The organism is Haliea sp. E17 (assembly GCF_048323675.1).
Classification (GTDB): domain Bacteria; phylum Pseudomonadota; class Gammaproteobacteria; order Pseudomonadales; family Halieaceae; genus Mangrovimicrobium.
The window spans coordinates 173,015-287,783 of sequence record NZ_JBLWFK010000003.1; the positions used below are offsets into that span (position 1 = coordinate 173,015).

Annotated in this window: 99 protein-coding genes (2 of these 99 cut by a window edge); 28 read left to right on the forward strand and 71 right to left on the reverse strand. The window is 63.6% G+C overall.

All coding sequences use genetic code 11. The annotated features are described in order from the left end of the window. The 5 genes in view from ACNKU3_RS09400 to ACNKU3_RS09420 are tightly spaced (at most 36 nt apart) and all read right to left on the reverse strand, a layout consistent with a single transcriptional unit that may run on beyond the window. Positions 1–804, reverse strand: partial view of a thiolase family protein gene (locus ACNKU3_RS09400; RefSeq protein WP_418259192.1) — the 5' portion only. Its footprint begins 336 nt before the window's first position; the window shows 804 of its 1,140 coding nt (coding positions 1–804); it begins with the start codon at positions 802–804; the stop codon falls past the left edge of the window. Positions 805–815: 11 nt separating this feature from the next. Then, positions 816–1,592, reverse strand: coding sequence for an SDR family NAD(P)-dependent oxidoreductase (locus tag ACNKU3_RS09405; RefSeq protein WP_418259193.1), 777 nt, complete (start codon positions 1,590–1,592; stop codon positions 816–818). 2 nt (positions 1,593–1,594) lie between these two features. Further along, on the reverse strand, positions 1,595–3,058 hold the full coding sequence (locus ACNKU3_RS09410) for an aldehyde dehydrogenase family protein (RefSeq protein ID WP_418259194.1): 1,464 nt from the start codon (positions 3,056–3,058) through the stop codon (positions 1,595–1,597). Between the two features lie 12 nt (positions 3,059–3,070). Next, the gene (locus ACNKU3_RS09415) at positions 3,071–4,360 is read right to left on the reverse strand and encodes a cytochrome P450 (protein WP_418259195.1); all 1,290 of its coding nucleotides are present in this window, start codon (positions 4,358–4,360) and stop codon (positions 3,071–3,073) included. Positions 4,361–4,396: 36 nt separating this feature from the next. Next, complete coding sequence (locus ACNKU3_RS09420; RefSeq protein ID WP_418259196.1) at positions 4,397–5,050, reverse strand: TetR/AcrR family transcriptional regulator; 654 nt, start codon at positions 5,048–5,050, stop codon at positions 4,397–4,399. A 426-nt stretch (positions 5,051–5,476) separates the two neighbouring features. On the opposite strand from ACNKU3_RS09420, the gene ACNKU3_RS09425 reads away from it, so the two are divergent. The 5 genes from ACNKU3_RS09425 to ACNKU3_RS09445 all read left to right on the forward strand — a co-directional run bounded on the left by ACNKU3_RS09425 (position 5,477) and on the right by ACNKU3_RS09445 (position 11,219). Then, positions 5,477–6,259: an SDR family NAD(P)-dependent oxidoreductase gene (locus ACNKU3_RS09425; RefSeq protein ID WP_418259197.1), complete on the forward strand. Its 783-nt coding sequence runs from the start codon at positions 5,477–5,479 to the stop codon at positions 6,257–6,259. Between the two features lie 76 nt (positions 6,260–6,335). Next, positions 6,336–7,556 carry a CaiB/BaiF CoA transferase family protein gene (locus ACNKU3_RS09430; protein WP_418259198.1) on the forward strand — a complete coding sequence of 407 codons (1,221 nt, stop codon included), beginning with the start codon at positions 6,336–6,338 and terminating at the stop codon, positions 7,554–7,556. Positions 7,557–7,765: 209 nt separating this feature from the next. After that, positions 7,766–9,118: a spinster family MFS transporter gene (locus ACNKU3_RS09435; protein WP_418259199.1), complete on the forward strand. Its 1,353-nt coding sequence runs from the start codon at positions 7,766–7,768 to the stop codon at positions 9,116–9,118. 11 nt (positions 9,119–9,129) lie between these two features. After that, on the forward strand, positions 9,130–10,482 hold the full coding sequence (locus tag ACNKU3_RS09440; RefSeq protein WP_418259200.1) for a spinster family MFS transporter: 1,353 nt from the start codon (positions 9,130–9,132) through the stop codon (positions 10,480–10,482). Positions 10,483–10,514: 32 nt separating this feature from the next. Beyond that, entirely contained in the window at positions 10,515–11,219 is a 705-nt protein-coding gene (locus ACNKU3_RS09445) for a hypothetical protein (protein WP_418259201.1), read from the forward strand. 217 nt (positions 11,220–11,436) lie between these two features. Here the strand turns inward: ACNKU3_RS09445 and ACNKU3_RS09450 are convergent, their stop codons facing one another. The 3 genes from ACNKU3_RS09450 to ACNKU3_RS09460 form a co-directional block, all read right to left on the reverse strand. Next, positions 11,437–13,824: a TonB-dependent receptor gene (locus tag ACNKU3_RS09450; RefSeq protein ID WP_418259202.1), complete on the reverse strand. Its 2,388-nt coding sequence runs from the start codon at positions 13,822–13,824 to the stop codon at positions 11,437–11,439. A 285-nt stretch (positions 13,825–14,109) separates the two neighbouring features. Further along, entirely contained in the window at positions 14,110–15,162 is a 1,053-nt protein-coding gene (locus tag ACNKU3_RS09455; protein ID WP_418259203.1) for an acyl-CoA dehydrogenase family protein, read from the reverse strand. A gap of 14 nt (positions 15,163–15,176) precedes the next feature. Continuing rightward, a complete protein-coding gene (locus ACNKU3_RS09460; protein WP_418259204.1) occupies positions 15,177–16,343 on the reverse strand; it encodes an acyl-CoA dehydrogenase in 1,167 nt (388 codons plus the stop codon). 339 nt (positions 16,344–16,682) lie between these two features. Between ACNKU3_RS09460 and ACNKU3_RS09465 the strand changes: the two genes are divergently transcribed. Continuing rightward, positions 16,683–18,155: a flavin-containing monooxygenase gene (locus tag ACNKU3_RS09465; RefSeq protein ID WP_418259205.1), complete on the forward strand. Its 1,473-nt coding sequence runs from the start codon at positions 16,683–16,685 to the stop codon at positions 18,153–18,155. 6 nt (positions 18,156–18,161) lie between these two features. Here ACNKU3_RS09465 and ACNKU3_RS09470 read toward each other — a convergent pair whose 3' ends face one another. From ACNKU3_RS09470 to ACNKU3_RS09480, 3 genes are read right to left on the reverse strand one after another with little or no spacing between them, the layout of a single operon-like run. Continuing rightward, positions 18,162–18,959 (reverse strand): CmcJ/NvfI family oxidoreductase, encoded by a 798-nt coding sequence (locus ACNKU3_RS09470; protein WP_418259206.1) that lies wholly within the window; start codon positions 18,957–18,959, stop codon positions 18,162–18,164. After that, on the reverse strand, positions 18,941–19,879 hold the full coding sequence (locus ACNKU3_RS09475; RefSeq protein WP_418259207.1) for an alpha/beta hydrolase: 939 nt from the start codon (positions 19,877–19,879) through the stop codon (positions 18,941–18,943). Before ACNKU3_RS09475 ends, ACNKU3_RS09470 begins: the two co-directional genes overlap by 19 nt. Before the next feature lie 49 nt (positions 19,880–19,928). Further along, positions 19,929–20,717 carry a coniferyl-alcohol dehydrogenase gene (locus ACNKU3_RS09480; protein WP_418259208.1) on the reverse strand — a complete coding sequence of 263 codons (789 nt, stop codon included), beginning with the start codon at positions 20,715–20,717 and terminating at the stop codon, positions 19,929–19,931. 203 nt (positions 20,718–20,920) lie between these two features. Between ACNKU3_RS09480 and ACNKU3_RS09485 the strand changes: the two genes are divergently transcribed. Beyond that, positions 20,921–21,241, forward strand: a complete 321-nt coding sequence (locus ACNKU3_RS09485; RefSeq protein ID WP_418259209.1) for a 2Fe-2S iron-sulfur cluster-binding protein — start codon at positions 20,921–20,923, stop codon at positions 21,239–21,241. A 68-nt stretch (positions 21,242–21,309) separates the two neighbouring features. Here ACNKU3_RS09485 and ACNKU3_RS09490 read toward each other — a convergent pair whose 3' ends face one another. From ACNKU3_RS09490 to ACNKU3_RS09555, 14 genes are all read right to left on the reverse strand, one after another. Then, positions 21,310–22,137, reverse strand: coding sequence for an enoyl-CoA hydratase (locus ACNKU3_RS09490; protein ID WP_418259210.1), 828 nt, complete (start codon positions 22,135–22,137; stop codon positions 21,310–21,312). 29 nt (positions 22,138–22,166) lie between these two features. After that, a complete protein-coding gene (locus ACNKU3_RS09495; protein WP_418259211.1) occupies positions 22,167–23,465 on the reverse strand; it encodes an amidohydrolase family protein in 1,299 nt (432 codons plus the stop codon). Positions 23,466–23,514: 49 nt separating this feature from the next. Next, entirely contained in the window at positions 23,515–24,711 is a 1,197-nt protein-coding gene (locus tag ACNKU3_RS09500) for a cytochrome P450 (RefSeq protein WP_418259212.1), read from the reverse strand. A gap of 30 nt (positions 24,712–24,741) precedes the next feature. Next, positions 24,742–25,479 (reverse strand): SDR family NAD(P)-dependent oxidoreductase, encoded by a 738-nt coding sequence (locus tag ACNKU3_RS09505; protein WP_418259213.1) that lies wholly within the window; start codon positions 25,477–25,479, stop codon positions 24,742–24,744. A 12-nt stretch (positions 25,480–25,491) separates the two neighbouring features. Beyond that, entirely contained in the window at positions 25,492–25,896 is a 405-nt protein-coding gene (locus ACNKU3_RS09510) for a nuclear transport factor 2 family protein (protein ID WP_418259214.1), read from the reverse strand. Between the two features lie 12 nt (positions 25,897–25,908). Next, positions 25,909–27,558, reverse strand: a complete 1,650-nt coding sequence (locus tag ACNKU3_RS09515) for an AMP-binding protein (protein ID WP_418259215.1) — start codon at positions 27,556–27,558, stop codon at positions 25,909–25,911. Positions 27,559–27,572: 14 nt separating this feature from the next. Then, on the reverse strand, positions 27,573–28,253 hold the full coding sequence (locus ACNKU3_RS09520; RefSeq protein ID WP_418259216.1) for a hypothetical protein: 681 nt from the start codon (positions 28,251–28,253) through the stop codon (positions 27,573–27,575). Between the two features lie 30 nt (positions 28,254–28,283). Then, positions 28,284–29,462 carry an acyl-CoA dehydrogenase family protein gene (locus ACNKU3_RS09525; RefSeq protein ID WP_418259217.1) on the reverse strand — a complete coding sequence of 393 codons (1,179 nt, stop codon included), beginning with the start codon at positions 29,460–29,462 and terminating at the stop codon, positions 28,284–28,286. A 1-nt stretch (position 29,463) separates the two neighbouring features. After that, the gene (locus ACNKU3_RS09530) at positions 29,464–30,447 is read right to left on the reverse strand and encodes an acyl-CoA dehydrogenase family protein (protein WP_418259218.1); all 984 of its coding nucleotides are present in this window, start codon (positions 30,445–30,447) and stop codon (positions 29,464–29,466) included. Positions 30,448–30,567: 120 nt separating this feature from the next. Continuing rightward, positions 30,568–30,951, reverse strand: a complete 384-nt coding sequence (locus ACNKU3_RS09535) for a nuclear transport factor 2 family protein (protein ID WP_418259219.1) — start codon at positions 30,949–30,951, stop codon at positions 30,568–30,570. A 20-nt stretch (positions 30,952–30,971) separates the two neighbouring features. Then, positions 30,972–32,942 (reverse strand): flavin-containing monooxygenase, encoded by a 1,971-nt coding sequence (locus tag ACNKU3_RS09540; RefSeq protein ID WP_418259220.1) that lies wholly within the window; start codon positions 32,940–32,942, stop codon positions 30,972–30,974. 37 nt (positions 32,943–32,979) lie between these two features. After that, positions 32,980–34,017 carry a cyclase family protein gene (locus tag ACNKU3_RS09545; RefSeq protein ID WP_418259221.1) on the reverse strand — a complete coding sequence of 346 codons (1,038 nt, stop codon included), beginning with the start codon at positions 34,015–34,017 and terminating at the stop codon, positions 32,980–32,982. A gap of 103 nt (positions 34,018–34,120) precedes the next feature. Next, complete coding sequence (locus ACNKU3_RS09550) at positions 34,121–35,308, reverse strand: lipid-transfer protein (RefSeq protein WP_418259222.1); 1,188 nt, start codon at positions 35,306–35,308, stop codon at positions 34,121–34,123. Between the two features lie 43 nt (positions 35,309–35,351). After that, on the reverse strand, positions 35,352–35,783 hold the full coding sequence (locus tag ACNKU3_RS09555) for a Zn-ribbon domain-containing OB-fold protein (protein WP_418259223.1): 432 nt from the start codon (positions 35,781–35,783) through the stop codon (positions 35,352–35,354). A gap of 655 nt (positions 35,784–36,438) precedes the next feature. On the opposite strand from ACNKU3_RS09555, the gene ACNKU3_RS09560 reads away from it, so the two are divergent. Together ACNKU3_RS09560 and ACNKU3_RS09565 are read left to right on the forward strand one after the other, a co-directional pair. Continuing rightward, entirely contained in the window at positions 36,439–37,953 is a 1,515-nt protein-coding gene (locus tag ACNKU3_RS09560; RefSeq protein ID WP_418259224.1) for an AMP-binding protein, read from the forward strand. A gap of 87 nt (positions 37,954–38,040) precedes the next feature. Beyond that, complete coding sequence (locus ACNKU3_RS09565) at positions 38,041–39,393, forward strand: spinster family MFS transporter (protein WP_418259225.1); 1,353 nt, start codon at positions 38,041–38,043, stop codon at positions 39,391–39,393. A 30-nt stretch (positions 39,394–39,423) separates the two neighbouring features. On the opposite strand, the gene ACNKU3_RS09570 is transcribed toward ACNKU3_RS09565, so the two are convergent. Next, positions 39,424–40,050 carry a TetR/AcrR family transcriptional regulator gene (locus ACNKU3_RS09570; RefSeq protein WP_418259227.1) on the reverse strand — a complete coding sequence of 209 codons (627 nt, stop codon included), beginning with the start codon at positions 40,048–40,050 and terminating at the stop codon, positions 39,424–39,426. Between the two features lie 109 nt (positions 40,051–40,159). Further along, positions 40,160–42,469, reverse strand: a complete 2,310-nt coding sequence (locus ACNKU3_RS09575) for a membrane-bound PQQ-dependent dehydrogenase, glucose/quinate/shikimate family (RefSeq protein WP_418259228.1) — start codon at positions 42,467–42,469, stop codon at positions 40,160–40,162. Positions 42,470–42,669: 200 nt separating this feature from the next. On the opposite strand from ACNKU3_RS09575, the gene ACNKU3_RS09580 reads away from it, so the two are divergent. Together ACNKU3_RS09580 and ACNKU3_RS09585 are read left to right on the forward strand one after the other, a co-directional pair. After that, positions 42,670–43,800 carry an epoxide hydrolase family protein gene (locus tag ACNKU3_RS09580; RefSeq protein WP_418259229.1) on the forward strand — a complete coding sequence of 377 codons (1,131 nt, stop codon included), beginning with the start codon at positions 42,670–42,672 and terminating at the stop codon, positions 43,798–43,800. Positions 43,801–43,839: 39 nt separating this feature from the next. Continuing rightward, positions 43,840–44,616 (forward strand): SDR family NAD(P)-dependent oxidoreductase, encoded by a 777-nt coding sequence (locus ACNKU3_RS09585; RefSeq protein WP_418259230.1) that lies wholly within the window; start codon positions 43,840–43,842, stop codon positions 44,614–44,616. 98 nt (positions 44,617–44,714) lie between these two features. Here the strand turns inward: ACNKU3_RS09585 and ACNKU3_RS09590 are convergent, their stop codons facing one another. Further along, positions 44,715–45,674: a TauD/TfdA dioxygenase family protein gene (locus ACNKU3_RS09590; RefSeq protein ID WP_418259231.1), complete on the reverse strand. Its 960-nt coding sequence runs from the start codon at positions 45,672–45,674 to the stop codon at positions 44,715–44,717. Positions 45,675–45,785: 111 nt separating this feature from the next. On the opposite strand from ACNKU3_RS09590, the gene ACNKU3_RS09595 reads away from it, so the two are divergent. Together ACNKU3_RS09595 and ACNKU3_RS09600 are read left to right on the forward strand one after the other, a co-directional pair. Further along, the gene (locus ACNKU3_RS09595; protein ID WP_418259232.1) at positions 45,786–46,565 is read left to right on the forward strand and encodes an IclR family transcriptional regulator; all 780 of its coding nucleotides are present in this window, start codon (positions 45,786–45,788) and stop codon (positions 46,563–46,565) included. A 31-nt stretch (positions 46,566–46,596) separates the two neighbouring features. Then, a complete protein-coding gene (locus ACNKU3_RS09600; RefSeq protein WP_418259233.1) occupies positions 46,597–47,457 on the forward strand; it encodes an alpha/beta fold hydrolase in 861 nt (286 codons plus the stop codon). Positions 47,458–47,482: 25 nt separating this feature from the next. On the opposite strand, the gene ACNKU3_RS09605 is transcribed toward ACNKU3_RS09600, so the two are convergent. After that, positions 47,483–49,825 carry a glycerol-3-phosphate 1-O-acyltransferase gene (locus tag ACNKU3_RS09605; RefSeq protein WP_418259234.1) on the reverse strand — a complete coding sequence of 781 codons (2,343 nt, stop codon included), beginning with the start codon at positions 49,823–49,825 and terminating at the stop codon, positions 47,483–47,485. Between the two features lie 150 nt (positions 49,826–49,975). On the opposite strand from ACNKU3_RS09605, the gene ACNKU3_RS09610 reads away from it, so the two are divergent. Then, positions 49,976–51,415, forward strand: a complete 1,440-nt coding sequence (locus ACNKU3_RS09610) for an HAD-IB family hydrolase (RefSeq protein WP_418259235.1) — start codon at positions 49,976–49,978, stop codon at positions 51,413–51,415. A gap of 36 nt (positions 51,416–51,451) precedes the next feature. On the opposite strand, the gene ACNKU3_RS09615 is transcribed toward ACNKU3_RS09610, so the two are convergent. The 8 genes from ACNKU3_RS09615 to ACNKU3_RS09650 form a co-directional block, all read right to left on the reverse strand. Further along, a complete protein-coding gene (locus ACNKU3_RS09615; protein WP_418259236.1) occupies positions 51,452–52,369 on the reverse strand; it encodes an LLM class F420-dependent oxidoreductase in 918 nt (305 codons plus the stop codon). A gap of 51 nt (positions 52,370–52,420) precedes the next feature. Then, complete coding sequence (locus ACNKU3_RS09620; protein ID WP_418259237.1) at positions 52,421–53,269, reverse strand: SDR family NAD(P)-dependent oxidoreductase; 849 nt, start codon at positions 53,267–53,269, stop codon at positions 52,421–52,423. A 150-nt stretch (positions 53,270–53,419) separates the two neighbouring features. Next, positions 53,420–55,126, reverse strand: coding sequence for a class I adenylate-forming enzyme family protein (locus ACNKU3_RS09625; protein ID WP_418259238.1), 1,707 nt, complete (start codon positions 55,124–55,126; stop codon positions 53,420–53,422). Positions 55,127–55,181: 55 nt separating this feature from the next. Further along, positions 55,182–56,165 carry an MDR family oxidoreductase gene (locus tag ACNKU3_RS09630; RefSeq protein WP_418259239.1) on the reverse strand — a complete coding sequence of 328 codons (984 nt, stop codon included), beginning with the start codon at positions 56,163–56,165 and terminating at the stop codon, positions 55,182–55,184. 105 nt (positions 56,166–56,270) lie between these two features. Then, complete coding sequence (locus ACNKU3_RS09635) at positions 56,271–57,308, reverse strand: acyl-CoA dehydrogenase family protein (protein WP_418259240.1); 1,038 nt, start codon at positions 57,306–57,308, stop codon at positions 56,271–56,273. A 5-nt stretch (positions 57,309–57,313) separates the two neighbouring features. Further along, on the reverse strand, positions 57,314–58,510 hold the full coding sequence (locus ACNKU3_RS09640) for an acyl-CoA dehydrogenase family protein (protein ID WP_418259241.1): 1,197 nt from the start codon (positions 58,508–58,510) through the stop codon (positions 57,314–57,316). 77 nt (positions 58,511–58,587) lie between these two features. Continuing rightward, complete coding sequence (locus ACNKU3_RS09645) at positions 58,588–58,899, reverse strand: Rieske (2Fe-2S) protein (protein WP_418259242.1); 312 nt, start codon at positions 58,897–58,899, stop codon at positions 58,588–58,590. 556 nt (positions 58,900–59,455) lie between these two features. Beyond that, positions 59,456–60,862: an aromatic ring-hydroxylating oxygenase subunit alpha gene (locus tag ACNKU3_RS09650; RefSeq protein ID WP_418259243.1), complete on the reverse strand. Its 1,407-nt coding sequence runs from the start codon at positions 60,860–60,862 to the stop codon at positions 59,456–59,458. Between the two features lie 203 nt (positions 60,863–61,065). Here ACNKU3_RS09650 and ACNKU3_RS09655 point away from each other — a divergent pair, with 203 nt between their 5' ends. The 3 genes from ACNKU3_RS09655 (at position 61,066) to ACNKU3_RS09665 (ending at position 66,318) form a co-directional block, all read left to right on the forward strand. Beyond that, positions 61,066–61,539, forward strand: a complete 474-nt coding sequence (locus ACNKU3_RS09655; protein WP_418259244.1) for a VOC family protein — start codon at positions 61,066–61,068, stop codon at positions 61,537–61,539. A 158-nt stretch (positions 61,540–61,697) separates the two neighbouring features. Further along, the gene (locus ACNKU3_RS09660) at positions 61,698–65,198 is read left to right on the forward strand and encodes an indolepyruvate ferredoxin oxidoreductase family protein (protein WP_418259245.1); all 3,501 of its coding nucleotides are present in this window, start codon (positions 61,698–61,700) and stop codon (positions 65,196–65,198) included. 142 nt (positions 65,199–65,340) lie between these two features. Further along, a complete protein-coding gene (locus ACNKU3_RS09665) occupies positions 65,341–66,318 on the forward strand; it encodes an NAD(P)H-dependent flavin oxidoreductase (protein WP_418259246.1) in 978 nt (325 codons plus the stop codon). Positions 66,319–66,370: 52 nt separating this feature from the next. On the opposite strand, the gene ampC is transcribed toward ACNKU3_RS09665, so the two are convergent. From ampC to ACNKU3_RS09685, 4 genes are all read right to left on the reverse strand, one after another. Beyond that, positions 66,371–67,591, reverse strand: coding sequence for a class C beta-lactamase (gene ampC / locus ACNKU3_RS09670; protein WP_418259247.1), 1,221 nt, complete (start codon positions 67,589–67,591; stop codon positions 66,371–66,373). 175 nt (positions 67,592–67,766) lie between these two features. Then, positions 67,767–67,961, reverse strand: coding sequence for a ferredoxin (locus ACNKU3_RS09675; protein WP_418259248.1), 195 nt, complete (start codon positions 67,959–67,961; stop codon positions 67,767–67,769). Continuing rightward, on the reverse strand, positions 67,958–68,431 hold the full coding sequence (locus ACNKU3_RS09680; RefSeq protein ID WP_418259416.1) for a cytochrome P450: 474 nt from the start codon (positions 68,429–68,431) through the stop codon (positions 67,958–67,960). The genes ACNKU3_RS09675 and ACNKU3_RS09680 overlap by 4 nt, the downstream gene beginning before the upstream one ends. Positions 68,432–68,449: 18 nt before the next feature. Continuing rightward, complete coding sequence (locus ACNKU3_RS09685) at positions 68,450–68,641, reverse strand: CopG family transcriptional regulator (RefSeq protein ID WP_418259249.1); 192 nt, start codon at positions 68,639–68,641, stop codon at positions 68,450–68,452. 346 nt (positions 68,642–68,987) lie between these two features. Between ACNKU3_RS09685 and dauA the strand changes: the two genes are divergently transcribed. Genes dauA through ACNKU3_RS09700 form a run of 3 tightly spaced genes read left to right on the forward strand, consistent with a single transcriptional unit; the run spans position 68,988 to position 71,310 of the window. Next, positions 68,988–70,730 (forward strand): C4-dicarboxylic acid transporter DauA, encoded by a 1,743-nt coding sequence (gene dauA / locus ACNKU3_RS09690; RefSeq protein ID WP_418259250.1) that lies wholly within the window; start codon positions 68,988–68,990, stop codon positions 70,728–70,730. Beyond that, positions 70,717–70,947 carry a hypothetical protein gene (locus tag ACNKU3_RS09695; protein ID WP_418259251.1) on the forward strand — a complete coding sequence of 77 codons (231 nt, stop codon included), beginning with the start codon at positions 70,717–70,719 and terminating at the stop codon, positions 70,945–70,947. The genes dauA and ACNKU3_RS09695 overlap by 14 nt, the downstream gene beginning before the upstream one ends. Positions 70,948–70,968: 21 nt before the next feature. Further along, complete coding sequence (locus ACNKU3_RS09700; protein ID WP_418259252.1) at positions 70,969–71,310, forward strand: zinc ribbon domain-containing protein YjdM; 342 nt, start codon at positions 70,969–70,971, stop codon at positions 71,308–71,310. A gap of 64 nt (positions 71,311–71,374) precedes the next feature. Here ACNKU3_RS09700 and ACNKU3_RS09705 read toward each other — a convergent pair whose 3' ends face one another. The 11 genes from ACNKU3_RS09705 to ACNKU3_RS09755 all read right to left on the reverse strand — a co-directional run bounded on the left by ACNKU3_RS09705 (position 71,375) and on the right by ACNKU3_RS09755 (position 87,118). Next, on the reverse strand, positions 71,375–72,184 hold the full coding sequence (locus ACNKU3_RS09705) for an enoyl-CoA hydratase/isomerase family protein (protein WP_418259253.1): 810 nt from the start codon (positions 72,182–72,184) through the stop codon (positions 71,375–71,377). Positions 72,185–72,200: 16 nt separating this feature from the next. Next, on the reverse strand, positions 72,201–73,922 hold the full coding sequence (locus tag ACNKU3_RS09710; RefSeq protein WP_418259254.1) for an FAD-dependent oxidoreductase: 1,722 nt from the start codon (positions 73,920–73,922) through the stop codon (positions 72,201–72,203). A gap of 42 nt (positions 73,923–73,964) precedes the next feature. Continuing rightward, the gene (locus ACNKU3_RS09715) at positions 73,965–74,294 is read right to left on the reverse strand and encodes a 2Fe-2S iron-sulfur cluster-binding protein (protein ID WP_418259255.1); all 330 of its coding nucleotides are present in this window, start codon (positions 74,292–74,294) and stop codon (positions 73,965–73,967) included. Between the two features lie 99 nt (positions 74,295–74,393). After that, a complete protein-coding gene (locus ACNKU3_RS09720; RefSeq protein WP_418259256.1) occupies positions 74,394–76,733 on the reverse strand; it encodes a TonB-dependent receptor in 2,340 nt (779 codons plus the stop codon). A 274-nt stretch (positions 76,734–77,007) separates the two neighbouring features. Then, on the reverse strand, positions 77,008–78,315 hold the full coding sequence (locus ACNKU3_RS09725; RefSeq protein ID WP_418259257.1) for a cytochrome P450: 1,308 nt from the start codon (positions 78,313–78,315) through the stop codon (positions 77,008–77,010). Between the two features lie 38 nt (positions 78,316–78,353). Then, entirely contained in the window at positions 78,354–79,397 is a 1,044-nt protein-coding gene (locus tag ACNKU3_RS09730) for an AraC family transcriptional regulator (protein ID WP_418259258.1), read from the reverse strand. Positions 79,398–79,569: 172 nt separating this feature from the next. Beyond that, positions 79,570–80,775, reverse strand: coding sequence for a CaiB/BaiF CoA transferase family protein (locus tag ACNKU3_RS09735; protein WP_418259259.1), 1,206 nt, complete (start codon positions 80,773–80,775; stop codon positions 79,570–79,572). Beyond that, a complete protein-coding gene (locus ACNKU3_RS09740; protein ID WP_418259260.1) occupies positions 80,772–81,953 on the reverse strand; it encodes a CaiB/BaiF CoA transferase family protein in 1,182 nt (393 codons plus the stop codon). The genes ACNKU3_RS09735 and ACNKU3_RS09740 overlap by 4 nt, the downstream gene beginning before the upstream one ends. Before the next feature lie 50 nt (positions 81,954–82,003). Then, positions 82,004–84,088, reverse strand: a complete 2,085-nt coding sequence (locus ACNKU3_RS09745; RefSeq protein ID WP_418259261.1) for a hydantoinase/oxoprolinase family protein — start codon at positions 84,086–84,088, stop codon at positions 82,004–82,006. 18 nt (positions 84,089–84,106) lie between these two features. Next, positions 84,107–85,924 (reverse strand): hydantoinase B/oxoprolinase family protein, encoded by a 1,818-nt coding sequence (locus ACNKU3_RS09750; RefSeq protein WP_418259262.1) that lies wholly within the window; start codon positions 85,922–85,924, stop codon positions 84,107–84,109. Between the two features lie 120 nt (positions 85,925–86,044). Next, positions 86,045–87,118, reverse strand: coding sequence for an aldo/keto reductase (locus tag ACNKU3_RS09755; RefSeq protein WP_418259263.1), 1,074 nt, complete (start codon positions 87,116–87,118; stop codon positions 86,045–86,047). Positions 87,119–87,345: 227 nt separating this feature from the next. On the opposite strand from ACNKU3_RS09755, the gene ACNKU3_RS09760 reads away from it, so the two are divergent. Continuing rightward, the gene (locus tag ACNKU3_RS09760) at positions 87,346–88,440 is read left to right on the forward strand and encodes an AraC family transcriptional regulator ligand-binding domain-containing protein (RefSeq protein ID WP_418259264.1); all 1,095 of its coding nucleotides are present in this window, start codon (positions 87,346–87,348) and stop codon (positions 88,438–88,440) included. 357 nt (positions 88,441–88,797) lie between these two features. After that, positions 88,798–89,595: an SDR family NAD(P)-dependent oxidoreductase gene (locus ACNKU3_RS09765; RefSeq protein ID WP_418259265.1), complete on the forward strand. Its 798-nt coding sequence runs from the start codon at positions 88,798–88,800 to the stop codon at positions 89,593–89,595. 162 nt (positions 89,596–89,757) lie between these two features. On the opposite strand, the gene ACNKU3_RS09770 is transcribed toward ACNKU3_RS09765, so the two are convergent. The 9 genes from ACNKU3_RS09770 to ACNKU3_RS09810 form a co-directional block, all read right to left on the reverse strand. Continuing rightward, positions 89,758–90,246, reverse strand: a complete 489-nt coding sequence (locus ACNKU3_RS09770; protein ID WP_418259417.1) for a Kelch repeat-containing protein — start codon at positions 90,244–90,246, stop codon at positions 89,758–89,760. A gap of 437 nt (positions 90,247–90,683) precedes the next feature. Then, the gene (locus tag ACNKU3_RS09775; protein WP_418259266.1) at positions 90,684–91,247 is read right to left on the reverse strand and encodes an aromatic-ring-hydroxylating dioxygenase subunit beta; all 564 of its coding nucleotides are present in this window, start codon (positions 91,245–91,247) and stop codon (positions 90,684–90,686) included. After that, positions 91,247–92,551, reverse strand: coding sequence for an aromatic ring-hydroxylating oxygenase subunit alpha (locus ACNKU3_RS09780; RefSeq protein WP_418259267.1), 1,305 nt, complete (start codon positions 92,549–92,551; stop codon positions 91,247–91,249). Before ACNKU3_RS09780 ends, ACNKU3_RS09775 begins: the two co-directional genes overlap by 1 nt. Positions 92,552–92,584: 33 nt before the next feature. Further along, entirely contained in the window at positions 92,585–93,049 is a 465-nt protein-coding gene (locus ACNKU3_RS09785) for a MarR family winged helix-turn-helix transcriptional regulator (protein ID WP_418259268.1), read from the reverse strand. 426 nt (positions 93,050–93,475) lie between these two features. Then, a complete protein-coding gene (locus tag ACNKU3_RS09790; protein WP_418259269.1) occupies positions 93,476–93,925 on the reverse strand; it encodes a pyridoxamine 5'-phosphate oxidase family protein in 450 nt (149 codons plus the stop codon). 257 nt (positions 93,926–94,182) lie between these two features. Beyond that, entirely contained in the window at positions 94,183–95,094 is a 912-nt protein-coding gene (locus ACNKU3_RS09795) for an acyl-CoA dehydrogenase family protein (RefSeq protein ID WP_418259270.1), read from the reverse strand. After that, the gene (locus tag ACNKU3_RS09800) at positions 95,094–96,230 is read right to left on the reverse strand and encodes an acyl-CoA dehydrogenase family protein (protein WP_418259271.1); all 1,137 of its coding nucleotides are present in this window, start codon (positions 96,228–96,230) and stop codon (positions 95,094–95,096) included. Before ACNKU3_RS09800 ends, ACNKU3_RS09795 begins: the two co-directional genes overlap by 1 nt. Before the next feature lie 88 nt (positions 96,231–96,318). Then, the gene (locus ACNKU3_RS09805) at positions 96,319–97,140 is read right to left on the reverse strand and encodes an enoyl-CoA hydratase/isomerase family protein (RefSeq protein WP_418259272.1); all 822 of its coding nucleotides are present in this window, start codon (positions 97,138–97,140) and stop codon (positions 96,319–96,321) included. Between the two features lie 23 nt (positions 97,141–97,163). Then, complete coding sequence (locus ACNKU3_RS09810) at positions 97,164–99,377, reverse strand: acyl-CoA dehydrogenase (protein WP_418259273.1); 2,214 nt, start codon at positions 99,375–99,377, stop codon at positions 97,164–97,166. 431 nt (positions 99,378–99,808) lie between these two features. Here ACNKU3_RS09810 and ACNKU3_RS09815 point away from each other — a divergent pair, with 431 nt between their 5' ends. Both ACNKU3_RS09815 and ACNKU3_RS09820 read left to right on the forward strand, forming a co-directional pair. Then, positions 99,809–100,612: an SDR family NAD(P)-dependent oxidoreductase gene (locus tag ACNKU3_RS09815; protein ID WP_418259274.1), complete on the forward strand. Its 804-nt coding sequence runs from the start codon at positions 99,809–99,811 to the stop codon at positions 100,610–100,612. 59 nt (positions 100,613–100,671) lie between these two features. Continuing rightward, complete coding sequence (locus tag ACNKU3_RS09820) at positions 100,672–101,196, forward strand: nuclear transport factor 2 family protein (protein WP_418259275.1); 525 nt, start codon at positions 100,672–100,674, stop codon at positions 101,194–101,196. A gap of 18 nt (positions 101,197–101,214) precedes the next feature. On the opposite strand, the gene ACNKU3_RS09825 is transcribed toward ACNKU3_RS09820, so the two are convergent. Beyond that, a complete protein-coding gene (locus ACNKU3_RS09825; RefSeq protein WP_418259276.1) occupies positions 101,215–101,886 on the reverse strand; it encodes a TetR/AcrR family transcriptional regulator in 672 nt (223 codons plus the stop codon). Between the two features lie 186 nt (positions 101,887–102,072). On the opposite strand from ACNKU3_RS09825, the gene ACNKU3_RS09830 reads away from it, so the two are divergent. Next, positions 102,073–102,819, forward strand: coding sequence for an SDR family NAD(P)-dependent oxidoreductase (locus tag ACNKU3_RS09830; RefSeq protein WP_418259277.1), 747 nt, complete (start codon positions 102,073–102,075; stop codon positions 102,817–102,819). Between the two features lie 29 nt (positions 102,820–102,848). On the opposite strand, the gene ACNKU3_RS09835 is transcribed toward ACNKU3_RS09830, so the two are convergent. From ACNKU3_RS09835 to ACNKU3_RS09845, 3 genes are all read right to left on the reverse strand, one after another. Then, the gene (locus ACNKU3_RS09835) at positions 102,849–103,610 is read right to left on the reverse strand and encodes an SDR family NAD(P)-dependent oxidoreductase (protein WP_418259278.1); all 762 of its coding nucleotides are present in this window, start codon (positions 103,608–103,610) and stop codon (positions 102,849–102,851) included. 144 nt (positions 103,611–103,754) lie between these two features. Then, complete coding sequence (locus ACNKU3_RS09840; RefSeq protein ID WP_418259279.1) at positions 103,755–104,483, reverse strand: TetR/AcrR family transcriptional regulator; 729 nt, start codon at positions 104,481–104,483, stop codon at positions 103,755–103,757. Between the two features lie 66 nt (positions 104,484–104,549). After that, on the reverse strand, positions 104,550–105,248 hold the full coding sequence (locus ACNKU3_RS09845) for a TetR/AcrR family transcriptional regulator (protein WP_418259280.1): 699 nt from the start codon (positions 105,246–105,248) through the stop codon (positions 104,550–104,552). A 210-nt stretch (positions 105,249–105,458) separates the two neighbouring features. Between ACNKU3_RS09845 and ACNKU3_RS09850 the strand changes: the two genes are divergently transcribed. After that, positions 105,459–106,130: an SDR family NAD(P)-dependent oxidoreductase gene (locus tag ACNKU3_RS09850; RefSeq protein WP_418259281.1), complete on the forward strand. Its 672-nt coding sequence runs from the start codon at positions 105,459–105,461 to the stop codon at positions 106,128–106,130. Positions 106,131–106,139: 9 nt separating this feature from the next. Here the strand turns inward: ACNKU3_RS09850 and ACNKU3_RS09855 are convergent, their stop codons facing one another. Continuing rightward, a complete protein-coding gene (locus ACNKU3_RS09855; protein ID WP_418259282.1) occupies positions 106,140–106,436 on the reverse strand; it encodes a MoaD/ThiS family protein in 297 nt (98 codons plus the stop codon). Next, a complete protein-coding gene (locus tag ACNKU3_RS09860) occupies positions 106,433–107,548 on the reverse strand; it encodes a WD40/YVTN/BNR-like repeat-containing protein (protein ID WP_418259283.1) in 1,116 nt (371 codons plus the stop codon). The genes ACNKU3_RS09855 and ACNKU3_RS09860 overlap by 4 nt, the downstream gene beginning before the upstream one ends. A 108-nt stretch (positions 107,549–107,656) precedes the next feature. On the opposite strand from ACNKU3_RS09860, the gene moeB reads away from it, so the two are divergent. Next, the gene (gene moeB / locus ACNKU3_RS09865) at positions 107,657–108,802 is read left to right on the forward strand and encodes a molybdopterin-synthase adenylyltransferase MoeB (protein WP_418259284.1); all 1,146 of its coding nucleotides are present in this window, start codon (positions 107,657–107,659) and stop codon (positions 108,800–108,802) included. An 18-nt stretch (positions 108,803–108,820) separates the two neighbouring features. On the opposite strand, the gene ACNKU3_RS09870 is transcribed toward moeB, so the two are convergent. Genes ACNKU3_RS09870 through ACNKU3_RS09880 form a run of 3 tightly spaced genes read right to left on the reverse strand, consistent with a single transcriptional unit; the run spans position 108,821 to position 111,209 of the window. Next, entirely contained in the window at positions 108,821–109,483 is a 663-nt protein-coding gene (locus tag ACNKU3_RS09870; protein WP_418259285.1) for an exosortase H-associated membrane protein, read from the reverse strand. Next, positions 109,473–109,976 carry an exosortase H gene (gene xrtH / locus ACNKU3_RS09875; protein WP_418259286.1) on the reverse strand — a complete coding sequence of 168 codons (504 nt, stop codon included), beginning with the start codon at positions 109,974–109,976 and terminating at the stop codon, positions 109,473–109,475. The genes ACNKU3_RS09870 and xrtH overlap by 11 nt, the downstream gene beginning before the upstream one ends. Positions 109,977–110,012: 36 nt before the next feature. Further along, positions 110,013–111,209 carry a patatin-like phospholipase family protein gene (locus ACNKU3_RS09880; protein WP_418259287.1) on the reverse strand — a complete coding sequence of 399 codons (1,197 nt, stop codon included), beginning with the start codon at positions 111,207–111,209 and terminating at the stop codon, positions 110,013–110,015. Between the two features lie 431 nt (positions 111,210–111,640). Here ACNKU3_RS09880 and ACNKU3_RS09885 point away from each other — a divergent pair, with 431 nt between their 5' ends. Then, entirely contained in the window at positions 111,641–113,263 is a 1,623-nt protein-coding gene (locus ACNKU3_RS09885) for a trypsin-like peptidase domain-containing protein (protein ID WP_418259288.1), read from the forward strand. 125 nt (positions 113,264–113,388) lie between these two features. Here the strand turns inward: ACNKU3_RS09885 and ACNKU3_RS09890 are convergent, their stop codons facing one another. Further along, positions 113,389–114,769 carry the 3' portion of a TolC family outer membrane protein gene (locus ACNKU3_RS09890; protein ID WP_418259289.1) on the reverse strand. Its footprint extends 497 nt past the window's final position, so 1,381 of the gene's 1,878 nt are visible here — the last part of the coding sequence; the start codon falls outside the window, past its right edge; it ends in the stop codon at positions 113,389–113,391.

A 114,769-nucleotide genomic window follows, 5' to 3' on the forward strand; every position in this document is an offset into this window, starting at 1 on the left:
GATATCCGCGACCGTCATACCCGCCTGCTGAAATGCACGGGCTTTCGCCGGGGCGATATTGTCGTGGTTCTCGAACACCTGCCCCTTGTGCCAGTTGACGATATTGTGGCCGGTGCCGGCACCGAGCACGTATACCGGCGTATTGCGCAGGCTGCGGGCGCGCTCCGCCGTCGTCACCAGCACCGCGATACCGCCGTCGGTATTGCGGGTGCAGTCGTAGCGGCGAAAGGGGTCGGTGATCATCGGCGAGGCCTGGTGTTCCGCCAGGGTCAGCGGCTTACCGTAGCCGAGGGTACCCGGGCGCTTCAGGGCATAGTCGCGCTGGGTAACCGCCACCGCGCCGAGGTGCCGGGAGGTCGTGCCGTAAAGGTGCATGTGGCGCCGGGCGTGAAAGGCGTGGGTCGCCGCCGCGCCCAGCAGGCCGTAGAGCATCGGGTAGCCGTAGCCGTAGGAACCGATATCCTGCTTGCCGCTGCTGGCGAAGGCCGTCTGGGCCTCGCCATAGACGCAGGCCACCACCTCCGCCTGCCCGGCCTCGATCATTGCCATCGCGGCGACGATGGAAAATACCGGGGTCGCACCGCCGGTCATCATCGACACCGAGAAGTTGGGCGACAGGCCCATGTAGCGCAGGTCCTCGCGGTCCACGTAGGCGCGGATATAGCCGTCGATGGCGTCGCGGGGAAGGCCCGCGTCCGCCAGTGCCAGGTCTACCGCCTGGGCGCGTAGCTCCCGGCCTTCAAGGCCGAGGCCGACACCCTGTTCGGTAACCCCGAGGCCGACGATGGCACACTCGCTTCCCATCTGCCCTGCCCCTAACCCATCGGCTTGCCGGCGGAGAGCCCGCCGTCCACCGGCAGGTTGACGCCGGTGATGTTGGAGGCGAGATCCGAGGCGAGGAACAGCGCGCCCGCGGCACACTCCTCGGGCTCGATCACCCGGCCCAGCGGGTGGTAGCCGGCCGTGTGCTGCCTGGCCATCTCGTTGGCTTTCAGCACACCGCCACCAAAGTTGGTCGGCATTGCCGCGGGGCAGACCGAGTTCACGCGAATACCTTTCTTGGCGACTTCCAGGGCGAGGCCGCGAGTGATACTGGTCACCGCGCCCTTGGAGGAACCGTAGACCACGCCACCGAAGCCGATCAGCCCGGCCACAGACGCGGTGATCACGATGCTGCCGCCCCCGCCCTGGGCTTCGAACTGGCGAATCGCGGACTTGCAGCCGTGGATCACACCGCCGACGTTGACCGAGGTGAGTTTCAGCAAATCTTCATCGGAGGCATCCATGAAGGTTTGTCCCGGCTGCGTGGTGATGCCCGCATTGTTGTACATGACGTCGAGACGGCCAAACCGGTCCACGGCTGCTGCGACCAGTGCGTTGACGGAATCGGCACTGGTGACGTCGCACTCGACCGCCAGGGCCTCGCCGCCTTGCGCGGCTACTTCCGCCGCCACTTCATCGACCGCGCCGAGGTTGATATCCGCCGCCACGACTTTCGCGCCGTGCTCGGCAAACAGCAGCACCGCGGCGCGACCGACGCCGGAACCGGCGCCGGTAATGATCGCGACTTTGTCCTGCAATAATCCTTGCATTGTTATACTCCCCCGATATTCAGGCAGCTGAGTTGTTGGTAGATCCGCAGCCCCTCGATGCCGCGCTCGCGGCCGATGCCGCTCATGCGCTGGCCGCCGGAGGAGGCATAGGCGCTCATCACACCGGCGTTGACGTTGACGGTACCGCTCTTGATTTTCAGGGCGACGTCCAGCGCCGCCTTGCGGTCCTTGCCGTGCACGTAGCCGGACAGGCCGAAGCGGGAATCGTTAGCCATCGCCACCGCGTGGTCGAGATCGCGGTAGCCGATGACCGAGACCACCGGGCCGAAGATTTCGTCCCGGGCGGCGGGGTTGCTGTTATCGGGCAGGTCCAGCACTGTCGGCTGGAAAAAGAAGCCGTCACCCAGCCACTCGGGACGCGCGCCACCGGCCACCACCGTACCGCCCTGCTCCAGCGCCGCTTTCACATAGTGTTCGCAGCGCGCCACCTGGGCGCGGCTTATCACCGGGCCCATCTGGGTGTCGGCGGCATCTGCCGGGCCGACCCTGATCGACGCAACCGCGCCAGCGATCTGCGGCAGCAGTTCGGCCTTGCTTTCCTCGGGAATAAAGATGCGCGTACCGAGCGCGCAACCCTGGCCGGCATGCGCCATGCACACGCCCATCACATTGGGCAGGACCTGGTCCAGCGCGTCCGGCAGGAAGACCTGCGCCGACTTGCCGCCGAGTTCCAGTTGCAAACGCTTCATGGTCGGCGCCGCCTGCACCATGATCTGCTCGCCCACCGCGGTCGAGCCGGTGAAGGCGACCATGTCCACGTCGGCGTGGGAACTCATCAGCTTGCCGCCTTCCAGGCCCGCTTCCACCACGATATTCAGCACACCCGGCGGCAGTCCCGCGGCTTCCGCCGCCTCGGCAAATACCAGCGCGGAAAGCGGCGTCAACGGGCTCGGCCGCAGGACCAAGGTGTTGCCTGTGATCAGCGCCGGCATGATCTTCCACAGGGCGGTATAGAAAGGGAAGTTATAGGCGGCGATGCCCGCGACCACGCCGATCGGCGTGTAGCGGCGCAGGCTCTGCACTACCTGCCCCATGGGATTGATCCGTTCGTCCAGGGGCAGCGGGTTCTCCTCGGTCTCGGGCAGGGAGAGGAACAGCTTGAGCGTGTCCCCGGCGTGTTTCAGCGGCGCCAGTACCTGGGCCATCATCACCCCGCTGTGCCGGGGGCAGCCCGCCTCGCGCACCACGATGTCAGTGATGCGCTCGCGCTGTGCCGCCAGCGCGGCAACGAACTTGCCCAGCGCGGCAGCGCGATCCTTCGCCGGCAGATCGCTCCAGACGCCGCTGTCGTAGGCGGAGCGGGCCGACGCTATCGCCGAGGCCACCTGCGCTGCATCCAGACCGGGGAAACGCTCGAACACCTCGCCGGTGGAGGGATCCTCGACCGCGATTTCCGCGCCCTTGCCCGCAACGCGTTCGCCGTGAATAAAACCTGCAAAGTCCATCGCTGCTCTCCCCTAGCGCAGAATAACCGGGATGACGGACATGCCGCGCTGCTCGAGACCACCGAGCAGCTGCGGCTCGGGGGCATCCGGATCCAGGCGCATAGTGGGGAAGCGATCCATCAACCCCTCGATCGCGGCGATCATTTCCTGCTTGGAGACTTCCATGCCGAGGCAGCGGTGCGGCCCCATGCCGAAGCCCAGGTGCGGCTGCTTGCCGCGCGGCCGGTGCAAGTCGAAGACGTCGGGGTTGTCCCAGATTTCCGGGTCGCGGTTGGCCGCGCCGAGGCACATGTCGACACGGGAGCCGGCGGGGATGGTCACGCCGTACACTTCCACGTCCTCTTTCACCAGGCGTGGGAAGGTCGGGTCCGTCGGCATCCAGCGGGCGCCCTCCTCGATGGCCGCCTCGATCAGGCTGCGGTCCGCCTTGCAGTCCTCCCAGTTCTGGTAGTCGCTGAGCAGCTGGTAGAGTGTGATACCGAGCTGGCGCCAGGTGGTGCCGCCGCCGGCGAGGATGATCAGGCGGCAGTAGGAGAATATCTCCTCGTCTTCCAGCAGGCGCGTGCTGCCGTCTTCCAGTTCCAGTTCGCACTGGATCAGCTCGGAGACCACATCGTCCTCGGGCTTTTCACGGCGGGCGGTAATCACTTCCTTGAGCATGCGCGAAACCTCGCCGGCCGCCTGCATCACCTCTTCCATGGGCAGGGTGCGCGCCATCATGCTCTTTTGCAGGTGCACGCGGAAAGTCAGCGCGTCGTCGCCCTTGAGGCCAATTCCCTGGGTCACGATACTCACTGGCAGGCGGGCGCAGAGGTCGAGGTTGAGGTCCGCCCGCGCCATGGTCTCCAGACGGTCGAGCAGCGAGGCGACGGAGTTGTCGATCCAGTTCTTGCGCCACCATTTGATGGCTTTCGGCCGGATGAACATCGGCTGCACCATGCGCCGGTAGCGCATGTGCTCGTCGCCCACCATTTTCAGGATCACCTTGCCCAACTGCCGCACGCCGGGGCTTTCCTCGTAGACTTCCGAGGAAAACAGCAGGTTCTCGCGCAGCGCGCGATTGCACAGTTCGTAGTTCAGCAGCGTGTAGTGCGGCCGCTCGTTTTCGTACATGGTGTGCGGCGCCGGGGGCAATTCGAGCAGTTCACGCAGGGAACCCTGCATCACCGGGTGCTTGTTACGCAGGGCGTTCATGCCGGGCGTCAGGTCACCGAATACCTCGCCACCGTGGGCCGTGGTCTCCTTGACGACGTCAAAGAGTTCCGAATAACGCTCGTCTTCAGCGGTGAGTGTCGCTGTCATGAAGTCTGCTCCTGTTATTGATTCCGGTGTATAGCGCTAATCGGCACCGCTGTTTCTGACGGCGACCACCGCCGCGCCGGTCAGGGCGACGTCGATGACTGCCTCGATGTATTGGGTCTCTACCTGCTCACCGAATGTCAGCAGGCGACGGAGAATGGGGGCGGAGCACATATCACCGACCAGTTCGGCGTTGACACTGCGCGGAAACTCGCCGCGCTCCACGGCGCGCGCGACCAGGCTGGTCCGGTACTCCCGTTCGCGCAGGTAGAGCTTGTGCGCAACCGCCTCGACCTCAGGATCGGAGCGCCCCGAGAGCGCCGTGAGAATACCTCGCCACATGGAAGTCTTGCTGAGGGTAACCATGTTGGTCAGGTAGGCCAGGAAATCGCCGCGCAGGCTACCGGTATCCGGCAGGGGGCGCTCCACCTGGAAGTGGGAGTCGAGGGTATCGGAGACCAGGATGGCCTTGGTGGGCCAGCGGCGGTAGATCGTGGTTTTGTTGACGCCCGCCCGCTCGGCGACCTCTTCGACCTTCAGGTTGGCATAACCGACGCGGTTGAGTTCTTCCCCGGTCGCCTTGAGCACACTGGCGACAACCTTCGCCGCCCTGCCGGTCTGCTGGACACCGCTGGTACGACGATCGCCGGTCGCAGCCCGGGGTTTTGCTGTCGCCTTTGCGTTCAAGGACATTTCACCTCGCCGCCCCGCTCAGGCCGGGCACACTGGTCGTTGTCGTTATCTGTCAGCCCCCCGGAGGCACTGCGAAACAGGGAGCATGCATTGCATCCTAGACAGGGCCTTTTTTATTGTCAACTTTTAGTTGCGTTTAGAATCCGGATAACCAATTCAACTTCAGTTTCATGCTTGGCCCGAAAATTCATAACACCGGATATTGTTATGATAATACGCAATATTTTGCCTGTTTTTCGCTAATATCTCTTGATAGCCCAGGCGTAGATATACGGCATCTATCCGTAATCTCTCCCCAAGCCACTCTCATTGACACAACTTTTTGTTGCCTTTAAAGTCGGAGCTCAAACATTGCCAGCGGCCCTGTTGCGGTCGTTTCGGCAGGAAAATAAAGACCAGGCAATCGCCGTGGAAACCACGCCCTCCATGAACAGCGATCACAGGAACACAGTGGATAACGACAACCAGCCGGTGTATCTCGTCACCGGCGGCAGCGGCGCCATCGGCAAGGAAATCTCCGCCCAGGCCGCCACTGCCGGCGTCCGGGTCGCAGTCCACGGCTCAACTCCGGAGAGCGCCGAAGTCACCGTTGCGGATCTACAACAGCGACATCCCGCCGCCGAACTGCTCGCGTGTAGTGGAAACTTTCTCGAGGCAGGAGCAATCGCCTCGCTTGTCGACCAGGCCGCTGCGCACTGGGGCCGCCTCGACGGCGTCATTCACTGTGCGATTACCGGCGCACCCGGCGTGACCGGCCCTTTTGCCGCCAGCGATCCCTCCGCCTACGGCGCCCACGCGGCGCGGGTTCTGGCCAGTTTCCAGCAACTGTGCTTCCACGCCCTGCCCCACCTTTCCCGCAGTGCAGGCGCGATCATCGGCTTTACCTCGGACGCGGGGCGCTTCGCGGCAGCGCGGCAATCGCTGATCGCCGGCGCCAACGGCGGTCTCATCAGCTTTGTCCGCAGTCTCGCCGTCGAGATCGCAGCGGATGGCGTGCGCGTGAACTGTATTTCCCCGGGATTTGTCGAGAACACACCCAGCTTCGAAAAATTCGGTGCCGGCGGCCGCGGTGATACGGCGCGCAAACGCGCGGGACTGGGGCTACCCCGAACCGAAGATATTGCGCCCCTGGCCCTGTTCCTGTGCTCCCCCGGAGCGGGAAAAATCACCGGACAGGTGATTAGCATCAACGGCGGAGTGAACGCGTGAGTATTTCGCGGCCAATTCAACCACTCTACAGGCAGGTTCCCTGCCGCGACTGAACCCAATGCAAGAGGATCGCTTCATGCAAGCCACAGCCGATATTTTCGAGGAGGTGCGCGTCGTCGAACTCGCCCAGTGGGTGTTTGTACCGGTAGCGGGCGCACTGCTCGCAGACTGGGGTGCCGACGTCGTCCGCATCGAACACCCGGATGGCGACCCCTACCGGGCGCTGGCCACACAGGGTATCGGCTCGGACAGCGGCGGCGTCAATCTCTCAGTCGCACTGGCCAATCGCGGCAAACGTTCACTGGCGCTGGACATCAAGAAACCGGAGGGCCTCGCGGTACTGCACACCCTGCTGGAATCCGCCGACGTGTTCCTGACCAGCCTGCGCCCGGACGCCCTGCACCGGCTCGGCCTGGATGCTGACCAGCTGCGTGAGCGCTACCCCGGACTGGTCTACGCGCGCGGCAATGGCTTCGGCATGCGCGGCCCCGACGCCAACCACGCCGGCTACGACGCCTCCGCGTTTTTCGCCCGCGGCGGCGTTGCCGATGCGCTGACGCCCCCGGAACGGGACTACCCCATCCAGCAACGGGGCGCCATGGGCGACCGCAACGGCGGCATGGCCATCGCCTTTGGCATCGCCGGCGCATTGCTGAAAAAAATGCGTACTGGCAAGGGCTCGGTCGTGGACGTTTCCCTGCTCGCCACCGCCATGTGGACCCTTTCCTCGGACCTGCTGACGGTGCTGCAGGGCAAGGAGATGCCGCGCCCCGGCGACCGCAGCGCGACGCCCAACCCGCTGACCAGCACCTACCGCAGCGCCGACGGCCGCTTTATCCAGTTGATGATGCTGCAGGGCGACCGCTACTGGCCCGACCTGTGCCGCGTGCTCGAGCGCGAGGACCTGGTTGCCGACCCGCGCTTCAATACGCTGGCGGCGCGCCGGGAAAACTGCGCGGCGTGTATCGCGGCCCTGGACGCAGAATTCGGCAAACGCAGTTTCAGTGACTGCAAGCAGGCGTTGGGTAGCATCGATGTCCCCTGGGCGCCGGTGCAGCGCGTCGATGAACTGCTCGAGGATCCACAAGTGATTGCCAACGGCTACATCGGCGAAGTGCCCGCCGAGGGCGACGCCCTGGGCTATCGGCTGCCCGCGGTACCGGTACAGTTTGATGAAAAGCCCCCCGCCCTGCGCCGGGCGCCGGAACTTGGCGAACACACCGAGACCCTGCTGCTGGAACTGGGCTACGACTGGGAAAGCATCGCGAAATTACAGGACGGCGGCATCATTCCCTGAATACCAGGGAAGCCAATGGGTCGCGCCCCCTGTACACCCCGAGACAACCCCAACCTGTCCGCGCCGCGGGTCATTGCGCTGCGGCCGGCGCAATAACTACTGGAATGTCAGTTTTATTTCGGGGATGATGACAGCATTGCGAAGCGCCCCGCCAGCCTGACGGTCCGGGCAGCGCCGGACCGTACAACGACTCGAATAAGACGACAGCAATGAGCGACATTCCCTCCCCGGCCCGCGAGGACGGCGACCAGCCCCCCGCGGCGGGTACCAATGCTTCCGCGGGACAGTCCCCGGCGTATGCCAACTACGTGCTTGGCGTACTGTTTATCGTCTATGTGCTGAATTTCATCGACCGCCAGGCCATGTCGGTATTCATCGGCCCGATCAAGGCGGAATTCGGCGCCTCCGATACCGCCATGGGACTGCTGGTGGGTTTCGCCTTCGCCCTGCTCTATACCTTTGCCGGCATCCCGATCGCCCGCTGGGCCGACCGCGCCAACCGCCGCAATATCATCGCCATCGGCCTCGCGGTGTGGAGCACCATGACCATCCTCACCGGGCTGGCTAAGAATTTCACCCACCTGCTGGTCGCCCGCCTCGGCGTGGGTATCGGCGAGGCCGCCGGCACCCCGCCCTCGCACTCGCTGATCGCGGACTACTTTCCCATGCACAAGCGTGCCACCGCACTGGGGATTTATTCCACGGGCGTCTTCGCCGGCTCCGCCATCGCCTATCTCGGCGGCGGCTACCTGCGGGAGAATTTCGACTGGCGCACCGCGTTCATCATTCTCGGCGCGCCGGGCCTGCTGTTTGTCCTGGTGTTGCTGCTCACCGTCCGGGAGCCTCCGCGCGGCATGTCCGACCAGCGCCGCGATAGCGGGCAGACCTCCACCCTCAGGGAAACACTGGCCTTCCTGGCCAGTTCACCTTCCTGGCTGTGCATGATGGCGGGCGCCGCCTGCCTGTCGATCATCGGCTACGGCATCCTGATGTGGGGCTACGAATTTTACGGCCGCGTCCACGGCATGAACCCGGTGGAAGTGGGCAAGTGGATGGCGATCATTGTCGGCGTCGGCGGCTGCACCGGCACCCTGCTGGGCGGTGTGCTCGCTGACCGCATCGCCCTGCGCAAGCCCTCGCACCTGGTGCGCTTTCCCGGGATGCTGACCCTGATCGGCATGCCGCTGGGCGCCGCCAGCCTGGCCATGGAATCCAGCAGCCTGTCCCTGCTGCTCCTGTTTCCCTTCTATATCCTGATGAACATGTACATCCCGGCCACCTACAGTGCCAACCAGAACCTGGCCCGGCTCGACATGCGCGCCACCGCCTCGGCCATCGTCCTGTTTGTCATGAACATCTTCGGCGCCGGCGCCGGGCCGTTTATCGTCGGCGCGCTGAGCGACTTTTTCGCCGCCGAGCACGGCGTCGACAGCCTGCGCTACGCCCTGTTGTGCACCGTGGGACTGGGCATCGTCGGCTGCCTGTTTTTCATGCTCAGCAGCCGCTGGCTGGGCCAGGACCTGGAAAGGGTCAACCGCTCGTCTGCCGCAACCACTGGCTGAGGAGCCTTTACTTGTCCACTACACCCAATCCCGGCAACTATTCCAACGCCTACCTGCGCTACGTCCTGGTCATCGCCTTCCTGGTGATAGCGGTCAGCCTGATGGATCGCTATATCGTCTCCATCCTGCTGGAACAGATCGGCACCGACCTCGGTCTCTCCGATACCCAGTTGGGACTGCTGGTGGGGCCCGCGTTTGTCGTCGTCCATATTCTCTGCCAGTTCCCGCTGGCGCGCTACGCGGACCGCAGTTCGCGCCGCACCCTGATCGGCTGGGCCATCGCCCTGTGGAGCCTGTTCACCATGGCCGGCGGCTTCGCCCGCAACTTCGCCCAGCTGTTTATCGCCCGCATGGGGGTCGGCATTACCGAGGCGGCCTCGTCGCCGGCGCTGGCCTCCCTGCTCTCCGACTACTTCCCCCCGCACAAACGCGGCCTGGCCATGTCGATGCTCTCCATTGGCGGGGTGGCGGGCATCGGTGCCGGCATGCTGCTCGGCGGTTTTGCGGGCCAGGCCTGGGGCTGGCGTACCGCGTTGATCGTCGCCGGCATTCCCGGTCTGTTGCTGGCGCTGCTGGTCTGGTTCACCATCGCCGAACCCCTGCGCGGCGGCAATGACGGCCCTACACCGGCCACCGGTCAACGCGGGACAAGGGAAACCCTCGGCTACCTGTGGGGCAACCGCACCTATTGCTGGATTATCGCCGGCGCCAGCCTGTCGATGGTCGCCGGCATCGGCCGCGGCGCCTGGGAACCGGTCTTCCTGATCCGGGTTTACGGCATGGAACAGGCCACCGCCGGGATGGTGTATTTCCTGATCAGCCCGCTGCCGGGAATGCTCGGCGCACTGCTCGGCGGCATGCTGGTGGACCGCCTGAGCAAGCGCGATATCCGCTGGAACCTGTGGCTGCCGACCGCCGCCCTGATGTCGAGCCTGCCGCTGCTGGCCGGCTTCCTGCTGTGGCCCCAGGACGACATGCTCTGGGGCACGCTCCTGCCGGTGGGCCTGGCCTGTTCGATCGTGGCCTCCCTGCTGGGCGGCGCGGTTTCACCGCCCCTGATCGCCACCAGCCAGTCGCTGGTAGACGCCTCGACCCGCGCGACCGCCCACGCCATGTGGACTATTGTCGGCAACCTGGTCGGCATGGGCCTGGGCCCGGTCGCCGCCGGCTGGCTGAGCGAATACTACGCACCCAGCTACGGCGCGGAATCCATCCGCTACGCGCTGCTCATCGTTTCCCTGGCGGTAGTCCCGGCCGGTCTCGCCCTGTACATGGGCTCGCGCCATATTGTCGCGGACTTCGACAGGCGCAACGCCGAAACGCAATCCACCACAACCGTACCGGAGAACAGCACCACAACCTGACCCTTCACCCACCCGACCTGAGGACCAACGGAATGCGAACACAATTCAAAAATCGCGCACTCTATATCCACGAAACGACATCGCTGGGCATTGGCGATATCGATAAATACAACACGGCATTTTCCGGCCTGTACCAGCCCCTGATGGAGGAGCACGGCGCGCGGCTCTTCGGGCACTGGCAGGGCAGCCATTTCAACTCCGACTGGCCGGAGATCACCACCATCTGGGAAATCGACGGCTACGACCACCTGGGCAAACTGGGCGCCCTGCGCAGCCGCGCCGGCGGCGACCAGAGCTTTACAGCCTGGGACAAGGTACTGGCGGAACTGCATGCGGAAGGCGAAGGCCGCCTGTGCTACGCCAACAGTGACATAAAGCTGCTCCCGGAGTTGGTGGCGGAGAACTACGACGCCTCCGTGGTCATCCAGGAAATCATGACCACCAAGCCGGGCCGCCAGGAGGACTATATCGAGCAGTTGCGCTACGCCTACGTTCCCTGGTCCGAGCGTACGGGCAAGAAATGGCTGGGTTCCTTCGTGCCGATCTTCCGCAACGAGGAGGTCATTCACTACTGGGCGCTGGACGGCGGCTGGGAGGGTTTCGGCAAGTGGTACCCGGCCTGGAAGGGCGACATCCCCGAGGACATCAAGAGCTGGATGAAACTGGCCCCGGCCCTGCGTGACAGCTGGGATGACTCGTTCCTTTCCGCGCTGCCCCAGCACCCACTGAAGGGCTGAAAAATCGAGCCGGGGGCTGCGTGACGCAGTCCCGGATCACCTCGCCACTAGCGCAGCCGGATGTTCAGGCCTACCTCCCACTAACGCAACTCTGACGCAACTGGCATTCAACACATACCCTCACGTCCACAGTACTCGCAAAAAAAAGGCGCCCGAAGGCGCCTTGAATGGCTTACCCGGCTCGCCGTGGCTCACCGGGATCTGCCTCGCACTAACTTCACTCGTAGTTCAGGACGAAATCGATACCGTAGCTGCGCTCTTCCTGGAAAGTACCGCTGGGGAACGCGCCAAAGTTGGTGATGAAGGTGATCTCGTCGTTGTCAGTCAGGTTGCGACCCCACAGGGAGATTTCCCCCACCCAATTATCGCCAAACGCGATACTCTTCAGTGACGCCCGGGCGTTCACCACCCAGGAGGCAGGTGTGAATTCAGCGACACCGAATGGGGTTGCTGCAGCCCGGCCCGGGTTGGAGTCGAGTCGCACGTCATCGCGCCAGGTACCGGTGATACCAAAGGTCATATAGGCTGAGCCGAACACTGGATTGGTTTCGTAGTTTGCAGACAGATTGCCATTCCATTCCGGTGTAAGAGTCGGCAGGTAATCCGAGTTGGGGAAAGCCTGCGGGCCAACTGCGAATACAGTTGATGCGACCAGATCAGTTACTTCGGCAAATTCTGCATCCTGATAACCAATGGTCGCGTTCAGGGTGAGGCCTTCGATTGGCAGGGCAGTAATTTCGAGTTCCATGCCCTGTGCTTCAAGCTTACCGCCGTCGACGACCAATACGGCGATATTTTCAGCGCCGGGGACGTTCACGCCGGCCTGTGCAGTCTGCAGGCTGTCGTAAGTCACATCAAACAATGCGACGTTGGTACGCAGGCGACCATCCAGGAAATCAGCCTTGGCGCCCACTTCCCAGGACTCCGCCTCTTCCGGATCAAATCCAAAACCCGCTACCGAACCACCGGACACAAAGGCGGTGGAGAACTTGGCGTAGGCCATCATGGAATCATTGAAACGATAGTTCACCCCCAGTAGGTAGCTGACGTTATCGTCATCGTAGTCGAAGTCCTGGTAAGTGAGGTTGCTCTGTGCATCACCGGTCACATAGTTACCAGTTTTGTCATCCTTGGTGTAACGCAGGCCCGCAAGCAGGTCCATGGCATCAGTCACGTGGAACTCAGCCTGCGAATAGGCCGCATAGGATTTGGCTTCATTGAGTGAATAGCTGTCGTTGCCACTGGGAACGACATTCCCCGGGAGGAACCCGAACAGGAAAGTATTGGTAGACCCGCGCGGGCCACCGGATTCATCTTCGGATTCGAAATACAGTAAACCAGCGGTGACAGTTGCAAAATCGCCATCGTAGTTCAGCTGCAGTTCGTTACTCCACTGGTCGCCCTCGGAGTTGGACTGGGAACAGGCATAGCAGAACGGGGTATCCGCAGGCAGCCCGGTACCGGCACCGACGGCCGGCCCGATTATCCAGCCGCTGGTTCCAGAAATATCCGCCGGCTGGAACACGTCGGATTTGCGATAGGCCAGCGTGTTCTTGAGCATAAACTCGTCATTGATTTCCCAACTCGCGGTCAGGTTATGTCCCTGCACTTCCTGGTCACGGTTGAGGGAGAAGGCATTGTTAAGGCTGTTAGGACGAGTAGTCTTGCCGTTCCACAGCAGATCCGGATTTGACTGCGCGAGCAACTGCAGGAAAATCGCACCCTGACCCGGGAGGGTACCGGTATATAAATCACTGACGATGGCATTACCACTGGGGCTACCTTCGTCGGTTGCGTAGTCATACTTGTAACTTACGGTGATGTCGTCAGTAGGTTCCCACAATGCCGCAAAGAAAATTGCTTCGGAGTCTGTGGCACCCAGAGTGTCGGGGGATTTCCCCTTTCCGTAACCAAAGCTGGTGCGATCCCAGACGGTGCCGCCACCCAGGTTATCGATATCCCCGTCCTGTTCTTCCTTGGAGTAGGTCAGGTAGGCACTGAAGTTTCCGATTGCAGGGAAATCAATCGTGGTATCGGAGCGGAAGTAGTCGCGGTTACCAAACCCGAGTTTCTGACGGAAAGCCAACTCGCCATGGGGATCGCGGGTGGCGATACTGATTGCGCCACCGGTTGCGTTACGGCCAAACAGGGTGCCCTGCGGCCCGCGCAGGACTTCCAGTCGCTCGATGTCCGGCAACTGGAAAATGGAGCCCTTGGGAGAGCCGATGTATACACCGTCCAGATAAATCGAGATTTGCTTGTCCGAGCCAGGCACTACGCCATAGCTGGTGATACCACGCATGTTAAACGCGGGGATGTTGGTACCGCCCGCTGCCGGCCGCACACTCAGGTTGGGGGCCAGACCACCAAGGTCGTTCACGTCGACGACACTGTTGACCTCGAGTGTTTCCTGGGTCAGCGCAGTCACCGCCACGGGAATGTCCTGCATGCTCTGTTCCCGTTTCTGGGCAGTCACGATAACTTCTTCCAGGGCCATGGTCCGCGATTGGGCGAGTGCCGAGGGAACCTGGGCCCCGGCCAGGATTGCCGACACCAGTACAACCTGGGTGCCGATCTGCGCATTGCTAATTTTTCGAGTAGGCATTACTTATTCTCCAAGGAAAATTTTTGGTTATCACCACCTACAGCCCGCACCCATAACTGATTATTAGTCAACAATAATGAGGGGCAGGTTAACGGATAGTGCGACATGCGTTTTGTTATATTTAATAGACTTATATTCAGCGCGACCGGGAGTTTTAGGGAGGCGCAACAATACTCTTAATGACGCAAAAGCTAACATAATGTCGGTTTTTTGCAAACAAATTTAGCTACAGCGGTAAAATTCCCGACACCTCGCCGCAAGAGCAGGTGTCCCCACCTGCCCGCCCTAATGCCCGGCGAAAGTGGCGTCCGCGCCGATGGCCGCATCTTCGGCAAAAATGGCTTCAGCCACCCGGGACTTGTGAAAGCCCGCATCGCCCCAGGTATTGGCAAGCGCCCAGGCCTTCTTCATGAAGATGTGCAGGTCGACTTCCCAGGTGTAGCCCATGGCGCCGTGCACCTGGATGCCTTTCTTCGCTCCCAGTGAGGCCGCTTCACAGGCGGCGAGCTTGGCGTGCGACACCGCCACGACCGCGCCCTGGACATTGTTTGCAAGCGCATAGGCCGCCCGATACACCGGCGCCTTCGCGTATTCCAGCCGCACCGCGACGTCGGCCAGGTGGTGTTTTACCGCCTGGAAACTGCCGATCGGCTTGCCGAACTGCGTGCGTTCGCTGGTATAGGTAACGGAAATATCGATCATCCGCTGGGCCAGGCCCAGCGCCTGGGCGGCGCAAGCCAGGGCGCCGCGATTCATTGCGGCCTGGATGAGCGGCTTTGCCTGGTCACCCGCCAACACCGGCGCAACGCCGGGGTTAATGGCAACCCGGAACAGGCGACGGGAGGGATCCACGGATTCGTTGGCTTCCGCGCTGAACTGTTCCGGTGTCAGCGCATAAATCGCGCCGCCCTGTTCCAGCAACAGCAGGTCGGCAACGTGGGCATCCTCGGCGACGAGGTTCTGCTCCAGGGCAACCAGCACCCGCGCTTCCCCGCCGGCAATCCTGGGGAGCCACTGTTCAGCCAGTTCTCCGCCCAACTCCACCAGCATCGGCACTGCAACCAGCGAGGTGTTCACCAGCGGTTCCGGCAGGGCGACATAGCCGCATTCCTGGGCCAGTAATACGAAATCCAGTTCGCTCATACCGAGGCCGCCGTGGATCTCGGGTACGGTGAGCCCGCTCAGACCCATTTCCGCCAGCTGCTGCCAGAGGTTGTCGTCGCGGCCGCTATCGGTTTCCCAGGACTGGCGGATGCGCTCCGGGGTGACTTCGTTAACAAGGAAATCGCGCACGCTTTCCTGGAACAGCAGCTGATCTTCGCTGAAAGTAAAATCCATCGACCTCGTCCCCCTTACTTGCGCGGCATACCGAGCATGCGCTCGGCGATGATATTGCGCTGGATTTCATTGCTGCCCGCGTAGATGGGCCCGGACTGGGCAAACAGGAAGTCGTCCAGCCAGGTACCCACCCCGGCAGCCGCCGGCGCGTGGGGCTGCAGCTCCGCCCGCGCCCCGAGAATGCTCATGGCCGCAGCGCACATGGCCTGGTCCAGTTCCGACCAGAATATCTTGTTGGTGGAGGATTCCGGCCCGATCTTGCCGCCGCGATTGAGGCGGCAGGCGGTCTGGTAGGTGGTCAGGCAATAGCTTTCGGCATCCAGGTAGGCGCGGATAACCGCGTCGCGAATCGCCGGGTCGCGGTCTGCGGATTCCCGGTTCGCCTTGTACAGTTCCACCAGGCGGCGCGCGGTCTCCTGGAAGCGGGCCGGCGCCCGCAGCATCAGGCCGCGTTCGAAGCCCGCCGTGGCCATCGCCACGCTCCAGCCCGCGCCTTCATCGCCGAGGCGGTTTTCCACCGGGACTTCGACATCGTCAAAGAAGATTTCGGCAAAGCCCGGCAGCCCGTCCAGCTGGGGTATCGGGCGCACGGTGATGCCGGGGGTATCCAGCGGCACCAGGATAAACGTCAGGCCGTGATGGCGCTCGGATTCCGGGTCCGTGCGAAACATGCCGAAGCACCAGTCCGCCCAGACCGCCCGGGTGGACCAGATTTTCTGGCCATTGATCACGTAATTGTCACCCTTGCGGTCCGCGCGCGCCCGGATCGCCGCCATATCGGAACCCGCGTTGGGCTCCGACCAGGCCTGGGCCCAGACCTCCTCGCCGCTGGCCATCTTCGGCAGGATCCGCGCTTTCTGTGCCTCGGTGCCGTACTCCATCAGGGTCGGGCCGAGCAGGCAGATGCCGTTCATGTTCACCCGCTTCGGCGCACCGGCGCGGTAGTACTCCTCCTCGAAGATCAGCCATTCGACCAGGTCACTGCCGCGACCGCCGAGTTCCTCGGGCCAGGTGACCATGGTCCAGCGCCCCTGGTGGAGGATCGCCTCCCACTCCCGGTGCTGGCGGAACCCTTCCTCGGTATCATAGGTTTGCAGCGGCTGCGCCGGCACATGGGCGGCCAGCCATTCGCGAACTTCGGCCCGGAAGGCCCGCTGTTTGTCGGTGTAGTCCAGATGCACGATTACTATCCTTCGGCTACCGACGCCGGGCTGCAGGGGCAACCCGGCGCAGTTTCTCGATTTATGCCGGCGCCTGTGCACCAGCCAACAGCCCGCAGTTTACCCGCCGGAGGTGAGTCCGGGCAATAATAATTGACGATGCGTTAATTATTATTGACTTGGGAAAGGCGCTGGGTAAAGATAGGTGACACTATAAACAGGCTGCCTCAAGGGCCCGGGTTACTGTCCGCGCAGCGAACCTGAATCGCCACTTACCGTGACCCCGTCCCCCGCCAGGCAAACCGACACCCGCCCCGCCCCCGCCACTGCGAGGACGGGCGGCGACACGAGGATTCGTACATGCCGGCAGATGCCAGAAACTTACGCTATATCATTATTGGAGCAGGCATGGCCGGCCTGCTCGCCGGCATTCGCCTGCGGGAACGCGGGGAAGATAACTTTGTCATCTACGAAAAAGGCGACAGCGTGGGCGGCACCTGGCGGGAAAACACCTATCCCGGCGTAGCCTGCGACACCCCGGCCCACTCCTACAGCTACTCCTTCGCCTTCAACCCGGAGTGGAGCGCCTTCTACGCGCCAGGCCCGGAGATTCGCAACTATTTCGAATCCATGGCCGAGCGCTACGGGATGCACCAGTTCATCCAGTTCAACACCGAAATCGGCAGCTGCCGCTGGGACGGAGAGCGCTGGCACGTAAAGACCAAAGACGGCCGCGAGGATGTCGCCGACGTACTGGTTGCCGCAACCGGCGTTCTGCACCACCCCAACACACCGGCCATTCCCGGACTGGAAAACTTCCAGGGGGCGAGCTTCCACAGCGCGCGCTGGGATCACTCCATCGACTACGCGGACAAGCGCGTCGGGGTTGTCGGCAACGGTTCCACCGGGGTACAGATCGTCGCCGCGCTGTCCGGCAATGTACAGAAACTGGTACATTTCCAGCGCTCCCCCCAGTGGATCATGCCCTGCCCCGATACCCGCTATTCAGACGAGGACAAAGCCGCGTTCCGCGACGATCCCGACCGCATCGAGGATGTGCGCAGCGGCCCCGAGGCGCAGGCCCGGCGCGGGCGCTTCCTGGCGGCGATCATCGACGCCGACTCACCGGAGTTGGCGGAGATCCAGTCGATCGTCGAAAAGAACCTGGAAGACAGTATCCGCGACCCGGAACTGCGGGAAAAACTGCGGCCCGATTATCGCGCCGCCTGCAAACGCATGGTGTTTTCGCCCAACTACTATGAAAAGGTGCAGGATCCCTCGGTGTATGTCGATACCAGTGGCATCGAGCGGGTCGAAGCCAACGGCGTGCTGATGCGCGACGGCACCTTCCACGAACTGGATGTCCTGGTGCTGGCTACCGGCTTCAAGGCCGATGCCTTTGTCCGCCCGATGACCATCACCGGCCGTGACGGCGTCGATCTCAACCAGCTCTGGGACGTGCATCCGAAGGCCTACTACGCGGTGACCATTCCCGACTTTCCCAATTTCTTCATGCTCAACGGCCCCACCGGCCCGGTGGGCAATTTCTCCCTGATCGATATAGCCGAGCGCCAGTGGAATTATATTGAACAGCTGGTGAGCCTGTTGCGCGAAGGCAAATACAGCGCGGTGGCGCCCACCCAGGCAGCCCTGCAGACCTACGAGCAGAAGCGCACGGAAGCGGCGAAGAAAACCGTCTTCGCCTCCGGCTGCAGCAGCTGGTACCTCGACGCCGACGGCGTGCCCCAGGTCTGGCCCTGGCCCTACGAGTACTTCATGGAAGTAATGGACAAGCCGAAGCTGGAAGACTACTCCCTGACACCCGCGGCCTGATTGACTTCAGGCCTCAAAAAACGCAAACACCCGCAGTTCGACACTGGCCCGGGGCCGGGTTCCCGGCGCCACTGCCGGCGCCTGGAAGGCGCCGTGCAGGCACCCCATGGGCTGGCTCGGATCGCTGTCGAAACCCTTGAACACGATGACCTCGTCGAGGTCGACGTCCGAGAAGTAATGCCAGCGCTGTTCCGGGTTATGCACGGAACTCAGGTAGGGCACGCCGTCGGGAAAATTCGGCTCCACCGTGCGCCCGATCACCCAGTCCGCCTCACTCACCGTGCGCTGGTCACACAGTGCCAGCGGCACGTCCTGCGGCGGCGGGGTAATACTGCGCCAGAGGTTGTACACCTGGTAGCGGGGGTAGCGCTGCTGGACTGACGGTTCCGCCGCCATATCGACAAAAGGCCCTATCGCCTCGCGGGTCTGGTCGAGGTGCACGAACTCCGCGGCGGCGGCGCGCTGGGGATTGCCGGTATCGCGAATCAGGATACCCCCGTGGTAAAAAGGGGCGACGTGCGCAGCCCCCGTCAGCTCAGCCACCAGCGCCAGGGCGCTCGGCAGGTACACCGACTTGACCCAGGGGTCATCCTCCCAGCAATCGCCCTCCAGGGGCATGCGGTGAATCTCGAAGCCCTCCTTTTCCAGGCTCGGCGCCACGGCCAGGTGCCGGGCATCCGCCAGGCTTACCGGCTCGGTGACCAGTTGCTGGGTAATCCGCTCGCGCCAGCTGTTGCTCCAGATACCGCCATCGCGGCGGTCGGCGGCGAAATTCAGGGACGAGCTTACGCTTGTTGCAGGCATGTTTTTATCCATTGGGCGGCTTCGCTCACCGCCTCCATCGCCAGGGGAATCGCGGCGGCCGAACTCAGGTAGCCGTGCAGCATACCGCTGTCACAGCGCGTTGCGACGGCGACACCGGCCTCGCGCAGGCGCCGGGCGTAGGCCAGGCCCTCGTCGCGCAGCGGATCCAGCTCGGCCACGTGAATCAGCGCCGGCGGCAGTCCCGCGGCATCCGCGACCCGCAGGGGAGAGACCAGTGGATTATCCCGGTCGACCGAAGGTGGGCAGTAGTGATCCCAGAACCAGCGCATGTCGGCCGCGGAGAGCAGGTAATTGCGATCGCCTACCTCGCGGTAGGAGCCGGTGTCGAAATCATGGTCGGTCACGGGATAGGCGAGGTACTGCCCGGCCAGTCGCACACCAAAATCGCGGGCGCGAATGGCACAGGCCGCGGCGAGGTTGCCGCCGGCACTTTCCCCGACCAGCAGGACCGGTCCCGGCAGTTCGGCTATAACCCATTGCAGCACAGCCCACAGGTCATCCAGCGGCGCCGGGAAGGGATATTCCGGCGCCAGGCGATAATCGACACTGATGACTTCACAGCCTGCCCCCGCGGCGATGCGGCGACACAGGGCGTCACCGGTATCCAGGTCGCCGATGACCCAGCCGCCGGCGTGGCAATAGATCGCCGTGCCGCAGGTCTCGCCCGGCGGCAGGTAGCGACGAATAGGGACAGGGTGATCCTCGCGTTCAACCTGCGCGTCGACCACCGACGCCATTTCCGGCAAACCCGACTGCGGGGGGGCCGCGGCGAGACTGCTGCGCAGCATCTCCCGGGCTTCCGCGGGACCGACCTGCCAGTAGTACGGCCTTCCCGAGTTTGCGTAGATGTCGAGAATCGACCGGTAATAGGGGTGGACGGGATCGGCTTCACTGCTCATTCGAGGTACCTCTTATTCTGTCAATGTAGTGTGGCGAGAACCGGTGCTCCTAGCTGGCGCCGACGGTCGCCAAGGCGGCACCGCCACCGTCCACCGGTAGGTCGGCGCCATTGATATAGCTGCACAGCTCACTGTTCAACAGCAGCAGCGGCCAGGCCTGCTCCAGCGAGGTACTGCAGCGCCCGATAGGCCGGGTAATCGCGTCCATCCCGGAAAAATTCGGCAGTTCCCGCTCGATCTCGTCGAGCATCGGCGTACGGGTGGCGCCCGGACTGGTACAGTTGATCCGGATTCCGCGCCGGATCAATTGTGTCGCCTGCTGTTTGGTCCAGACCACGATCGCCTCCTTGCTGAAGGAGTAGGCATTGGCAAACAAGGCACTGTTGGACTGGTACCACTGCAGAAAGTCCTCCTGCTGCTGTATTGCCAGGCAGTTGGACAGGGCCTCCAGGTGCGCAGGCCACGCAGCACCGCCGATGGAGGCGATGCTGGCAATCGCGGCACCGGGCTGCATGTTTGCCGCCAGTGCCGCGGTCAGGCAGCGGGTGGCAAGAAAATTGATCGTCAGGACATCCGCATCGGGATGTGAAGGACCGAGACCCGCGCAGTTGAACAGCGCATCCACCGGGCTCGCTATCTTTTCGGCTACCCGTGGGATAGCATCCAGCGCGCGTAAATCCAGCTGTGAAAACTCTGCCAGGGGCAGGTCCGGGGCGTGCAGGTCAACGCCATGCACCGTTGCCCCCAGGTCGATCAACAGGCCGGCCACGGCATTGCCGATGCCCGTATAGCAGCCTGTCACGACAACGTGTTTATTCTTGTAATTCAGAGCGTTCATGGCATTATCGCTGGCAGGTTTTCCGGGGCTGCAACCGGCAGACCGGCCCCTGCCCCGTTTACTTCCGGGGAATGGCCGGTATAATTCCCTATTACTGACGGGATGTCAATTTTGCAACCCGATCAGGGTGATGCGCAAGCCTCGCCCCCGAATACAATCAACCGTTATTGAAACAGACGCTCAAAGCGAGATACGAGGTAAGCATGGTCACCGTAAAATTCATTCAACCCGATGGCGTGGAAAAAGTTGTCGAGGTACCGGAAGGCACCAGCCTGATGACGGCTGCGCTGGAAAACGGTGTGGAAGGCATTCTCGGTGACTGCGGCGGCGCCTGCAGCTGTGCAACCTGCCACTGCTACATCGACGAGGCCTTCCTGCCACAGATTCCGGCGGCTGAGGATATCGAGCAATCAATGATCGAATTCGCCACCGATCCGAAAGAAAACAGCCGCCTGGGCTGCCAGGTTCAGGTTACCGAAGCTGTCTCCGGCATCGTTGTACGCATGCCTGAATCCCAGTACTGAGTATTGCGGAAAAAAACTGGCCCGGGTTGGCAACAGCCGCCCCGGGCCAACTCTTCGCAACCGCCGGATCAACCGCCGGTATTATTCTTCTTCAGCTTTGACACATCACGGGTAAGCACCGCGGACTTGCCGCCGGACAGTGCCAGGCACTGGGTATGCTGGAATTCGTGAATGTCGAAGGCTGCCTGCAGCGCAGCGGGCTGCCCCATGGTATCCATGGTCTGGTTGACCACCCGCTTGGCCATGATCAGTGAGAACAGGTCCTGCTGTGCAATTTTCTGCGCCATGGCCATTGCCGCATCGCGCAGTTCGTCGAGCGCCACCACCTCGTTGACCATGCCGAGTTTCTCCGCTTCCGCGGCAGTGATCCTGTCCGCCGTGAACAGCATCTGCTTGGCCTTGCGCGGACCCAGCTCCCAGGTGTGGCCGTGGTATTCCACGCCGGCGATACCCATCACGATGGTGGGGTCGCTGAACCAGGCGTTATCCGCTGCCATGATCAGGTCGCAGGGCCAGCACAGCATCAGGCCGGCGGCGATACAGGCTCCCTGTACCGCGGCAATGGAGGGCTTGGGGTTGTTACGCCAGCGGCGGCTGTACTCGAAGTAGTGGGACTGCTCCCACAGGTACTGGCCGGTGATACCGCGGGTCTCCCAGTCAAACGTTGCGAAAACGTCTTTCTCGTCTTCCTTTACTGACAGGTCGTGACCGGCGGAAAAGTTCTTGCCGTTGGCCTGCAGCAGGATGACCTTGACGTTGTTGTCCTTCGCCGCCCGGGTCCAGCACTCGTCCAGGTCATGCAGCAGGTCTGGATTCTGGGCATTGTGCACATTCGGGCGGTTAAGGGTAATGACCGCGACGTGGTCAACCACCTCGTACAGTACATTTTCACTCATGGTGGTATCTCCGGTTTGTTGGTTCGCCGTCACGGGGTCTCCTTGGGCATCATGGAGGCAAACATGGCGGTTACATGACCGGAAGTCACCACACCCTTGCCCTCACCGGGCTTCAGTCCGGAAGTGGACTTCACGCTGGTGTCGACGTGGGCCGCCTGGGCGCGCAGGGCGCCGACGGTGCAGTTCTCCCGGCCGAGGATGGAAATCGGGTCGAAGCTGTATTCGCGCATCACGTTTTCGTGGGTGATCTTGTTGATCACGTTCTCCGGCAGGTCCTTGAGCCCCTGCCACAGGCGCTCGGGCGCTTCCGGCCACAGGCAGTCGGAGTGCGGGTAATCGCACTCGTACATGATGATGTCCTCGCCCACGTCCTGGTAGTTCTTGAGGCCGAAGTTGTCCTCGATGAAGCAGCACAGGAAGTGCTCGCGGAACACCTCGGTGGGCGACTTGCCTTTCCAGTCGACGTTGGTCCAGATGTGCTGTTCGTTGGTGAACTCGGCGCGTTCCAGCAGGTAGGGAATCCAGCCGATACTGCCCTCGGACAGGGCCACTTTCATGTCCGGGTAGCGCAACAGGGGTTCCAGGTGCAGCCAGTCCGCCGCCGCGTTGGCGATGGAAATGGGCATGGCGGTGATCCAGGCGTTCATCGGCGACAGGTCCGAGGGGTGACGCGGTTCGGAGCCAGTGCCGATGTGGCAGTTGATCACCACCTTGTTGTCGTTACAGGCCTTCCACAGCGGCTCCCAGAACTTGTCGTGGATGGACGCGAAGCCCTTGTTGGCAGGATTGTCCGGGAAAGTGATCGCATGGCAGCCCTTCTTCGCCACCCGCTTGACCTCTTCCGCGGCCAGTTCCGCGTCCCACAGGGGCAGGATGGCCAGCGGGATGATGCGGCCGGGGAAGGCTCCCGCCCACTCGTCGATCTGCCAGTCGTTGTAGGCCTGGATGATGCGCAGGTTGAGCGTGCGGTCCGGCGAGCGGCTGAAAATACTGCCGTCCATGGTGCACACCGTGGGGAAGCAGATGCTCGCGAGGATACCGTTGACGCTCATATCGTCGATACGGGCCTTGATGTCGTAGTTGCCGGGACGCATTTCCGCGTAGCCCTGCGGCTCCATCCCGTACTCTTCCTTGGGCCGACCGACCACGGCGTTGAGGCCGGTGTTGGGCAGCACGATGCCCTCGTAGACCCAGTAGTCGGCTCCGTCCACACTTTTCAGTTTCGGCGCGCGGTCCTTCAATTCAGCCGGGAGGTGTTGGTCGAACATGTCGGCCGGTTCACTTACATGGTCGTCCACTGAGATGATGATCATGTCTTCCATTTGCATGGCATTCTCCTCGCTTGAGCAGCGCTACGCGCGCCGGGTTGTTGCTTTATTACTTTTTGATGTGAATGGGTACGTGGGAGTAACCGCGTACAGTACTGGTGCGGACGCGCTTGAGCTTGTCCACCTCCACGTCCCAGTCGCCGATGCGCGAGAGCACTTCTTCCAGCGCGATCTTCGACTCCAGGCGTGCTACCGAGGCCCCCAGGCAGGTGTGCGGGCCGTAGCCGAAGGTCACGTGGCGCTTCGGTGCGCGCTCGATGTCGAAGGTTTCCGGGTCGTCCCAGTGACGGTCGTCACGGGTGGCCGCGGCGGTCAGCAGCGCGACGTTGTCGCCCTTCTTCATGGTCACGCCATGCATTTCCACGTCGTTGAGCAGGCGGCGGAACTGGATCGGCGACGGCGGATCGTAGCGCAGCATTTCCTCGATCGCCCGGGGAATCAGCTTGGGGTTGTCGCGCAGTTTCTGGCGTTGCTCGGGGTGCCGGGCCAGCAGTACGCCGGCGTTGCTGAGCAGGCGCGCCACGGTCTCGTTACCCGCGGACGCAATCAGCACCATGAAGAACAGGCTCTCTTCCGCGCTGAAAGGACGGATGCTGCCATCTTCGAGCGTGATGTCGGCGTGGGACAGGTGTGACAGCAGGTCGCCACAGGGGTTTTCCTTGCGGTCGGCGAGGATGGTCTGGAAATAGCCCATCGCCTTGCCCATTGCATTGATGCCGGCCTCAGTCATGCTGCCGTCTTCGTTGCGCGCCAGGGAGTCGTCGGCCCACTGGTTGATCTGCCGGCGGCCCTCCTGGGGAATACCGAGGATGTGGCTGACCACGTCCATCGGGATCCAGCGGCCGAAGTCCTGGACAAAGTCGAAGGAGTCACGGCCTTCCAGCGGGCGCAGGTAACCGAGCACGATCTCGCGAATATCCGCTTCCAGTTTCGCCACCGCAACCGGGGTAAACCAGGCGGATACAACGGCGCGCAACTGGTCGTGGTAGGGCGGGTCCTGGTTGATCATCAGGGGAGTTTCGCCGGGTTTTTCCGACATCATTTCCAAAACCGTACCCCAGGCTGAACTGAAATTCTGCCAGTCCATGGACGCCTTGAGCACATCGTCGTAACGGCTCAGCACCCAGTAGTTGTATTTCTCGTTGTACCAGACCGGCGCTTCATCGCGCAGACGCCGCCAAATCTCGTAGGGGTTGTCGTCGATATCGTAACTGTATTGGTCGTAGTAAAGCTCTGGGGCACCCATGAATTTTCTCCAATTTCCTTAGTGCGTATTTTAGATGCTGACGCCGCCGTCGATCAGGTTATCGGTACCGGTGGTGGCACTGGATTCATCCGAGGCGAGGTAGACCATCAGCGATGATACCTGCTCGCGGCCGACAAATCGCTTCAGCGGAATGCTCTGGCGCACCCGTTCCTTGAGTTCTTCGTCAACCCGGCCGCTGAACAGGCCGGTCTCATCCACTGCGCCAGGCAAAATAGTGTTGACCCGGATATTCTGCGGCGCAAGTTCGACGGCCATGCTCTGGGTAAGGCCGCGAATCGCCCACTTGGAACAGGAATAAACACTGTAATCGTTCCAGCCCCGATAGGCGACTTGTGAAGAAATATTAATGATCGAGCCACCACCGCCCCGGGCCATCACCGGGCTTACCGTGCGGATACCCAGCCAGGTGCCGACCACGTTGACGTCCAGCACCTTGCGCAGCGAATCGGCGGTCTCGCTCTGGATACTCCCCTTGGTGAGGATGCCGGCGTTGTTCACCAGCACGTCGATTCGCCCAAACCGCTCGCTGGCGAGTGCCACCGCCTGCTGCCACTGGGCCTCGTCGGAAATATCCTGGCGCGTGAACAGCGCGCGCTCACCGAGTTCCTCGGCCAGGGCCGCACCGCCGTCGGCATCGATGTCCGTCATCAGCAGGTAGCCGCCCTCGGCGATCACGCGACGGGCGTGGGACTCGCCCATGCCGTTGGCGGCGCCGGTGAGGAATACCACTTTGTCCTTGAGTCTCATACGGCTGCTCCCTTAGCTCGAGTAGGGCATGTGCACGCGGGCTTCGGCGATTTTCCACACGCCATCGCGCCTGACCACGTCGAAGCGGTATTCCACGAAGATCACTTCCTTCGCGGGAATGGTCGCCCAATCCGCCACCGTGCCGTAGGCATTCGCCACCGCGCTCTCATCGGTAGCGCCCTCTTCCACGAACACGTTGGTGATCACATGCCGGTATTCGGTAGGTCCCGCCTTGAGCATGTCCGACTGGCCGACGAGGCCCGCCTTGCCGTTCAACTCGATATCGGCACCCACCAGGCGACCGTCGGGAAGAAACAGGTCCGCCCAGTCCTCCCCGCGATAATTATCGACACAGAACGAGTAACGGGCGATCAATTCGTAAATTGCGATGCGGTTTTCCAGTGAGATTCCTGACATGCTGCCACCTGCCTATTTATTGTCTGCGATTGCCTGGGCCATCTTGCGCAACTGGTCCTTGCGCACTTTCCCCGAGGGCACCCGGGGGAAGTCATCGACGATTTCCAGCCACTCCGGGTATTTCTGTTTCGCCAGCCCCGCCTGGTCGAGGAAGCGACGCATCTCCGCCATATCAAAGTTACTGCCCGCCGCGGGAATGACGAAGGCGCAGCCCATTTCACCGGTCACCTCGCTGGGCATGGCGACAATCGCAATGTCCGCGATACCGGGATGTTCCATCAACACGTCTTCCACTTCCTTGGGACTGATGTTTTCCCCGGAGCGGATAATGATATCTTTTTTACGGCCGGTAATTTCCAGGTAATTGCCATAGCGCCAGCGGCCGAGATCGCCCATGCGGAAGAAGTCGTCCTCGTCGAAGGCGGAGCTGTTGTCCGACGTATCCAGGTAACCGGCAAACTGTTCCGGGCCGAAGGCCAGGATCTCGCCTTCCACGCCCTCTTCGGTGACCAGTTTGCCGTCCTCGTCGACCAGGCGGACCTCGATGGGCGGCACCACGATGCCGTCGGTCTCCGCGCCGAACAGCGCCTGCTCGCGATCGCTGATTCCGAGAGTGACGGTCATCATTTCGGTCGAGCCATAGGCGCGGAAGAACAGGCAGCCCGGGAACTCCCGCGACACCTGCTTGATCAGTTCGGGTGAAACCGAGGTGCCACCGCAGAAAAAGGTGCGCAGCGAGGCCAGGGCACTGCGGTCGTTTGCGGTCGCCGCCAGCAACTGCTGCAGGAAGGGTGTCGCCCCCCCGCTTATCGTGCAGCCGTGCTCGCGGATCGCATCGATGCCGTCCTGCACGTTCCAGACATCCAGCAAGACCGCCGGCGCGCCGGCAATCCAGGGGATATCGAAGGCCCAGATGGCGCCGGTAATGTGGGTTACCGGCGAAGGCATGAAAATGACATCATCAGCATTCACGCCCCAGGCCTCGACCATCTGGCGCGCCTTGTAGCCGAAGCCGTAATGGGTCTGCAGGACGCCCTTGGCGCGGCCGGTGGTGCCGGAGGTGAACATCACCAGAAAGGCGTTGGCGGGATCGACTGCGGGCAGTTCGGCAAGCGCTGCGCCCGCTACCGCTTGCGACCACGGGGTATCGCTGCCGGCGTCGCCGCGAATCACCACCACATCCTGCAGGCGCGGCAGTTTGTCACGCAAATCCGCGACCATAGCCGGGTAGTCACACTTGCGGAACTCGCGGGGGATAAACAGGAATTTGGCGCCGGTTTCACCCAGCATGTAGGCGAGCTCGGCTTCCCGGTAGATCGGCGGAATCGGGTTAATGACCAGGCCCAGCATGCGCGCCGCCAGCGCAATCACCGCGCTCTCCGACCAGTTGGGCAACTGGAAGGCGACCACGTCGCCAGCGCTGGCACCGCGTTCGACAAAAAACCCGGCCAGCCGCAGGGCCGCATCGTAAATCTCGCCCCGGGTGAACTCGCGGTCACTCTCGATCAGCAGCACCTTGTCCGGATCTTCCGCCACCCGTTCGCGGGCGACATCCGCCAGGGTTTCCCGGCGCCAGTAACCGGCCTCGATCCATTGCCTGGCGTGTTCCTCGGACCAGCGCAGCGGAAAGCCGCCGATATCCCTGCGAATTTCAAAGGCCATGGTGAATCTCCGGGTTAACCTGCGACGCGCTCGGTAATGGGTTGGTAAACAGCGGCAAACATGCGCTGCGGATCGCTGTGGGGAATTGCCGCCAGGCGGTCCCCGGACTGTGACAGGGCGGCCACCAGCTGCGCGTCGTCCTCGGCTTCAAACATCACCAGGAAACGGTATTTCCGCGCACTGCCGCGCAATTGCGCATCCGTGGTTTTCCAGACACTCACCGCACCGGCTCCGGGCAGCGCGGCGAAAGTCTCAATCCCGGAGTGCAGCAGCGCATCCTCCAGCGCTATTTCCTCGCCCTCCACCGGGTTGATGAAGGCCAGCAGCAACGCGCCGCGGGTGGCCGCTGCCGGCGCGGCTTCCTCGCTGCCGACCAGGCGCCGCAGCAGCGCCATGGTCGGCGGCTGGACCGAGGACATATCGATGGCCGGGCTGATTGGCATCGCCTCGGTGTCGTGGCTGGCCAGCAGCGTTTCGATGGCCTTTGCCGGATCGCCCGCCAGCTCCCAGATCACCAGGTTGTCGTGGCGTCCCGCGGGCCAGGGTGAACCCACTGCACGCTGGAAGCGCTGCCCGGCGGAGACCACGGGCAGCTTGACCGAATGCTGCAGGTGGTCATTGCTGTACCAGCGCTGGAACTCCTCTTCCATGCCCTCGACCGGGCTGGAAAACGCGAACTGGAAAATACTTGTCATACTCACCTCTTGTTATTTCTCTCCCGGAGCCTAGCGGGCGCGGGGCAGTTCCAGCAGCTGGTCGGCGATGATCTCGCGCTGGATCTCCGAGGTACCGCCGGCGATGGTGTAGACCCAGCTCCACAGGTATTCGTAGGTCCAGGGGTGATCTTCACGGTCACCATTGAACTCCATGAATTCCCAGCCGAGGATTTCCGCGACCAGGTGGCTCAGCGCCTTGGAGGTACCGGTCACCATCAGCTTCATGATGGAACCCTTGGGACCGGGACCACCGGACTGCTCGATCTCGCTGATCTGGGCGAAGGTCATGGCGCGAATCGCCATGGTGTCCGCCTTGATCATGGCGAGGCGGCTGGCGATTCCGGCATCCTCGATAGCCAGTCCGCCGTCGGCAAGGCGCGTCCGGCCGGCCAGCGCGATGGCCTGGTTCACCCGCTCGAACAGCGCCAGCTGGTCGCCGATGAACCCGGTGCCGCGCTCGAATGAGAGCGTGGACATGGCGGTCTTCCAACCGCTGCCCAGCTCGCCGACCACGTTCGTCAGGGGAATTTTGACGTCGTCGTAGAATGTGGTGTTGACATGCTCGTCGCCGAGCATGGTCCGGATCGGACTGACAGTTATTCCCGGGGTACGCATGTCGCAGATCACCCAGGTAAGGCCCTTGTGGCGCTGTGAGCCGGGCTCGGTGCGAATCAGCAGTTCCTGGAAGTCCGCGTGCTGTCCGTCTGTGGTCCAGGTCTTGCTGCCGTTGACGACCAGGTAATCGCCATCCACGACGCCCGTGGTTTTCAGCGAGGCGAGGTCGGAGCCGGCATTGGGTTCGGAAAAGCCCTGGCACCAGAGATTTTCCCCGGAGAGAATCCGCGGCAGGTGGAACGCCTTCTGTTCATCGGTGCCGCAGGCGATGATCGTCGGACCCGCATGCATCAGCGCCACGTAGGTCGTGTTGATGTAGTTGGGCGCGCCGGCCCGGGCACACTCTTCGTACCAGATCACCTGCTGCACCGCGGACAGACCCAGGCCGCCGTATTCCTTCGGCCAGTTGACGCCGGCCCAGCCATGTTCGTAGAGTTTTTTCTGCCAGTCGCGATCGAACTGCGCCGATGCCTCGCCGTGGGCGGGGCGCCGTTCAGTGGGGATATTGTCCTTCAGCCAGGCACGGGCGCGGGCGCGAAAGTCCTGGTCTGCTTCGGTAAATACCAGATCCATTTCACACTCCTCCCTGGTCGGTGTCGAGATCGAGCAGGCTGCCGTACAGTTGCTTGCTGGAGCCGAACAGGCGCCCGAGCAGGTTGGCGCGCTTCAACAGCAGGTGCGCATCGAGTTCGTCGGTGACACCGATACCGCCGTGCAACTGGATATTGGCGTCGGTATTCAGCGTCGCTGCCTTGTCGGCCAGCAGTTTTGCCGCATCGACCTGCATCGCCGCGTCGGCGTGGCCTTCGCGCAGCGCGGTGGCCGCGTAAAAAAGCTGGCTGCGCGCCGCCTCGACCCGTACGGCCATGTCGGAACAGGGATGCCGGACGGCCTGGTAGGAGCCTATAGCCCTGCCGAAGGTCTCCCGCTCCTTCGCATAGGCGACAATCATCTGCAGTGCGCTGTCAGCCAGGCCCACCTGCATGGCGGCAACCGCGATCAGCGCCCGTTGCCACACAGCGCTACCGCCGACGGCAACCCGGCTCTCAAGGCAGGTTTCACTGCCCATGTACATGGCGACCGAGCGGTCGAGACAGGGCACCTTGCGCAACTCCGCCGCATTTACGCTGTAGAGCACCGCGCCATCGTGCTGCACCCGCAGGGCGAACTTCGCATCGGCGCTGCCAACGAGGCGAATCTCGCCAGCCGCGCCCTGCTGCACCAACAGTGCGGTAGTTGCCTCTCCGGCAATCAGGCTGGCGCAGAGCGCCTCGTCGTCCTGCGTCACGGCCACAGCGAGCACCTGGAAAAGGACTTCCATGGGGCCCGCTACCCGGCCGTGCTCCTGGAAAAACAGCATTTCCTCGACCACGGACAACGCACTGCCGCCCGCGCCCTCTGCCGCGGCCAGGCCCAACCAGCCGAGGCCGGCGAATGCTGCCAGGTTGTCGGGGTCTTCGGGCGTCTCGTGCAGGCGCCGCAGGGGGAATTCGTTGCCGAGAAAATCCGCCGCGGCATCGGCGATTTCCCGTTCGTCTGAATCAAGTGCCAGAAACATCGGTGGCGCTCCGGTATACGTGGTTTATCGTTCCTCCCGGGAAGTCAGGCTGTCACGCTCTACTGGTTTCTGGAGAGGCCTCGGGTGACGCCGGGAGGTGCTTGAACTCGACTTGTCGTTTTATCCAGGTATCGCCGTGGGCTGGTACGCGACCAGGCGCCACTCACCGGACTCGCGCGTCCACACGGACAGCGTCCGGTTGTCGATGAATTTTTCCTGCCCGCCGACCGTGACCTCGGCGCTGAGCCGGGACACCAACAGGGCGCTGTCCCCCAGGTCGACGACCCTGGGCTCACGTATTTGCAGGGTTTTATAGACAATGTTTCCGCTGCCCATTTTACCCAGCAGGCTTTCCTTGTCATCGTAGACTGCGTTGGCGTGGGCAAAGACAAGGCGCTCGGACAGCAGGCCCGCCAGCGCTTCCAGATCGCCAGCCAGCAGCGCGTCACAGCGCTGCTGCTCACGCGCCAGGATGCTGGCTTCCAGGTCGAGTTCCGTATTCATCTGCGTTGCAATCCGTTCCGCTAGCGGGTGCCACCGGCGGCCTCTCCGGCCTCTTCGTCCGGGAGACGGCGGCAGTGGTACTCGGCCAGGTCGATATCCGCGGTGAAGTGCCGGTAATCCGCCAGCTTCCAGGGGGAATTCATAATGACCCGCCCATTCTTGTTCTTGTACCAGCTGGTCACGCCCGGGTGGGACCAGACCAACTGCCGGTGTTCGTTATCCACCTGCTCATTATAGGCCTCGTAAGGCTCCTCACGGACCTCCAGTTCATCCCAGCCGTTTTCCAGCATTTCGCGCAGCGCTTCTCCGATGTAGCGCACCTGGCATTCGCTGTGGAAGAACGCACTGCCGCCGTGGGCGAGGTTGGTATTGGGGCCGTAGAGCACGAAGAAATTGGGGAACCCCGGCACCGTGATACCCAGGTGCGCGCGCGGATCGTCGTCGCCCCAGAGTTCGCGGATGGTAACCCCGTTGCGCCCGCGGATATTCATCGGCGAGAGCAGCTTCGAGGCGTGGAACCCGGTGGCAAAGACAATAACGTCTGCGGGGTACTTTTTGCCGCCGGCGACAATACCGTCTTCCTCGATGTGATCGATATCACCTGCGTACAGGTCGACATTCGGCTGGCGCAGCATGCGGAACCAGTTGTTGTCGCGCAACATGCGCTTGCCGAAGGGCGGGTACTCGGGCACCACTTTCTCCAGCAGGTCGGTGCGGTCGCCCAGTTCCGACTTGATGTACTCGATCAGCTCCTCGCGCATCTTCGCGTTTTCCGCGTTCAGAGAATGCTCCAGGTCGGTCCATTCGGGATCGATACGCAGGGTCGGGTGGAAACCGTCGGAGGCGGCCCAGAACAGCTGGAAGCGGAACCACTCCTGGTAGTAGGGGATATTCTTGGTCGCCCAGGTGACGGCCTCGGGCACGTGCTCGTGGTACATCGGGTGGCGGATGATCCAGTGACGTGAACGCTGGAAAATCGTCAGGTGGCCTACCTTGTCGGCGATCGCCGGCGCGATCTGGATGCCGGACGCGCCGGTACCGACCATGGCCACCCGCTTGCCGGTGATGTCGACGCTGTGGTCCCAGCGCGCGGAGTGGAAGCTGGCGCCCTTGAAGGAATCGATGCCCGGGATGTTCGGGATCGAGGGCCGGTTGAGGATGCCCACCGCGCTGACAAAGGCATTGGCGACCAGCGTCTCCTCGCTGCCATCGGACTTGCGGCTGTGGACGAGCCACTTACAGTTTTCCTCGTCGTATTCGGCTGCCGTGATTTCCTCGTTGAAGCGGATGTGCTCGCGCACGCCAAACTGGTCGGCAATACGGTTGATATAGGCATAGAGCTCCGGCCCCTTGCTGAAGAACTCGGGCCAGTCCGGGTTGGGCATCTGCGAGAACGAATAGAAATGGCAGGGTGTATCCACGCCGATACCGGGATAGGTATTTTCGTACCAGGTGCCGCCGACCTGGTCGTTTTTCTCAATAATGACGAAAGGAATACCCGCCTGCTTCAGCCGCGCGCCCATGACAATACCGGAGAAGCCGGCGCCCGCGATAACCACCTGGAACTGGTCCAGTTTTTCTTTCGCGACGGGCTTGCGCCACTCGACCGCACGGTAATCCTTACCGCCGAAGCAGGTTTCCTCGTAGAAAATCGGCAGGTACTTTTCCGGGACATCGGCGCCGCAGGCGACGTCCATCATCTCCTTCAGTTCTTCCCTGCTCGGCTCGCGATGTACCGCACCACCTTCGCTGGCCAGCCGTTCGATGGCATTCACCAGCGCTTCGCGAATCTCGGCCTGGAGTTCGGCAGGGATGTGCTGCTGGTAATCCCAGCCACCCTGGACATGGGGGCGAACGCGCTCGAAGAAGGACTTGTCACCAGTCAGGTGCACGTAGCTCATCAACAGGGGAACGATATGCGCTCCGGAGACCGCATTGCGTAACGCCGCCGGGTCTGCCGCGGCACGTTCTATCTGATTGCTGAGATCCATAATTTATTTCTCTGAAAATTTAGTACTGAAACCGGGCTTATACCGTTGCAACGGCTGTCACCGGCGAGCCGACCGCACCGGGCAGGCGCAGCGGCGGTGCAGTCAGGAGAAAGCGACTCCTGCCGGCATCGCGCAACCAGTCTGCCAGTTCACTCAACAGGAACAATTCGCCGAGGGGCACACCGAGCTTGAACAGGCAATGTTCGTGCAAGGGGAAAAATGCGCCTCGTTCCTGCGGCGGATTGGGCGTTGGCAGGAATTCGACGGCCTCGTTGTCGGAGAGAATTGCGGCGACGCCGGAATCGGTAATCCACTGCAGCAGCCGCGGGTCCGAGCCGTCCAGCCCGGTGCACACTTCGTGCTGGATGCCCTCCGGCGGTTGCCGTTCGTAACCCAGCAGCACGCGATCAAAACCGGTCCTGAGGCAGAGGATGTCCCCCTGCTCCACTTCCACCGAGTCCGCTTCCAGGATGCGCATCAGAGCGTCGTAGCCGACCGCCTCGCGCGCGTTACCGTAGTGGGCGAAGAGGTCGACCATCACTCCGCGGCCCTGCATGCAGGCCGCGGCCAGCGCGTCTATACCGAGGGGGCCTGCACCATAGGGAGGCTCCACGGCCCTGTCGCCATCCAGGTAGTCCTTTGGCCCGCGCACTTCCTGCCCGGCGCGATAGCCGTTGTAGAAGACCACTTCGTCCCTGCCGTCGCCGTTCGCATCAAACAGCGCGCCCATGTGCGCCAGGCTGTCCCACTGGGTGGAATACTGGGTGGAAAGGGTAACCCGGTCGTCACACACCACGTCAGTCTGCGCGGGATTCAACCGCGCCATCGGGTAGCACATGGCCGGATCGTCGCCGCGCATGGAGAACTGCATCTGCGGCGGAAAACGCCGCGGATTCAGGGCCGAGAGGCCCGGATAGTCCAGCGGCAACGAAAGGCAAAAGCTGACACCCTCTCTGACTTCCGCGACGCCCTGCAATACCTTGTCCGGCGTCAGCAGGTTGATCCGGCCGAGAGCGTCATCTTCGCCAAACTCCCCCCAATTGGAGCCTTCCGGCCTGTTGGACCAACGCTTCACGGGCTACCTGTCACTGCATGGAAAATTCATGGAAGAAATATACGCAAGGCAAAAACTGACGTCAATTCAATTTTCATAAGTTTTGCGCCCCTGCAGGCTTCGCTCAACGCTTCAGGATGACCGAAGAACCGTGTCCGAACAGCCCCTGGTTGGCGGTTATACCGACCCGCGCGCCAGCCACCTGCCGCTCGCCCGCCGCACCGCGCAATTGCAGGGTCAGCTCACAGACCTGGGCCAGCGCCTGGGCGGGCACCGCCTCGCCGAAACAGGCCAGCCCGCCGGAGGGATTGACCGGTATGCGCCCGCCGATACGGGTGTCACCCGCCCGCACCAGGCCCGCGGCTTCACCCCGGGCGCACAGCTGCAGGTCCTCGTACCAGTCCAGTTCCAGGGCGGTGGAGAGGTCGTAGACTTCGGCGACTGATACATCCCCGGGACCAATTCCCGCTTCCTCATAGGCCTTGGCGGGAATCGCCGCCCGGAACCGCTGGGCCTCGACCACGGCAGCGGAGTCCGTGGCGATATCCGGCATCTCCACCACCGCCGAGGCGAACGTCGGCGTCACCGTGGAAATGGCGGCGATGCGCACCGCGTCACCCCGGCCCAGCTTGCGGGCATACTCCACGGAGGAAACCACCAGCGCGGCGGCACCGTCAGAGGTGGCACAGATATCCATCAGTCGCAGGGGGTCGGCGACCATGGCGGATGCGGCCACGTCTTCGGCTGTAAACTTCTTGCGGTAGCGGGCATTGGGGTTGGCAAAGCCGTGCTCCGCGTTCTTGACCTTGACCTGGGCAAAGTCTTCCACCGTATCCCCGAAGATCTCCATGCGGCGACGGGCGTACAGGGCAAAATACGAGGGATTGGTGATCCCCAGGCGAAAACGCACCCAGTCCGGGTCGTCGGGCCGGTCGCCGGGCGCGGGCTTGAGGAAACCCTTGGGCGTGGTATCCGAGCCCACCACCAGCGCCACATCGCACTGGCCGGAGAGAATTTTGGTCCGCGCAGCCGCCAGGGCCTGGGAACCCGAGGCGCAGGCCGCGTAGGAGGTGTTGACCTCGGCGCCCTGCCACCCCAGCGCCTGGGCGAAGGTCGCCCCCGCCACATAACCCGGGTAGCCGCAGCGCATGGTGGCCGCCCCGGAGACAAACTGGACGTCCTGCCAGGCGATGCCGGCATCCCGGATGGCGTCACGACTGGCCTTTACGCCGTACTCCACGAAATTTTTCCCCCATTTTCCCCAGGGGTGCATACCGATACCGAGGACCGCGATGTCTTTTTCCATACTCATGCTTCTATCTCTTTCAAATTTCGGTGGTTGGTCCCGGGGGACATCAGGCCACGGGCGCCCATTTCCAGGTTATGGTTTCCTGCTCGTCGGTTTCGAACAGGGTGTCGAGCACCAGTTCCACGGTCATTCCCGCCTTCAGGTCCTCGCAACGCAGCCCCTTCACGCCCTGCCCCAGCACGATCATCTTTTCCCGCTCCAACTCGACGGCGAGGATGGTGTAGGGCACGTGGGGGTCCTCTGCGACGAAGGGCTCGGGGGGCTGGTACATGGCATTGGTGAACGACCACACGGTGCCGCGGGACGAGAGGGGCACCTCGGCAAAGGTCTCACCGTCACAGGCGGGGTTGCGGCAGTACACGCTCTGTTTGGGAAAATAGTAGGTCCCGCAGGACTCGCAGCGGGTGCCAATCAGGTGGGGCTGGCCGTTTTCAACGGCGAACCAGCCTTCGAGGACGGGGGCTTGTGGTTTGGACATGGTGGGTTCCGTTGGGGGTCGTTGGTTCCGGTTGGGTGATGCTAGGATTTTAACTGACTTGATGTCAATTTTATTGGTTTGATGGTGGTGGGCCATTTTGGGGTTGTTCCACGCATTTCCCCTGCTTTGTCAGCAATATTCGATATGCAGGTCGTTGCATATGTCGAGGGACTCATCTTGGATTTGTTAGTATCGCTCCTCAGCTGACTGGATGAGTCGTGCTTGGCAGCACGAGGTGGGGACGCTGTAGCTCGGCCCGAAGATGTGAATATGCCGCGCCGGGGCCGCCAAAAAGCGCACATCCCTGTGCAGGCTCGGCCTCGGACATCCATGTCCTCGGACGCCCCATCGCGGCATATTCACATCTTCGGTCCTGGTGTGGCGCTTACATCTACTGGCGTGTTTTACCCACATCACTATTCAGGGAGATGATGAGGGTACTTTCAGGCCGTTTAGCAAACTAACTGCTCGACGGATAATTACTCCAACTTTTTCTGAATTCCGCACTGTACCTACAGCAAACGCAGCGGCCGCAGGCCGCCACCCGAACCGAAGCACCAGCAAAACCGGAAAACCAGACAACCCAGCAAATACTGGACGCCCAGCCCACCCAGCCAATATAATTGGCTATCCGTCAGTTATTAACACAAGACCCGTGACCAGCACCTATTTTGACAAGCAACTGGCCAGTCACCCCGATGCACTGGCCGTTACCGACCTCAGCGAGGAGAGAAGCTGGCGCCAGCTGGACCGGAATATCTGCGCCCTCACCCACTACCTGCGCGACACCGCCGGACTGCAACCCGGCGAGCATATCGCCCTGCTGATCGGCAACCGCATTGAATATGTCGAGGCCATGCTCGCCGGCATGCTGGCGGGGCTCTGGGTGACCCCCATCAACACCCACCTGACGGCCGACGAAGTGGACTACATCCGCCGCAACTGCGAGGCGAAGCTCATTTTCCACGACGATGCCCTGGCGAAGTTGCTCCTCCCGGACAGCAGCGGTGTGCCCTGCAATATCCAGCAACTGCTGCCGGACCTGGATTGCCCGGAGGATTTCCAGCTGCCCGCGGACAGTCCTGCAGGCGGCAACATGCTGTATACCAGCGGCACCACCGGCCGTCCCAAGGGCGTCAAGCGCGCCAAGCCGGCGCGTATCGATGACATGGTCGAGCGTATGCGCGGGTTCGGCACCACCTTCGGCCTCACCGGTCGCGGACCTCACCTGGTGACCGGGCCGCTGTACCACGCGGCGCCGGGGATGTTCGCCCTGTACGACATGCTCAATGGGGCGCCGGTCTTCATCATGCCGAAATGGGATTGCGACACGTTCTTCCGCGTGGTCCGCGAACACCGGGTGATTACCACCCACCTGGTGCCGACCATGTTCGTGCGCCTGCTGCAGGCCCGCGACCAGGGCGCCGAAGGTATCGACGTCAGCTCCCTGGAGTACGTCCTGCACGGCGCTGCGCCGATCACGCGCAGCGTCAAGCAGCGCATGATCGACTGGTGGGGTCCGCTGCTCACCGAGTACTGGGGCGCCACTGAATCGGGCACGGTCACCCTGGTCAACAGCGCGGAATGGCTCTCGCACCCGGGCACTGTGGGCCGCGCTGTGCCCAATTACGAAGTGTATGTCGGCGATGAGCAGGGTAACCCGAGCGGCGCGGAGGAAGGTCTGTTGTTCTGCCGCAACAAGGCGCTGGCGGAGGTCTTCAGTTACCACAACGACCCGGAGAAAACCCGCAAGGCCCACCCCCAGCCCCACGTCATTTCCCTCGGCGATATCGGCCGCGTGGACAGAGAGGGATTTGTCTACCTCTCCGACCGGGAATCAAACATGATTATCTCCGGCGGGGTGAACATCTACCCGGCGGAAATCGAGAACGCCCTGCACGAGCATGCGGCGATCGTCGACGCCGCGGTCTTCGGCATCCCCAACGAAGAATGGGGCGAAGAGGTCAAAGCCGTTGTGCAATTGCAGCCGGGAATCACCGGCGACGCGGCACTGGTCGAGGACATTCGTATTTTTGCCCGCAGCCGGCTGGCGGGATTCAAGGTTCCGCGCAGTGTGGATTTCATCGACGAACTGCCGCGCAATCCCTCGGGCAAGGTGCTGGTGCGCGACCTCAAAGCCAACTACGCGGATCGCGCCACTGAAAAATAATCCGGCGACATTTTGCTCCCCGCGGAATCGCTGGGGTAGAGTAAGCGGCGGATAACCAAGAACAGCGCTATTCCGGGGGAGCAACTGGTGACGCTTACGCCATCCACGCCTGTCGCAGGCAACGTAACTTCTGCATCCATGGAGAAGCCCGCACCCGGGGCCTACTATGCCCTCGGCGTACTGCTGGCGGCCTATATCCTGTCGTTTATCGATCGCAACGTGATGGCGGTGCTGATCGGGCCGATCCGCGCCGACCTGCATATCTCCGACTTCCAGTACAGCCTGTTGCACGGTTTCGCCTTTTCCATGTTCTACATCGTGCTGGGCATTCCCATCGCCCGGCTGGCGGATCACGGCAACCGCAAGTGGATCGTCACCATCGGCATTTTTCTCTGGAGCATCATGTGCTGCCTGTGCGGGCTGGCGCGCACTGTCACCACCCTGTTCATTGCGCGTATCGGGGTCGGTGTCGGTGAAGCCGCCCTCTCCCCGCCGGCCTTCTCCATGCTCGCGGACCTGTTCCCGCCGCACCGGCAGGCGCGGGCCTTTGCGATCTACAGCCTCGGGGTCACCGTCGGCGGCGGACTTTCGGCGATTGTCGGCGGCTTCGTCTACCAGTTCTTCGCCGCCACCGGTGGCGCCGACCTGCCCCTGCTCGGCCATATTGGCCCCTGGCAGATGACCTTTATCAGTGTCGGCGCCCCCGGCATTATCCTGGTCGTGCTGCTGGGTTTCATACGCGAGCCCGCGCGACGCACCGACCGGGATCTCGTCGCGGCAAACACCGGTGTCAGCCTTGCTGAGTTCTGGGCCTGGTTGAAGCAAAACCGGCGCATCTACATCGGCGTCATGGGCGCCAATTCGCTGCTCACGGTGATGACCTACGGCATGCTCGCCTGGTTTATCGAATTCCTGATCCGCACCTACGGCGTACCCCGCGAAACCGCCGGCTTGCAGTTCGGGTTGATCAACATCATCGCGGGCAGCCTCGGCGCCCTCACCATCGGCTGGCTGGTACAACCCATGGTGCAGCGCGGTGTGGTCGATGCGCCGGCGCGCATGATGCTGATCATCGCCTGCCTGGTCGCCGTGCCCACGGCGCTGGCCCCACTGAGCCCGAGTCCCGCACTGGCGGTGGTGCTGGCCTGCCCGGCCATGTTCCTGCTGAACGGTTTCTACGGCCCTGGCGTCACCGCGTTACAGGCCATCACCCCGAACCGGATGAAAGCCCAGGTCACCGCACTGTCGCTGTTCTTCGCCAACCTGTTCGGCCTGGCGCTGGGCCCGACCATCGTGGCCATGCTGACCGACTTCCTGTTCGGGCGGGATGATTACCTGCGCTATTCGCTGGCGCTGCTGCCGATGGTGCTGTGCCCGCTGGCCGCGCTGCTTGCCTACCAGTCGCTGAAGCCTTACCGGGAATTGGTGGTGGCGGAGTAAAACACCGCCGCCGGAGGACCGGCGAGCGGATCAGACCTTGCTGATCAGCGCGCGGTAGAGGAGTTCGACGATGCCCGCACTGAGCTGCTTGCGGGTCTGCTTGGTGGCGCCGGCAACGCCGATATCGTGCTGGGCCGCCAGGGCGCCCATTGCCGCGTGGATAGCGATGGCGATCTGCTGGGGGTTTTCCAGGCTGGGGTTAATCTGGGCGATCTTCTTGCCCAGTGCCTGCAGCAGGCCGCGCGTGGTTTCGATGCGCATATTGAGGAAGCGCAGGTTGCCCTGGTCGGCCTCCAGGTTGCGTACCCGCAGCTCGATGCGGTATTTCTCCCACAGCTCACCGTAGATGTCGACGAACTTGCGGATGTTGGCCTCGAGGTTTTCCGGCGTCCACGGCACGTTGAACACTTCGTAGAGCGGATCGAGATTCAGTGCCGCAGCCTGGACGCAGGCAAACAGAACGTCCTCGATATCCTCGAAATAGACATAGAACGTGGAACTCGAAACGTCCGCCTCGAAGGCCACGTCGGAAACCGTCAGGTCCTTGTAGGAGCGACTCTTGAGCATTTCAAGTGTGACATCCATGATCCGCTGGCGGGTTTCGCGTCCCTTCCGGCCCATCTTCTGGCCATGCAGATTACGAATTTCTTTTTCCACTTGATGTTTTCCCACTGCTGTCATTAGCGGCATGGTATCCCAACACTGATAACGCATCAATTTTGACGGTGTGCCGTCTCACTACTCCGGCGTCAATTTTTGCCCGCGCTCATTTGCCGGCACCTGCGGCGGCAGATTCCGGCAGGGCAAACGCGATGATATCGGCGCTCGAGGGGCCGGGGATTCCGGAGTGGCCGCCCGCAGCGATGACCACGAACTGGCGCCCGCTCTGGCGCGAGCGATAGGTCATCGGCGTCGACCCGGCAACCGCGGGCAACCGGGCGCTCCACAGTTCAGCGCCGTTGCCGCTGTCGATGGCGCGCAGGCGCCGGTCCTGCGCCGCACCGATGAACACCAGACCGCCCGCGGTGGTAATCGCCCCACCGGAATTAGGTACGCCCATGGGCAGGGGCAGGCCCAGTTCCAGGCCCCAGGGCCCGGAGTGTTCCGCGGTGCCCAGACGCTTGCTCCAGAGCAGCTCTCGGCTGCCGATGTCGAAGGCCCAGAGCCGGCCGTAGGGCGGCTGCTGGCAGGGTACACCCAATGGCGAGAGGAATACCTTGCGCTTGAAAATAAAGGGGATTCTCTCCTGGGGGTAGATCAGGGTACTGGCGTCCCCGGCGAGCCCGCTGGCCTCGGCCCCCTCCCGGGGAATCAACTGCCCGGTCTCGGCGATGTGCAGGCTGCTGGCGATCAGCAATCCGCGCTGGAGGTCTACCGAGACGCTGCCCCAGTTGCTGCCGCCAGCGGCGCCCGGGTAGTTCAGCGACCGGTCCAGGCCCGGAGGATTGAACTCGCCGGCGTAGCGCAGCTGGCGAAACTGTATCCGGCACCAGAGCTGGTCCAGTGGTGTCAGGCCCCACATATCGCGCTCGCGCAAGGTGGCGCCGGCAATCGAGGGAAAACCCTCCGTGTAGGGCTGGGTGGGCGCGGTCCAGTCACCGGGCACATCACCCTGGGGTACCGGGCGCTCTACGACATTATCGATGGGCGTGCCGTCACGCCGGTCCAGCAGGAACAGCTGGCCGCGCTTGGTCGGCACCACCAGAGCAGGGACGGTGCGGCCCGCGGTCGTCAGGTCCAGGGTCACCGGTTGCGAGGCGACGTCATAATCCCATAGGTCGTGGTGCACCGTCTGGAATGTCCAGCGTACTGCGCCGCTGGCGACGTCCAGCGCCACCACCGAGGAGCTGTAGCGCTCGGAGGCATCGGAACGGTGGCCGCCGAAGTAGTCCGGGGGGCTGTTGCCGGTGGGGATGTAGACCAGGCCGAGCTCCGGGTCGGCGCTGAACACACTCCAGGCATTGGGCGTATCGCCGGTATAGCTCTCGCCTTCCGGCGGCGGCCCGTACTCGCCGGGTCGCCCGGCGTCCCAGGCCCAGCGCAATTCGCCAGTCATTGCGTCGTAACCGCGAATCACCCCGGAGGGCGTGTCGAAGAAGGACAGGTAGTCGTTGACGAACTGGCCGATGACCGCCACGCCGTTCACTATGGCGGGGGGCGAGGTTACCGACAGGGAACCGGGTGGTATCTCGCCCATATGCCGCCGCATGTCCACGGCGCCCTGCTCGCCAAACCCGGTACAGGCCTTGCCGGTGTCCGCGTTAACCGCCAGCAGTCGCCCGTCCGCAGTGCCGTAAAGCAGGCGGCGGGGACAGTCGTCGCTGCTTGCCGCGGATTCGAAGTAGGACACACCGCGGCAGGTGGTGACAAACACCCCGTCGAGGTTCAACTCGGGATCAAAGCGCCAACTCTCCCGACCGCTCTCCTGCTCGAGCGCGATGAGCACGTTGCGATCGACACAGAAGTAGAGGTGATCGTTCGCTGCCAGCGGTGTCGGCTGGAAACTGTGGGCGCCGAAACTTTCAAACAGGGGCACGTCGGAGCGGTAGTGCCAGGCAATTTCGAGCTGCTGCACGTTGCCGGTATCGATCTGGTTCAGGGGCGAGAAGCGGCCGCCGCCGGAGGTGCGCCCCCAGTGCCGCCACTCGTCGCCGTCAACTGCCGCGGCCGGCAGGCCCTGCGCACCCGGCAGGTTCGATACCGGCGCGTAGAGGCGAGCAACACCCACAGCGAATACCACCGCGCAGACGACCAGTGACAGGAACACCAGCGTGCCGCCACCGCGCAACTGCCGGCGCATACCGGGGAGCAGGAAACCGAGGCCCAGCAGCAGGAACAGCACCAGCCGGGAACACAGCGCCCAGGCATCGAGCCCCACCTCCCACACGCTCCAGGCAAGCGTGCCAATCAGGAGCACCGCGAAACAGTGTGCGGCCAGGGGACGGCGCTGCCACAGGGCAAACGCGCTGAGCAGCAGGAGCAGTCCCGCGGCGAGGTAATAGGGACTCCCGCCCTCGACCAGCAGCAGCGCGCCGCCAGCGGCCAACGCCAACCCGCAGGCCCCCAGAACCAACATCCAGACCCGTAATAAACCCTGCCCCGAAGAACCCATTATTCAACCTCGTAGTTTTTATTGTCGCGATCATACTGCGCGGACGTCGCCGGCAACTTATGATACCTTGTTTCCTAAGATACCCCCTTGGACGGCCCCTGCCAAAATCTTTTGCGCCGCGGCACAGGGGACTGTGCCCGCACCAATAACAACAGGCCACTACCGTGAGCAGACTGCAGCCATTTTCCCTCCACGTTCCGCAGGCGGCACGCGATGACCTCGACCAGCGGCTGCGCCATACCCGCTGGCTGGAAAACAGCTACCTGTCCGGCTGGCAGTACGGCGTGCCTGTAGATTTCACCCGCGAACTGTGTCGCTACTGGCAGGAGGAATTCGACTGGCATCAGCTGGAGGATGCGGTCAACGCCAACCAACAGTGCCTGATCCATACCGATGGCCTGCAGTTGCACGCGCTCTACCGCCGCTCGCAACAACCCGATGCTGTGCCGCTCCTGCTGCTGCACGGCTGGCCGAGCTCCTGCCTGGAATTTCTCGACCTGCTCGCACCCCTGGCCACTCCCCCGGAAGGCCAGCCCGCCTTCCACCCGGTAGCCGCCTCCCTGCCCGGCTACGGCTTTTCCACGACCCGCGAAGGCATCGGCCCCCAGGCCATCGCCCCGCTGCTGGTGGAACTGATGGACGCGCTGGGCTTCGAGCGTTTCATGGTCCAGGGCGGCGACTGGGGCAGCCTGGTCGGCACCGAAATCGCGCGCCAGTACCCGGACAGGGTCATCGGACTGCACCTCAACCTGGTCAACGGCAGCCGGCCCGCAAACTGCGAGCAGCTGCCGGTGAGCGCGGAAGAGCTGGCATGGATCGACGAACTGGACAACTGGCTGAGCTACCCCCACCTGCAGTTGCAGACCCAGCAACCCGCGAGTATCAGCCACGCCATGCACGACTCGCCCGCCGGACTGGCCGCGTGGATCGGTGAGAAATTTTTCGAATGGACCGACCGGCGCGCGGGCGATACCGTCAGCGCAGAGCAGATGCTGCGCAGCATCGCACTGTACTGGTTTTCCGGCTGCGCCGGCTCGGCGGCGCAGCTCTACTATGAAATGGCGCACAACCCGGTACAGGAGCGCTACGTCAAAGCGCCCACCGCCGCCGCGATCTTCCCGCTGGAGGTAGTCAAACTGCCCCGGAGCTGGGCGGAGCAGCACTACAACATCGTGCAATGGAATGTCTTTGCACAGGGTGGCCACTTTCCCGCGCTGGAGCAGCCTGCAGCCCTCCTCCAGGACCTGCGCCAGTTTGCCATCCTGCTGCAGGGAGCCAGGGACGCAGCGCCCTGACTGCGACGTTTTCAGCACTCAACCCGTGGAGTACATAACTTGAATAATCCCTACGCGAAACTGGACCTGACCGGCCGGGTCTTTACCATCACCGGCGGCACCGGCGGACTCGGCAAGGCCACTGCGCAGCTGTGCGCCGCCCGCGGCGCCAGCGTGGTACTGGCGGATCTCGATGCCGCCGCCGGGGAAGCGCTGGTCGCGGCCATCCGGGCCAGCGGCGGCAAAGCGGCCTTTATCCGCACCGACGTCACCCGGGAGGAAGACGTCATGGCCATGGTCGATTTTGCCGTGGACAGCTTCGGCGGACTGCACGGCGCCTTCAACAACGCCGGTATCGACAACGGCCACAAGACCGTGACCGAGGCGAGCCTGGCGGACTGGCAGCAGAATATCGGGGTGAACCTGACCGGGGTGTTCCTGTGCCTGAAATACCAGATCGCCTGCCTGCTGGAGCGCGGTATCCAGGGCAGTATCGTCAACACGTCGTCCACCGCGGGCGCGGTGGGCATGGCCAACGCGGTGGCCTACATCGCCGCCAAGCACGGGGTGGCGGGACTCACCCGCTCCACCGCGGTGGACTACAGCGCGCAGGGCATCCGCGTCAACGCCGTACTGCCCGGCGCCATCCACACGCCGATGCTGGAGAATGCGCTGCAGGACCAGGCGCTGGCGCAAATGATCGCCCGCAGCCATCCCATAGGCCGGATTGGCGAAGCACCGGAGGTTGCGGAGACGGTCGCCTGGCTGCTGTCGGACGCAGCGTCCTATGTGACTGGCGCCCTGCTGCCGGTGGACGGCGGTTTCACCACCCAGTAAGTGACCCGGATGCGGTTGGAAAAAGGGCGACGGAGGAAAGCGGCAAGGAAGGGGAAGTCCCGGCAACCGTGGCGGTTGCCGGGGCACGAGGCAACGGTTCAGACCATGGTGTCCTCGAGGACCTTGTCGCCCACGGCGTTGTCCTCGAAGCGGCCCAGGCCGTAATCGCCCTTGATCGTGGTGCGCTGCATGCGGCGCTTGATGGTCGGCTCGCAGCCGGTCACCCGGTGCAGCATGCGCCAGTTGTCCCAGATCAGCATGTCGGTATGCTTCCACTGGTGGTAGTAGGGCTGGATCACCCGGTACAGCTCCTGGCAGGCCTCCTCGAGCAGCGCGTCGCCCTCGGGGTTCTCGCGGCTTTCCAGCCCAACCGCCATCCACGGTGACACGTGCATCACTTTCTCGCCGCTCTCGCGGGTCCAGATTGCCGGGTGCAGGGCGCGGGGCATGGTCTTGGCGATTTCCAGGGTGGCGGCCATCTTGATGTCGCGGCGCACGTCGCGCAGGCCTTCGGGCTTACCGAAGCGCATGTGGTCATAGACGAGGTCGAGCGTGTAGATCACGTTGAGCCCGGCAATCCGGTCACGCAGTTCCGGCGACATATCGTTGTAGATCTGGATACCGTCGGCGAAACCGGTCAGGCCGCCCTCCGGCGCGATATCGATCGCGCGCAGCACACCGGCGCGGTTCAGTTCATTGTTGTAGCAGTGGTCGAAGTGCCAGGGCAGCCACGAGGACAGCTCCTGCCCTTCCACTTCCGCGATGCCGCAGGTGTTGGGGTCGTGATCCATGTCAATCACGCCGGGCATGAGGTCCTGGTCGACGCGGCCGACGGACTTCACCGGGTGGTCCTTCAACGGGCCGAAGATATTGCTGAGGGCCACGTGCATTTTCGAGGAGGGCTCCATGTCCTCAAACACGATCATGCCGCGGTCTTCAAAGATGTCGCGCAGCTGCTGCCCGACTTCCGGGTCTTCCACATTGCTCCAGTCCACGCCAGTGACGCGGGCGCCGAAAGAAACGTCATCGCTAAGCGGGCGTACGTTGATGCCTGTCATTTTTAACCTCCAGCCGGGATATGCTTACCGGCGTGTTACTTGATTTGATCTGTTGTATTACTTAGTAATACGATATATTATTAAGTAACCTAATACTAAAGTGAGTTTGGTATGTCGGTCAAGCGCAGCCGAAGCGGTTCCCGTGTCCTCGCAGTTCTCGAGGCTATTGCCCATTACCAGCCCGTTGGCGTCACCGAACTGGCGCGGCGGCTGAACGACGACAAGAGCGCGGTACAGCGGGCCATCATGACCCTGGCCGACGACGGCTGGCTGCGCCCGACAACCAGCAAGCCCACCCGCTGGCAGCTATCCGCGCACATCCTCACCCTCGCCTACAGCGCACACCTCAGCAACGATCTCGCCCAGCGGGCGCGACCCGTCCTGGAGGCGCTGCACTACGAGAGCGGTGAAACCGTGCTGATGAACATTCCCGACCGCCAGCGCTTTGTCGTGCTGGATGTACTGGAAAGCGCCCAGATGCTGCGCACCACGCCCTACCCCGGCATGGAAGTCCCGGTGCGCAAGAGCGCGACCAGCCGCGCGGTACTCGCCTACCTGACACCGGCGCAGCGGGAAGAATTTCTCGGCGAAGCGCCGAACGAAGAACAGTTGCAGGCGCTGGAAGAAACCCTCCAGCGCGGTTACGCCATCAGCGCGGGAGACGTGTTTTCCGGCACTACCCAGATTGCGGCGCCGGTATTCGACCAGCGCGGCATTCCCGAGGCGGCGATCGTACTGTCGGCGCCCAGCGCACGACTCAATGAGGCGCGCCACGACTGGGCCGGCGGACTGGTCAAGCAGGCGGCGCGCAAGCTGTCCCGCGGCCGCCCCCAGATCGCCGGCCTGACGGCACCCGCGGCGGAGAGCGCCGAAGAAGCCATCACCCCATAACCCAATAAGTAGACCCGCAAAGGAGACCCACGTGGCGACAATAAATATCAACGGCCTGAATATCGACTACCAGCTGATCGGCGATGCCGGGGCACCGGCCATTGCCCTCACCCCCGGCGGACGCTTCCCCAAGGAGAGCCCCGGCCTGCCGGAGCTGGCCCAAGCCCTCGCCGAGGGCGGCCGCCGCGTACTGCTGTGGGATCGCCCCAACTGTGGCGCCTCAGATATCTGCTTCGATGCGGAGAGTGAATCGGAACTGCACGGGCGCACCCTGACCAGCCTGATCCGCGAACTGGACCTCGGCCCCACGGCCCTGGCCGCCGGCTCCGCAGGCTCCCGGGTTTCCCTGATTGCCGCCTCCCGCGATCCGGAGATCGTCTCCCACCTCGCCCTGTGGTGGATCAGCGGCGGCACCCTCGGCCTGATCTCGCTGGCTTACTACTACTGCTGCGACTTCGGCATCGCCGCCAGCCACGGCGGCATGGAGGCGGTGGCGAGCATGCCCGGCTTCGCCGAGCAGATCGCGCGCAACCCGCGCAACCGGGACATCATTCTGTCCCAGGACGTGGACAAATTCATCGAGACCATGGAGCGCTGGGCGACCTTCTACCTGCCGCGGGAGGATTCACCGATCCCCGGCATGTCGCCGGCGGACTTCGCCAGGCTGACCATGCCGGTGCGCATCTACCGCAACGGCGTCAGCGACCTCAGCCACCCCCGCGCCACCAGCGACTGGGTGCGCGAGCTGATCCCCCACGCGGAATACCTGGAAGCGCCCTGGGCCGACACCGAGTGGAACGACCGCTGCGCGGCGCAGTTGAAGGATGGCAGCCCGCTGTTCATCGGCTGGCCGGCGCTGGCGCCGGGCCTGCTGGAGTTCACCGCCAGCTGATTTCGCGCAAGGGCGGCGAGGCGGCTCAGTCCGCCTCGTCGAAAACCTTATCCGCCAGGCGCAGGCTTTCCAGCCGGGAGGCCTCCATGCGGCGGGACAGGTCGCGAAACTCGCGCAGCAGTTGTTTGCGCCCGTCGATCTGCGCCGCATCCGTCACCCCCGCCAGCCCCATGTGCTCGGCCAGCCGGAAGCCGTTCTCGAACAGGACCTTGGCTATCGAGGCCTCGCTGGTAATACGCCCCATCATCAGCGCGAAGCGCCCCTCTTTGAGGGCCTGCTCGACGCAGTCCTTCTGCGCCATCTCCTCGCCCGGTTGCAGGCCGACCAGCACCAGCAGGATCACCGTGTAGGCCTCCACCAGCGGCAGGAAGACCGCGTGCCCGACCAGCGGCTGGCAGCGGTTGATCAAGCCCTGCAGCTGCACCCCGCCCTCCTCGAGCCGGCGCTCCCACTCGCTGTCGACCCGCCCCAGTTCGGCGCGCAGGTTGGCCAGGAAGGCGGGTTTCTCCGGGTAGAAGAACTCGAACTTGAACAGCTCCCGCAGGCGGATCGCCTCGGCCCAGAACACCTCGCCGGCGGGCAGCTTGAACTGCTCGCGGGCCTTCAGCAGGGCGAGGTCGATGATCGCCCGCTCGAGGAAGTGGTGGACGATGGTGTTGCGGTAGTAGCTCGCCGCGGCGTGTTTGGCCGGCTCGATGGAGAACACCGTCTGCGAGGCCTGGTCGTAGCGCAGGAACAGGCCGCTGCCCAGCAGGGTGCCCATCATGCGCTCGCGTTCGCCGGGGTCGTCGCTGGCCAGCGGGTCGGAGAGCCGGATGCCGCGCTCCCGTGCCCACTCGACGAAATAGGCGATGCTGCGTTGCAACTCCGTCGCGGTCATGCCCCGCGGCAGCGAGCCGAGCAGGATGAAGCAGATCAGCGCGCCGAGGGTGAAGGGCGTCACCCGGTTGGCCTGCACCGCCACCTCGAAGGCGATCTTGGCCAGCGCCAGGCGGTCCTCCGGGTCGGGGGCTTTCTCAACGATCACCGGCTGGCCGAAGTTGACGTAGATCTTGCCCCGCGGCTCCTTCAGCGAGCGCAGGTAGTGCATGAACCAGATCAGGCTCTCCGGCTTCTTCGACCTGCCCGCCTGCTCGGCGACGAAATCGTCGACATCGCGGATCAGGTCGAAGCTGGTGGCCACCGGCAGGAAGTGCAGGTCGCGGATGTCGTTGCTCGCGGCAGCGTCGATCACGTACTTCATCAGCCCGTAGCGCGGCGGCATCAGCTTGCCCAGGCGCGAGCGAGTGCCCTCGAAGGCCCAGGTCATGGGAAAGCGCTTCTCCAGCAGGTAGCTGATGTAGAAACGCAGCACCAGCTTGTACAGGGCGTTGTCGCGGAAACTGCGGCGGATGAAGATGCCGCCAGCGCCGCGCATCATGGTACTGAGGCCCGGCATGGCCATGTTCACCCCGCCGAAGGTGTGGATCAGCGGCATGTCGTTGCGGTAGGCGATGTCGGTGGCGGCGAGCCCGTCGAGGTAGGACTTGTGGGTGAACAGCACCAGCGTCGGGTGGTTGCGCAGCATCTGGCGGAAGCGCTCGATCTCGCCCGGCGCCACGGAAATCGTCCGCGCGTAGCCCAGTGAGAGCATCTTGCGCTCCAGCCGGGCCTTGAGGTCGATGAAGAAGGGGTTGGGGCGGGCGACCATCTCGCCCATGTAGGCCTCGGCCTCCTGCGCCAGGGTAGCGAGGGGCTGCCCGCTCTCATCGGCCAGTTCGCGCAGGGCCTGCTGGAAGCGGGCGTCGGCGTTGAGGCTCTCGGTGACGTGGCGCGGCACCTTGTAGCGGCTGCCGAGGACACCGCGCTCGGCGATATCCAGCGCCAGCCCGGCCTGGCGCAGGATGAATCGGGCCAGGCCTTCAGCGGAGCCGGGGTCGCCGCCGCGCTCGAGATAGCGTTCGCGCAGGGCCTCCACGGTGGCCGGCGCGCCGGCAATGCACTGGGCGCGGGTCTTGTCGCGCCAGAGTATCCAGCGGGCGCGCAGTGTCCCCGGGGCGCGCGGATCACCGAAGAGCAGTTGCCGCAGGCCCAGGGGCTGGCCCTGCACGAAGCCGGGGATGCGCCAGCTGACCCGGGCGGGAACGACGGTGACCGCGCCCGCCGCCGCGAGCTCGCGCACCAGTGGCTCGGTGTCTTCGGCACTGCGTTCATCCGCCAGCGGCAGGCTGAGCGAGGCAATCCGGCGGGTGCCCCCGACCGCGGCCTGCGCCGCGCCCACCCAGTCCCTGAGCAACTGTTCCTCGATACGATTGCGCGCGTCGAGAATGATCAGCAGGTCACTGGTTCCGGGCAATACCTGGGGAGGAGTTTGTTCTTCGATCGACATTATTCTGCAAACCCTCGTGGGCAACGCCTGTCAGCGTTCGGGTATTGCAGCGCTGCAGCGCTGTTATACTGCCAAGTGTAACACCGTAGCGGGCGCGAATGACCCGTCCCCCGCCGGATAATCCAGCGGTGACCGGTGCAGGGAACAGCCATGAACAACAGCAAGACACGCGCTTACGCCGAGCTGACAGCAGGCGTTGAGCAACTCCCGGACGGCCCTCAGGTGGGCGCCATGTTCGACTTTGACGGCACCATCATCGCCGGCTATTCGGCGACACCGCTGCTGCGCATGCAGATGAAACGCGGCGAACTCACACGCGAGCAGTTGCTGCGGACGGTCGGCGCCATGGCCCGCTTCGGTCTCGGCAACAGCAGCTTCTCCACCCTGATGATGGCCAGTGTCCAGTACCTCGAGGGCATCGAGGAGAGCGACTACGAGGCGCTGGGGGAAACCCTGTTCGAAAAAGCACTGGCGAAGCTGATCTACCCCGAGGCGCGGGCGCTGATCGAGGCGCACCAGCGCAAGGGCCACACCGTGGCGATCATCTCCTCGGCACTGCCCTACCAGGTCCTGCCGGCGGCGCGCAGCCTCGGCATCGAACATGTGCACTGCAGCCGGCTGCGGGTCGTCGACGGCGTGTTCACCGGGGAAGTTGAACCGCCGGTGTGCTTCGGCGAGGGCAAGCTGGCAGCCGCGCGGAAACTGGCGAGAAAGCACGGCGTCCACCTGCGCCAGTCCTGCTTCTACTCGGACAGCGACGACGATCTCATCCTGCTGGAAAAGGTCGGTCACCCGCGGCCGGTCAATCCCAACCGCGGCCTGGGCAGGATCGCCAGGGAACGGGACTGGCCGGTACAGCGTTTCACCAGCCGCGGCCGGCCCCGCGCCTCGGAGTGGATGCGCTCCCTGCTGGCCACCGGGGCGATCTTCTCCTCCGCCGCCTCGGCCCTGCCGATCTGGGCCCTGACCGGTTCCAAGCGGCAGGGGCAGAACTTCTCCAGTTCACTCTTCGCCGATGTCGCCAGCGCGCTGATCGGGCTGCGGCTCAACGTCAGGGGCGAGGAAAACCTGTGGCAGCAGCGCCCGGCGGTGTTTGTCTTCAACCACCAGAGCAAGGCGGACCTGATCATCATCGCCCGGCTGCTGCGGCGCAACTTCACCGGTGTGGCGCGCAAGCACGCGGGCGGCCTGCCGCTGTTCGAGAAAGCCATGGACCTGAGCGGCGTCCTGCTGATCGACCTGGAACAGCCGCGGGAAACCGTCGCCGCCCTGCGCGAGCTCGGCGAGCGGATCGTCAACGAGGGAATTTCCGTCGCCATTGCACCCGAGGGTACCCGCAGTACCTCCAAGCAGCCGGGTGAATTCAGGAAGGGCGCCTTCCAGGTGGCGATGGCGGCGGGGGTGCCGATCGTACCGATCGTCATCCACAACGCCATGGACGTCTCGCCCAAGGGAGATTTCATCTACCACCCGGCGACGGTCGAGGTGGATGTCCTGCCACCGGTCGCTACCAGCGGCTGGACGCGCGCCTCCATGGCGCAGGAGATTGCCGCCATCCGCGGCAGCTTCGAGAAAACCCTGGGCTTGTGAGCGCAGGGGCGGCAGGCACCGCCCCCGCCAGTTCGATCAGTCCAGCTTGCTGATGACTTCCTCGCCGAACTGCCGGGCGAGGTCGCACCACTCGGCGCGGGTCGCCGCCTCGATGCTGGCGCCGGAGGCATCCACCCCGAGTTCGCGCAGGCTCTGGTAGCCGTCCAGTGCTTCCTGGGCGCTGAAGCCCTGCTTGATGACGAAGGTGCTGGAGCAGATCACCTGGGGCGGCGTCGCCCGGCCGACTTTCTCGCAGTGCTCCTTCATGTACTCGATGGAACCGACGATGTCGTCGTCACCGGAAATCGCCGCGGTGCGCGCGGTATCGGTGACCATCTTGGGCACGATGAAGGGGTGCCAGGCATCGCCCAGCTCCACCGTGCGGCGCAGGGCGCGCTTGGAGTTGCCGCCGATCAGCAGCGGCGGGTGCGGCTTCTGCGCCGGCGTCGGCAGCACCCGGTTGCCCACGGCGGTGTAGCCGATGCCCTCGTAGGCGAAGTCCTCGCCGGTCCAGGCCAGTTTCATCGCCTTGATGTGGTCGTCCATGATGTCGTTGCGGTTGTCGAAATCCACCCCCAGGGCCTTGAACTCCGGCTTCAGGTAACCGGCGCCCATGCCGAGAATCACCCGGCCGTTGGAGAAGTGGTCCAGCGAGGAGACCGCGCGGGCGGTGATGAATGGGTTGCGGTAGGGCAGGACGATGATATTGGTCTGTACCCGCAGTGTCGTGGTCACCGCCGCCACCATGGAGAGCATGACGAAGGGGTCCTGGGCGTAGTGGCCGCCGCCGTCGAGCCAGCGGTAGGAGGGCACCGGGTGGTCGGTCACTGTGCCGGAGTAGAAACCGGCCTCCTCGACCGCTTTGGCGCACTCGTGCACCGCAGCCATGGTGGTGTACTCCTCGGGCTGCTGGATGTGGTCGAAGGGAAAGGTGACACTGAGATTAAAAGCCATTTTGTTGTCCTTATACTGGGTTGCGGGATCGGGTGTACAAAATTCAGCCGCCTAATATAGCGTCCAGCGCCCCTCCTGCGCACTGCGGGTCCAGCCACTGGAGGCGTAGGTACCACCATCCACCGACAGGGTCGTGCCGGTCACGTAGGCGGCCATGTCCGAGGCGAGGAACACCGCCGCCCCGGCGCAGTCGTCGAAATTGCCTGCGCGGCCGAGGGGAATGTAGCGCCGCTGGTTGGCCCTGGCCTGCTCCCCGCCGAGGTCCGGCATGAACCTGGCCATCAGTTCCGTGGGCACGAAATCCGGCGCGATCGCATTGACCCGGATGCCGTACTCGGAGAGCTCCAGCGCGGTGGTGCGGGTGAAGTTGACCATGCCCGCCTTGCAGGCGGCGTAGACCGAGTAACCCGGCGCCGCGCGCAGGGCCTCGATGCTGGCCACGTTGATGATCGAACCGGGCAGGCCCGCCGCCACCATCGCCGCGGCCGCGGCCTGGGTCATGGCGAACAGGCTGTTGAGGTTGAGGTCCACCTGCTTGTCCATCTGCGCGTCGGTCATTTGCAGCAGCGGCAGCTGGCGGGTACCGCCGACGTTGTTGACCAGGATCTGCGGCGTGCCCAGTTCGCTGATCACCTGCTGTACCGCCGCCCGGTCGCCCTCGCGGTCGCGTACATCGAGATTTATCGTCAGAACCCTTCGGCCTTTTTCCGCAATCAGGGCAGCGACGGTTTTCGCCGCCTCCTCGTCGCGGTCGATTATCGCCACGTCGGCACCGAACTCGGCGAGGCCGATGGCGATACCGCGGCCGATGCCGGCGCCGCCGCCGGTGACGATGGCGACTTTGCCGGTGAGGAGAATGGCGTCGCGGGTGAGCCTGGTTGCAGTGATTTCCGCAGTCATTGTTATGTTCTCCTTGGCCGTCTGGTTACACGTAAATGACCGGGAATTCTAGCAGCCACCTGTAAACGGGAACCAGTGCAAAGACAGTTGGCATCCGGCCACGCCCGATCGACCGGGCTGTCGTGAGCGCCCCGGGCCGCCCGCCTGCAGTCAGCTGATACCCAGGCGCGCGCAGGCCAGCGCCTTGACGTCGGTCGCCTTGACCTTCTCGTTGCCGGTCATCGGGAATTCTTCCTCGGAGAACACCAGCACTTCCCGCGGCACCTTGAAGCTGGCCAGTTGCTGCTTGAGGTAGCCGATCAGCTCCGCGCCCTTGATGGTCGCGCCGTCCACCGGCACCACGCAGGACACCACCATCTCGCTGAGGGTGTCGTGGGGCACACCGACAGTCTGGGTGCGGCGGATACCGGGGTAGAGGGAGATCGCCTTGTCCACTTCCTGGGGCGAGACGTTGGCGCCGCCAGTCTTGATGATGTCGTTGAGGCGCCCCTGCCAGAACAGCACGCCGCGCTCGTCGAGGAAGGCGCCGTCGCCGGTGCAGAAGAAGCCCTCGTCGTCGAAGGTTTCCTCCGGCGATTTGCCGATGTAGCGGCTCATCAGGGTCGGGCCCTTGATGCACAGCTCGCCGCTCTCGCCCCGCGGCATGACCTGGCGGGTGTGCGGGTCGACGATCTTGAGGATATTGCCCGGCAGCGCCAGGCCGTAGCTGCCCGGCTGCTGCTCGAAGTTGTCGTCGTCGATCGGGTTGGTGGAGAGGATGGTCATGGTCTCCGTGGTGCCGAAGGACATCGGCTCGCGCCAGTCGCAGCTGACCGTCGGGTGCTGCTTCATCAGGTCGCCATTGAAGATGTACTTCAGGCTGCTGAAATCCGCGCCGTCCCAGTCGGGCGACTCCTGGAAGCGCGCCCACTGGTGGGGGCGGCCGTTGACCAGGGTGGCTTTCTCCTGCTGGATCAGCTCGATGGCCGGCTCGGCGTCGAACAGCGGCTGCAGGATGATCGCGCCGCCGGTGGAGAAGGCGGTGCCGACGATGATGGAAATATTGCCGGACCAGAAGAAGCCGTTGCTGGTCCAGCTGCGCACCGGCTGCTTCATCAGGCAGATGCGCGGCCAGCGCCACCACTGGATGGTGAAGGCGCGCTGGGAGTGCAGGATGCCCTTGGGCAGGCTGGTGCTGCCAGAGGAGAAAAACAGGCCGCCGTTGTCGGTGGGCTGCACGCTGGTGGCACGCGCTTCCACCACCGCGTCGTCGATCCCCACACCCGCGGCGATGAACTCCGCATAGGATTCACAGGCGCCAGCGAGAGGCGCCGGTCCGTTGAGCGAGGTAACTCCCGGCAACTGCACCAGACGCTGCAGGAAAGGGAATTTAACCGATGAAAATGTCCCCGGTACACTGGCGGCTACCGCGGGCTCCAGCTCCGCCAGCATCGCGGCGAAGTCCTTTTTCAGCACCCGGTCCTCGTACAACAGTACCGAGACGTCGGATGCTTTCAACAAATGGTCCAGCTCCACCGGGGTGGAGAAGGTGCTGAGGGCGACGGCGACGCCGCCCGCCAGCGCGGTGCCGAACAGGCCGGTGAGGAATTCGGCGCGGTTGGTCATCAGGATGCCCACCCGCGCGTCCTTGCCCACTCCGGCGGCGACCAGCGCTTTGGCCACCGCCATGGACTGCTCCCAGAACTCCCGGTAGGTCCAGCGCAGCACGCCGTCGGGGCCGTGCATCACCAGCGCTTCGCTGTCCGCGTAGCGCGCAGTGACTTCCCGCAGGTAACCGGGGATGGTGTGGGCTCCCTGCCCCGGTTCGTCTGCCAGCGGGATGCCGTGGACGATGGAGAGTTGTTCCGCTGCAGTCATCTGGGCTGATGTTCCTTCAATCTTGCCTGTTCGCCCTGCCGCTCAGTCGAGCGACTTAACGGTTGACGTCGACCACGATACGGCCGCGCACCTTGCCTTCCAGCAGGCCCTTGGCCGCGTCGATCGCTTCAGCGAGGCTGATCTCCTGGGCGATCACGTCCAGGGCCGCGGTATCGAGGTCTTCCGCCAGACGCTTCCAGGCCGCCAGGCGCGGGGCGCGGGGCGCCATCACGCTGTCGACACCCAGCAGGGCGACGCCGCGCAGGATGAAGGGCATGACGGTGGTATTGAAGTCCGGGCCCTGGGCCAGGCCGCAGGCTGCTACCGCGCCGCGGTACTTGGTCTGGGCGCAGGCGTTGGCCAGGGTGAAGCTGCCGACGGAATCGACGACACCGGCCCAGCGCTCTTTCTGCAGGGGGCGGCCCTTTTCGGACAGCTCGGCGCGGTCGATGATGGTGTCGGCGCCCAGGCCTTTCAGGTAATCCGCTTCGGACGCTTTACCAGTGGAGGCCGCAACTGTGAAACCAGCTGCTTTCAGCAGAGAAACCGCGAAGCTGCCCACGCCGCCGCTGGCGCCGGTGACCAGGATTTCGCCCTGGTCCGGAGTGATACCGTAGTTGACCAGGGTGTCCACGCACAGTGCAGCGGTATAACCGGCAGTGCCAATGGCCATGGACTGCTTGGCAGTGAAGGCGGAGGGCAGCGCCACCAGCCAGTCGCCGTTCAGGCGGGCTTTCTGCGCCAGGCCGCCCCAGTGGCCTTCGCCCACGCCCCAGCCGTTCAGCACGACCTTGTCACCTACGGCCCAGTCGGGGTGGCTGGTTTCAGTGACGGTGCCGGCGAGGTCGATGCCGGGCACCATGGGGAAGCTGCGCACGACAGGTGAGCTGCCGGTGATGGCGAGGCCGTCCTTGTAATTGAGCGTGGAGTAGTCCACAGCGATGGTCACGTCGCCTTCGGGCAGTTGCGCCTCGTCGATCTGCGCCACTTCGACCGTCTGGCCGTTATCGTCCTTGTTGATCAGAATTCCGGAAAACATAGTCACCTACCGTTTCACACGTTGAAAAATGGGAGTGGCCCGGCTTCGAAACCGGACCACCGTCAGCTGATTAGCGCCGCGTAGTATACACCAGTGTTGAGCAGCTTACCGGGCCGTCGCCGCAAGCAGCTGGTCAGCCAGCAGGGCCGAATACGCGCCCTGTCCCCGGCCGAGGTGCTCGTCGAGCATGGCCCGCTTCAGGAACAGGTGGCAATCGTGCTCGGAGGTCATGCCGATGCCGCCGTGCAACTGCAGGGACTCGTCCGCGACCATGGTGTAGGTGCCCGCGGACAGTTCCTTCGCGGCACTGGCCAGCGCAACGGCGTCGCCGCCAGCGGCGAGCAAATCGAGGTTCGCCATCAGCAGTGCCTCAGCGGCCTCCACGTACACCTTGAGATCCGCGCAGCGGTGCTTCAACGCCTGGAACAGGGCCAGCGGGCGACCGTACTGGCGCCGGGTCTTGAGGTATTCCACGGTCATTTCCAGCAGCGCCGCGGCGCCGCCCACCGCGTCCGCCGCGAGGGCGAAATCCCGGTGCACCGCGAGTTTTTCCAGCAGGGCGCGGGCCGCGCCGCCGCGGGCCAGCACCAGTTGTTCGTCGATGGCGACGCCGTCCAGAGCCACGTCGAACAGGCGCCGTGTCTTGTCCCAGGTGGCCTGTTCAGTCAGTTGCACCGCATCCCTGGCCACCAGCGCCAGCAATTCGCCGTCGTCAGTCGCCACCAGGATGAAGTCGGCGCGGTCCGCCGAGGGCACGGCCTGCAGCGTCCCGCTGAGCTTGTCGCCGTCGACCCGGGTGACCGCAACGGCGGGTTCCGCCAGCGCCACGGCGATGAATTCCTCGCCAGTGATCACTCGCTCCAGATGGGTTTCCTTCAGTGCGGAATCGCTCCCGCTCAGGGCTTCGATACCCAGCAGGGCCGAGAGGCAAGGCACTGTGGCGAGACTTCGGCCCATCTCCAGGTGCAGGGCACAGGCCGCATCCAGGCCCATGCCGAGACCGCCCTGCTCTTCGGGAACGGTGACCATCAGCCAGCCCAGTTCCGCCACCAGCGGCCAGGTCTCCTGTTCCGCCGCCGCGAGGCCGGCGCCTTCCATCACCTGGCGCGCGGAGTCGCGCAGTTCATTGACTTCTGCATTCATCGCGCTTAACCCTCCAGCTTCCAGGTTTTCGGTTCACGGGGCATCTCCAGCATGCGCTCGGAGAGAATGTTGCGCTGGACCTCGTCACTGCCGCCGGCGATGGACCAGTTGTAGGAGTTCATGAAGTCCACCATCCAGTTGCCGGTCTCCTGGGTCGCGCCGCGCATGAAGCCGCGCTCGTACTGCCCTTGCAGGCCGGCAACCCGCTTGCCCAGGCGCACGAACTCACGCAGGGTGCGGGAGTAGTAAAGCTTGACGATGGAGGCGTCCCCCACCTGTTCGTTGTGGGTGATACGCTTTTGCAGGTAGCGGTCCGCCACCGCGCAGCAGGCGTCGACGCGGGCCATCACATGGCCGAGGTCACGGCGGATACCGCTGTCGTTCTCCAGCCCCGCCTCGCGGATGGCACTGGCGATGAGCGGCAGGCCGTAGCGCATGCGCTGGCTCAACTCCACCAGGGTCAGGCCGCGCTCGGAGGCGAGTGTTGTCTGCGCCACCGCCCAGCCGTTGCCCTCTTCCCCGACGAGGTCTTCCACAGGCACTTCCACGTCGTCGAAGAAAATCTCCGCGAACTCGTCGTCGCCGGTGATCTGGTCGATCGGGCGCACGGTGACGCCGGGGGATTTCATGTCCAGCAGCAGGTAGGTCAGGCCCGCCTGGGGCGGCCCGGAGCGGTCGGTGCGTGCCAGCAGCAGGCACTTGTCCGCGTACTGGGCCATGGTCGACCAGGTTTTCTGGCCGTTGATGACGTACTTGTCACCCACCCGCTCGGCGCGGGTGCGCAGGGAGGCGAGGTCGGAACCGGCGTTCGGTTCGGAAAAGCCCTGACACCAGATTTCACCTTTCAGGATGCCGGGCAGGTACTTGTCCTGCTGTTCCTTGCTGGCGCATTCGAATAGCGTGCAGGCGGCGTGGTAGAGGGAGACGAAATACATGATCAGCCGCGGCGCGTCGGCGCGGGCCACTTCCTCGAAGATCACCTTCTGCTCGGCCAGTGAACGGCCGCCACCGGGCCAGCCTTCCGGCCAGTGGGGCGTGGCATAACCCGCCGCGACCAGTTTGCCGAACCAGTCTCGCTGCAGGGCGACAAAGGCTTCCTGCTCGACACTGGTCATCGCCTCGCGCCAACCGGCGGGGACGTTCTCCGCCAGCCAGTTGCGCACTTCCCCGCGCAGGGATTCCGTGTTGTCTTGTTCGCTCATTGGCAACCCTTTTCTCGTTCGCTGGCCCCGACAAAGGGGCCGGCAGCGCTACGCCGATGGCTAACGGCGGGACGCGTTCAGATCTTGACTTCGACCCAGTCACCCATGATCCGCACCTCGTAGGTGGGGATGGGCTGGGTCGCGGGAAGGTCCAGGGCCTCGCCGGTTTTCAGGTCGAACCGCGCGCCGTGGACCGGGCAGGTGACTTTGCAATTGCGGATCCTGCCGTTGAACAGCGGCTTGTCCTGGTGGGAGCAGATTGCCGAGACGGCGAACAGCCCTTCCTTGGTATTGCAGACCATCACCCAGGTACCATCGATCTTGGCGGCTTTCTTGCCACCGACGGGCACGTCGGATACGGGGCAAAACTGGATAAATTCAGTCGACAAAATTCGATACCTTTTTTCTGAATCGGGGCTTTTCCAAGCCCGGTGGGTTTTTCAGAGCGCGTATTCAACCACTATCGGCAACAGTTATAAAGCCTGACATTTGCTGGGCAACGATAGATTCACAGGGTGTACCGCCACTATTCGGACGAGCGTGTCAGACCGGCATTCGCCCCGGGAAACCGTGCGGCGACAGGACGTCGCCGCCCGAGCCTGCACATGGATGTGCGCTTTTTGGCGTGTTTCCCGGGGCGAATGCCGGTTTGGCGCGCGCTACGCGACCAGGCATCGCGCACTGCCCCCGCGCCTCGCGGGAGCATTATCCAGAATTATCGCGAACAGCCGGACATCCCCGGTGGGACACGCCAAAAAGCACACATCCATGTGCAGGCTCGGTGGGCGACATCCATGTCGCCCAACGGTCCCACCGGGGATGTCCGGCTGTTCGCTCGCGAGATTCCTGCTACGGCAATATATCCGGACAAAAAGAACTGCAGTGCGAATGCGGGTGTTGCTTCAGGCAGAACCCCTGGGGAGTTCTACCTGAGAGGTCCAGACCTCAGTCCGCCATGTACTTGTCGATGGTCTGCTCGAAGTGGCGCACGCGGATCTCCTGGTAGTTGCCCAGGGTCAGGCCGTCCTTCGCGGTGGCCTCGAGACCCTGTTGCTGTGCCAGCAGGTTCTCGGTGTCCTGGTCCAGGATGTTACCGAAGCCCGGGTCCATGCCCTCGGCCTCAGTGAAGGACTGGTGGTCCTCCAGCCAGACGCACTCCGCCGGTTCCGGGCGCTCGCCGTCTTTGGGCACCGGGCGCATGAAGAACACCTCGTAGAAGCTCTTGCGGTGGTCCTCCGGATCCGGGCGGAAGCGGTAGACCATCGGCAGGGAGATGCCCGGGAACATGAAGGTGTTCGGGAAGATGGTGTAGGAGAAGCAGTCCAGCAGTTCGGAGTCGGAGACGCCGCTGAGGTCAGCTTTGGTGCCCTTCTCGAACATATCCCGCAGCATGTCCGCCATGCGCTGGCGGGCAGTTTCACCTTCCGCCAGTTTGCGGTCGGCGCCGGCGAGTACCGAGCTGTCGCCCACGGTGAACTGGTCTAGGATGTCCTGCTCGGTGTACTGGCCGCGCAGGTGAGGGCTGATCACGCCCAGCGGCGAGATAAAGCGGTCGACGTGGTCGCCGTAGAAATCGTACTGGGAGTTGGCGTCCGCGTTGGATACCGCCACCTGCGGGTGGGTCTCGATCACATGGTAGGCCTCCATGAAGGCCTCCATGTTGAGCTTCCAGTTGGCCGGGATGCGCTTGGCCACGTGGCAGTGGATGTAGCGGTTTTCCAGGCCCCAGGAATTGATGTGGGACATGAATTCCGGGCCGAAGTACTCTTCCAGCGGCAGCGCGTCGTGGTCCATGTTGATGAACACGAAGCCTGCCAGCAGCTCGACCCTGGCTTCCGGCAGGTTGAATTTCTCGGCCTCCACGTGGGGGAAGTCCCAGTGACAGGTAGCCTTCTGCAGGCTGCCGTCGAGGTTCCAGGTCCAGCCGTGGAAGGGGCAGGTGAACTCGCTGGCGCAGCCCTCGGTGCCGGAGGGGCGCAGCTTGGTGCCGCGGTGCAGGCAGGAGTTGTAGTAAGCCTTGACCTCGTTCTCGGCGACACGGGTCACGATAAACGAGCGACGGCCGAGGTCGTAGACGTAGTAGTCGCCCACCTCGGGGATGTGCTCTTCCCGGCAGGCGAATTGCCACGTGCGGGTCCAGAGCTTCTCATATTCTTTTTTGGCATATTCCGGATCAATATAACGACCTTTCGGAATATCTTCATCACCCAGGAAACGGTAGGACTCCGAGCGCACCCAGTCGGGCGCGGTCACCCGGTCCTTGGCGATAATGTCCTGAGTGCTGGGCTCATTGGGGCAGCGGGCTTCACCCGGTGCAAGTTGTTGTGCGTTATCGAGCACTTGTTCGCTCATACGTCACCTCCAGGCCTTTACGTGGCGCGTCTCATGGACGCCTTATTTGACAGTGGCGCCATTATGCCACCGGCACAATCACCCCCAAAATGACTGAGAGTGCATATCCATTTGTCTGATATGACAACAGCCGGACGGCACAGTTGTCCTTCAGATCGAATTTCCCTACTGTTGGCTCTGGTGAAATTCCGGAGGAACATCCAATGATAAGAGGTGTACACCACTTCGCAGTTCACGTGCATGACATGGACAAGATGCGTGCCTTCTATAAGGAAGCGTTTGGTTTCGAGCTGGTCGGCGAGGAATTCAGCTGGGAGAACGACGAGTTCATCGACAGGATCGTCGACGTCCCCAACTCCGCCGCCCGCGGTTGCATGTTGCGTGCAGGCACCTGCTATATCGAGATGTTCCAGTACAGCGCCCCGGCGCCCGCGGTGACCGGAGCCCTGAACCCGCAGGACAAGGGTTATACCCACTTCTGCGTGGACGTGGTCGGTATCCAGGAGGAATTCGAGCGCCTGAAGGGCCTCGGTATGACCTTCAGCCAGCCGGCGCCGATCGAGATGGGCCACGTGACGTCCATCTATGGCCGCGACCCGGAAGGCAATATCATCGAGCTGCAGGAAACCATCAACTGCGATTTCCCGCTCGAGAACCTCAAGCCGGTCACCGGCTGAAGGGTACAGGAATCCCGGGCGGCGGTTGCAAACCCGCCGCCAGTCCACGGATGAAGACACACACAGAGCCAGACACCCGCGACACCTGCTCGCGGGATTTGCGCTGAACACAGCGCCCCGACAACCCGCCGTCCGCCGGCGCCCAATGTAATTCGCTGATGACCAAATCCGTAGTAACACTCGACGACAAGTACCTGCAGGCCGGTGGCCAGGTCTTCATGTCCTCCAACCAGGCCCTGGTGCGCCTGCCGCTGGACCAGGCCCGCCGCGACCGCGCCGCGGGACTGAAGACCGGCGGGTTCATCTCCGGCTACCGGGGTTCGCCACTGGGCGTTTACGATTCCGCCCTGTGGGGTGCGCAGAAACTGCTCGACGAGTACAACATCGTGTTCCGCGCGGGCCTCAACGAGGAACTGGCGGTCAGCTCGATCCGCGGCACCCAGGAGCTGAAGTGGTTCGGCAACTCCGACTACGACGGCATCTTCGGCCTGTGGTATGGCAAGGGCATCGGCGTCGACCGGGCCTGTGAGTCGATCAAGCTGGGCAACTTCGAGGGCAGCTCCGCCAACGGCGGCTTCCTGGTGGTGGCCGGCGACGACCACGGCGGCAAGTCCTCGGACAGCGCCCACCAGTCGGAGCACACCCTGATGGCGGCGATGGTGCCGGTGCTCTACCCCGCCAACATCGCCGAGATCATCGAGTACGGCCTGTTCGGCTGGGCCATGTCGCGCTACAGCGGCTGCTACGTGGGCCTGAAGACGATTACCGACACCCTGGACCTGACTGCCTGTATCGAGTTGCCGGATCCCTACCGGGACTATGTCACCCCCACGGATGCCATCATCCCGCCCGAGGGCCTCAACGCCCGGCAGAACCTGCCGCCGCTGGTGGAAGAGGAATGGCTGGTCAATTACCGCCTGCCCGCCGCCACCGCCTTTGCCCGCGCCAATGGCATCGACCGCACTGTGATCGGCGGCGACCAGCGCGGCCTGGGCATCGTCAGCGCCGGCAAGGCCTACCTCGACGTGCGCCAGGCCCTGGACGACCTCGGCCTCGACGAGGCCGCCTGCGCGCGCCTCGGCATCCGCCTGTACAAGCCGGGACTGGTCTGGCCGATGGACGCCGAGGGTCTCAATGCCTTCGCCCGCGGCCACAAGGCTATCCTGGTGGTGGAGGAAAAACGCCCGGTTATGGAGGACCAGGTCGCCCGGCACCTCTACGCCCTGGCAAGCAGCGAGCGCCCCGGCCTCGCCGGCAAGCTGGACCTCGAGGGCAAGCCGCTGCTGCCCTCGGTGGGTGAACTCACCGTGGGCAAGGCCCGCGAGGCGATTGTCCGCCTGCTGGCGCAACTGGGTATGCAGGACGACGGCGTGGCCAGCGCCTTCGCGCGTTTCCAGCAACTCGAAGGCAAAGCCGCGGACTACGGCAGCGGCGTCATGCGCCCGGCCTATTTCTGTTCCGGCTGCCCGCACAACACCAGTACCAAACTGCCTGAGGGCTCCCGCGCCATGGGCGGCATCGGCTGCCACGGCCTCGCCGCGGTGGTCATGGACCGCGATACCATGCAGTTCATGCCCATGGGCCACGAGGGTTCGCCGTGGACCTCGGTAAGCCAGTTCGTCGACACCCCGCACATGTTCCAGAACATGGGCGACGGCACTTACTCCCATTCCGGGGTGCTGGCGATTCGCGCGGCGGTCGCGGCAAAGGCCAACATCACCTACAAGGTCCTCTACAACGACGCCGTGGCAATGACCGGCGGCCAGCCGGTGGAGCAGTCCATCTCCCCGGTGGACATGGTCAACCAGTTGCTGTCCGAGGGCGTGCGCCCGGTCTACCTGGTGTCGGACAACCCCGAGCAGTACCGCGGCATCTCCCTGCCCGCCAATTCCGCGGTCTACCACCGGGATGAACTGGACCACCTGCAGAAAGAACTGCGCAAAATGAAGGGCGTCACCGGCATCGTCTACGAGCAGACCTGCGCCACCGAGAAACGCCGGCGGCGCAAGCGCGGCCTGATGGACGACCCGGACAAGCGCCTGTTCATCAACCCGGAGGTCTGCGAGGGCTGTGGCGACTGCTCGGTGCAGTCCAACTGCATCAGCATCACGCCGCTGGAAACCGAACTGGGGCGCAAGCGCAGGATCGACCAGAGCACCTGCAACAAGGACTACAGCTGCGTGAAGGGCTTCTGCCCCTCCTTCGTCAACGTCACCGGGGCGAAGATCGCCGTGCACACCCGCGGCGAGGAGAGCGAGCTGGAGCGGCTGGTCGCGGCACTGCCGGAACCGGCGCTCCTGCCCCTGGAGCAGTCCGGCTACAACATCCTGGTCGGCGGTATCGGCGGCACCGGCGTGCTGACTATCGGCGCCCTGCTGGGCATGGCCGCCAACCTCGACGGCAAGGGCGCCACCATCCTCGACATGACCGGCATGGCGCAAAAGGGTGGCGCGGTGACCAGCCACATACGCATCGGCCCCGACCCCAAAGGGATTTACACCTCGCGCCTGTCCGAGGGCATGTGCGACCTGATGCTGGCCTGCGACCTGATCGTCGGCGCCAGCGCCCCGGTGCTGAAAACCGTCAAGCCTGGCAGCACCGCCGCCATCCTCAATACCGATGTCGCCCCCACCGGGGATTTCCAGAGCAACAAGCACCTCGACCTCGGCGAGGCGCGGCTGCGCTCGGCCATCCTCAAGGCTCTCGACGGCGGCCCCAGCTTCGACCTGCACGCCAGCAAGCTGGCCACCGACCTCACCGGCGACAGCATCGGCACCAACATGCTGATGCTCGGCTACGCCGCCCAGAAGGGCCTGCTGCCGATCAGTATCGCTTCCATCAAGGAGGCCATCCGCCTCAACGGTACCTTCGTCAAGGGCAACCTGCGCACCTTCGACCTCGGCCGGCTGGCCGCCCACGACCCGGCGGCGCTGGTGCAGCAACTGGACGACACCCCGGAATTGCCGAGCCTCGACACCGTGGACGAGGTCCTGGCCAGTCGCACAGCACTGCTGGTCAAGTACCAGGACGCGTCCTACGCGAAGACCTACAGCGATTTCGTGGCGGCGGTCCGCCAGCGCGTGGCCGCCAAAGGCCTCGACGGCGAGGAATTCGTCCGCCAGGTCGCCCTGAGCCTCGCCCGCCTGATGGCCTACAAGGACGAGTACGAGGTGGCGCGCCTGTACAGCGACCCGAAGTTCATGGAACGGCTGAAAGCCCAGTTCAGCGGCGACTTCCGCATCGAGTTCAACCTGGCCTCGGCAATGCTGCTCTCCGGTACCGACCCGGCCACCGGGCGGCCGAAGAAACGCACCTTCGGCCCCTGGATGCTCAAGGCCTTCGGCCTGCTGGCGAAATTCAAGTTCCTGCGCGGCACCGCCTTCGATCCGATCGGCTACCTGCCAGAGCGGCGCATGGAACGCAGGCTGATCACCGAGTACCGCGAATTGATCGAGGACATCAGCCAGCGCCTCACCGCGGACAATCTGGCCAAGGGCACCGAAATTGCCGCGGCCGCGTTCGAGATTGCGGGTTACGGGCCGGTGAAGGACGCCGCGGTGGAAACCTGGAGGGAACGCCTGCCGTTCCTGATGGCGGAATTCGCCAATCCTTTGACCGAAACGCCCACCCCCGAGCTATTGGAAGTCCGGCAGGTATAAATGTAAGATCAGCAGCCCTTTTATTCCCGGCCGTCCGCGGCAACTGCGAGCGCAACGAAGCGCCCACCCCCAAGGCTACCTACCCTGGGGCGCAGCCCTGCGGCGGCCTTACAATTATTACGCACTGGAGAATAGAACAGAGATGACACTGAAAACACGGTTTAGCGAACTTCTGGGGATCGAGTACCCCATCGTACAGGGTGGCATGATGTGGGTGGGCCGCGCGGAACTGGCGGCTGCCGTTTCCAACGCCGGCGGCCTCGGCATCCTCACCGCCCTCACCCAGCCCACCCCGGATGACCTGCGCAAGGAAATCGAGCGCTGCCGGGAAATGACCGACAAGCCCTTCGGTGTGAACCTCACCATCCTGCCTTCCGTGAACCCGCCCCCCTACGCCGAGTACCGCAAGGCGATCATCGACATGGGTGTGAAGATCGTCGAAACCGCAGGCCACAACCCGGGCGAGCACGTCGAGGACTTCAAAAACAACGGCATCATCGTCGTGCACAAGTGCACCGCGGTGCGCCACGCCCTGTCCGCCGAACGCATGGGCGTCGACGCGATCTCCATCGACGGCTTCGAGTGTGCCGGCCACCCCGGTGAAGACGACATCCCCGGCCTGATCCTGATTCCGGCGGCTGCCGACAAGGTGAAGATCCCGATGATCGCCTCCGGCGGCTTCGGCGACGGCCGCGGCCTGGTGGCCGCGCTGGCCCTGGGCGCCGACGGCATCAACATGGGCACCCGTTTCTGCGCGACGAAAGAAGCGCCGATCCACGACAATATCAAGCAGTTGCTGGTGGACAACGACGAGCGCGACACCAATCTGATCTTCCGCTCCCTGCGCAACACCGGCCGCGTCGCCAAGACCAGCCGCTCCAGCGAAGTGGTGGAAATCCTCCGCAACCCGGAAGCCGAGTTCAAGGACGTGGCGCACCTGGTGAAAGGCGCCGACGGCCGCGTCGCGCTGGAAACCGGTAACGTCGACGCGGGCCTGGTCTGGGCTGGCCAGATCCAGGGCCTGATCCACGACATCCCGAGCTGTGAAGAACTGATCAAGCGCATCGTCGATGACGCGACCGCGATCATCAACAGCCGCCTGCCTGGCTTTACTGGCTGATAGCGCCCCCTTCCGGGTTCGTCCCAATGACGAACCCGGATTATCCCCCCGCTTACATCTCCCCCTGCCCCAGGCTCCCGGTGAGCTCCGCCAGGATCCGGTATGCCGCGCCAATGCGCGCCGCGTTCGGGTAATTGCGGTTCGCCAGTATCACGATGCCCACGGCCTCCCCTGGCACGAAAACCACGTAGGCGCCGAAGCCGTTGGTGGACCCCGTCTTGTTGTACAGCGCGCTGGCCGCAGGCGGCAGCGGCGGCTCGAGCGCAACCGCCGGCTGCGCCTCCATGGCCATCTCGCGCGAATTGCCCGCCAGCAGGCGGTCCAGCGACACCGGGTAGGGATAGCGCTCCCAGGCCAGCCCCTGGACCGTCTCGCCCGCCCTGAAATAGCCCGTGTGGGTGGTCTCGATGGCCTGGCGCATCGCGGCCCCGAACTGTAGCGGGTTCATATTGGCTTCCACAAAGCGGATCAGGTCGCGGGCGCTGGTCTTGATGCCGTAGGCCTCGGCGTCGAACATCCCGGGGTTCACGCGAATCGGCTGGTTGTCCGCGTTGTGGCCCCAGGCGTACAGCTCCGCAGCGGAATCGGGCACGTGGAGAAAGGTATTGCGCAGGCCCAGTGCAGCGAGCACACGGGTCTCCATCGCCGCAGTAAACTCCGGGCCCAGGGCAATGCCGGCGAGATATCCGGCAAGGCCGATACTCGGGTTGGAATACCTGCGCAACGCACCGGGAGCGGCAAGTGGCTGCCACTGCTGGAAATAGTCGATCATCTGAGCCGTATCGACGACGCTGTCGGGCATCTGCAGGGGCAGCCCGCCGGCGGTGTAGGTGGCCAGGTGGAGGAGGCTCGCACGGTTGATGGGCGCATCCCGCAACCCGGGCAGGTACTGACCCGGGTGGTCACCGAGCGACAGGCTTCCCGCTGCCTGCGCGTAGGCGAGCAGCGTCGCGGTAAAGGTTTTGCTGACCGAGCCCACCTCGAACAGCGTGTCCGGTGTCACCGGCCGGGCGCTTTCCAGGGAGGCAACACCAAAACTGAAAAACCGGGTCTCGCCGTGATAGCTGACGGCTACGGCCACTCCCGGAACCGCGTATTCGCGCATCACGGGAGTGATCGCGGCGTCGACGATGCTCTCCAGGGAGGCTCCCGCACCGGCCGCTGATCCCCCGCTGGATGCAATGCCCGAGAACAAGCCAATCACCAGGGCCAGGCAGGCTCGCCTGCCATGAGCTGCGGAGCGCGCCACACAGGCTTGTGTCGAATTCAACATGGGGGTCCTTACACCGGGAAAACAGGCAGATTGCAGGGTATCACAGCGGTATCCCGACCAGCATTGGGCCGCGCCATGGCAGCAAACGGCAACGCCGATGGCTACCCGAACAGCAATTCATTGACTGTCCCGGCGTGCACGCAGCAACCGGCGTGGGCCGGGAATTGCGGTTGAACTATTCGTCGCTGATGGAGATCGCATTGGCCGGACACTGCCCGACCGCTGCGCGCACCGCTTCCTCGAACTCCTCCGGCACCTCTGCGACCAGCACGACGGCGTAACCGTCGTCGTGCAGTTCGAACACCTCGGGGCAGAGGCCGAGGCAGACGCCGAAACCGGCGCAGATATCCGCATCCACACGGACTTTCATTGGGCAGCCTCCGGCGCCACATCGAACTCCAGGACGAGGTGAGTGAGGCCGCGCAGGATGAAGGTGGGCAGGTAGCTGTAGTTGCGCGCCCCGGGCGGCCCGTGGACTTTCTCGGAGACGCGAATGTCGGTGGTGCGGTCGAACATGCGGTTGAGGCTGACCACCGCCTCGGCCCGTGCCAGCGGGGTGCCCGGACAGGCGTGGCGGCCGCGGCCGAAGGCCACGTGCAAGCGGGCGTTTTGCCGGTCCACCTGGAACTCCGCGGGATTCTCGAACTGGCGGGCGTCGCGGTTGGCGGCGCTGTTGGCGATATACAGGAAGCTGCCCGCGGGAATATCGACGCCGCCGACCCGGGTCGGCTTTTTCGCCAGGCGGAAGTCACCCTTGACCGGGCCCTCGAAGCGCAGGGGGAACTCCCCTGCACGTACCGTAGCAGGGCGGGCGGAGTGGGGGGAGCGCCGGCTTTCCAGGCCGCGGTAGCCGAGTCGTTACTCTGCCGGGCCTGCGTCCCCGAAGACCTTGTCCTTCCAGTCCGCCCCCAGTGCCTGTTCGATGTATTCGCGCATGAACTGGCGGATTTTCTGCGACGGGGTGACGTCTTCCTGCGCGCACAGTTGTTCAAATGCCGCTTTCTTTTGTGGATCAACCAGCACGGTCAGTCGTGCGGTGCGCTTTTCCATGATTTTACTCGCTGTCCGACGATCGGGGTGCGCCTGCCTGAGGCGGGAGTGTACCCGGGGAGTGCGCCCGGCCCAAACCGGAGCTTCCGGCTGGCGAAAGCACTCTGTTGCCCCGATTGCATGTCCTGCGTGTCACAGGGAGGCTCCGGGCTGCCAGCTGGCTGCATCGAATTCCTGGCATCCAGCCTGAAATCCAATTTAATGTTAATTGTATTATAATACAACACACACCGGCCCCCCCTGAGCCAGGCACCGGTACGGCGGCCCCACGCAGCTGGTAGCGCCGGATACAGGCAGCAGGCAAGGCCTGCCCATACACCCCTGAATTGGAGCGCGGATTCCCACAATGCCCCAGCGTAAACACCTGATCTCACTGCGCCCGGGGCATGCGCTGCGCGAGGTACTGGCAGAGGGCTACGGCCGCAGCGACCTGCGCAGGGACCTGCTGGCCGGAGTCACCGTCGGGGTGATCGCAATCCCCCTGGCAATGGCCCTGGCGATTGCCAGCGGCGTGGCACCACAGCACGGCCTGTATACAGCGATAATCGCCGGGGCGATTATCGCGCTGGCCGGTGGCAGCCGGTTCAGCATTTCCGGGCCGACCGCGGCTTTCGTGGTTATCCTGCAGCCGCTGACCGCGAAGTACGGGCTCGGCGGCCTGCTGCTGGCCTCCCTCATGGCCGGCGCCATCCTCATGGCCATGGCCTATGCCCGGCTCGGCCGCTTCATCGAGTACATCCCCGCATCGGTAACCCTGGGCTTTACCGGTGGTATCGCGATCGTCATCGCGGTATTGCAGGTCCCCGACTTCACCGGGCTCGCCATCACCGGGATGCCCGATGACTTCATCGGCAAACTGGCCGCGATTGCCGGCAACCTGCACCGGTTCGATCTCGCGAGCACCGGTCTGGCACTGTTTACCCTTGCGCTAATGCTGGCCTGGCCTCGACTGCGCACGCCGGTTCCGCCTCACCTGCCGGCACTGGTGCTGTCCTCCGTGCTGGGTATCGTCCTGGCGCACTTTGGCAATGAAGTGGACACCATCGGCTCGCGCTTCCACTACCTGCTGGCCGACGGCACTACAGCCGGCGGGATTCCGCCCTTCCTGCCGGAGCTCGACTGGCCGTGGCGCCATCCCGGCGCAGGCGGGGAGCCCCTGCAACTGTCCTTCGCGCTGTTTTCAGAACTGCTGCCGGCGGCCTTTGCCATTGCTGTGCTGGGGGCCATCGAATCGCTGCTCTGCGCGGTGGTCCTGGACGGTATGTCGGGCAAGCGCCACAGCGCCAACAGCGAACTGCTGGCGCAGGGGCTGGCCAACGTGGTGACACCGTTTTTCGGCGGGATTACCGCGACCGCAGCGCTCGCGCGCTCGGCCTCCAACTTCCGCGCCGGGGCGGTTTCTCCGCTGGCGGCCCTCATCCACTCTGTTGTCGTATTATCCGGCTTGCTGGTGTTCGCCGGCACGCTGGCCTTCGTGCCAATGCCGGCCATGGCGGCGATGCTGATGGTGGTGGCCTGGCAGATGAGCGAAGCCGACAAAATTGTCCGCCTGGTCCGCAAGTCTCCGGCCAGCGACGTCGCGGTATTGCTCACCTGTCTTTCACTGACGGTCCTGTTCGACATGGTGATCGCCATCACCGCCGGTATCCTGCTGGCGTCAGTACTGTTCATGAAGGAAATCGCCACCCTCACCCAGGTGGTGGAGATAACCGATAACCGCGAGCTGCTGCCCCGCCCCCCGCCCGCCAACTGGCGTGTATTCAAGGTCAACGGCCCGCTGTTTTTCGCCGCCGCGGATCGCATTCTCGGTGAACTGGTGCAGCGTACAGAGGGCGCCCGGGGCCTCGTCCTGCACATGCGCTACAGCGCCTATCTCGATGCGGGCGGACTCGCGGCAATAGAAAAGCTGCTCACCCACTGTGAACGACAGGGGGTTTCCATCCGCTTTTCCGACTGGCAGTTCCAGCCCCTGAAGACACTGGCCAGGGCCCGCGACGAAAACCGCGGACCACTGGACCTCTCACATCCCACCCTGGCAGATGCACTCGATAACCTGGAGGAGACCCAAAAGCCCCATGAAACTGGATAACGCAATCGATCTCGGCGCACAGGGCGCATGGAAGGAAGCCCAGGTCATGGTCAATCCATCGCTGCCGACGGAATGGTTCGTGATGCTGCGCGACGCCCACTACAAGTCGTTTATCCTCGCCGATAACGACGACAGCCCGATCTCGACGGATGACCTCAACGCACTGGCGCAACTCATCCGCGCGATTGGGCTGAAAGACTTCACTGTTATTTTTTAATCCCGGAAAAAGGAACCAGCTATGAGCGGCTATCCCCCCTGCCCCCAATGCCAGTCGACATTCACCTATGAGGACCGCGACCAGCTGGTCTGCCCGGAGTGCGGCCACGAATGGCAGGCCGGCACGGAACAAGGCGACGCTGTCGCCACGGTCAAGGATGCCAACGGCAACGACCTTGTCGAAGGCGACAACGCGACGCTGATCAAGGACCTCAAGGTCAAGGGCACCTCGACCGTGCTGAAAGTGGGCACGAAAATCCGGATCAACCGGATCGTCGACGGCGATCACAATATCGATTGCCGGGTCGACAAGGCCGGAGCGATGATGCTGAAGTCGGAGTTCGTCAAGAAATCCAACCCCTGAACAGGGAGAGAGGCAGCGGGTCCGGCCGGACCCGGCGCCCCCCTCACCGCGAAAGGATCAGGGCTCAGGATTTCCGGCTGCTGGGAAACACCGGCGCCCGCTTCTCCTGCAGCGCCTTCACCCCCTCCTGGTGATCCGGGGTGCGCACCGACACCGCCTCGTAGGCGATACCGGCCTCCAGCACGCTGCTGGCCATGCGCTTGAGTTCCATGTTGGTCAGCACCTTGGTCCAGCGGATCGCGTTCTGGGCGCCGTTCAGGAGCTTCTCACACAGCGCGTCGACGGCGGCGTCGAGTTCCTCGGCGGGCAGGCACTTGTTGACCAGGCCGATCTCCGCCGCGCGCTGGGCGCTGAGCAGTTCACCGGTGAGCAGGAACTCCTTGGCCAGGGTGAGGCCGATGCGCTGGGGCCAGATCAGCGCCCCGCCGTCGCCGGCCACCAGGCCGAGGGCCACGTGGGGGTCGCCGATCTTCGCTTTCTCGCTGGCGTAGATGATGTCGCAGAACAGGGCCAGGGTGGCGCCGAGGCCCACCGCGTGGCCGTTCATGCGGCAGATCAGCGGCTTTTCCAGGTCGAGGATGGCGCCGAGGATGCGCTTGGCCTGCTGCAGGTCCTTCTCGAACAGGTGCGGGTTGGCCGCGTTGTTGGCGAGGTGGTCGAGGTTACCGCCCGCGGAGAACGCCTTGCCGGCGCCGGTCAGCACGATCACGTCCGAGCCCTCGTCCATAGCGGCCACGGTAAATACTTCCGCCAGCTCCTCGTGCATGAGCGCGTTCACTGCGTTCATCGACTCGGGCATGTTCATGGTGATCGTCAGCCGCCGGCCCTCGCGGGTCAGGGCGAGGGTCTCGTACTGGGGTAACTGCTTTGCCATCGGGTTCCTCTACACGCTATTCGGCGGCTTCCGGCGCCTGCAGTTTGCCGGCGCGCACGGCGATGTCTTCCGCCGCCACATAACCAAAGGTCATCGCGGGGCCGATTGTACCCCCAGCACCGGGGTAACGGTTACCGAAAGGTGTACCGGAGTTGTTGCCGGCGGCGTAGAGGCCGACTATCGGCTGGTCCTTGCCATCCAGTACCCGGGCGCTGGCGTCCGCCTTGAGGCCGCCCTTGGTACCGAGGTCGCCGGCGTTGATCGGCACCGCGTAGTACGGGGCCTTGTCGATCGACCCGAGGCAGGGATTGGGCGCGATGTTGGCGTCGCCGAACATGCGGTCGTAGTCGTTGCCGCCGCGGCCGAACTCCTCATCGGTCCCGCTGCGGGCGTACTGGTTCATGTTGTTGACGGTCTGGCGCAGGGCCTGCACCGGGATATTGATCTTGGCGGCCAGCGCGTCGATGCTGTCGGCCTTGAAGATGTAGTGGTCCCACCAGTCCACCGGGATGCTGCAGTCGGGCATGATGATGCTCGGCAGCAGGCCGCCGGCGGTCCATTTCTTGCGGAACTTGGCGTCGAACACCAGCCAGCAGGGGTTGTTCGCCCCGGTCGCCAGGTGATCCGCCACCATGGCGCAGCCGAATTCGTCATAGCCGCAGGCCTCGTTGACGAAACGCACGCCGAGCCGGTTCACGCAGACGCTGTGGGGACGGCCCACGTCGAAGGCCGCCTGATGAATTTCCTCGAAGTTGGAGGCTTTCGGCATCGGCAGGTGCATGGTGGGCATCCACCAGGCGTCGTCGGTGTGCTCGGTGGCGGCGCCGACCTGCACGCCGGCCAGCAGGGCCTCGCCGCGGTTGGCATCTTCCGGAGTACTGCTGTGGCGGGTCAGGCCGGGCACCGGCAGGTAGCGGTCGCGCAGTTCCTGGTTCCACTCGAAACCACCGGCGGCCAGCACCACGCCGTGGCGCGCCTCGATTTCATAACAGCGGCCGAAGTTGCTGACTTTCACACCCTTCACTTCACCGCCGGTCATCACCAGTTCGTCCAGTTTCGTTTCCAGGCGGATTTCCACGCCGCGATCGAAAAGCTGCTTGAATACATAGCCCATCAGCGCCCCGCCCTGGGTAAAGCGACGATCGCGCTTGCCGATCAGGCGGGTGGAGAGATCGCTCCAGTAGGTCCAGGCCATTTTCAGGAAAACCTTGATCCAGCCTGGCGACTGGGTAGAAATGGCGAAGAACTGCGGCAGGTCGATGGCATAGCGGCCGAGCACCTTGAAGCGGTTGTACTGCTCGCGCATGAAGGGAAAGCGGTCGCCCAGGTCGCGGCCATCGAAGGTGTCGCAGACGATGGAGCGGTCGGCGCGAGCGCCGGGCAGGCTGTGGAAGTAGTCTGGCCAGGCGGCGACGAACAGGGGCACGCCCATGCCCTTGAGGAACTTCGCCATCTCCGGCGCCTTGTCGAGGAATGCCGCCAGGCGGTCCTTCTGGATCGGCACTTCAATCAGGCTGTCGAGGTAGGTCTCCACTTCCTCGCGGCTGTCGCCATTGGCTTCCAGCTGGTGGTTGGGAATCCACATCACACCGCCGGAGGTGGCGGAGGTGCCGCCAAACTTGTGGGCTTTCTCCACGACCAGCACGGAAAGACCGAGGTCCGCCGCCCGCAGCGCGGCCATGGCACCGGCGGAACCGGAGCCGACAACGATCACGTCATACACTTCTTTATTGCTCATCAATTACTCCGCTATTGGGCTTTCCTGTTGTTTGGCGTTACTTCAGTCGCTGGGGGCTACCGTCACCCGCAACCCGTCGAGGTCCGGGGAAATCCTGATCTGGCAGCTCAGCCGGCTGTTGTCCCTGGTGACGTGGGAGACCATGTCCAGGGTCATTTCCTCGATCTCGTCGGGCTTGCCCACGGCATCTTCCCAGGCCGGATCGACGTAGACATGGCAGGTCGCACAGGCGCAGCCGCCACCGCAATCGCCGAGAATGCCATCGACACCGCGGGAGCGCGCGACCTCCATCAGGGATTCGCCGAGCGGGGCGTCGTCGATAACGACTTCCTGGCCATCCACCTGCACCAGTGTGACAGTAACTGTACTCATAACTTCCCTTTCTCCGCCCGGAATCTCACGTACCGGGGGCCTGCTATCCAAAGTTGATAAAACACGACCGGGTCCAAGGGGCCCGGTCGTGGTCGCCGATCAGAACTGGTAACTCAGTTCCATCGCGTACATACGCGGTGCACCGACGACCGTCGCGTTGTGGCCCAGCGAGGCGCCCAGTGGCATACCGCCGACAAAGTGCTCCTCGTCCGTCAGGTTGCGGCCGATCAGGGCGGCGCCGAGGCCGGAACCCATGATGCCTTTCCACTCGAGGCGGGCGTTGACCAGCTCGTAGCCGTCGATCTCGGTGTCGGGTCCGATGGAGTCGCCGGTGTTGGAGAACCACATGTCATCCTGCGCGTAGATTTCCGCGTAGAGGCTGATATCACCCGCATTGCCGTCGGCGGTGAAATCGATGCGGCCCCACAGGGTACCGGCATACTCCGGCGTGTTGGCCACTGGGCTGTAGCTGTAGTCGACACCAAACAGGCGCACGTCGCCATCGGTGAACTCCGCGTCGGTATAGGCGCCGGAAACACCCAGCTCCAGCCAGTCGGTGGCGCCGATGCTGGCATCCAGTTCCACGCCCTTCACTTCCATCTCCGGCACGTTGGCGGTGACCGCGATGGAGGCGAGGCCGCCGGGGCCGTCCGGATCGGGGAACTCGATGCGCTGTACGTCCTCGACCCACATCTGGTAGACCGCCAGGTTCATGGTGGCGGGCATATCGCCCAGCGTGCCGCGGAACTTCAGGCCGGCCTCCACGTCTTCCACGGTTTCGACATCGAACAGGTTGCCGCCCTCGGTGGCGAGACCGTCCATGGGCGGGAAGGCGGAACCGTTGAAGCCGCCGCTGCGGAAGCTGCCGCGGTACTTGATGTAGGAGAACAGGTCGTCGGTGAGGGCGTAGCTCAGGCCCAGCTCCCAGGACGGCTCATCGAAAGTCTCGTCCTGTTTCGGGTAACCGAAGGCGTCGCCGCCCGCGAGATGTTCGATTTCCACATCCTCGGAGGTATAGCGGGCACCGGCAGTCAGGCTGAGCGCATCAGTCAGGCTGTAGTCAGCCTGGAAATACGCCGCCATGGTTTCCGTGGTAATGCGGAAGGCGTTGGTGGCGGTGACCGGCGGCGCCAGCGGCGTCAGGTCGAAGTAGGTCTGCGGCCACAGGGTTTCGGTTTCCTGGTTCTGGTAATACAGGCCAGCGACATAGGTCAGCTTGTCGCCAAAGGCGTTGCCGTTAAGCTGGATTTCGTCGGAGATTGAATCCACCTCGGTCTCGTTGCCGCTGACGCCCGTCACTACATTCGCCGTGAGGATCGTAATGAAGGGCGCGCCGAGCTGGGGCTGGGTGGAATCGGTCTTGGCGTTGGAGGCGCCGAAGATATTCTTGATCTGCAGGTTGTCGCTGATCTCGTAGGTGGTGTGGTTGGTCACGATCCAGTCCTTGCCGTCGTGATCCGCACTCCAGGGGTGCTGGGTCTTGTAGTAGCCCAGGCGTTTCTGCTCTTCCACGTAGGCGACGATACCGGGCGCGTAGGCCTCCGGGTGCGCGGAGAGGTAGATATCCCAGGCGCCGGGGAACTGGAAGGTCTGGTCCATGACCGGCCCGTACAGGGAGCCGGCGGCGCAGTTCAGCGCGAAACCGTTATTGGTCTGGCCGCACTCGTAGACGCTGTACGTATAGGAGGCGCCGGTGTTGGTGCCGCCGACATCCGAGTAGGCGAATACTGTGGTGTTGTCGAATTTGTCGCCGGGGCTGAAGGTCAGGGACACACGACCGCTGTCGCGTTCCAGCTCGCCGAGCTGGTCGCCGGTAAGGATGTTGTCGATATAGCCATCGCGGTCCAGGGTGTCGAAGGCGCCGCGCAACAGGATGCTGTCGGTGATCGGGATGTTGATCATGCCTTCGACTTCGCGCAGGTCGTAGTTGCCGACGCGCACGGTGACCTTGCCCTCGAACTCATCGGTGGGCTTGGCGGAGGTATAGAGCACCGCGCCACCCGTGGTGTTGCGCCCGAACAGGGTACCCTGGGGGCCCTTCAGTACCTGGATGGAGTCGAGGTCGTAAAAGGTGGAGGCGCCGCTGATGGTCAGCGGGACTTCATTGAAATAGGCCACCACCGCCGAGGGCGAACCGCTGAAGGTGTCCGCCGACTGGCCGCGAATGGAGTAGGTCAGCGAGTTATTGCCCTGGGTCTGCCGGATGGTCAGGCCCGGTACTGCGGATTGCAGGTCGGCGTCGGTGAAGACATTGCGCTCGAGCATCTGCTGGGAGTTGATCGCGCTGACCGAGATCGGCACGCGGGACAGGCCCTCACTGCGGCGCCGTGCGGTAACCACCACTTCTTCCAGTGCCCCGCCGTCCATCGCGCCGCTATCCTGGGCGATCGCCACACCCGGCAGTGCGAGGCTGCCGAGCGCCAGCAGACTGCAGGACAAACCGGCTTGTGGGAGCAACGGGAGACGTCTGTTTCTTGCGAGTCGTTTCATTGTTGTAATCCTCGTTGTTGTGTTTAGTGCTTGCGAGTAATACGGGTACTGCCGGATGGGAATTATACGTTAGTGTCAGTCTGTGACTCCAATACACAGAACCCCTGTCGCGAAATTTCCGCCGTCTGGTTTTCCTTGACCGGAAACGACAAAAAGCCGCTCACTCCCCGGAGCAAGCAACCCTGTAATCCTTCGTGGCGCCGGGCGTAAAACGCCCAGGCGCCTAGCGTTTGCTGAAGGTCAGCGGCAGGCGCTCGATCGAGCGCGTCGCCACCGTCGGCAGGTAACGCACATCTTCGACTGGCATATCCAGCCTGATATCCCTGAGGCGGCGAACGAACTCCCTCGCCGCGACCTTCACCTCCATGCGCGCCAGCGACAACCCCACACAGCGGTGCACCCCGCCGCCGAAGGCCAGCTGTCGCCCGAGGTTCCTGCGGGTCATATCAAACTTGCGCGGGCACTCGAAGACGGTTTCATCGTCGTTGGCCGAGGCGTAGAGCAACAGCATATGTGCCCCCGCCGGCAAGGTTGTCCCGCCCAGTTCCACTTCCCTGATCGTGGTGCGGGCCAGTCCGCGTACCGGCGGTTCCAGGCGCAGCAGTTCCTCGACAAACCGCGTGCAGTAGCGATCGTCGTCGAGATTGTCGTACATCGCCTGGGCCATCTCCGGCCGCGTGGCGAAAAAGAACAGCAGGTTGCCGAGCGCCGTCGCCGTGGTCTCGTTGCCGGCGATCATCAGGGCCCGCGCCAGGGAAACCACCTCCCGGAAGGTCAGCGTGTTGTGGGTCGCATCGTCGGACCTGGCGTGAATCAGGTCTGAGAGCAGGTCGTCCTGCGGAGTTTCCTGGCGCTTTTGAATCTCCGCGATCAGGAAATTCTGCAGGTCGCAGATGTCCCGCGCATTCCTGACCATGGCGTCGTGGTCCTGCATCTGGCTGATCTGCGCGGTGACCGCCAGCGACCAGCGCTGGATTTTTTCCGGGTCGAATTCCTTTATGCCGAGCTGGGCGCAGATGATCTCGATGGTCATCGGCACCGCGAAATCGAGCACCCCGTCGGCGCGGCCCTGGTCGGCGAACCGGTCGATCAGGCGCGACACCACCGCGGTGATTTCCGGCTCCAGCTGTTTGACCCGGTGGGCGGTGAAGGCCTGCTCCATGAGCTTGCGCACCCGGGTGTGCTCGGGCGGGTCGGTCATGATCGCGTCGGGGAAGTAGCCTCCGCCGTCGCGCTCCAGGATTTCCTTGAATTCGTCGAAATAGCCCTTGGCATAGCTGTCCAGAAAGCCTACCTCGGACGAGTAGGTAATCGGGTCGGCCAGCACTGTTTGCAGGTCCTCGTATCGCGACACCAGCCACATGCCGATGCCTTTGTCGAAGTGCACCGGGTCTTCATGGCGCATGGTCCAGTAGAACTCGTTGGGATGGGCGCGTAATTCCGAGTCCTGCAAAGTGGCCGACTTCAGGTCGACCGCATGTCCCGCAATCGGACAGCTGTCCATCCGCGGATTTTCGCCTGTACTGCTCATTGCTACTGCCTCCCTGTCACCAGGTTGGATTTATTTTATTATTGCAGTGTGCTGCTGGCGCCACCCGCATAGTACTCGCGGCTGACTTCCGACAGGTTTTCCATTTGCAGGGCCTGGTTTTCCAGGCAGGCTGCACGGTACTCCCGCGGACCCAGGTCATTCACCCGTTTGAACATGCGACTGAAATGGGCCGGGCTCTTGAAGCCCACGCGAAATGCGATTTCAGCAATCGACACCTCGTTGGGCCGTGACGAAGCCAGCCAGCGCTTGGCGATCTTCAGCCGTTTGTCCCAGACCAGGTCAGAAAATGGTGTGCCGTTCTGTTTCAGCAGGAACGACAGGTAGCGCTGGGAGATACCACAGGCCTCCGCCACCGCCGCGGTGCTCAGGCTGGGATCGGAAAGGTGGATATCGATATAGCGCAGGACTTCCTGCAGGCGCTTGTCCGGCAGTGACTGGCGCACCAGCGTGCAGTCCTCGCGATCCTTGACCGCTTCGGCGACCACCTGCAGTGCGCTCTCCACCAGCAGTTGCTGCACGTGCTCGGAAAGCTCGCCATCATCGGCAAACACGTCGGTGAGCATGCGCTCGGCAATACTGAACGCGCGGCCGGTACCCGGCACCGCGAAGCCTGACTTCACTTCCTGCGGAATGAAGCGCCGCAGCAAATGCGCGGGGACGATAACGTGCAGCACTTCGTGCACCGATTCGTCGTCGGTCTGGCAATCGATGGAAAACGGCGTCATCGACTTGGTGATGGCGAAATCACCCGCCTCCGCCACACTGGTACCGCTCTGGTGGGATATGCGCATGCGGCCGCGCTTGACGAACCACAGGACGATAACGTCCGTGGCATCCTCACGTATATGCGACCAGGAGCGCATGAACGACTGCCGGGTCTTCGAGGTGATGTGGATGATAGAACACGAACCCACAGCCTTTTTCTCGGCCCGCACATCGATGACCGATCCCGAATCGATGGAGTACTCACCGAGGTAGTATTCCTGCTGGTTGTCGCCCCGATAGGCGTCCTGGCAATCGAGATAATTGCGTTTATCCAGTACGAAAAGCGTTTCCGACATTATCAAGCCTCCGCTCGGGTAATTCCCGAATTAAGCCAGCACTGGCTTGTGCCTGGGTCCATCCATCTTTTTGTGGTCGGCCAAGTCTATCCACCTCGGGTGGAGAATTCCCCGCATTAAATGCGGATTGATCCACCTTTGGTGCAGTGCAAATTCCCGCCGGGGTCTTGCCTCAGCGGGTTATTCCAGCGGCTTCCAGCCGCTGTTGTTCTTCTTCTGAGAGCCCGAGCAGTTCGCCGAAGACATAGGCGTTGTGCTGGCCCAGCGCGGGCGCCGCGTCCAGGGCTTCCGCCGCCCGGGACATCGACCAGGACGGCCCCAGGGTAGTCTTGGAACGCCCCGCATGATCGACGACGTCGCGGTAGAAACCGCGCATCCACAGGTGCGGGTCCGCCACCAGGTCGAGGGAGCTCTGGCTCTTGGCGACCGCGATACCGCGTTTCTGTAACTTGGCAACGATGTCCATGGCGCTCAGCGATGCCGTCCACTGTGCCATCAGCGCATCCAACTCAGCTTCGTTGGCCTTGCGCTGCGCCAGGCTCGCGAAGCGCGAATCCCGTGCCAGTTCCGGCCGGCCCATGGCCTCGGCGAGAGCGGCCCATTGTGCATCGGTGCGCACGGCAATACTCACCCACTCGCTGCTGCGCACCGGGTAGACGCCGTGGGGCGCCATATCCGGGTGATGGTTGCCGTTGCAGTCCTGCACCACGCCGTTGAGTGCGTAATCCATGATACTGTCGCCGATCATGGTGCTCATGCACTCCACCGCGGAGACGTCGATGAACTGGCCGACACCGGTACGCCGCTTGTGCAACAGCGCCACCAGCGCAGCGTAGCTCGCGGCGGCACCGAAGGTGGAATCCGCGTAGCGGGTATTCATGCCGGCTGGCGCGCCCGGCTCGTGGCCCACCAGCGCGCTGACACCGCCAAGTGCAGCGAAGCAGGGCGCATAACCGGTCTGGTAGCTCAGCGGCCCCTCGCTGCCCCACATGCCCATGGAGACATAGACGATACCAGGATTGGCCTCGCGCACGCGCTCGTAACCGAGGCCGAGGCGACCGATGGCGCCGGGGCGCAGGTTTTCCACCAGCACGTCGCTCTTCGCCGCAAGGTCGAGGATCAGCTGGATACCCTCCTCGCTTTTCATGTTCACCTGGGCGCTGAGTTTTTGCGGATTGACCGACTGCCAACCCGGGGCGTTGTCGATGTCATCCACACCGAAAGTGCGGGTAACATCGAGGGAACCCTCGCTTTCCACCCGGATCACTTCGGCGCCGAGGTAGGCAAACATCTTGCCCACCGCGGGCCCGGCCCAGACCTTGGTCAGTTCCAGTACCCGCACGCCCTGCAGGGGGCCGCCGCGTTGTTTCAGGCTCATGCCGCGCCCTCCTTCACCAGGTCCAGTTCAACGAGGGAATGTTCGCCCAGCAGCGGCGCCGGGCGATTGATCTTCGCCGGCGTTTCACTGAGCCGGTAGGGTACGGTGGGATACAGCGCCCTGCCCTGCACCGGGTGATTCACCTCCGCAAAAAACTCGCGGTACTGGTATTGCGGGGATTCCTGCAGGTCGCGGCCGTTGTTCACCGCCACCAGCGTCAGACCGATTTTCTGCGCCGCGGCGGCAACCTCGTGCTTGTCCTGGGTGGCGAGCCAGCGGGTAACGTGCTGGCGGCACAACGCGACCCGTTCCGGGGTACAGCCGCGTTCCAGCCAGTTCTCCGGGAACTCGTTCATCCAGCCGGTATCGTCCAGCAGTTCGCGCAGGGCGGCCCAGTGCTGCGGCGTGGACATCCAGATGTAAGCGTAGCCCTCGCGGCAGGGGAAAATGCCCGCGGGCCCGGTGAGGTCATAGGCGCTGCGCTCCTGGCCCACCGGCATGTCCCCGGCCACCATCTGCGCGACCACGTAGTCGCAACGGGAGGTCAACACCTGCTGCATGGAGATATCGATAAAGCGGCCCAACTGGTTTTCGTCGCGCTCGTACATCGCAGCGACAATACACACGGCGGCATCCATCGCCGCTTCGTAGCTGGGCAGGAAACGCCCGGCGGCGTTGAGCGGCGGCAGGCTGATATCCGGGGCGCTGGGCGTGTGATAGCCCCAGCCACTGCTGTGGAAAACAGTGAGTTCCTCGGCGTACACCCGGTCTTCCGGCAGGTCGGTGCCGAAGGGTGTTATGGAGCACAGCACCAGCGCGGGCCACTGCGCATCCAGTGTTTCCGGATCGAGGCCAACCGTCGCCAGCCAGCCGGCGCGGTGATCGTCGATGACCACGTCCACCCTGTCGAGCAGCAGGGCCAGAGCCGCCTTGCCGGACTCGCTCTCGACATCGAGTTCAACGGAATGCTTGTTGGTGTTGAGGTAGGCGAACAGGCCGCTGCGCTCGGGGTCGGCGCCGGTCGGCGCAAACGGCCCCATGCGGCGGGTCGGGCTGCCGCAACCGGGTTTTTCCAGCTTGATCACCTCGGCGCCGAAATCGGCCAGAAGCTTGCCGCAGTACTCGCCCGCAACATTCTCCGCCAGTTCCAGCACCTTAACGCCACTCAGCGCCGACATACCGCTCTCCCCGCTTCGTGCATCGTATTCATGTCCGCCGTCATCCGCATTCAGGCGCCTTCCTGGATACGGGTGAGTTCGTAATCCCCGGAATCGTCCACCGTCGCCTTCCAACCGGGGTAGACCACGATGGTGGTAAAGGTTTCCTCAATAATCGCCGGCCCGGTGACCTCGAAGCCAGGCTCCAGTTCGGGACCGGAGATGATCGCGGTCTCCTGGAAGCCCTGGCCGAGGTTGGCGCGGCGGGTCTTGGCGACCGGCGCCGGACGTTTCGGCGCGGTGAAACCGACACCCACTGTCGGCGAGGCAGTGGCGGCACTGGTCGCCAGGCGCACCCCGGTGATCTCCGGGACTTCGTGCTCGCGGATGTGACCGTACTCTTCCATGTGACGGGCGTTGAATGCCTCGATCGCGCGCTGGCCGATGTTGGCGTCGATAAAGCCCATATCGCTCATGCCTTCGCTGACCTCGATATCGAAGCTCAGCGCCCAGTTCTGGCCAGGGTAGCGCATGTTCATCTGGTAGCGGAAAGTGACCTTGTCCTGGGGGAAACTGGCGTCGGTGAAATACCGGCTGGCGCGCTCGGCCAGTTCGCTCCACAGGGCGCGCAGCTTTTCCTGGTCGGCCTGGTCGGCGGGAATCAGGTAGGAGCGCTCTTCGTCGATCTTCGGGTCCGCCACCAGGGTGCCGAGTGCGGAGAAGGTCGGGGAGGCCTTGGGCACCAGTACCTTGTCGATACCCAGTTCCTGGGCCTGGATGCCGGCAAACGCCGCGCCGTTGCCGCCGTAGGCGAGCATGCACATGTCCTTCGGATCGACACCCTTGCCCGCGGTGATGCGGCGCACGCCCATCGACATGTTGGCATTGACCACGCGGAAGCAGTCAAAGGCGGCGTCTTCCGCGCTGTAGCCCATCTCGTCGCCGATCGCCTGGAAGGCTTCGACAACACCGTCTTTAGTCAGGGAGAAACTGCCACCCGCGAACTGCATGTCGGCGGAGAGGATGCCCAGCATCAGCAGCGCGTCGGTGATGGTCGGCTGGGTGCCGCCGCGGCCGTAGCAGATGGGGCCGGGCTCGGAGCCCGCGGAAGCGGGGCCGACCTCGACCATGCCGTTGTGCACGTGACAGATGGAACCGCCGCCGGCGCCGAGGGTTTCCACCTGCACCATCGGCACGCCGACCAGGTAGCGGTGGTGCATGTTCCAGCCGGCGACCGCGGGCGCGGCGCCGTCGAGCACCATGGAAATGTCGTAGGAGGTGCCACCCATGTCCACGCAAAGCAGGTTCTTGAAGCCCTTGGCCACACCCACGTGGGCAGAGCCGATAACGCCGCCGGCGGGGCCCGAGGCGAGCACGCGAATCGGCGCGCCCTCGATGTATTCGCGGGTCATCACGCCGCCGCTGGCCTGCATCACCATCAGCTGGTTGCGGTAACCGGCGTCGCGCACCCGGTCGACCAGGCGCTGCAGGTAGGAGTTCACCCGCGGCGCGACATAGGCGTTCACAACCGTCGTGCTGGTGCGGTCGAACTCCGGCGCCCGCGGCAGTACCTTGTGGGAACAGGAGACCTGCACATCGGGCATCTCCTCGGCAACGATCTCCGCGACCCGTTTTTCGTGGGCCGGGTTGACGAAGGAGAACAGCAGGGAAATCGCCACGGATTCCACCCCCTGCTTTTTCAGCCGGTGACAGGCGGCGCGCACGGCGTCCTCGTCGAGGGCTTTGTGCACGGAACCGTCATGCAGGATACGCTCCGGCACGGTCAGGCGCCGGCGGCGCGGGGTGATCTGCTTGGGCGGCGCCAGGCGCACGTCCCAGATGTTCTCCTTGTAGCCGCGGCGATATTCCATCTCGTCGCGAAAACCCTCGGTGGTGATCAGGCCGGTGAGGGCCCCGTTCATCTCGATCAGCGTGTTGTCGGCGACGGTAGTGCCGTGCACGATCGCGTCGCACTGGCCCATGAAGTCGCCAAGGGTGAGCCCCTCCATTTCCGCCAGCTTTTCCAGCCCGCTCATCACCCCGAGGGAGCGATCTTCCGGCGTACTCAGGTTCTTGTAGAGGACGACTTCGTCGCCTTTCAACATCGCGAAATCGGTGAATGTCCCGCCGATATCAATCCCAACTCGATAAGCCATCAACTCTTCCCCGATTCCTTAGGCGGCGCGTTCCGCAGCCATTTCTTCCCGCAGTGCTGCGGTCGCCGCGACATCCACGGCCAGGTCAAACTCTTCCACGGTGCCGGTAAACACCACACCGTACTTCAGTCGCGCCCGCTCGACGCTGACGATCTCGTCCAGCACGTCTTCCTTCACCGCTTCCGGGTCGCGCTGTACCGCCAGTTCGAAACCGGCGCCACCGCCGTACTGGTAGGCGATAACGGATTCCGCCGGCAGGACTTCACTGGCGGACACTTCCACCCGGTGCTCCTGCGGCGTGCCCACCTTGAAGTAGTTGGTGTAGGGGCTGGCGTCGTCGCCGCCGCACATGCCGCGCAGCGGGTGCTCGTAGGTCACCATCCAGGCCATCGCCGTGGTCGGCGCCAGCACCTTTTTCACGTTGAGGCTACCGGGCTGGCCGCGCCAGCGTCCCGCGCCCTCGGAATCCTGGGTCATTTCCCGGCTGATGTTGAGCACCGGGAAACGCGGTTCCGCGTCTTCCACCTGCGACAGCAGCAGGTTGCCCAGGGCCGCCGGGCAGGAGCCCCAGCCGTCCATGCCCTCGATGGCGGAGGCGTCGTGGGTGCGCGAGTCCACGCCCTGGTCCATCCACATGCGGCCCAGTTCGTCGAGGCCGATCACCGCGTTGGGCATACCCATCTTGTAGACCTGGGGCGCGGAGCGCTCCGGCACGATGGCGGAGAGCGCCACACAGACCGCCTCGGTGATTTCGCAGGCTGGGTGGAAGGAACCCAGCGCGGCGGGCTTGTTGGGCGGCGGCTGGGCGATGCAGCCCTCGGGCACGATAATGTCCACCGCGTTGAAAAAGCCCTCGTTTTTCACGATGTCCGGGTCCATGGCGGCAACCACCTGGGTCATGACATAGCTGAGCGTGTTGCCGTAGGTGTTCCAGACACCGACCAGTTCCTGGCGGTCGTCGGTACCGGTGAGGTCCACGGTGAGTTTGTCGCCCACGATCCTGCAGGCCACGTGCACGCGGATGTCCTTGTTCTGGCCAATCGCATCGTGATCGATAAATACATCCGCCTCATAGGTGCCGTCAGGCCAACTGGCAACCACCTCGCGCACGCATTTCTCGGTGTGCTCGATGTTGTAGTTGATCGCAGCGCGGACCATGTCCGCTCCCCACTTGGCGACCAGGTTGTCGAGCAGGCGCACGGCGTGCTGGACGCCGCCGATCATCGCCGCGAGGTCCCCGGCGAACGAGGGAAAGCGGTTATTGCGCACCACCATGTCAAACAGGTCCTTGCGCAGCTTGCCGCGCTCCACCAGCTTGACGCTGGGGAAGGCCATCCCCTCGGTAAAGATGTCGGTGGCTTCCAGGGTGAAGCCGCCCGGGTCCTTGCCCCCGGTGTCGCCCTGGTGGGCCTGCAGGCACTGCACCATCAGCAGTTCGCCGCTGGCATCGAACACCGGCGCGTAGACGTTGTAGTCCGGCAGGTGGCCACCGCCGGCATCGGGGTCGTTGCCGAGGAAGACGTCGCCGGGCCCCCACTCGTAATCATCGTAGTGCTCCAGCCCGTAGCGCACGGTGAACTGGCTGACAAAGCTGAGGTGCGGCGTGCCGATGGCGGACCCCGCCAGGCGTCCGTGGGCATCGACGATGCTGGCGTTGCGCTCGTTGGACTGGTTGATAATGGCTGAAGACGCCGCGCGCCCCAGGTAGGTGGCCGCCTCGAAGGACACGGTTTCCATCGCCCCGCGAATAATGCTCGCGGACACCGGGTCGATGCTTGCGCTGGTGGCAAGTGGTTCGCGCCGTGCGGCGAGCTTGCGATTCAATTCAAATGACATAGTGACACTCCTCCCTCGGAGATTCCGGAGTCCGCCCAGAATGCGGGTGCAACCTTACACCAGCCCGGGCGGCACCACGGCAACATCTGGCGTAGCCTTTTTGACATTAGGTGCAAACCCTCAGCGGGATGCACGCTTGCGCCCCCGCGCGACCGTCATCGGCGGGCTCAGGCGCTTGAAACTGCGATCGATGTAATAGGACAGGTAGGGATAGGGCGGGCGGGTCGCGCTCGCCTCGTCCAGCCGCTCGACCTGCTCCGGCGTGAGCTCCCAGCCCACCGCGCCGAGGTTGTCGCGCAATTGCTCCTCGGTGCGCGCGCCGATCACCACGCTGGCCACTGTCGGCCGGCGCAGCAACCAGTTCAGTGAGATCTGCGCCAGGGTCTTGCCGGTCTCCTCAGCCAGTTCATCCAGCACGTCGATCACGTTGTACATTTGCTCCTCGTCCACCGGCAGCCCCCAGTGAGCCACCTGGTCCAGGCGACTGCCCTCCGGCGCCGCCTGTCCCCGCCGCACCTTGCCGGCGAGCCGGCCCCAGGCCAGCGGGCTCCAGACGATGGCACCCACGTTCTGGTCGTGGGCCAGGGGCATCAGGTCCCACTCGTAGTCCCGGGTCAGCAGCGAATAGTGCACCTGGTGGCTGATATAGCGCGGCCAGCCGTGGCGATCGGCGATACCCAGGGACTTCATCAACTGCCAGCCGGTGAAATTGGACACGCCCACGTAACGGACCTTGCCGTCGCGCACCAGCGCATCCATGGTGGAGAGGACCTCTTCTATCGGGGTGAAGGCGTCGAAGCCATGCAGCTGCAGGACATCGATATAGTCGGTATCCAGGCGCCTGAGGGAGGCCTCGACCCCGCGGTGCAGGCGCAGGCGGGAAGAACCGGACTGGTTGGGCCCCGGCCCGAGGGCGAGACTCATCTTGGTGGTTACCAGGACCTGATCGCGGCGGCCCTTGATGGCGCCACCCAGGACTTCCTCGCTGGCCCCGTCGGAATAGACATCGGCGGTATCGAAGAGATTGACGCCCGCCTCCAGGCAGATATCCACCATGCGCCGGGCCTCGTCGACCCCGCTACTACCCATGGCGGCGAAAAACTCGCCGCGACCACCAAAGGTGGCAGAACCAAAGCTAAGCACCGGGACCTGCAGCCCTGAGGCACCAAGGTACCGGTATTCCATATCCGCCATCGGGTAAATATCTCCACACCGCACTTTATTATTGGACGTCGGGACCGGCAGTTTGCTCCTCAGGCCCGGCAAAGAGGCATATTAGGCCACAGGCCTCTGGTTTCTTACCCGACAAATCGTGTGTTAGTATCGACAATTGATGCAGACGTGAGGACCTGTTAACCCCGCACTGACCATGCTAACAGCCTCAGATTGCCCCCTGCCTGCCCGGCAAGGAGACCATAACGATGGGTGAGAAAGTGTTTTTTGGGATCGAGGGCCCGCTCGACTCCACCCCGGCTGAAGGGCAGATGCGTGTCGCCAACCTCTACGCATTCCCCGGCCTGATCCGCCGTCTCGGCGCCGACCCCACGGCCCTGCTGGAGCGCCACAATATCGACCCGGCCATGCTGTCGGACCCCGAGCATTTCGTGGACTGCAAGTCCTTCGTCGACCTGTTTGAATACTGTAGCAGCACATTCAACGATTCACTGTTCGGCCTGCAGCTGGCCCAGTTGCAGAACCCCGACGTGTTCGGCTGCGTCGCCGCCCTGTGCCGCTCGGCCTCCACGGTACGCGAATCACTGACCAGCTTTATGGATTACATCCCGGTGATCCACTCTCCCGCCACCATGCTGGAACTGATCGAAGGTGACAAGATCGCGGAAATTCGCTGGGGCGTGAACGCAGATCTCGGCATCAACCAGCAGGCCAACTACCAGGCCGTACTGCTGGACATGAAACTGCTGCGCCTGGTGGCCGGCGACGACTTCCGTCCCAGCTACGCCAACCTGGCCGTGGATGCCCGACAAAAGGACATCCCCGAACTGGAGCGCACCCTCGGTTGCCGCTTCAACGCCACACCGACGGAAAACGCCATCGCCTTCCCCTCCGCCATCCTCGACAAGCCCGTGGCCAGCGCCAACCGCACCGTGTTCAAGCTGCTCGGCGGCTACCTGGAGCAGGTGAAGAACGCCGCCCGGGTCTCGCTCTCCCACCGGGTGGAGGACTACATCCGCGGCAGCCTCGCCTCCGGGAACTGCTCCATCGAGCACTGCGCGCGCAAGCTCGGCCTGTCCGTGCGCACCCTGCAGGCCCACCTGGCGGAGGAAAACCTGGTGTTCTCGGACCTGCTGGAGCGCCAGCGGCACGAGATAGCCCGGCGCTACCTTGCGCTGGAACACGTCTCGCTGGACGACATCGCCGCCCTGCTCGGCTACGCGGAACAGTCCAGCTTCGGCCGCGCCTTCAAGCGCTGGAGCGGGCTCACTCCCAAGCAGTTCCGCCAGCGGGCCCGGGCGCATATCGTCGATTCCTCGATGCATCCGTTTCCGGGGCAGTAGCCCGGCGCCAGAATCCGCCCCGACAGCCAGCGGGATTGAACGCTGCCTTCCTCGGTCCGGGCGCCTGGAGTGTTGCCCCGCGCAGGAAGCACGGCTCGCGACCTTCGGCGATTCCATCCCTGCTCCCCGGCCCACGGCGATTTACGCAATAACACTTTACTCCGCGCGTAACTCCCCGCGGATTTACCGACGGCCATTTCTGCCCAACTTGCCCGGTTCCGGGCGATTGCGTATAACTTGCAATCCCGGCGGGACCGCCACTGTCCGGCAGTTTGCCACCCGGACCCGAACAATAAACCCGCGGTGATTCCGCTGCCGCCAGCGGATTCCCGAACCACCCATTACGGAGACACTTCAATGCAGGATTCCTCGCAAAAACCCGTCGCCCTGGTCACCGGCGCCAGCTCGGGCATCGGCGACGCCATCGCCCGCAAACTGGCCGCCAACGGTTTCGACCTGGTGGTCGTCGCACGGCGCAAGGAGCGCCTGCAAGCGCTCGCCGCCGACCTCGAAGGCCAGGCCCGGGTGGAAGTGGTCGTGGGCGACGTCACCGATCCGTCGACTTCCGAAGCCGCGGTGCAACGCGCCATGGACGTCTTCGGCAAGCTCGATTGCCTGGTGAACAACGCCGGTTCCGGTATCTGGGCCCCGGTGGGTGACACTACCGACGAGATGATGAACGACGTTATCGACATCAGCCTCAAAGGCCCCTTCTGGTTCTGCCGCGCGGCGGTGAAGGTGATGCAGCCCGGCTCCTCCATCATCAATATCGGCTCAGTATTCGGCGTCATCGGCGGCATGACCGGCGGCATCTACTGCGCCATCAAGGCGGGCCTGATCGGCCTGACCCATGCACTTGCGGCAGACTACGGTGCCCAGGGTATCCGCAGCAACGTGGTGGCACCGGGCGTGATCCGCACCGAGATGACCGATGCATTCTGGGACGCCGAGCCCTTCCAGCGCAGCAATCAGGAGCAGACCCCCTTCAACCGCGACGGCACGATGGAAGATGTCGCTGCGACGGTGCTGTTCCTCGCATCAGAGGGCGGCAGCTATATCAACGGCCAGACCATAGCCCTGGATGGCGGCTGGTCGACCACCAAGTTCCTGTGCAAGGATGCCCTGCTGGCGGAACGCAAGCCCTACGAGGGCTGATTGAAAGCGGGCTTTGCGAGTAAACCCGAGTGGGTTGACAGCAAAGTCCGCTTTTACAGTCGAAAGCGTGTAGCGCGTAGGGAGCAAAAAGCCCCGGAACAGACAGAAATGGAAGTCAACGACCTATACAGTCTTCCAGGGCGTATACAAGGCATCAATCCATCACGGTACGTATTCTTCCGTAACATCCAGTGCCGCCGATTCGCGCATCGCACGACCACCCACGAGGCCGAGTCTTGGCGTCGGCATATCAGCGCCGGTTGACCATTGATCAGTGAAGGGGTCGTAGATTGCTATAGCAGCCGTAGATTCCGTATCCCAGAAAATTCTGGAGGCTCCGCCAACCACATAGATTTTCTGACCAACGACAGCACTTCCGGCCATTCCTCTTTCTTCAGGCAAAGCTGCTCTGGTTCGCCAGGTGTTTTTCACGGGATCGTACTCCTCCACCACCGATAGCGCTGGAGGGCGTACAAAGCCACCGCTGGATGCTCCACCTATCACGTAGCACTTGTTACGCACGGCACTCACCGCACCGGGTACTCGTGGTGTAGGCAGGGATGCCCGCTTTCTCCAACTGTCGTCGATCGGGTTGTATTCCGCACTTCCGTCGAGACCAACCTGTGGAGACACTCCCCACCCCAGACCCATCACATACAGCTTGCCCCCCGTGGCGCAGGCAAATGAATAAATTGCCCGTTTTTCCACTAAAAGTCTTTTTTTGCACGCAGGTTGCGGGATAGAGACTTCCGTGCCCGAGGGAGTCGCCGGAGTAAAGTTCTATATTTTTGGAAGCTTCAGCCCTAGCCCTCAATCGAGTACTTTTCGCTTTGATCCTGCCACCAACCACTGGCGCGAATTTTCATGGCCTACGCCAGGTGTGACACCAGCGCGGAACGGGTCGGTGGAGAGCTTATTATCCCCGGTGGTCGAGTACCAGATTACAATGGCGTGGCATCCTGGCTGGAAGAATCGTACCTAGCCTTTTCAAACTGACAGGATAGGTGGCTGTCGCCAGCCACCTGCAAATACGCTGTAAACTCGCGCTGCTGTATTCCGTGGCAACGTCACCAGCCAAGGGATTCACATCAGAAAATCAATGCCAAGGTAGGCACCGTAATAATATCCATATCGATAATCACCTCGCGCTTCAACAGTTTGAACGAGCCGTCCACTGCCTTGAGCACGTCGCGACGGCCACCGGTAATGGTGTGGTTGTCCTTCCCCAGGTGACTGTAGAACATCATGAAATTGGAGTAAGCCCGGTATTCGTCATTCTCCAGCGGGGTAACCTCGACATTGGAAATCATCCGCCGGGTGCGCGGTGCGGGGGCCTCCGACCAACCGTTGGTCTTGTAGGGCCGGAAGGTGCGGGCAAAGATACCCAGGAAGGTATCATGCCGAATGGGCGAGCCCTTCGGCCCGTCCGCACGGTCCAGTTCCCGCTCCACCGAAAGAAACGCCTCCGTATCCTGCAGCTTGGGATCGGGCTGCGGCACAAACCGGGTTGGCATGCTGTACTCGATGGATTCATCGACAATCGTGAGCCATTGCTGCAGGCAGCGCTCATCCAGCAGGCGGGCCTCCCGGTAGTAGAACTGCTCGACGCGCGCAATCAGTTCCATATCAAAATCGACAGCGACCGTATTCATCAGACATTCTCCTCGCCAAACATGTCTTCCCGCCAGCGCATATACAGACGGCGAGCGTAATGCTCGTTGTAGCACTTGCCGACCATACCCGGCAGTTCCGGGTGAGCCTTTTCCTCGCCCACACCGAGGCCGTAGAAATAGGGTCGGTCGTTCAGGTAATCGATGGCGGAACCTTCATACTGCAGGCGCCAGGCATAGGAATCCTCCTGCTCGAGGATGCCGCCGGGACCGAAGGCCATGCAGTAGCCCGCGCGGATCTCCTCCTTGAGATTGTCCGGGGCATCCGCCGGCAGCAACAACCAGGACCAGTACTCGATCAGGCCCGGTGCGCGCGGATGGCTGACGCGCAGTGTATTCTGCCCCCACAGCAGTGACATGTTGGGGTAGATACCCTGTGCCATACCCTTGATGCGCGCCTGCACTGGCGAGAGCCGCTCCGCCACGGTGCGTTCGACTTCCGTAAGGTACTCCTGCAGTTCCGGCGATGAATGCGGGCTGTGCACGCCGCGCTGCTCGAAGGTTGAATCCTCCGGCATCAGGCGGAATACCGCCGCATGCCCGTCCCTAGCCACTGCAGTAACCGCGTAGTCCTCGATTTCAATGTTCTGTGGGCTGTCCACCGCCACGAACGACCCATGTAGATAGGCGGCGTGGCCGACGTCGCCGTGCATGTTCTCCACCGGCAGTTTCCAGTTACATTTGAGGTCCCATTTGTGCGCCGGACCTGCAATCTCCAGGCCGCCCGGGAAACGGTCAAAATAGGCTTCCAGGTAGAATTTCTGCTCGCCGAGGTACTCATCAAGAGAAACCATTTCCGGGTTGAAGGTCGCAAAAATCAGGCCGAACACAGACTCGACCTTGGCCGCCTGTTTTAATCCCCACTTGCTTTTATCCACCTCGGGCCCCATTTTGCGCGCCTGGGGAATACCCACCAGTTCACCGGTCGGTTTGAAGGACCAGGTGTGATAGGGGCAAATAAAACGCGATGCGTTGCCCTGGTCGGCGCGGCACACCCGCAGGCCGCGGTGAGGACAACTGTTGACGCTGACGGAGATCTTGCCGTCGCCGCCCTTGGCGACGATCACCGGCACCTCGCCCATGTAGGCGGAGACGAAGTCGCCCGGGTTTTTCAGCTGGCTTTCATGGGCCACATAGAGCCAGCTCTTATCAAAGATACGCCTTTGCTCGAGCTGGTAAAGTTCTTCACTGGTAAAAACCTGCCGGCTTACCTCCGAGCAGTCTTCATTGAGAAACTGGCGGGAGTCGAGGGGCTCCCTGCCGTTGGGGCGTGTAAAGCTGTTCATGGTCCTGACTCCGTGAGTTAGCTGGAACTGTATTCAGTCCGTGAAATTCTGCTGCCCTTCGTACGCTTCGAGTAGCGCACGCAGGCGGCGGATGTCGTTGGTTATCTGCTCGCACTTCTTGAGATCGCGCCCGGACACAATGCCATCGACGATCTCGTCGAAGGTGGAGCTGAGCTTTTTTTCATACTTGATGCCCTCTTTCGTCGGCTCCAGCAGGGGCGCGGTCTTATGATCCGGGTTATGCAACTTGCGGACAAAACCCAGTTCCTCCAACCGCTTGGCAGCCCTGCCGATCACTTGCCGCGAGTTGCCCAGGGTCCGGCCTATCTGGGGGGCAGTCTGGGGATGATCGGCGCCGACAATTGAGACCAGAACCAGGCCTTCCAGCCGGGTAAGCGAGGGGCCGCTGAGCTCTCGCGACAGAATGCGCTGGGCGCTGTCCTTGAGCAGGATGGACTCCTCGATCATGGCGACCAGGGGGTTGGTTTTCAGGGTCATTGCTTGCTGGTTCTCCGGGGCGATCTGCAACCGGACGATGGCTGTTTGTCCTTACTATGCCACCGGCCAATAACGTAACATTAGTTCCACTTTGTCATACATGATCCGGGTTTGCAAGATGAGGGTTGGATGGGGGTGAAGCGGTGGGCCGAGCGCCACTACCAGGCTACTGCGCGACACTCACTGGCCGGCCAATCGAGCCGAAAGGGGCGATTCGAAATAACCTGGCAGGGGCAGATTTTTAACAGTACACCAGAAACTTCAGGTCAGGACCCGGGGAGATAAGCGACATTGGCACGCGCCGGAACTGGCGCCCTGGCAAGGCTCTTTTTTTATTTTTGAAAAACGGCCCTGCCCCCTTATCGTACCAGGCCGTGAAGAGTCTTATTTCACCAAACCGTAACATCCGCGAGAAGGGGATACTCTCTATCGCCGCTCCATCCGGCCGGAGAAATCCCAGGAGTTCAGTGCGACCGGAGATATTTTTATGGCGTACTCATCCTTCTGCCTGCTCAGCAGCCAGGCCGCGAGCTTTTTATTGCCTCCTTGCAGGTATTTATCTATGACCTTTTCGAGAATATTTTCCGTACTGTCTTCGTGCAGGGTTACGTCTGCCTTTCCCCGCACCCCATGATAAGGGTATTCGTTGGTCGCGACCTCAAAACCAATTTTCGGGTTGCGCCTGAGCATTTTTATGATGTGGGAATTTTTGTGGGACGCCGCCCACAGCACTCCATCCCGGTAAACAAACCATAGCGAACAAATTAGAGGGTAACCGTCACTGCCCGCGGTGGATATTCTTATCGGGGTGTTGGCCTCTTCAAGATACTTTGCAATTTCACTTTCCGACCAGGCACTACCGGGATGGATTTTCATCTTCAATTACCTTCGGGGCATGTCAGCTGAACCAGATACCGCCCGTGATCAGGAACACACACGGCGCGGGAGCACCTGGCACTGGGGTACGAAGCCTGCAGGCGGACAGTCATATCGGCAGTGTAGATCAGAAATGGCGGGGCGCGGGCAAAAGCCGCGAGGGCGGGTCCTGCGGCTGCGTCATTGTGTGCTGGCCGCTAGCCCGGGTTAGCGAGGAAAGATCGCCGGAGAGCCCCGGCGACCAGGCTTTCATCAGATCAGGCAGCGTCGAAACAGTACTGACCAACCGCGGCGGCATTTCCCGCCCGCCCGCCGAGCTCGGACATCAGCGCCTTCATGCGGTAGGTCCACAGGTGCAGGTCCATCTCCAGGGTCATACCCATGGCGCCGCTCATCTGGTGCATGTCGTAGATCAGGCGGGTCGCGCTGTCCTGGGCGTGCAGGGCCGCGAGAGCCGCGTCGCCGGCATCGCCGGACCAGGCGGCTTTCAGGGCCAGCCAGCGGACGCCGCCGGTAAGTACCGCGCACTCGGCGAGACGATGGCGCAGGGCCTGGAAAGTGCCGAGGGGACGTCCGAACTGCTTGCGCACGCTGACGTGCTCGACGGTTGAGTCGAGCGCTGCCTGCATCAGGCCGGCGATCTCCGCGGCGCAGGCCACGCGCAGCCAGGTGCGCACGGTGTCCGCCTGTTCGGCATTGAGCGGGGTGACTTCGGGGCTGCCAAGCAGCTTGCCCATGGGGTAGGCAAACAGGGAATCCGGCAGGGCCACTACCTCGCCCTCGCCCGGGTGGGCAATGCCTACCTTGTCGCCATCGATGATGATCAGGGTTTTCGCCGTGGTGGCGAAACGGCCGGGGCGACCGTTCTCGATCACCGACAGCGGGCGCGGCAGCTCGATATCCAGGTGCGGGCGTACCAGCATGGACAGCGCGATTTCCGCGGTATAGGGCAGGCGCGCCAGGCGCTCCACGGAATCCGCGGCGGACAGCGGGCCCATCTCGGGAATCGTGGCGATGTCGAAGTACTGGCTCTCTTCCAGTTCCCGGTCGAGTTCGTCGCTGACCAGGGCGAAGCCGTGAAAGTCCACCGGCGAGCTGGCAAAACGTTCGGCCAGCTTGTCCAGGGCCCCGGCGACGGCGAGTTGATCGTCGTTCAGTGCAAAATCCATCAGCGAGGCTCCCTTGGCAATTCGAGGAACTGGGTGGCAATCAGGTTGAGCTGGATCTCCGCGGCGCCGGAGGCGATGCCGGCGACAATACCGCGCTGGTGGTGGGCCAGCAGCATGGGGTGGACGCCACTGATCGCCTCGGGCACGTGCTCGACGACGAACTCGCTGACCAAACGCTCACAGATCACGGTGGCGAAACGACCGACGCTGGCCTCGGGGCCGGTGGTGATGTTCTTCACCCGCTGGTCGATGATGCTGTAGCTGAAGAGGCGCGCGGCCTCGCAGGCAGCGTGAGCCTTGGCAGCCTGTTCCACCGCGCCGGCCGTGAAGCGGCCTTCGGCTTTCAACAACTCAACGGAATCCTTCAGGGTCTTGGAGGCCAGGGCGAAACGCGGGATGCCCACGCGCTCCAGCGACAGCGCCTTGCCGACGATCTCCCAGGCCTGGCCTTCTTCACCGAGTCGCGCACTCTCCGGCACTATGACGTCGTCGAAAAAGACCTCGTGGATATCCCCCTCGCCGATGATGCTGGGAATATCGCGGACGGTAATGCCGGGGGTATCCATGGGGATCAGGAAGATGGAGATCCCGCCCTTACCCTGGGAAGTGCGTGCGAGGCAGAAACAGGTATCGGCGTCACCGGCGTAGGAGGTCCAGATTTTCTGGCCGTTGATCTTGTAGCTGTCGCCCTCGCGTTCCGCCCGCGTGCGCAGGGAGGCAAGGTCGGAACCGGATTCGGGTTCGGAAAAGCCCTGGCACCAGAGGGTTTCGCCGCGAGCCATGGGCGGCACGTAGCGCTCCTGTTGCTCCTTGGAGCCGTACAGCATCAGGGTCGGGCCAATCCAGTTCACATTCATGTACTGGCCGCCGCGGGGTTCCCCCGCCATCCACATTTCCTCGGCCAGGATAAACGCCATCCAGGGGTCGGCGTCGGCGCCGCCCCACTCGCTGGGCCAGTGCGGCACCAGCAGGCCGGCTGCCGCCAGTTCGCCACAGAATTTCTTGGCAAACACGGTCTGCTCTTTTGAGGCCGGGCCGTGGGCAATGTGCTCCCAGTCTTCCGGCAGCTTGTCTTTGATGACTTGGCGGACAGTAGCGCGAAACGCTTCCTGCTCGCTGTTCCAGGCAAATTCCATCAGCTATTCCACTCTTCCACGTGAGGTGGGTTAATCCTGTCGGCGCCCGCCAAACAAGCGGGCGCCGCAAACACAATCTGCGGCAGCCTCAGCTGTCCGACTTGCCCTTGCTGCCGATACCGGCGATATATTTCTCGATGCCCGCGAGGTAATCCGGGTTCAGCATCAGCGTGCTGTTGGCCATGCGCTCGACGTGACGAGCCTGGTCGCGGCCCAGCTCCCAGCACATCTCGATAGCCAGTTTCGCGGCACCCATCTGCTCGCCGTGCTGCTTGGCGAGGTGGCGGCAGAAGTTAAGCGCGTCTTCCTCGAAGCTCTCGTCGGGGAATACCTCGTGCACCAGGCCCATGGTATAGGCGCGGTCGGCATCCGCCGGCAGGTTGGCCATGATCAGGTAGCGCGCCCAGTGGGGGCCGACCAGGCGGGTCAGGCGGCTGACGCCGTTGGAGGCCGGCAGTACGCCGAACTTGCCTTCGGGGAAGGCGTAGCTGGCGCTCTTCGCCGCGAGGCGGAAATCGCAGGACAGCGACATTTCCAGACCACCGCCAACGCAGGTGCTGTGGTGGGCGACGACGATCGGCTTCTCGATGTGCTCCATCTCGTCGTAGATGCGGTGCATACCGTGCAGTTGCAAGCGGTGGCGTTCGCGCACGGCGACGCCGGTGCGATCGATGGTCGGCGGCTCATTGCTTTTGGCGCCGTCGCGCAGGTCTGCGCCGGAGCAGAAATAGCGCCCGGTCGAGCGGATCAGCATGACTTTCAGTTCCGGGGTGTCGCGGAAACGGATCAGCGCCTCGTCGAACAGGCCCATCATCTGGCCGGTGATGGCGTTGAGCTTGTCGGGGCGGTTCAGGGTGGCAATCAGGATGCCATCATTTTCCTCGACCAGCAGGTGCGGTGCTTCAGACATTGCTTTCTCCTTATCCCCTGTAATTATCCGCGGGTACGCGGCAGGCCGAGTGCGCGCTCGGCAATCATGCTGCGGTGAACTTCGCTGGTGCCACCGTAAATAGTGGTGCCGTGGGCGTGGCGGTAGGCCAGGTTGATTTCCCCGGCGGCGCCCGCGCGCTTGGACAGCGATTCCGGCGCAGTCAGCTCCAGCAGGTCGCGGGAGTCGGACTGGAATTTCTCCGAGGAGAACATCTTGGTCATCGGGCCGAAGGCCAGGTTGGGCAGCTTGTTGACGCCGACCCACAGCGAGCGGTTCGCCAGCACCTCGGAAATCCACGCGTGGGTCCGGCTGCGCGCCAGGCGCTTCTGCGCATCGGGGTTTTCGATCAGGGCCTTGCCGCCGCGCTGTATCTCGCGGCACAGTTCTTCCGCCGCGACGGACATGGCGATCTGGGACTTGGTAAAACCGCCGCCGTGTTCCATTTCCAGCGCCGCGGCCATCACCTTGACGCCACCGTCGACCGGGCCGAGGCGGTACTTGTCGTCGATGATCACGCCATCATAGAAGGTCGCGTTGGTGCGCTCGTCCTGGAAGGTGTAGACCGGTTGGATCTCGATGCCGGGAGTATCCAGCGGCACCACGAACATGGTCAGGCCCTTGTGCTTGGGCACGTCGGGGTTGGTGCGGGTCAGCATCAGCACGTACTGGGCGATGTTGGCGCCGGAGGTCCACATCTTGGCGCCGTCGATGCGCCAGCGGCCGTCTTCCAGCTGGGTGGCCTTGGTTTTCGCGGCGAAGACGTCGGAACCGCAGCCCGGCTCGCTGTAACCCAGCGAGCAGATCGCGTCGCCGCTCATGATGCGGGACAGGACTTCCTCTTTCAGGTCGTCGTTGCCGACCTTGCGGATCATGGTGCCCACGAGGTCCGTGGTGCCCACTGGGTGGCTGGTCCAGCCCTGGTCTTCCCACACCTGGCGCAGGGCGTTCAGGGCATAGGGCTCGGCCTCGCGACCGCCGAACTCTTTCGGCCAGGCCGGGAACAGCAGTTTCGCCTCGGCCAGTTGCTTGTGCACACCGCGGTCGAAACCGTCGAAGGAATAGTGCGCCTTGGCGCGCAGTTCCGGGGTCAGGATGGCGTTGAACAGGTCGTCCAGTTCCTTCGCCATGGCGCGGGCGTCGTCGCCGAGGTCGAAGTCGATCTCGATCGCGCCGACGTCGGGCAGCGCGGCAGCTTCACCCGCGTACAGGCGGCGGCCGGCTTCTTCCAGGAAGGTCGCCGGATCGCCGGCAATCAGCGGCCACTGTTTGGCGCGCAGGTTGTACAGGTGCACGTCATACTCGGTAGCGAGGCCATAGCCACCGAAGGTGTGCAGCGCCTGGGTAACGGCGCGACCGGCGGTCTCGGCGTTCCACCAGAAGGCCGCGGAAATTTCCGCGCCGGCGTTTGCCGGTACGCGGGCACAATCGTGGATCGCTTTCCAGGCCAGGTACTTGCCGCCGTCGACGTCGGTGATCAGGTCCGCCAGCGGGTGGGAGATGCCCTGGTAGGCGCCGATGGGCTGGCCGAAGGCCTCGCGTTCGCAGGCGTATTCGGAGGCGAGGCGAATCGCTTCGCGGGAGAGGCCGGACAGCGCGATGGCCATCAGCAGCTTCCATTCCTCGACCGCCTGGGCGAAGACCTTGAGTGCATCAGCGCCGTTCGCGAGTACCGTTGCGGGGGCCGCCGCCAGATCGAGTTCCGCAATCGGGGTGCTCGCCAGGCTTTCCTCGGCACGCTCACCGGCATCCGCCAGGGAGACCAGCACCACGTCGTCGCCGGAGCGGGCAATGACTGCATCCGCTACTGCGCCACCCGCTACCCATTGACGAGGCTCCCGGGCGACGTCGCGCAAGGCGATCGAGATGACTTTGGAACCCATACTGGCCGCTTCCAGCAGCTCCGCCTGGGCTTCACCCGCCAGCAGCGCCAGCACGCGCAGCGCAACCAGGGTTTCCGCGATCGGGCCTGAGGCCAGGGTGCGTCCCACTTCTTCCATCAGCACCGCGGCATCCATGGTGCCGAGGCCAAGACCGCCGGCTTCCTCGGGGACCCGCAGGGAAAACGCGCCCAGTTCGGCAAGGCCCTGCCACAGCTGGGTGTCGAACCCGCCCTGTTCCGCGGCGGCGCGGATGCGCTCGCTGCTGCTCTGCTCGTCAAGGAATCGCGCGAAGGACTCGCGCATCATCCGTTGATCTTCGGAAAGATCGAAATTCATATTGGGTGACTCCGACTACGGGGGCTTACTGAAATGGCTGGTGGACTCGTGCGACGGCGTAAATTCTGGCCTGTACCGGCTTTATCGAGCTCTTACCCGGGCCTGCAAATTACCCGTGGCTCCGCGCCGCACCCAGCCCCGTAATGAGTATTGTGGGGCTGCAGTTCCGCTCCGCCTGAAACCGGCACAGGGTACTATGCACCCTGTGGAGGGTCAATATAATCACCAGCCCTGTTGATTACGGGATCGTCACTGGACAATTGCCAGTACAGCTGCAAACAATACCCCCAAACAACTGTGGAGAGCCCCGTCCGGGACCTCCTTCCGGCGCCCGCAAGCCCGATAATTAACAGGAATCCCGCTGTAAACAGGAAGCCCGCCATGCAGAAAAATCAACGAGTTGCGTTCGTAATCTTCAGGGAGGCCACGGCATGATCGGCAAGGACCCCCTCGATCTCGACGGCCAGGTCGCCCTGGTAACCGGCGCCGGGCAGGGCGCCGGTCGCGGCATCGCCCTGGCCCTCGCCCACCACAATGCCGGCGGGGTAGCCGTCAATGACTTCGTCCTCGAGCGTGCCGAGGCCGTGGCTGGGGAGATTCGCGAACTGGGCGTACCGGCGGTTGCTGTACAGGCGGATGTGGGCGAGCGCAGCTCGGTCGCCGCTGCCTTTGGCAAGGCTACTGCAGCACTGGGCCCCATCACACTGCTGGTCAACAACGCCGGCAACGCCGGGCCGCAGAGGGACATGGGCTTTTCCCCGCCCTTCTGGGAAGCCGATCCCGAGGAGTGGGACCGTTTCATGCGCACCAACCTGTTCGGCGTTATGAACTGCTGCCACATCGCCATCCCGGCGATGATCGAGCAGGGGCGCGGCCGCGTGGTGACCGTGGTGTCCGACTCCGGGCGCGTGGGCGAAGCGCGCCTTGCCGCCTACTCCGCCGCCAAGGCCGGTGCCGCGGCGCTGATGCGCTCGCTGGCCAAGGAAACCGGCAAGCACAACATCACCTGCAACGCGATCTCCCTGTCCACCCTTGAACCCGCGATGGATGCGGAGCAACTTGAACAGCTGTACGCCAATGAACGGGTAAAGGCGCAACTTTCCCGCTACACCATCCGCCGTTTCGGCCAGCCGGAAGACGTGGCCAACATGGCCCTGTTCCTGTGTTCCGAAGCCGCGGCGTGGATCACCGGCCAGACCTACCCGGTAAACGGCGGCTATTCCTTCGCACAGTGACTATCCAGCCCCCGGAACCTGCTCCGGGGCATCTGCAACCACAATAACCGGTATTCAAGATGACTGATCAAAGCGCCCTGCGGGCCCTGCTCGACAAGGAAGCCATACGCGAACTGGGCCTGTTGTATTCCCGCGGCGTCGACCGCAAGGACGGCGGCCTGCTGCGCACGCTCTACACCGAAGACGCCACCGACACCCACGGCGACACCTTTGACGGTCCCGCCGACAAGTACGTGGATTTCCTGGAGGCCTCGTTTCCCTACATGCGCTACAGCGGGCACCACGTCTGCAACCACCTGGTGTCCGTGGACGGCGACAGCGGTGAAGGCGAGATTTACGCCCTCGCCTACCACATCATCCCGGACGGCAATGGCGGCTGGCTGGAGGACTTTATGGCGGTGCGCTATATCGATCGCTATGCCCGCGGCGAGGACGGCCGCTGGCGCTTTGCCCAGCGCGTGGTGACCTACGACCTGCGCAGCCGGCGCCCGCTGCAGACACCGGAAGACGCAGAGCCGCGCCCCTCCGAGCCGAGTTTCGAGATACTCGGCAGCCGGCTGTTCCAGCGCGGGCCGCGAATCTAGAAATCCTGCGGCAGGTCTTCAGGATTTGCCGTCGGCGTCGGCGGAGTAACGGTCCACCAGTTCCGGGTAATGCTCTTTGTTGAGACTGCCGAACAGAGTGAGCCTGTTCATCTCCTCGACAAAGCGCGCCTGCATTTTTTTCTGCGACCTGCCGCCCTTGGTGTGGGCGCCGACCCAGATCGGCCACAGCAGCGCGCTGGACAAGCTGATGAACGCGAATACCTCGACATCCATATCTTTGCGGCCGTAGCCGCTGTTGACGAACTCGCCGAGTTCGCGGACATACTTTTTCCAGAAACGGTCGGTCACCACGCCCTGGGTCGACATCACGTCGAACAGCCAGGCGCGGCTGAGTTCCGGGTTTTCCATGGCGAAATTGCACAGGCGCTCCAGCGCCACGTCGGGCGGCAATGCCTTGCCCATGTCGGGCGTATTCGACAGGTCCCCGTAGAATTCCTCGTAGATTCGCTCGCTCACCCAACTGGCGGTGGCGTGGGCGAGATCCTCGCGGGTGGGAAAGTGCTGGTAGGCGGTCCCGCGGTTTACCCCGGCGCGACGCGCCACCTCGGTGACGCTCAGGCTCTCCGGGCCGTCCTTCGCCAGCACTTCCAGCGCCGCCTGCAGAATCTCCCGGCGTGTCGATTCCGGGTTGGTGTTGTTGCGTCGCTTGGTGGATTGTCCCTGCGCCATGTCATTTTCCCCTGGAGTTATGCGATAAACATACATGTTGATCAGTACTCTCGCAACTGCGCGAAGCGGCGAGCCGCCGGCCATTGAACGCCCCGGGGAAATCCAGTAGCGTGCAGGGAACCGCGCGGCCCGACCAGCGCCGCCAGCGACAAGCCTGCAACCCATAATTCGAAACGAGGTATACGCATGTCTCTCAAGGGAAAAACCGCCGTAGTCACCGGTGGCGGCAGTGGCATCGGCCGCGCCATCAGCCTGCAACTCGCCCGCGACGGCGCCGCCGTCGCCGTCTGGGACCTCAACCCGGAGGGCGCTGCAGAGACGGTCGCGCTGATCGAGGCGGCGGGGGGTACCGCCCTCGCCTGCCCTGGCGACGCGGCCAGTGCGGCAGGCATTGCCCGCAGTGCGGCGCTCACCCGGGAAACCCTCGGCCCGATCACCATCCTGGTCAATAACGCCGGCATCACCGGATTCACGCCCTTCCTGGAAATCAGCGAGGACCACTGGGACCGGATGATGGCGATCAACCTGAAAGGCCCCTTCCTGTGCTGCCAGCAGGTGATTCCGGACATGCTCGCGGCGGGCTGGGGCCGCATCGTCAACATTTCCTCATCCTCGGCGCAGACCGGGGCCAACGTGATGGCCCACTACTCCGCTTCCAAGGGTGGCGTGGTTACGCTGACCAAGTCACTGGCGCTGGAATTCGCGACGAAGGGCATCACCGTGAACAACATCCCGCCGGGTTTCGTCGACACGCCCATGCTGCGCGCGTCCCCGGTTGACGTGGAAGCGGAGGCCGCCTCGGTCAAGTCGCCGATGCACCGGCCGGGACGCCCGGAGGACATCGCCGCCGCCTGCTCATTCCTGGTGTCGGAGGCGGCGGGCTATATCACCGGCCACACGCTGGGCGTCAACGGTGGCCGAGTCATGCCCTGACAGGCGCGGAAAGCATGGCTGTAACAGGCTCAGCCGGCGGTGATGCCGTTGTCGAGGTTGATACAGGCACCGTGGTAGCCGCGGGCGGCGTCGGTGGCGAGGAACGCGACCATTGCCGCCACGTCCTCGATTTCCACCAGTCCGCGCAGGGGTACGATGCGCGACAATAGCGATGAGTCCGCGTCCTGGAGGTCGGCCAGGCCGGCGGCCAGCGCGGTCATCATGCCGCCCGGCGCCACCGCGTTGATACGGATGGTCCGGTGCATGTACTCCATGGCAAGGGAACGGGTCATGTGGGTCAGGCCGGCCTTGGTGCTCGAGTAGGCCGCGAGATAGGCCTGGCCCATGAACGCCGCACAGGAGGTAACGTTGACCACCGCGCCGTGGGTTTCCAGCAGATGCGGTATCGCGGCGCGGATCAGCTTGAACGGCGCGGTGAGGTTGACCGCCATCGTGGTCTCCCATTCGCGGTCGGTCATCTCGGTGGCGTGCCGCGGGAAGAAGACAGCCGCGACGTTGCACAGGGCGTCGAGGCGACCGAACTCCGCCACTGCGGCGGCCACTGCCGGCCCGCAGTTGTCGGTCGCGGCGAGATCGACGACCTGCACCTGCGCAGCAACCCCCAGCGCCCGCACTTCCGCCGCGACTGACTGCAGGGCTTCCCCATTGATATCCAGCAGGCTGATATCCGCACCCGCGCGCGCGAGACTGAGGGCGGTAGCGCGTCCCAGGCCTGCGGCAGCACCGGTTACCAGCGCGGTTTTGCCGCGCATGTCGGATGGTTTGAGCATCTCTTGTTATCCTCTTGAGTGAATGAGCCGAAAGTGAGTCGAACCAGTTCCAGCGCCAAAGATCACGCGGTAGGGCGATTCACCACCAGCCTGTGGACCTGGTAGCAACCGGTATTTTTATTCGGCGCCGATCGCGGTATCGGCCTATGCCGGCTGGCTATCGGCTAACGGGACGCTTTCACCAGCGGTAATCCTGTCGAGCAATGTCCCGTCTTCCAGCAGTCTCTCCAGGTGCGGGAATGCCTCGGCGCGCATCACGCCGTGCAGCATGAGGCGCAGGACTTCCCGGCGCATGCGCCCGGCCATAGCGAGGCGATCCTGCTTGTTGTGGGCCCGCGCGCGCACCCACACAGGCCAGAGGAAATAGCCCGCGAGGATCAACACCGACAGGGCTTCGGCATCGATGCCGTCCTCGCTGACCTCGCTGTCGGCAAGGCCCTGGCTGGCTGCGACGAAACGCTGGAAAAATACATCTTCGCCGGGATCGTCCGCGGCGAGAATCTCGAACAGCCAGATGCGGCCGAGGTCGGGGTTCTCCACGGCGAAATCGACCAGGCCGGAGATCACCTCGTAAATCGGTCGCTGGTTGGAATCGCTGGGGTAACCCGCCGGGTCGATAGAGCCAAACACCCTGGTGAGGAGGTGTTCGCTCACCGACTGCACCGTCGCCTTGATCAGTTCTTCGCGGGTTTCAAAGTGCTGGTACGCAGTGCCGCGGTTGACCCCGGCGACGTGCGCCACCTTGCTCAGGCTGAGGCCATCGGGGCCGTCGGAGGCCAGCACCTTGCGTGCAGCGGCGAGTATTGCTTCCCGGGTGGCTTCCGGGTTGCGCGGCCGGCGCGTACTGCCCGGGGCTGGGGACCTTTCCGCCATAATGAACACCATTGTCGTCTATTAGGCGATTGTGTGCCGCGCATGGCAGCCTGTCAACCGCAGCGCTCAGTTGCGCGGAAACTTGTCCCGCAGGTAGGACTGCAGCAGGGCGTGGCTGTCGGCGTGGATGACGCCGTGCATGTTCAGGCGCAGGATCTCGCTGGCAAAGCGCCGCGCCATCTGCGTGCGCGCCCGCTTGCCCCTGGCGTGGGCGCCAACCCAAACCGGCCAGAGGAAAAACCCGGACAGCATCAACACGCTGATCACCTCGACATCGATATCCGGTTCCGCCGCGTCGCCCTCGATCAACTCCTGCAGGGACAGTTCAAAACGCTGGAAGAAAACGTCCTCCCGGGGGTTATCGCGGGAGAGCAGGTCGAACAGCCAGATGCGGCCGATCTCCGGGTTATCGATGGCGAAATCCGCAAGCTGCAGGTTGAACTCGGCCATGCTGCTGATGACATTGGTCAGACGCTGGCCGCGGGTCGCCGCAGGCGTACGCCGCGCCTCCTCCGCCGCCGTGGGGAAAACCGCTTTTAGCAACTGGCTGCTCACCCAGTCCAGCGTGGCGCGCACCAGGTCCTCGCGCTGCTCGAAATACTGGTAGGCGGTGCCGCGATTGATGCCGGCCAGTTTCGCCACAGCGGAGACACTGAGCCCTTCCTGGCCGTCCTGGGCAAGAATGGTTTTCGCGGCCTCGAGGATCGCCGCCCGGGTTTTTTGCGGGTTGCGGCGCCGCTTGGGCCGTGGAATTTCGCGAGGCATGCACTGTTCCCCTGGTAGGTGCCTGACTGTCGGTGCAGGGTTTCTTATTGGTTACGGCGCGTTATATCAGCTGGCGATTGCAAGCGCCAACCCCGGCCTGCAGTGGATATCCATCGGGATGCCGGCACTCCCGTATCACGGCGTCGGTTGCGACTCACCAAGCATGTTTATATCCTAGCGCCCTCACTCCATCCGCTAAGGAACCATACCATGCTCGATAGTCACCGCATCGTCATTACCGGCGCCGCCGGCACACTCGGCCAGGCCGCTGCCGAAAAAGCCCGCGCCTCCGGTGCCTATGTCATCGGCCTCGATATCGTCGACACCGACAGTGTCCCCAACACCGATGAGTACTACCAGCTGAACCTGATGGATCGGGACGCCACCAAAGCCCGTTTCGACACTTTCGGCAGCATCGACGCGCTGTTCAACATCGCCGGCGGTTTCACCATGGGCGACACCGCGTTTGATCCCACTTCCGAGCAATGGGACAAGCTGTTCGCCCTTAATGTGAACACCATGCGCAACGCGACCATGGCCGCGGTGCCGCTGCTGACCCGGAAGCCGAAAAGCGCGATCGTCAACATCGGCGCGATGGGTGCGCTCAAAGGTATCGGCACCATGAGTGCCTACTGCTGTTCCAAGGGCTCGGTCATGAAACTCACCGAGAGCCTCTCCGACGAGTTGCGCGAGAGCGGCGTCAACGTCAACGCGGTTCTGCCCAGCGTCATCGACACCGCGCCCAACCGGGAGAGCATGCCCGACGCGGATTTCTCCAAGTGGGTTTCCCCGGCACAGCTGGCTGAGGTGATCTGCTTCCTCGCCTCCCCCGCTGCCAGCGGCATCCACGGCGCCCTGCTGCCGGTCCGCGGCCTCTCCTGAGCCAACCGGTCAGCCGCCCGACAGGGCGCCGACCACCAGGAAAGGCTCCTCCCCGGAGACCACGGCCGCCGGCAGTGGTTCGTCCGGGGAGGCATCCGACAGGTCCCGCTTGCAGGCGAAGAAACGCACATAGGCCCGACGCCTGCCGGAATGCGGATCGCGCATGGTGCCCCGCAGCATCGGGTAGCGCGATTCGACCTCGCCCAGCAGCGCACGCTGGGTAACTTCTCCCTTCAATTCGACAAGCACCGGCCCGCTGATTTTCGCCAGCCGGTACAGCGGAGTCGGCAGCACAACCTCGATCACGGCAGGTACTGCACTTCCAGCGACAGCACCGGGGGCAGGTCGCGGGCGAGGGTCTGCCAGCTGTCACCGCTGTCCGTCGAGGCGTAGACCTGGCCGCCGGTGGTCCCGAAATAGATCCCGCAGGGATCGATTGCATCCACCGTCATCGCGTCCCTGAGCACATTCACGTAACAGTGGGACTGCGGCAGGCCATTGCCCAGGGCCTCCCAGTCGTTGCCGCCGCTGCGGCTGCGGAATACCTGCAGGCGCCCGTCCACGGGGAAGCGCTGGTCGTCACCGGTGAGGGGTACCACGTAGATGGTTTCCGGTTCCTGGGCGTGCACGGCGATGGGGAAACCGAAATCGCTGGGCAGGTTGCCACTGATCCTGTACCAGTTGTCACCGGCGTCGTCGCTGCGCATGACATCCCAGTGCTTCTGCATGTAGAGCACGTCGGGCTGGGCGGGATGGGCGGCGAGGCGGTGCACACAGTGCCCCACTTCCGCATCCGGCACCGGCATCTGCGCGGAGTGCAGGCCGCGGTTGATCGGCTTCCAGGTCTCGCCGTAGTCGTCGCTGCGGAAGGCCCCTGCAGCGGAAATCGCCACCGTGATGCGGCCGGGATGGGCGGGGTTCAGCAGGATCGTGTGCAGGCACATACCGCCGGCGCCGGGCATCCAGTCGGGCCCGGTGCCATGGCCGCGCAGGCCGGGCAATTCCCGCCAGTTCTGCCCCCCGTCCTCGGACAGGAACAGGGCCGCGTCCTCGATGCCGGCGTATATTTTATCGGGGTCGTCCGGCGCCGGTTCGAGGTGCCAGACCCGCTTGAACTGCCAGGGTTTCAGGGAGCCGTCGAACCACTGGTGGGTACCGACGTCGCCCTCGTAGTCGAAGGCATTGCCCACCGCATCCCAGGTCTTGCCGCCGTCATCAGAACGCTGGATAACCTGGCCGAACCAGTCGCTGACCTGGGAGGCGTAGATACGCTGCGGATCGGCGGGAGAGCCCGCCATATGGTAGATTTCCCAGCCTGCGAAATGCGGGCCGTCGATACGCCAGTCATTGCGATCCTCCGCGGCGGTAAGAATAAAACCGCCCTTGCGGGTACCCACCAGTAATCTCACGCCAGCCATGCCAACCTCCCAGCCGCTTCGCGGGCCTGCGCCCATCACACCGACTATAATCTTAGTCGGGCTCACCCGCGCCGCAACTGCGCCAGAAAACCGGAGTTTGTTGTCCCCATGCCTGAGCTGAACAAGGCGGAATACCTGCGCTACAGCCGTCACCTGGTCATGCCCGAGATCGGCCCCGCGGGCCAGCAGCGCCTGAAGGCCGCCCGCGTACTCTGTGTCGGTGCCGGCGGGCTGGGTTCCCCGGCGGCGCTCTACCTTGCCGCCGCTGGTATCGGGCACCTGGGCATTGCCGAGTTCGACACCCTCGACCTGAGCAACCTGCAACGGCAGGTGCTCTACGCCAGCGACGAGGTTGGCCAGCCCAAACTTGACGCAGCATGCGCGCGTCTCGCGGCGCTCAACCCGGAAATCACCATCCAGCCCCACCCGATGCGACTCGAGGCCGACAACGTCATGGCGCTGATCGAAGGCTATGACGTGATCATCGACGGCAGCGACAACTTTGCCACCCGCTACCTGCTCAACGCCGCCTGTATCGCCGCAGGAAAACCCGACGTGCACGCCAGCGTGCTGCGTTTCGAAGGCCAGCTGACAGTGTTCGACGCACGCCAGGGCCCCTGCCTGCGCTGCCTGTTCCCCGAACCGCCGCCAGCGGAACTGGTCCCCTCCTGTTCAGAGGGCGGCGTACTGGGGGTCATACCCGGCATCCTCGGCAGCCTGCAGGCACTGGAAGCCATCAAGCTGGTGCTGGGTATCGGCGAACCCCTTATCGGCAGGCTCCTGCTGGTTGACGGCCTGGGCATGCACTTTCGCGAACTGGAACTGCGCAGGGACCCACAATGTCCGGGCTGCGGCCCGCACAGGGAAAGCAGCGGCAGTTACGAGGTTTTCAGCGCCAGCTGGGCGGCGCACAACGGTGGTTCTGCCCAGCCCGCTGCCAGCACCATCAGCCCTGCGGCACTGGCGGTGCGGCTGGCCGGGGGAGACCCGCCGCGGGTACTCGACGTCCGCCAGGCGCAGGAGTACGCCATCGCCCATATCGAAGGCTCCCTGCTGCTGCCACTGGATGAACTGGAACAGGGCCTCCGGCAACTGGACCCCACTGCACACTATGTGCTCACCTGCCACCACGGCGGGCGCAGCGAACGCGCCTGGCAGCAGTTGCGGATGGCGGGCTTTGAGCGAATCAGTGTGCTGGAGGGCGGGATTGACGCCTGGGCGCTGACCGTCGACAGGGAACTGCCCCGCTACTGAGCGCAATTCCCGGGGGTATCAGTCGCGCTCCGCTGGCGCCCCGGATAACAGCGAATGCCCCGCAGTTTCCGCGGGCGTTTCCTCATCGCGGCGGAACACGCCGCGCAACAGCGGGGTATCCCAGTTCTGCCAGATCCACAGCGCTATCGGCGCGATGGTCGGGATGATCAGGACGTTCAGCTGGTAGAACAGCGCGATCAGGTTGCTGTTGGGCACCAGCACCCCGGGCTGGTCCAGGAACAGGGGACCGAGGTTGACCATCAACTGCTTCAGGCAAAGGCTGACGACACCCAGCAGGAACAGTGGATACAGCACCATGACCCCGGTGAGAAAGCTCCACAGGTACTCTTTTTTCTGGGTGGCGAAATGCAGCGCAGCATAGAACGCGAAGGAGTAGGACAGGATGCCCGGGTTGATGGTGAAACCCAGCTGGTACTCGGACTGGGAGGGCGGAACCGGGGTGCCGTTCAACTCCCCGAAACGGGTGAGCAGCACAGTGTCGGCGCCATGAAACTGCAACTGCTCCACAATCGTCGGAAACCAGGTCTTGAGGATCAGATCGACGAGCCCCACCACCGGCATGGCCAGTGGCTGCGCCGCCACGGTCCACAGGGCGAAGCAGGGCAGGATCAGGACGAATGCGAACAGCAGGAACTGGCGCAGCGCCCGGTCAGGCTGCATGGACCGCTTCCATCTGCGACTTCGACAGGTGGCGCAGGTAGAGGATAAACACGATCAATACGTCCAGCATGATCAATGCCGGCCACAGGTAGAGGTGCACCCAGGAGAAGACTTCCAGGTTCCAGTCGCCGAGATAGAACAGGCTGATGATGCGCACCAGGTTCAGCGCCTGGATGGCGAAAAAACCCACCAGGATCGCCACCAGGCGCTGCTTCCAGCTGGCGGGGAAGGCCAGCACGGCGGCGACCAGGACAATGGTGGCTTCTACGCCATTACAGCCCGCCTCAATGGATACGGCGAAGCCGGTATCGCGGAATTGCAGGACCTTGCCATAGGCCATGACATTGGGATCGAAGGGGGACACCAGGGCGGCGCTGATTTTCGCCAGCATACCGGTAAACGGCACGACCACGTGCTCCTGCACCGGATTGAGCATCTCCAGGGTGAACAGCGCCACCAGCACCACGGAAAAAATCACGAAAAAACGTTTCAAGCCTGCGACCCTGACATTTATTTACCGCGCATGGTATCACGCCCTACCGGTCAGCAGCAGTGGGTCACGCGGCCGGAAAAACTGCTCCAGCATCTCGCGCTGGCTGAGTGCGTCGCGGTAACCGGTGTCGATCAGCTCGCGGCAGAATTCCCCCTGGAACAGCAGGTAACTGGCAAGGCTGGTACCGCCACCGCGCGGGGTAGCGCCGGTGATATTCAGCAGGGTACGCATCGCCGGTGGCAGGCTGTGCAGGTGGTGTGAGGCGATCTCGTCAATCTCGATCGTCGGGTTGATGCACAGGAAATCCACCTCGCGCAATCCGCCGGCGTAACTGTGCGGATTTTCGTTGTGCATCATGCCGACCAGTTCGTTGATGCGCTCGAGGTGTTCCATGTCATTTTCCAGCGCATCGATGAACGCACTGTTGAATACGTGGCCGAGCATGCGCGCCAGCGAGGGCGTTCGGTTCTGCATGCGCGCCACCGCGGGCCGGGTCCGGTTGCCGCTGACACCCACGACCATGATCCGCTGCGCGCCCAGGTGCAGGGCCGGACTGATCGGCGAAAGCTGGCGCAGGGCGCCGTCGCCGAAATAGGTATCGCCGATGCGCGCGGCGGGCAGCAGCGTGGGAATGGCCGACGAGGCCAGCAGGTGCGCGACCGAGAGTTCCGCGGGAACCCCCTTGCGGCGATGGCGATTCCAGGGCGGCAGCATCTCCCGGTCGAGGCCACTCTGGAAAAAGGTTATCGACTCGCCGGTATCGTAACTGGAGGCGGTGACGCCGATGGCGTCGAGTTGGCCGCTGTCGAGGCGGCGCTTGAGGTCGCCAAAATCGATCGTCCGGTGCAACAGTTCCGCCAGCGGCGCCGTATCCAGCAGGGCCAGCGGCTTGCCGACACCGGTGCCGCGGTGAAACAGCGACACCAGCAGGCGCAACATGCTTCCCGCCAGGTCGCGATAACCCGCACGGTAAACGTGTTCCACGCACAGGTTACTCCAGATGCGTTCGACCTTTTTGACCGCGAGGCGGAAATTATTGGCGGAGGCACCCAGGGCCACGGCGTTGATCGCACCCGCCGATGTGCCGGTGATAATGGAAAACGGGTTGTGAGCGTGTTTCGGCAGGATTTCCGCCGCGGCCTTGAGCACGCCGACCTGGTACGCCGCCCGCGCACCACCACCGGTCAATACCAGGGCGGTGCGATCGATGGCGGGTGGATGGGGCGGATTCATCTCGTCATTATGGACAAAACACAACGAGGATTGCCAGCGGTTGAGGCCTTGTGAACCACGACGTTGTAAACCGGGGACTGGTAACTTGTGCCAAAGGTAAGGCGTGTGACGGAAACTGCCCGCTGGAAGCGGGTGGCGACATGAATGTCGCCACCCAAGCCTGCACATGGATGTGCGCTTTTTGGCGTGTCCCTGCGGGCAGATTCTGTCTCGCGCTCGGCGGGCACACTACCGTCATGTAACTAAACTGACCCTATAGCTTCGCTGATAATAAAGTACGATTCAGGAACCGAACCCCGTTTCCACTAAACTCTGGTGGGCTACATCCATGACCGCCTACGCAGGGCTACCAGCAGGAAAGCTTGCTCAGTATTATCTGTGCTGCATAAACGCGACAATAACGCGAAGACCAGGGCGAGGACTACATCAGCATGATTAGTGCAGGGGAAAATTCCCGATGTCGGCGACACCGCCGCAGGGCAGTGGCGGGGTCGCCCGGAAACCTTGTACTGCTGGCACCTGCGCTGGCACTGCTGGCCGTACTGGCGGGCTGCAGTTCGTCCCCGGGCGGTCGCGAGGCCACCGGCTCACGCGCTGAAAACGACCTGCAGTCCGGCGTCTGCCCACCCTCGATCATCGATTCCCGCGGCCGCAATGCCGAGGGCGACTACCGCTACGGCAAGGGGCAGGATACCGCCACCCTCGCCCGACTGAGGGACCGCGAGGTGGCCAACTGCGCGCGGGCAGCGTCCTCCGGGGACACCCGTTCACTGTCTCTGGTCGCGGCCTTTTACCGCGACAGCCAGCGTACCGGTGAACTGCTCCCGATACTGGAGGCTTACGTGGAGAATGGCAGCGACCGCGCCACTCTCGCCAACAGCGGCACCTTTCTCTACCGGGCCTACGCCAGCGGCAGGCAGGGCGTACCGGCCGACCCGGCCAAAGCCTTTCGCTACCTCAGCGTCGCCGTCAACAACGGCGCCCCGGACCTCGAGATGACCTACGCCCAGGCCCTGGTGACCCGCGGACTCTACGACGACGCCCTGCGCGCACTGGAAAAACTCGCCGGCACGCAGGATCCGGAATTGCGCTGCGAGGCGGAACTGAGCCTTGCGGAACTGTATTTCGGGGCCAGCCCGCGCCACGAGAACTGGAATATCGGCTATTACTACTGGCGCCGGGGCCTGGAACTGGCGCAGAGCCCGGACTGGGGTTCCTGTGCCAAGGACAACTTCGTTTACGGCGAACGCTATTCCTATGAGTCGAACCGCAAGCGCTATGTCGACGAGCGCATCGCACTGATGAGTTCGGCCCAGCGCCAGGTGATCGATGAGGCTCGCCGCAACCCATCGCGGGGCTACCCTTTTGTCGCCGCGCTGAGCTTCCAGCGACCCGCGGGCGCAGCGGCGCGCGGCAGTGCTGAGAGCGTCGCGGCCAGGCCCGCCGGCCTCGGCGGCTGGCCCGCCTGGCGCCCCCTGTCATCATCCCTGTGCGGCCTGTACGCGGTGAACCGCTACGGCGACTGGAGCAATGTCTTCGAGATCAACTCGCCGGCAGTGTGGGGCGTGGACTCCCGCAACGGCAACAGCCAGGTCCAGGGTTCCGCGATCGCCGTGGGGCCACAGGAACTGGTCACCAATTGCCACGTGATTGAAAATCCCGGCAACATTACGCTGCGCCGCATCGGGCAAAATTTGCCGGCAAAAGTCGCGGCAGCGGATCGCGAGGGGGACCGCTGCATATTGTCGGTGGATCGCCCGCTGCCGTCGTTCGTGCAGAACGCGCGTGCCCACAATGGCCTGAGGGTGGGTGAGGATGTCGCCGCCATCGGCAATCCCAGGGGGCTGGAAACCTCGCTGTCGCGCGGCATCGTGGCGCAGAAGCGCAGCCGGGATAACCTGCAACTCATCCAGACCGACACGGCCATCTCCGCCGGCTCCTCCGGTGGTGGCCTGTTTGACCGCTCCGGCAACCTGGTCGGCATCACCACCTTCACCATATCCAGCGGCCAGAGCCTCAATTTCGCCATTGCCATCGACGAGTTCTGCCACTGAAGCGGCAACCGGGGCAGGACCGCGAAGCGGGAGGCCCATTCCTGCCGGCATTACCCGACACAAACAGAAAGGGCGCCCTCAGGCGCCCTCTCGAACCGGTGCAATACCGGCATTAGCGGTACAGATTACTTCACAACGTCCATCACCATTTCCACGCGACGGTTCTTCGCCCGCCCTTCAACGGTGTCATTGCTGGCAATCGGCTGGGTCTGGCCGTGGCCGATAGCTACCAGTTGTTCCGCCGGGATGCCGTGTTCGTTGATCAACATGGTACGCACCGCGTTGGCGCGACGCTCGGAAAGCCACAGGTTGTATTCCGGCGTACCGGTGGTATCGGTGTGGCCTTCCACGGTGGCGCGAACACTGGGATTTTCACGCAGCACTGCCGCGGCCCTGGCGATCTCGCTGTCGTAGGCTGAGCGAATCACCGAGGAATTGTGCTCGAACTGAACGTCGAGATCGAGAGAGACCATGTCGCCCACGTCGCGGTAGCGCTCGTTGCCCGCCGCCAGCCCGGCCAGCGCCGTCGCTGCGGTCGGGTCGGCCTTGGCGTTGAGGCGCTCGAACAGCGCGTCGCGATCGACCGAGGCGGGCATCGGTGCCGCCTGCGGACACAGGGCCTGGGCATTCTCGTCATCCGCGTCGCGGGAGAAATCCAGGTCCAGGGTGGCGAGTTTGTCGGCGTTCAGGCCGTTGACGTCCAGGGATGCCAGCAGCAGGCCCATGTTCGACAGGGTGCGCGCCTGGGCGGCAGCGAGGTCGGTCTGGGCACTGATGTTGGCGCGCTGGGTATCAAAGAATTCGTTCTGCGAGTCAAGCAGGTCGAGCAGGGTGCGCTGGCCGATATCAAACTGGTCGCGATAGGCGCGCCGGGTCTTGTCCTGGGCCATCATGTTGCGCTGGGTGAGCTCCACCTGCTGTTCCAGGGACTGGATATCGTTGAAGGCGATGGACACTTCCTGGCGCACGTTCAGGCAGGCCTGCTTGCGCTCCTCGATAGCGGCGTTGTACAGGTTGTAGTACTCGCGCTTGCGGGCGCTGTCGGCGCCGCCGCGGAACAGGTTGTACTGGACCACCAGCTCCACCGCTTCCTCGTCGTAGCGTCCCTCTACACCGTCGGTATCGTGCTCGACCTCGTTGCGGTAGCGCAGGTCGAGACGGGGCATGAAGGGCGCGTTGGTGGCGTTCAGGGCTTCCTGGGTGGAGCGCAGGTTCTCGATGGCGGCATTGATCACCGGGCTGCGCTGGTAAGCCATCTGCAGGGCGGCTTCACGCAACTCGGGGATATTGGTATCCGGTACCGCCGGCAGCTGCAGGTCATCGGCCGGCATGGCGTGCACCACACGCTCAAAGCGGGTGATCACGTCGTGCAGGTTGGTAATCTCGGTGACCACGTTGGATTCCGCCAGCGCGATACGGGCTGCGGCCTGTTCGAGGTCGACACCCTGGCTGACACCACCGCCGGTACGCTCCTCGATCTTTTTGAAGACCTCGCGGTGCACCAGG

What these genes read in the sequence shown, in the direction of transcription:
- ACNKU3_RS09450 (WP_418259202.1), bottom strand. Translation starts at nt 13,824, where the DNA reads ATGCCTACTCGAAAAATTAGCAATGCGCAGATCGGCACCCAGGTTGTA.
- ACNKU3_RS09520 (WP_418259216.1), bottom strand. Translation starts at nt 28,253, where the DNA reads ATGACAAGTATTTTCCAGTTCGCGTTTTCCAGCCCGGTCGAGGGCATG.
- ACNKU3_RS09825 (WP_418259276.1), bottom strand. Translation starts at nt 101,886, where the DNA reads ATGGCGCAGGGACAATCCACCAAGCGACGCAACAACACCAACCCGGAA.
- ACNKU3_RS09660 (WP_418259245.1), top strand. Translation starts at nt 61,698, where the DNA reads ATGACCAAATCCGTAGTAACACTCGACGACAAGTACCTGCAGGCCGGT.
- ACNKU3_RS09425 (WP_418259197.1), top strand. Translation starts at nt 5,477, where the DNA reads ATGAACAGCGATCACAGGAACACAGTGGATAACGACAACCAGCCGGTG.
- ACNKU3_RS09725 (WP_418259257.1), bottom strand. Translation starts at nt 78,315, where the DNA reads ATGAGCAGTACAGGCGAAAATCCGCGGATGGACAGCTGTCCGATTGCG.
- ACNKU3_RS09640 (WP_418259241.1), bottom strand. Translation starts at nt 58,510, where the DNA reads ATGAGCGAACAAGACAACACGGAATCCCTGCGCGGGGAAGTGCGCAAC.
- ACNKU3_RS09610 (WP_418259235.1), top strand. Translation starts at nt 49,976, where the DNA reads ATGAACAACAGCAAGACACGCGCTTACGCCGAGCTGACAGCAGGCGTT.
- ACNKU3_RS09730 (WP_418259258.1), bottom strand. Translation starts at nt 79,397, where the DNA reads ATGTCGGAAACGCTTTTCGTACTGGATAAACGCAATTATCTCGATTGC.
- ACNKU3_RS09595 (WP_418259232.1), top strand. Translation starts at nt 45,786, where the DNA reads ATGTCGGTCAAGCGCAGCCGAAGCGGTTCCCGTGTCCTCGCAGTTCTC.
- ACNKU3_RS09505 (WP_418259213.1), bottom strand. Translation starts at nt 25,479, where the DNA reads ATGAGACTCAAGGACAAAGTGGTATTCCTCACCGGCGCCGCCAACGGC.
- ACNKU3_RS09880 (WP_418259287.1), bottom strand. Translation starts at nt 111,209, where the DNA reads ATGAATCCGCCCCATCCACCCGCCATCGATCGCACCGCCCTGGTATTG.
- ACNKU3_RS09845 (WP_418259280.1), bottom strand. Translation starts at nt 105,248, where the DNA reads ATGCCTCGCGAAATTCCACGGCCCAAGCGGCGCCGCAACCCGCAAAAA.
- ACNKU3_RS09550 (WP_418259222.1), bottom strand. Translation starts at nt 35,308, where the DNA reads ATGAGTATGGAAAAAGACATCGCGGTCCTCGGTATCGGTATGCACCCC.
- ACNKU3_RS09790 (WP_418259269.1), bottom strand. Translation starts at nt 93,925, where the DNA reads ATGAAAATCCATCCCGGTAGTGCCTGGTCGGAAAGTGAAATTGCAAAG.
- ACNKU3_RS09650 (WP_418259243.1), bottom strand. Translation starts at nt 60,862, where the DNA reads ATGAGCGAACAAGTGCTCGATAACGCACAACAACTTGCACCGGGTGAA.
- ACNKU3_RS09795 (WP_418259270.1), bottom strand. Translation starts at nt 95,094, where the DNA reads ATGGATTTTGCACTGAACGACGATCAACTCGCCGTCGCCGGGGCCCTG.
- ACNKU3_RS09630 (WP_418259239.1), bottom strand. Translation starts at nt 56,165, where the DNA reads ATGTTTTCCGGAATTCTGATCAACAAGGACGATAACGGCCAGACGGTC.
- ACNKU3_RS09705 (WP_418259253.1), bottom strand. Translation starts at nt 72,184, where the DNA reads ATGGCAAAGCAGTTACCCCAGTACGAGACCCTCGCCCTGACCCGCGAG.
- ACNKU3_RS09410 (WP_418259194.1), bottom strand. Translation starts at nt 3,058, where the DNA reads ATGGACTTTGCAGGTTTTATTCACGGCGAACGCGTTGCGGGCAAGGGC.
- ACNKU3_RS09820 (WP_418259275.1), top strand. Translation starts at nt 100,672, where the DNA reads ATGACTGATCAAAGCGCCCTGCGGGCCCTGCTCGACAAGGAAGCCATA.
- ACNKU3_RS09435 (WP_418259199.1), top strand. Translation starts at nt 7,766, where the DNA reads ATGAGCGACATTCCCTCCCCGGCCCGCGAGGACGGCGACCAGCCCCCC.
- ACNKU3_RS09760 (WP_418259264.1), top strand. Translation starts at nt 87,346, where the DNA reads ATGGGTGAGAAAGTGTTTTTTGGGATCGAGGGCCCGCTCGACTCCACC.
- ACNKU3_RS09715 (WP_418259255.1), bottom strand. Translation starts at nt 74,294, where the DNA reads ATGAGTACAGTTACTGTCACACTGGTGCAGGTGGATGGCCAGGAAGTC.
- ACNKU3_RS09745 (WP_418259261.1), bottom strand. Translation starts at nt 84,088, where the DNA reads ATGGCTTATCGAGTTGGGATTGATATCGGCGGGACATTCACCGATTTC.
- ACNKU3_RS09835 (WP_418259278.1), bottom strand. Translation starts at nt 103,610, where the DNA reads ATGCTCAAACCATCCGACATGCGCGGCAAAACCGCGCTGGTAACCGGT.
- ACNKU3_RS09765 (WP_418259265.1), top strand. Translation starts at nt 88,798, where the DNA reads ATGCAGGATTCCTCGCAAAAACCCGTCGCCCTGGTCACCGGCGCCAGC.
- ACNKU3_RS09530 (WP_418259218.1), bottom strand. Translation starts at nt 30,447, where the DNA reads ATGTTTCTGGCACTTGATTCAGACGAACGGGAAATCGCCGATGCCGCG.
- ACNKU3_RS09810 (WP_418259273.1), bottom strand. Translation starts at nt 99,377, where the DNA reads ATGAATTTCGATCTTTCCGAAGATCAACGGATGATGCGCGAGTCCTTC.
- ACNKU3_RS09620 (WP_418259237.1), bottom strand. Translation starts at nt 53,269, where the DNA reads ATGACTGCGGAAATCACTGCAACCAGGCTCACCCGCGACGCCATTCTC.
- ACNKU3_RS09780 (WP_418259267.1), bottom strand. Translation starts at nt 92,551, where the DNA reads ATGAACAGCTTTACACGCCCCAACGGCAGGGAGCCCCTCGACTCCCGC.
- ACNKU3_RS09465 (WP_418259205.1), top strand. Translation starts at nt 16,683, where the DNA reads ATGCCGGCAGATGCCAGAAACTTACGCTATATCATTATTGGAGCAGGC.
- ACNKU3_RS09735 (WP_418259259.1), bottom strand. Translation starts at nt 80,775, where the DNA reads ATGAGCCTGAAACAACGCGGCGGCCCCCTGCAGGGCGTGCGGGTACTG.
- ACNKU3_RS09535 (WP_418259219.1), bottom strand. Translation starts at nt 30,951, where the DNA reads ATGAATACGGAACTCGACCTGGAAGCCAGCATCCTGGCGCGTGAGCAG.
- ACNKU3_RS09885 (WP_418259288.1), top strand. Translation starts at nt 111,641, where the DNA reads ATGATTAGTGCAGGGGAAAATTCCCGATGTCGGCGACACCGCCGCAGG.
- ampC (WP_418259247.1), bottom strand. Translation starts at nt 67,591, where the DNA reads ATGTTGAATTCGACACAAGCCTGTGTGGCGCGCTCCGCAGCTCATGGC.
- ACNKU3_RS09475 (WP_418259207.1), bottom strand. Translation starts at nt 19,879, where the DNA reads ATGAGCAGTGAAGCCGATCCCGTCCACCCCTATTACCGGTCGATTCTC.
- ACNKU3_RS09665 (WP_418259246.1), top strand. Translation starts at nt 65,341, where the DNA reads ATGACACTGAAAACACGGTTTAGCGAACTTCTGGGGATCGAGTACCCC.
- ACNKU3_RS09695 (WP_418259251.1), top strand. Translation starts at nt 70,717, where the DNA reads ATGAAACTGGATAACGCAATCGATCTCGGCGCACAGGGCGCATGGAAG.
- ACNKU3_RS09850 (WP_418259281.1), top strand. Translation starts at nt 105,459, where the DNA reads ATGCTCGATAGTCACCGCATCGTCATTACCGGCGCCGCCGGCACACTC.
- ACNKU3_RS09675 (WP_418259248.1), bottom strand. Translation starts at nt 67,961, where the DNA reads ATGAAAGTCCGTGTGGATGCGGATATCTGCGCCGGTTTCGGCGTCTGC.
- ACNKU3_RS09800 (WP_418259271.1), bottom strand. Translation starts at nt 96,230, where the DNA reads ATGGAATTTGCCTGGAACAGCGAGCAGGAAGCGTTTCGCGCTACTGTC.
- ACNKU3_RS09805 (WP_418259272.1), bottom strand. Translation starts at nt 97,140, where the DNA reads ATGTCTGAAGCACCGCACCTGCTGGTCGAGGAAAATGATGGCATCCTG.
- ACNKU3_RS09445 (WP_418259201.1), top strand. Translation starts at nt 10,515, where the DNA reads ATGCGAACACAATTCAAAAATCGCGCACTCTATATCCACGAAACGACA.
- ACNKU3_RS09555 (WP_418259223.1), bottom strand. Translation starts at nt 35,783, where the DNA reads ATGTCCAAACCACAAGCCCCCGTCCTCGAAGGCTGGTTCGCCGTTGAA.
- ACNKU3_RS09870 (WP_418259285.1), bottom strand. Translation starts at nt 109,483, where the DNA reads ATGCAGCCTGACCGGGCGCTGCGCCAGTTCCTGCTGTTCGCATTCGTC.
- ACNKU3_RS09830 (WP_418259277.1), top strand. Translation starts at nt 102,073, where the DNA reads ATGTCTCTCAAGGGAAAAACCGCCGTAGTCACCGGTGGCGGCAGTGGC.
- ACNKU3_RS09840 (WP_418259279.1), bottom strand. Translation starts at nt 104,483, where the DNA reads ATGGCGGAAAGGTCCCCAGCCCCGGGCAGTACGCGCCGGCCGCGCAAC.
- ACNKU3_RS09415 (WP_418259195.1), bottom strand. Translation starts at nt 4,360, where the DNA reads ATGACAGCGACACTCACCGCTGAAGACGAGCGTTATTCGGAACTCTTT.
- ACNKU3_RS09860 (WP_418259283.1), bottom strand. Translation starts at nt 107,548, where the DNA reads ATGGCTGGCGTGAGATTACTGGTGGGTACCCGCAAGGGCGGTTTTATT.
- ACNKU3_RS09625 (WP_418259238.1), bottom strand. Translation starts at nt 55,126, where the DNA reads ATGACTGCAGCGGAACAACTCTCCATCGTCCACGGCATCCCGCTGGCA.
- ACNKU3_RS09575 (WP_418259228.1), bottom strand. Translation starts at nt 42,469, where the DNA reads ATGTTGGTTCTGGGGGCCTGCGGGTTGGCGTTGGCCGCTGGCGGCGCG.
- ACNKU3_RS09515 (WP_418259215.1), bottom strand. Translation starts at nt 27,558, where the DNA reads ATGGCCTTTGAAATTCGCAGGGATATCGGCGGCTTTCCGCTGCGCTGG.
- ACNKU3_RS09615 (WP_418259236.1), bottom strand. Translation starts at nt 52,369, where the DNA reads ATGGCTTTTAATCTCAGTGTCACCTTTCCCTTCGACCACATCCAGCAG.
- ACNKU3_RS09775 (WP_418259266.1), bottom strand. Translation starts at nt 91,247, where the DNA reads ATGAATACGGTCGCTGTCGATTTTGATATGGAACTGATTGCGCGCGTC.
- ACNKU3_RS09755 (WP_418259263.1), bottom strand. Translation starts at nt 87,118, where the DNA reads ATGGCGGATATGGAATACCGGTACCTTGGTGCCTCAGGGCTGCAGGTC.
- ACNKU3_RS09470 (WP_418259206.1), bottom strand. Translation starts at nt 18,959, where the DNA reads ATGCCTGCAACAAGCGTAAGCTCGTCCCTGAATTTCGCCGCCGACCGC.
- ACNKU3_RS09405 (WP_418259193.1), bottom strand. Translation starts at nt 1,592, where the DNA reads ATGCAAGGATTATTGCAGGACAAAGTCGCGATCATTACCGGCGCCGGT.
- ACNKU3_RS09430 (WP_418259198.1), top strand. Translation starts at nt 6,336, where the DNA reads ATGCAAGCCACAGCCGATATTTTCGAGGAGGTGCGCGTCGTCGAACTC.
- ACNKU3_RS09655 (WP_418259244.1), top strand. Translation starts at nt 61,066, where the DNA reads ATGATAAGAGGTGTACACCACTTCGCAGTTCACGTGCATGACATGGAC.
- ACNKU3_RS09495 (WP_418259211.1), bottom strand. Translation starts at nt 23,465, where the DNA reads ATGCAAATGGAAGACATGATCATCATCTCAGTGGACGACCATGTAAGT.
- ACNKU3_RS09605 (WP_418259234.1), bottom strand. Translation starts at nt 49,825, where the DNA reads ATGTCGATCGAAGAACAAACTCCTCCCCAGGTATTGCCCGGAACCAGT.
- ACNKU3_RS09770 (WP_418259417.1), bottom strand. Translation starts at nt 90,246, where the DNA reads ATGGGTCTGGGGTGGGGAGTGTCTCCACAGGTTGGTCTCGACGGAAGT.
- ACNKU3_RS09485 (WP_418259209.1), top strand. Translation starts at nt 20,921, where the DNA reads ATGGTCACCGTAAAATTCATTCAACCCGATGGCGTGGAAAAAGTTGTC.
- ACNKU3_RS09710 (WP_418259254.1), bottom strand. Translation starts at nt 73,922, where the DNA reads ATGAGCAATAAAGAAGTGTATGACGTGATCGTTGTCGGCTCCGGTTCC.
- ACNKU3_RS09500 (WP_418259212.1), bottom strand. Translation starts at nt 24,711, where the DNA reads ATGGGTGCCCCAGAGCTTTACTACGACCAATACAGTTACGATATCGAC.
- ACNKU3_RS09785 (WP_418259268.1), bottom strand. Translation starts at nt 93,049, where the DNA reads ATGACCCTGAAAACCAACCCCCTGGTCGCCATGATCGAGGAGTCCATC.
- ACNKU3_RS09490 (WP_418259210.1), bottom strand. Translation starts at nt 22,137, where the DNA reads ATGAGTGAAAATGTACTGTACGAGGTGGTTGACCACGTCGCGGTCATT.
- ACNKU3_RS09740 (WP_418259260.1), bottom strand. Translation starts at nt 81,953, where the DNA reads ATGTCGGCGCTGAGTGGCGTTAAGGTGCTGGAACTGGCGGAGAATGTT.
- ACNKU3_RS09420 (WP_418259196.1), bottom strand. Translation starts at nt 5,050, where the DNA reads ATGTCCTTGAACGCAAAGGCGACAGCAAAACCCCGGGCTGCGACCGGC.
- ACNKU3_RS09815 (WP_418259274.1), top strand. Translation starts at nt 99,809, where the DNA reads ATGATCGGCAAGGACCCCCTCGATCTCGACGGCCAGGTCGCCCTGGTA.
- moeB (WP_418259284.1), top strand. Translation starts at nt 107,657, where the DNA reads ATGCCTGAGCTGAACAAGGCGGAATACCTGCGCTACAGCCGTCACCTG.
- ACNKU3_RS09510 (WP_418259214.1), bottom strand. Translation starts at nt 25,896, where the DNA reads ATGTCAGGAATCTCACTGGAAAACCGCATCGCAATTTACGAATTGATC.
- ACNKU3_RS09480 (WP_418259208.1), bottom strand. Translation starts at nt 20,717, where the DNA reads ATGAACGCTCTGAATTACAAGAATAAACACGTTGTCGTGACAGGCTGC.
- ACNKU3_RS09700 (WP_418259252.1), top strand. Translation starts at nt 70,969, where the DNA reads ATGAGCGGCTATCCCCCCTGCCCCCAATGCCAGTCGACATTCACCTAT.
- ACNKU3_RS09635 (WP_418259240.1), bottom strand. Translation starts at nt 57,308, where the DNA reads ATGAATGCAGAAGTCAATGAACTGCGCGACTCCGCGCGCCAGGTGATG.
- ACNKU3_RS09685 (WP_418259249.1), bottom strand. Translation starts at nt 68,641, where the DNA reads ATGGAAAAGCGCACCGCACGACTGACCGTGCTGGTTGATCCACAAAAG.
- ACNKU3_RS09525 (WP_418259217.1), bottom strand. Translation starts at nt 29,462, where the DNA reads ATGGATCTGGTATTTACCGAAGCAGACCAGGACTTTCGCGCCCGCGCC.
- ACNKU3_RS09750 (WP_418259262.1), bottom strand. Translation starts at nt 85,924, where the DNA reads ATGTCATTTGAATTGAATCGCAAGCTCGCCGCACGGCGCGAACCACTT.
- dauA (WP_418259250.1), top strand. Translation starts at nt 68,988, where the DNA reads ATGCCCCAGCGTAAACACCTGATCTCACTGCGCCCGGGGCATGCGCTG.
- ACNKU3_RS09455 (WP_418259203.1), bottom strand. Translation starts at nt 15,162, where the DNA reads ATGGATTTTACTTTCAGCGAAGATCAGCTGCTGTTCCAGGAAAGCGTG.
- ACNKU3_RS09540 (WP_418259220.1), bottom strand. Translation starts at nt 32,942, where the DNA reads ATGGATCTCAGCAATCAGATAGAACGTGCCGCGGCAGACCCGGCGGCG.
- ACNKU3_RS09590 (WP_418259231.1), bottom strand. Translation starts at nt 45,674, where the DNA reads ATGACAGGCATCAACGTACGCCCGCTTAGCGATGACGTTTCTTTCGGC.